The 113,147-nt window shown below is 70.0% G+C and carries 99 protein-coding genes, 4 tRNA genes, 3 pseudogenes and 1 riboswitch (2 of these 107 cut by a window edge); of the genes and pseudogenes, 54 read left to right on the forward strand and 52 right to left on the reverse strand.

Translation table 11 applies throughout. From position 1 onward, the window contains the following. Both IE97_RS0118685 and IE97_RS0118690 read right to left on the reverse strand, forming a co-directional pair. A protein-coding gene (locus IE97_RS0118685; protein WP_030241295.1) for a GPR1/FUN34/YaaH family transporter crosses the window boundary here: on the reverse strand, window positions 1–448 show its 5' portion. The gene continues 113 nt to the left of window position 1, outside the view; only the first 448 of its 561 coding nucleotides appear in the window; it begins with the start codon at window positions 446–448; its stop codon lies beyond the left edge, outside the window. Window positions 449–562: 114 nt separating this feature from the next. Beyond that, a complete protein-coding gene (locus IE97_RS0118690) occupies window positions 563–1,090 on the reverse strand; it encodes a universal stress protein (protein ID WP_030241300.1) in 528 nt (175 codons plus the stop codon). Between the two features lie 330 nt (window positions 1,091–1,420). On the opposite strand from IE97_RS0118690, the gene IE97_RS0118695 reads away from it, so the two are divergent. The 4 genes from IE97_RS0118695 (at window position 1,421) to IE97_RS0118710 (ending at window position 4,363) form a co-directional block, all read left to right on the forward strand. Beyond that, window positions 1,421–1,762 (forward strand): hypothetical protein, encoded by a 342-nt coding sequence (locus IE97_RS0118695; RefSeq protein ID WP_030241305.1) that lies wholly within the window; start codon window positions 1,421–1,423, stop codon window positions 1,760–1,762. Between the two features lie 378 nt (window positions 1,763–2,140). Beyond that, window positions 2,141–3,445, forward strand: coding sequence for a helix-turn-helix domain-containing protein (locus IE97_RS0118700; protein ID WP_030241310.1), 1,305 nt, complete (start codon window positions 2,141–2,143; stop codon window positions 3,443–3,445). A 127-nt stretch (window positions 3,446–3,572) separates the two neighbouring features. Then, window positions 3,573–4,175 (forward strand): oligoribonuclease, encoded by a 603-nt coding sequence (gene orn, locus IE97_RS0118705; RefSeq protein ID WP_030241314.1) that lies wholly within the window; start codon window positions 3,573–3,575, stop codon window positions 4,173–4,175. A gap of 115 nt (window positions 4,176–4,290) precedes the next feature. Next, a tRNA-His gene (locus IE97_RS0118710) sits at window positions 4,291–4,363 on the forward strand. A 59-nt stretch (window positions 4,364–4,422) separates the two neighbouring features. Here the strand turns inward: IE97_RS0118710 and IE97_RS0118715 are convergent. Together IE97_RS0118715 and IE97_RS0118720 are read right to left on the reverse strand one after the other, a co-directional pair. Further along, window positions 4,423–5,100: a DUF998 domain-containing protein gene (locus IE97_RS0118715; protein ID WP_051705033.1), complete on the reverse strand. Its 678-nt coding sequence runs from the start codon at window positions 5,098–5,100 to the stop codon at window positions 4,423–4,425. Window positions 5,101–5,340: 240 nt separating this feature from the next. Next, window positions 5,341–6,396, reverse strand: a complete 1,056-nt coding sequence (locus IE97_RS0118720; protein WP_030241323.1) for a LacI family DNA-binding transcriptional regulator — start codon at window positions 6,394–6,396, stop codon at window positions 5,341–5,343. Between the two features lie 398 nt (window positions 6,397–6,794). On the opposite strand from IE97_RS0118720, the gene IE97_RS0118725 reads away from it, so the two are divergent. The 4 genes from IE97_RS0118725 (at window position 6,795) to IE97_RS0118740 (ending at window position 11,611) form a co-directional block, all read left to right on the forward strand. Beyond that, window positions 6,795–8,114, forward strand: coding sequence for an ABC transporter substrate-binding protein (locus IE97_RS0118725; protein ID WP_030241326.1), 1,320 nt, complete (start codon window positions 6,795–6,797; stop codon window positions 8,112–8,114). A 5-nt stretch (window positions 8,115–8,119) separates the two neighbouring features. After that, window positions 8,120–9,142, forward strand: coding sequence for a carbohydrate ABC transporter permease (locus tag IE97_RS0118730; RefSeq protein ID WP_030241330.1), 1,023 nt, complete (start codon window positions 8,120–8,122; stop codon window positions 9,140–9,142). Window positions 9,143–9,154: 12 nt separating this feature from the next. After that, complete coding sequence (locus IE97_RS0118735) at window positions 9,155–10,063, forward strand: carbohydrate ABC transporter permease (protein WP_030241333.1); 909 nt, start codon at window positions 9,155–9,157, stop codon at window positions 10,061–10,063. A 111-nt stretch (window positions 10,064–10,174) separates the two neighbouring features. Beyond that, window positions 10,175–11,611, forward strand: coding sequence for a GH1 family beta-glucosidase (locus IE97_RS0118740; RefSeq protein ID WP_030241339.1), 1,437 nt, complete (start codon window positions 10,175–10,177; stop codon window positions 11,609–11,611). A 69-nt stretch (window positions 11,612–11,680) separates the two neighbouring features. On the opposite strand, the gene IE97_RS0118745 is transcribed toward IE97_RS0118740, so the two are convergent. From IE97_RS0118745 to IE97_RS0118760, 4 genes are all read right to left on the reverse strand, one after another. After that, window positions 11,681–12,100 (reverse strand): PIN domain nuclease, encoded by a 420-nt coding sequence (locus IE97_RS0118745; RefSeq protein WP_030241342.1) that lies wholly within the window; start codon window positions 12,098–12,100, stop codon window positions 11,681–11,683. Beyond that, window positions 12,097–12,306, reverse strand: coding sequence for a type II toxin-antitoxin system VapB family antitoxin (locus IE97_RS0118750; protein WP_030241347.1), 210 nt, complete (start codon window positions 12,304–12,306; stop codon window positions 12,097–12,099). Before IE97_RS0118750 ends, IE97_RS0118745 begins: the two co-directional genes overlap by 4 nt. Window positions 12,307–12,392: 86 nt before the next feature. Further along, a complete protein-coding gene (locus IE97_RS0118755) occupies window positions 12,393–13,769 on the reverse strand; it encodes a HAMP domain-containing sensor histidine kinase (protein ID WP_030241350.1) in 1,377 nt (458 codons plus the stop codon). Next, window positions 13,766–14,470, reverse strand: coding sequence for a response regulator transcription factor (locus IE97_RS0118760; protein WP_030241352.1), 705 nt, complete (start codon window positions 14,468–14,470; stop codon window positions 13,766–13,768). Before IE97_RS0118760 ends, IE97_RS0118755 begins: the two co-directional genes overlap by 4 nt. 99 nt (window positions 14,471–14,569) lie before the next feature. On the opposite strand from IE97_RS0118760, the gene IE97_RS0118765 reads away from it, so the two are divergent. Further along, the gene (locus IE97_RS0118765; protein ID WP_030241354.1) at window positions 14,570–15,109 is read left to right on the forward strand and encodes a hypothetical protein; all 540 of its coding nucleotides are present in this window, start codon (window positions 14,570–14,572) and stop codon (window positions 15,107–15,109) included. 13 nt (window positions 15,110–15,122) lie between these two features. Here IE97_RS0118765 and IE97_RS0118770 read toward each other — a convergent pair whose 3' ends face one another. Next, complete coding sequence (locus tag IE97_RS0118770; RefSeq protein ID WP_030241357.1) at window positions 15,123–15,992, reverse strand: spermidine synthase; 870 nt, start codon at window positions 15,990–15,992, stop codon at window positions 15,123–15,125. A gap of 34 nt (window positions 15,993–16,026) precedes the next feature. Further along, entirely contained in the window at window positions 16,027–16,479 is a 453-nt protein-coding gene (locus IE97_RS0118775) for a hypothetical protein (RefSeq protein ID WP_030241360.1), read from the reverse strand. A 296-nt stretch (window positions 16,480–16,775) separates the two neighbouring features. On the opposite strand from IE97_RS0118775, the gene IE97_RS0118780 reads away from it, so the two are divergent. After that, window positions 16,776–18,227 carry a hypothetical protein gene (locus tag IE97_RS0118780; RefSeq protein WP_030241363.1) on the forward strand — a complete coding sequence of 484 codons (1,452 nt, stop codon included), beginning with the start codon at window positions 16,776–16,778 and terminating at the stop codon, window positions 18,225–18,227. 105 nt (window positions 18,228–18,332) lie between these two features. Here the strand turns inward: IE97_RS0118780 and IE97_RS0118785 are convergent, their stop codons facing one another. Next, window positions 18,333–18,947 (reverse strand): histidine phosphatase family protein, encoded by a 615-nt coding sequence (locus IE97_RS0118785; protein WP_030241367.1) that lies wholly within the window; start codon window positions 18,945–18,947, stop codon window positions 18,333–18,335. 191 nt (window positions 18,948–19,138) lie between these two features. Between IE97_RS0118785 and IE97_RS0118790 the strand changes: the two genes are divergently transcribed. The 7 genes from IE97_RS0118790 (at window position 19,139) to IE97_RS0118820 (ending at window position 25,687) form a co-directional block, all read left to right on the forward strand. Beyond that, entirely contained in the window at window positions 19,139–20,092 is a 954-nt protein-coding gene (locus IE97_RS0118790) for a phosphatase PAP2 family protein (protein WP_030241371.1), read from the forward strand. Then, entirely contained in the window at window positions 20,043–21,344 is a 1,302-nt protein-coding gene (locus IE97_RS0118795; protein WP_037844456.1) for a hypothetical protein, read from the forward strand. Before IE97_RS0118790 ends, IE97_RS0118795 begins: the two co-directional genes overlap by 50 nt. Continuing rightward, window positions 21,335–22,963: a hypothetical protein gene (locus IE97_RS0118800; RefSeq protein WP_030241378.1), complete on the forward strand. Its 1,629-nt coding sequence runs from the start codon at window positions 21,335–21,337 to the stop codon at window positions 22,961–22,963. The genes IE97_RS0118795 and IE97_RS0118800 overlap by 10 nt, the downstream gene beginning before the upstream one ends. Next, window positions 22,960–24,294 (forward strand): AAA domain-containing protein, encoded by a 1,335-nt coding sequence (locus tag IE97_RS0118805; protein WP_030241383.1) that lies wholly within the window; start codon window positions 22,960–22,962, stop codon window positions 24,292–24,294. Before IE97_RS0118800 ends, IE97_RS0118805 begins: the two co-directional genes overlap by 4 nt. A gap of 153 nt (window positions 24,295–24,447) precedes the next feature. After that, window positions 24,448–24,816, forward strand: a complete 369-nt coding sequence (locus IE97_RS0118810; RefSeq protein ID WP_030241388.1) for a hypothetical protein — start codon at window positions 24,448–24,450, stop codon at window positions 24,814–24,816. Window positions 24,817–24,951: 135 nt separating this feature from the next. Then, window positions 24,952–25,623 carry a bifunctional DNA primase/polymerase gene (locus tag IE97_RS39625; protein ID WP_030241392.1) on the forward strand — a complete coding sequence of 224 codons (672 nt, stop codon included), beginning with the start codon at window positions 24,952–24,954 and terminating at the stop codon, window positions 25,621–25,623. Next, a tRNA-Lys gene (locus IE97_RS0118820) sits at window positions 25,614–25,687 on the forward strand. The genes IE97_RS39625 and IE97_RS0118820 overlap by 10 nt, the downstream gene beginning before the upstream one ends. Window positions 25,688–25,743: 56 nt before the next feature. Here the strand turns inward: IE97_RS0118820 and IE97_RS0118825 are convergent. Further along, complete coding sequence (locus tag IE97_RS0118825; protein WP_030241397.1) at window positions 25,744–27,009, reverse strand: M6 family metalloprotease domain-containing protein; 1,266 nt, start codon at window positions 27,007–27,009, stop codon at window positions 25,744–25,746. A 306-nt stretch (window positions 27,010–27,315) separates the two neighbouring features. Here IE97_RS0118825 and IE97_RS0118830 point away from each other — a divergent pair, with 306 nt between their 5' ends. After that, on the forward strand, window positions 27,316–29,181 hold the full coding sequence (locus IE97_RS0118830) for a putative bifunctional diguanylate cyclase/phosphodiesterase (protein WP_030241400.1): 1,866 nt from the start codon (window positions 27,316–27,318) through the stop codon (window positions 29,179–29,181). Here IE97_RS0118830 and IE97_RS0118835 read toward each other — a convergent pair. From IE97_RS0118835 to IE97_RS0118845, 3 genes are all read right to left on the reverse strand, one after another. Next, entirely contained in the window at window positions 29,151–30,248 is a 1,098-nt protein-coding gene (locus IE97_RS0118835; RefSeq protein ID WP_030241405.1) for an LLM class flavin-dependent oxidoreductase, read from the reverse strand. The genes IE97_RS0118830 and IE97_RS0118835 overlap by 31 nt on opposite strands. Before the next feature lie 136 nt (window positions 30,249–30,384). Further along, complete coding sequence (locus tag IE97_RS0118840; RefSeq protein WP_030241410.1) at window positions 30,385–31,116, reverse strand: aspartate/glutamate racemase family protein; 732 nt, start codon at window positions 31,114–31,116, stop codon at window positions 30,385–30,387. Further along, on the reverse strand, window positions 31,113–31,928 hold the full coding sequence (locus tag IE97_RS0118845) for an aspartate/glutamate racemase family protein (RefSeq protein WP_030241412.1): 816 nt from the start codon (window positions 31,926–31,928) through the stop codon (window positions 31,113–31,115). The genes IE97_RS0118840 and IE97_RS0118845 overlap by 4 nt, the downstream gene beginning before the upstream one ends. 219 nt (window positions 31,929–32,147) lie before the next feature. Here IE97_RS0118845 and IE97_RS0118850 point away from each other — a divergent pair, with 219 nt between their 5' ends. Beyond that, window positions 32,148–33,095 (forward strand): D-2-hydroxyacid dehydrogenase, encoded by a 948-nt coding sequence (locus tag IE97_RS0118850; RefSeq protein WP_030241414.1) that lies wholly within the window; start codon window positions 32,148–32,150, stop codon window positions 33,093–33,095. A gap of 17 nt (window positions 33,096–33,112) precedes the next feature. Continuing rightward, a complete protein-coding gene (locus IE97_RS0118855) occupies window positions 33,113–34,522 on the forward strand; it encodes an amidase (protein WP_030241419.1) in 1,410 nt (469 codons plus the stop codon). Here the strand turns inward: IE97_RS0118855 and IE97_RS0118860 are convergent. After that, window positions 34,503–34,997 carry a DUF3830 family protein gene (locus tag IE97_RS0118860; RefSeq protein WP_030241422.1) on the reverse strand — a complete coding sequence of 165 codons (495 nt, stop codon included), beginning with the start codon at window positions 34,995–34,997 and terminating at the stop codon, window positions 34,503–34,505. The two genes, IE97_RS0118855 and IE97_RS0118860, sit on opposite strands and share 20 nt — an antisense overlap. A gap of 184 nt (window positions 34,998–35,181) precedes the next feature. On the opposite strand from IE97_RS0118860, the gene ehuB reads away from it, so the two are divergent. From ehuB to IE97_RS0118890, 6 genes are all read left to right on the forward strand, one after another. Next, entirely contained in the window at window positions 35,182–36,069 is an 888-nt protein-coding gene (gene ehuB / locus IE97_RS0118865; protein ID WP_030241425.1) for an ectoine/hydroxyectoine ABC transporter substrate-binding protein EhuB, read from the forward strand. Beyond that, window positions 36,066–36,767, forward strand: a complete 702-nt coding sequence (ehuC, locus tag IE97_RS0118870) for an ectoine/hydroxyectoine ABC transporter permease subunit EhuC (RefSeq protein WP_030241429.1) — start codon at window positions 36,066–36,068, stop codon at window positions 36,765–36,767. Before ehuB ends, ehuC begins: the two co-directional genes overlap by 4 nt. Beyond that, window positions 36,764–37,414, forward strand: a complete 651-nt coding sequence (ehuD, locus tag IE97_RS0118875) for an ectoine/hydroxyectoine ABC transporter permease subunit EhuD (RefSeq protein WP_030241432.1) — start codon at window positions 36,764–36,766, stop codon at window positions 37,412–37,414. The genes ehuC and ehuD overlap by 4 nt, the downstream gene beginning before the upstream one ends. Then, a complete protein-coding gene (ehuA, locus tag IE97_RS0118880; protein ID WP_030241436.1) occupies window positions 37,404–38,189 on the forward strand; it encodes an ectoine/hydroxyectoine ABC transporter ATP-binding protein EhuA in 786 nt (261 codons plus the stop codon). Before ehuD ends, ehuA begins: the two co-directional genes overlap by 11 nt. A 198-nt stretch (window positions 38,190–38,387) precedes the next feature. Then, window positions 38,388–39,146, forward strand: a complete 759-nt coding sequence (locus IE97_RS0118885; protein ID WP_030241439.1) for an IclR family transcriptional regulator — start codon at window positions 38,388–38,390, stop codon at window positions 39,144–39,146. A 103-nt stretch (window positions 39,147–39,249) separates the two neighbouring features. Beyond that, window positions 39,250–39,323 (forward strand) — tRNA-Lys (locus IE97_RS0118890). 69 nt (window positions 39,324–39,392) lie between these two features. On the opposite strand, the gene IE97_RS0118895 is transcribed toward IE97_RS0118890, so the two are convergent. From IE97_RS0118895 to IE97_RS0118910, 4 genes are all read right to left on the reverse strand, one after another. After that, entirely contained in the window at window positions 39,393–39,854 is a 462-nt protein-coding gene (locus tag IE97_RS0118895) for a DUF3592 domain-containing protein (RefSeq protein WP_030241444.1), read from the reverse strand. 97 nt (window positions 39,855–39,951) lie between these two features. Further along, window positions 39,952–40,557: a lytic polysaccharide monooxygenase auxiliary activity family 9 protein gene (locus tag IE97_RS0118900; RefSeq protein ID WP_030241448.1), complete on the reverse strand. Its 606-nt coding sequence runs from the start codon at window positions 40,555–40,557 to the stop codon at window positions 39,952–39,954. Between the two features lie 101 nt (window positions 40,558–40,658). Then, window positions 40,659–41,780: an SPFH domain-containing protein gene (locus IE97_RS0118905; RefSeq protein ID WP_030241453.1), complete on the reverse strand. Its 1,122-nt coding sequence runs from the start codon at window positions 41,778–41,780 to the stop codon at window positions 40,659–40,661. A gap of 123 nt (window positions 41,781–41,903) precedes the next feature. Then, window positions 41,904–43,253: a peptidoglycan-binding protein gene (locus IE97_RS0118910; protein WP_030241457.1), complete on the reverse strand. Its 1,350-nt coding sequence runs from the start codon at window positions 43,251–43,253 to the stop codon at window positions 41,904–41,906. 202 nt (window positions 43,254–43,455) lie between these two features. Between IE97_RS0118910 and IE97_RS0118915 the strand changes: the two genes are divergently transcribed. The 4 genes from IE97_RS0118915 to IE97_RS0118930 all read left to right on the forward strand — a co-directional run bounded on the left by IE97_RS0118915 (window position 43,456) and on the right by IE97_RS0118930 (window position 48,662). Beyond that, window positions 43,456–43,529 (forward strand) — tRNA-Lys (locus IE97_RS0118915). A gap of 155 nt (window positions 43,530–43,684) precedes the next feature. Further along, window positions 43,685–44,398: a FadR/GntR family transcriptional regulator gene (locus IE97_RS0118920; protein ID WP_030241460.1), complete on the forward strand. Its 714-nt coding sequence runs from the start codon at window positions 43,685–43,687 to the stop codon at window positions 44,396–44,398. 326 nt (window positions 44,399–44,724) lie between these two features. Beyond that, entirely contained in the window at window positions 44,725–46,725 is a 2,001-nt protein-coding gene (locus tag IE97_RS0118925) for a glycosyltransferase family 2 protein (RefSeq protein ID WP_030241464.1), read from the forward strand. Then, window positions 46,722–48,662: a kelch motif-containing protein gene (locus IE97_RS0118930; RefSeq protein WP_030241465.1), complete on the forward strand. Its 1,941-nt coding sequence runs from the start codon at window positions 46,722–46,724 to the stop codon at window positions 48,660–48,662. Before IE97_RS0118925 ends, IE97_RS0118930 begins: the two co-directional genes overlap by 4 nt. Before the next feature lie 108 nt (window positions 48,663–48,770). Here IE97_RS0118930 and IE97_RS0118935 read toward each other — a convergent pair whose 3' ends face one another. The 6 genes from IE97_RS0118935 to IE97_RS0118960 all read right to left on the reverse strand — a co-directional run bounded on the left by IE97_RS0118935 (window position 48,771) and on the right by IE97_RS0118960 (window position 54,939). Further along, the gene (locus tag IE97_RS0118935; RefSeq protein WP_030241467.1) at window positions 48,771–49,805 is read right to left on the reverse strand and encodes a glycoside hydrolase family 6 protein; all 1,035 of its coding nucleotides are present in this window, start codon (window positions 49,803–49,805) and stop codon (window positions 48,771–48,773) included. Window positions 49,806–50,135: 330 nt separating this feature from the next. Next, a complete protein-coding gene (locus tag IE97_RS0118940; RefSeq protein WP_030241470.1) occupies window positions 50,136–50,825 on the reverse strand; it encodes a class F sortase in 690 nt (229 codons plus the stop codon). 1 nt (window position 50,826) lies between these two features. Further along, the gene (locus tag IE97_RS0118945) at window positions 50,827–51,672 is read right to left on the reverse strand and encodes a hypothetical protein (protein ID WP_030241473.1); all 846 of its coding nucleotides are present in this window, start codon (window positions 51,670–51,672) and stop codon (window positions 50,827–50,829) included. Window positions 51,673–51,794: 122 nt separating this feature from the next. Beyond that, entirely contained in the window at window positions 51,795–52,574 is a 780-nt protein-coding gene (locus tag IE97_RS0118950) for an HAD-IIA family hydrolase (RefSeq protein WP_030241475.1), read from the reverse strand. Window positions 52,575–52,705: 131 nt separating this feature from the next. Further along, window positions 52,706–53,563 carry a hypothetical protein gene (locus IE97_RS0118955; RefSeq protein ID WP_051705034.1) on the reverse strand — a complete coding sequence of 286 codons (858 nt, stop codon included), beginning with the start codon at window positions 53,561–53,563 and terminating at the stop codon, window positions 52,706–52,708. A gap of 212 nt (window positions 53,564–53,775) precedes the next feature. After that, a complete protein-coding gene (locus IE97_RS0118960) occupies window positions 53,776–54,939 on the reverse strand; it encodes an ROK family transcriptional regulator (RefSeq protein ID WP_030241480.1) in 1,164 nt (387 codons plus the stop codon). A gap of 95 nt (window positions 54,940–55,034) precedes the next feature. Here IE97_RS0118960 and IE97_RS0118965 point away from each other — a divergent pair, with 95 nt between their 5' ends. The 3 genes from IE97_RS0118965 to IE97_RS0118975 all read left to right on the forward strand — a co-directional run bounded on the left by IE97_RS0118965 (window position 55,035) and on the right by IE97_RS0118975 (window position 57,658). Further along, window positions 55,035–56,141 carry a Gfo/Idh/MocA family oxidoreductase gene (locus tag IE97_RS0118965; RefSeq protein WP_030241482.1) on the forward strand — a complete coding sequence of 369 codons (1,107 nt, stop codon included), beginning with the start codon at window positions 55,035–55,037 and terminating at the stop codon, window positions 56,139–56,141. Continuing rightward, window positions 56,138–56,665, forward strand: a complete 528-nt coding sequence (locus tag IE97_RS0118970; protein ID WP_030241486.1) for a heme-degrading domain-containing protein — start codon at window positions 56,138–56,140, stop codon at window positions 56,663–56,665. The genes IE97_RS0118965 and IE97_RS0118970 overlap by 4 nt, the downstream gene beginning before the upstream one ends. 120 nt (window positions 56,666–56,785) lie before the next feature. After that, window positions 56,786–57,658: an LLM class F420-dependent oxidoreductase gene (locus IE97_RS0118975; protein ID WP_030241490.1), complete on the forward strand. Its 873-nt coding sequence runs from the start codon at window positions 56,786–56,788 to the stop codon at window positions 57,656–57,658. Between the two features lie 87 nt (window positions 57,659–57,745). On the opposite strand, the gene IE97_RS0118980 is transcribed toward IE97_RS0118975, so the two are convergent. Then, window positions 57,746–58,186 (reverse strand): MarR family winged helix-turn-helix transcriptional regulator, encoded by a 441-nt coding sequence (locus IE97_RS0118980; protein ID WP_030241494.1) that lies wholly within the window; start codon window positions 58,184–58,186, stop codon window positions 57,746–57,748. A 95-nt stretch (window positions 58,187–58,281) separates the two neighbouring features. Here IE97_RS0118980 and IE97_RS0118985 point away from each other — a divergent pair, with 95 nt between their 5' ends. Further along, window positions 58,282–58,821, forward strand: coding sequence for a phenolic acid decarboxylase (locus IE97_RS0118985; protein ID WP_030241496.1), 540 nt, complete (start codon window positions 58,282–58,284; stop codon window positions 58,819–58,821). A 115-nt stretch (window positions 58,822–58,936) separates the two neighbouring features. Here IE97_RS0118985 and IE97_RS0118990 read toward each other — a convergent pair whose 3' ends face one another. The 3 genes from IE97_RS0118990 to IE97_RS0119000 all read right to left on the reverse strand — a co-directional run bounded on the left by IE97_RS0118990 (window position 58,937) and on the right by IE97_RS0119000 (window position 61,058). Then, window positions 58,937–59,794 (reverse strand): fumarylacetoacetate hydrolase family protein, encoded by an 858-nt coding sequence (locus IE97_RS0118990; RefSeq protein ID WP_030241499.1) that lies wholly within the window; start codon window positions 59,792–59,794, stop codon window positions 58,937–58,939. A gap of 150 nt (window positions 59,795–59,944) precedes the next feature. Further along, on the reverse strand, window positions 59,945–60,658 hold the full coding sequence (locus tag IE97_RS0118995; RefSeq protein WP_030241502.1) for a YidC/Oxa1 family membrane protein insertase: 714 nt from the start codon (window positions 60,656–60,658) through the stop codon (window positions 59,945–59,947). Between the two features lie 88 nt (window positions 60,659–60,746). Further along, window positions 60,747–61,058, reverse strand: coding sequence for a DUF6412 domain-containing protein (locus IE97_RS0119000; protein ID WP_030241505.1), 312 nt, complete (start codon window positions 61,056–61,058; stop codon window positions 60,747–60,749). Window positions 61,059–61,348: 290 nt separating this feature from the next. Between IE97_RS0119000 and IE97_RS0119005 the strand changes: the two genes are divergently transcribed. From IE97_RS0119005 to IE97_RS0119035, 7 genes are all read left to right on the forward strand, one after another. Next, window positions 61,349–62,824, forward strand: coding sequence for a glycoside hydrolase (locus IE97_RS0119005; RefSeq protein ID WP_030241509.1), 1,476 nt, complete (start codon window positions 61,349–61,351; stop codon window positions 62,822–62,824). A 128-nt stretch (window positions 62,825–62,952) separates the two neighbouring features. After that, the gene (locus tag IE97_RS0119010) at window positions 62,953–63,975 is read left to right on the forward strand and encodes an SEC-C domain-containing protein (protein ID WP_030241514.1); all 1,023 of its coding nucleotides are present in this window, start codon (window positions 62,953–62,955) and stop codon (window positions 63,973–63,975) included. A gap of 61 nt (window positions 63,976–64,036) precedes the next feature. Continuing rightward, on the forward strand, window positions 64,037–64,237 hold the full coding sequence (locus tag IE97_RS0119015; protein ID WP_030241518.1) for a DUF5988 family protein: 201 nt from the start codon (window positions 64,037–64,039) through the stop codon (window positions 64,235–64,237). A gap of 115 nt (window positions 64,238–64,352) precedes the next feature. Further along, on the forward strand, window positions 64,353–64,811 hold the full coding sequence (locus IE97_RS0119020; RefSeq protein WP_030241521.1) for a DUF3592 domain-containing protein: 459 nt from the start codon (window positions 64,353–64,355) through the stop codon (window positions 64,809–64,811). A 457-nt stretch (window positions 64,812–65,268) separates the two neighbouring features. Further along, window positions 65,269–65,670: a very short patch repair endonuclease gene (locus IE97_RS0119025; RefSeq protein WP_051705036.1), complete on the forward strand. Its 402-nt coding sequence runs from the start codon at window positions 65,269–65,271 to the stop codon at window positions 65,668–65,670. After that, a complete protein-coding gene (locus IE97_RS0119030) occupies window positions 65,667–66,638 on the forward strand; it encodes a DNA cytosine methyltransferase (RefSeq protein ID WP_030241528.1) in 972 nt (323 codons plus the stop codon). Before IE97_RS0119025 ends, IE97_RS0119030 begins: the two co-directional genes overlap by 4 nt. Before the next feature lie 98 nt (window positions 66,639–66,736). Continuing rightward, window positions 66,737–67,966, forward strand: a complete 1,230-nt coding sequence (locus IE97_RS0119035; RefSeq protein WP_078603296.1) for a DNA cytosine methyltransferase — start codon at window positions 66,737–66,739, stop codon at window positions 67,964–67,966. An 843-nt stretch (window positions 67,967–68,809) separates the two neighbouring features. Here IE97_RS0119035 and IE97_RS0119040 read toward each other — a convergent pair. The 3 genes from IE97_RS0119040 to IE97_RS0119050 are packed head-to-tail and all read right to left on the reverse strand — an operon-like array spanning window position 68,810 to window position 72,806. Continuing rightward, window positions 68,810–69,691 carry a DUF6339 family protein gene (locus IE97_RS0119040; RefSeq protein WP_030241536.1) on the reverse strand — a complete coding sequence of 294 codons (882 nt, stop codon included), beginning with the start codon at window positions 69,689–69,691 and terminating at the stop codon, window positions 68,810–68,812. Continuing rightward, entirely contained in the window at window positions 69,688–70,680 is a 993-nt protein-coding gene (locus tag IE97_RS0119045) for a hypothetical protein (RefSeq protein WP_030241541.1), read from the reverse strand. Before IE97_RS0119045 ends, IE97_RS0119040 begins: the two co-directional genes overlap by 4 nt. After that, window positions 70,677–72,806 carry a helix-turn-helix transcriptional regulator gene (locus IE97_RS0119050; protein WP_030241543.1) on the reverse strand — a complete coding sequence of 710 codons (2,130 nt, stop codon included), beginning with the start codon at window positions 72,804–72,806 and terminating at the stop codon, window positions 70,677–70,679. The genes IE97_RS0119045 and IE97_RS0119050 overlap by 4 nt, the downstream gene beginning before the upstream one ends. A 558-nt stretch (window positions 72,807–73,364) precedes the next feature. On the opposite strand from IE97_RS0119050, the gene IE97_RS0119055 reads away from it, so the two are divergent. Genes IE97_RS0119055 through drmB form a run of 4 tightly spaced genes read left to right on the forward strand, consistent with a single transcriptional unit; the run spans window position 73,365 to window position 85,175 of the window. Next, window positions 73,365–78,161 (forward strand): DEAD/DEAH box helicase, encoded by a 4,797-nt coding sequence (locus IE97_RS0119055; RefSeq protein ID WP_051705037.1) that lies wholly within the window; start codon window positions 73,365–73,367, stop codon window positions 78,159–78,161. Further along, entirely contained in the window at window positions 78,158–80,071 is a 1,914-nt protein-coding gene (locus IE97_RS0119060; RefSeq protein WP_030241548.1) for a UvrD-helicase domain-containing protein, read from the forward strand. The genes IE97_RS0119055 and IE97_RS0119060 overlap by 4 nt, the downstream gene beginning before the upstream one ends. Beyond that, window positions 80,068–83,313, forward strand: coding sequence for a helicase-related protein (locus IE97_RS0119065; RefSeq protein ID WP_030241550.1), 3,246 nt, complete (start codon window positions 80,068–80,070; stop codon window positions 83,311–83,313). Before IE97_RS0119060 ends, IE97_RS0119065 begins: the two co-directional genes overlap by 4 nt. After that, window positions 83,310–85,175, forward strand: a complete 1,866-nt coding sequence (gene drmB / locus IE97_RS0119070; protein WP_030241553.1) for a DUF1998 domain-containing protein — start codon at window positions 83,310–83,312, stop codon at window positions 85,173–85,175. Before IE97_RS0119065 ends, drmB begins: the two co-directional genes overlap by 4 nt. Window positions 85,176–85,237: 62 nt before the next feature. Here drmB and IE97_RS0119075 read toward each other — a convergent pair whose 3' ends face one another. Continuing rightward, window positions 85,238–85,894 carry an ATP-binding protein gene (locus IE97_RS0119075; protein ID WP_037844484.1) on the reverse strand — a complete coding sequence of 219 codons (657 nt, stop codon included), beginning with the start codon at window positions 85,892–85,894 and terminating at the stop codon, window positions 85,238–85,240. A 217-nt stretch (window positions 85,895–86,111) separates the two neighbouring features. Between IE97_RS0119075 and IE97_RS0119080 the strand changes: the two genes are divergently transcribed. Beyond that, window positions 86,112–86,960, forward strand: a complete 849-nt coding sequence (locus IE97_RS0119080) for a helix-turn-helix domain-containing protein (RefSeq protein WP_030241556.1) — start codon at window positions 86,112–86,114, stop codon at window positions 86,958–86,960. Next, window positions 86,957–87,172: a DUF397 domain-containing protein gene (locus IE97_RS40480; protein ID WP_078603297.1), complete on the forward strand. Its 216-nt coding sequence runs from the start codon at window positions 86,957–86,959 to the stop codon at window positions 87,170–87,172. Before IE97_RS0119080 ends, IE97_RS40480 begins: the two co-directional genes overlap by 4 nt. A 657-nt stretch (window positions 87,173–87,829) precedes the next feature. Here the strand turns inward: IE97_RS40480 and IE97_RS39330 are convergent. The 5 genes and pseudogenes from IE97_RS39330 to IE97_RS43070 all read right to left on the reverse strand — a co-directional run. Next, window positions 87,830–88,369, reverse strand: a complete 540-nt coding sequence (locus IE97_RS39330; protein WP_158708313.1) for an AAA family ATPase — start codon at window positions 88,367–88,369, stop codon at window positions 87,830–87,832. Window positions 88,370–88,414: 45 nt separating this feature from the next. Further along, window positions 88,415–88,942, reverse strand: a complete 528-nt coding sequence (locus IE97_RS0119095; protein ID WP_199809828.1) for a hypothetical protein — start codon at window positions 88,940–88,942, stop codon at window positions 88,415–88,417. A gap of 96 nt (window positions 88,943–89,038) precedes the next feature. After that, the gene (locus tag IE97_RS0119100) at window positions 89,039–94,375 is read right to left on the reverse strand and encodes a caspase, EACC1-associated type (protein ID WP_030241568.1); all 5,337 of its coding nucleotides are present in this window, start codon (window positions 94,373–94,375) and stop codon (window positions 89,039–89,041) included. Further along, window positions 94,372–94,731, reverse strand: a complete 360-nt coding sequence (locus tag IE97_RS0119105; protein WP_158708314.1) for an effector-associated constant component EACC1 — start codon at window positions 94,729–94,731, stop codon at window positions 94,372–94,374. Before IE97_RS0119105 ends, IE97_RS0119100 begins: the two co-directional genes overlap by 4 nt. Window positions 94,732–94,865: 134 nt before the next feature. After that, window positions 94,866–95,006: pseudogene (locus IE97_RS43070) on the reverse strand (oxidoreductase); the annotation flags it as partial. A 1-nt stretch (window position 95,007) separates the two neighbouring features. Here IE97_RS43070 and IE97_RS42160 point away from each other — a divergent pair. Further along, window positions 95,008–95,145 (forward strand): annotated as a pseudogene (locus IE97_RS42160) (DoxX family protein); the annotation flags it as partial. A gap of 124 nt (window positions 95,146–95,269) precedes the next feature. On the opposite strand, the gene IE97_RS0119120 reads toward IE97_RS42160, so the two are convergent. Both IE97_RS0119120 and IE97_RS0119125 read right to left on the reverse strand, forming a co-directional pair. After that, window positions 95,270–95,767 (reverse strand): DUF2267 domain-containing protein, encoded by a 498-nt coding sequence (locus IE97_RS0119120; RefSeq protein WP_051705038.1) that lies wholly within the window; start codon window positions 95,765–95,767, stop codon window positions 95,270–95,272. 175 nt (window positions 95,768–95,942) lie between these two features. Further along, entirely contained in the window at window positions 95,943–96,365 is a 423-nt protein-coding gene (locus tag IE97_RS0119125; protein ID WP_030241587.1) for an Hsp20/alpha crystallin family protein, read from the reverse strand. Window positions 96,366–96,568: 203 nt separating this feature from the next. Here IE97_RS0119125 and IE97_RS0119130 point away from each other — a divergent pair, with 203 nt between their 5' ends. Both IE97_RS0119130 and IE97_RS40485 read left to right on the forward strand, forming a co-directional pair. Beyond that, window positions 96,569–96,871, forward strand: coding sequence for a membrane protein (locus tag IE97_RS0119130; RefSeq protein ID WP_030241591.1), 303 nt, complete (start codon window positions 96,569–96,571; stop codon window positions 96,869–96,871). Between the two features lie 58 nt (window positions 96,872–96,929). Next, window positions 96,930–97,802 (forward strand): annotated as a pseudogene (locus tag IE97_RS40485) (IS5 family transposase). Between the two features lie 23 nt (window positions 97,803–97,825). Here IE97_RS40485 and IE97_RS0119145 read toward each other — a convergent pair. Beyond that, window positions 97,826–98,629: an SDR family NAD(P)-dependent oxidoreductase gene (locus IE97_RS0119145; protein WP_030241602.1), complete on the reverse strand. Its 804-nt coding sequence runs from the start codon at window positions 98,627–98,629 to the stop codon at window positions 97,826–97,828. An 87-nt stretch (window positions 98,630–98,716) separates the two neighbouring features. On the opposite strand from IE97_RS0119145, the gene IE97_RS0119150 reads away from it, so the two are divergent. Then, complete coding sequence (locus tag IE97_RS0119150; RefSeq protein ID WP_030241606.1) at window positions 98,717–99,568, forward strand: helix-turn-helix transcriptional regulator; 852 nt, start codon at window positions 98,717–98,719, stop codon at window positions 99,566–99,568. A gap of 633 nt (window positions 99,569–100,201) precedes the next feature. Here the strand turns inward: IE97_RS0119150 and IE97_RS0119160 are convergent. Together IE97_RS0119160 and IE97_RS0119165 are read right to left on the reverse strand one after the other, a co-directional pair. After that, window positions 100,202–101,749, reverse strand: coding sequence for an MFS transporter (locus tag IE97_RS0119160; protein WP_051705039.1), 1,548 nt, complete (start codon window positions 101,747–101,749; stop codon window positions 100,202–100,204). Window positions 101,750–101,820: 71 nt separating this feature from the next. Then, window positions 101,821–103,161: a DUF445 family protein gene (locus IE97_RS0119165; RefSeq protein WP_030241614.1), complete on the reverse strand. Its 1,341-nt coding sequence runs from the start codon at window positions 103,159–103,161 to the stop codon at window positions 101,821–101,823. A gap of 195 nt (window positions 103,162–103,356) precedes the next feature. Here IE97_RS0119165 and IE97_RS0119170 point away from each other — a divergent pair, with 195 nt between their 5' ends. Continuing rightward, on the forward strand, window positions 103,357–104,745 hold the full coding sequence (locus IE97_RS0119170) for an SGNH/GDSL hydrolase family protein (protein ID WP_030241618.1): 1,389 nt from the start codon (window positions 103,357–103,359) through the stop codon (window positions 104,743–104,745). Here the strand turns inward: IE97_RS0119170 and IE97_RS0119175 are convergent. The 5 genes from IE97_RS0119175 to IE97_RS0119195 are packed head-to-tail and all read right to left on the reverse strand — an operon-like array spanning window position 104,681 to window position 108,463. Further along, window positions 104,681–105,520, reverse strand: coding sequence for a DUF1707 SHOCT-like domain-containing protein (locus IE97_RS0119175; protein ID WP_234331831.1), 840 nt, complete (start codon window positions 105,518–105,520; stop codon window positions 104,681–104,683). The genes IE97_RS0119170 and IE97_RS0119175 overlap by 65 nt on opposite strands. 33 nt (window positions 105,521–105,553) lie before the next feature. Next, window positions 105,554–106,579 (reverse strand): ABC transporter ATP-binding protein, encoded by a 1,026-nt coding sequence (locus IE97_RS0119180; RefSeq protein WP_420706109.1) that lies wholly within the window; start codon window positions 106,577–106,579, stop codon window positions 105,554–105,556. Window positions 106,580–106,584: 5 nt separating this feature from the next. Continuing rightward, window positions 106,585–107,406 (reverse strand): ABC transporter permease, encoded by an 822-nt coding sequence (locus IE97_RS0119185; RefSeq protein ID WP_030241628.1) that lies wholly within the window; start codon window positions 107,404–107,406, stop codon window positions 106,585–106,587. Next, window positions 107,399–108,199, reverse strand: a complete 801-nt coding sequence (locus IE97_RS0119190; RefSeq protein WP_030241644.1) for an ABC transporter permease — start codon at window positions 108,197–108,199, stop codon at window positions 107,399–107,401. The genes IE97_RS0119185 and IE97_RS0119190 overlap by 8 nt, the downstream gene beginning before the upstream one ends. Before the next feature lie 42 nt (window positions 108,200–108,241). Beyond that, window positions 108,242–108,463, reverse strand: a complete 222-nt coding sequence (locus IE97_RS0119195; protein ID WP_030241646.1) for a hypothetical protein — start codon at window positions 108,461–108,463, stop codon at window positions 108,242–108,244. A 204-nt stretch (window positions 108,464–108,667) separates the two neighbouring features. On the opposite strand from IE97_RS0119195, the gene IE97_RS0119200 reads away from it, so the two are divergent. Then, window positions 108,668–111,535, forward strand: a complete 2,868-nt coding sequence (locus tag IE97_RS0119200; RefSeq protein WP_420706110.1) for a transglycosylase domain-containing protein — start codon at window positions 108,668–108,670, stop codon at window positions 111,533–111,535. Window positions 111,536–111,550: 15 nt separating this feature from the next. Here IE97_RS0119200 and IE97_RS0119205 read toward each other — a convergent pair whose 3' ends face one another. The 3 genes from IE97_RS0119205 to IE97_RS0119215 all read right to left on the reverse strand — a co-directional run bounded on the left by IE97_RS0119205 (window position 111,551) and on the right by IE97_RS0119215 (window position 112,787). Further along, window positions 111,551–111,871, reverse strand: a complete 321-nt coding sequence (locus IE97_RS0119205) for a DMT family transporter (RefSeq protein WP_030241654.1) — start codon at window positions 111,869–111,871, stop codon at window positions 111,551–111,553. Window positions 111,872–111,905: 34 nt separating this feature from the next. After that, window positions 111,906–111,966, reverse strand: a riboswitch (guanidine-III (ykkC-III) riboswitch). Between the two features lie 90 nt (window positions 111,967–112,056). Further along, entirely contained in the window at window positions 112,057–112,413 is a 357-nt protein-coding gene (locus IE97_RS0119210; RefSeq protein WP_030241656.1) for a GroES family chaperonin, read from the reverse strand. A gap of 44 nt (window positions 112,414–112,457) precedes the next feature. Next, complete coding sequence (locus IE97_RS0119215; RefSeq protein ID WP_030241658.1) at window positions 112,458–112,787, reverse strand: DUF3618 domain-containing protein; 330 nt, start codon at window positions 112,785–112,787, stop codon at window positions 112,458–112,460. Between the two features lie 94 nt (window positions 112,788–112,881). Between IE97_RS0119215 and bcp the strand changes: the two genes are divergently transcribed. Then, window positions 112,882–113,147: the 5' portion of a thioredoxin-dependent thiol peroxidase gene (gene bcp, locus IE97_RS0119220; protein ID WP_030241661.1), read on the forward strand. The gene runs 202 nt beyond the window's last position; the window shows 266 of its 468 coding nt (coding positions 1–266); its start codon is at window positions 112,882–112,884; its stop codon lies beyond the right edge, outside the window.

Consider the following 113,147-nt stretch of genomic DNA (forward strand, 5'->3'; position numbering starts at 1 on the left):
ACCAGCCACCCACCTTGGTGAGCCCGTCGCCACCGGCGAACTCGGCGACCGCCATGAGCAGCAGCGCCACGAAGAACAGCCCGTACATCGCCTGCCCGAGCTGATCCCCACCGGCCAACGTCAGAGACAGTGCCACCAGGGCGAACAACAGCAGGAACAGCCCGGCCTCATTGCCGGAGGCCACGTCGGACACGGCCCACGTGAACCACAGCGCCCCGAGCGCCGAGAAGGCCGTGCCACCGGCGGCGTCGCCCTCCCGGAGGGCCATCAGCCCGGAGACGAAGAGCGCGATACCGCCCACGTACTGGGCGATTGATCCGGCGTCAGCGGCTGACACACCGTCGAGCACACCGGTGTGCCCCAGCCCGAAGGCCAACAGGGTGATTCCGAGGGCGAGTCGACCGACCACGGTCGTGATTCCGATTCCCGCGGAGACGTCTTTGTCCACGGCGGGCTCCCTTCGTGCATGTGCAGTTGTGCGGTGCCCGCTATATGCCCTTCACAAGGGCACAAACACCTCTACGCGTGAGTAGGTTCACGCACTGCACAAGGGGAGTCGCTCTCAGGGAATGACGACGACGGGCCGCTGTGCCCGCTTGGCGAGCCGCCCGGCGACCGAACCGAAGATCCGGCCCACGATGCCGTTGGTCGACCCGACCACGATCGCGTCGGCCTCGTACTCGCGGCCGACCTCCTCGAGCTCGTGACAGATGTCCCCGCCACGCTCGACCAGGATCCAGGGCACCTCGGTGAGGTAGTCCGCACACGCCAGCTCCAGTCCGAGCACCTCGGTCCGGTGGTCCGGCACGTCCACGAAGACGGGCGGCTCGCACCCCGCCCACACCGTGGTCGGCAGCCGGTTGGCGACGTGCACGATGATCAGGCCCGACCCGGAGCGATGGGCCATGCCGATCGCGTACGCCAGGGCGCGCTCACTGGAGGTGGAGCCGTCGAAGCCGACGACGACCCCGTGCTTGAAGGCGGGATCGCAGGAATGACGTGGCTCTTCCGCCGCCAGGGGCTCGGCCGCCGTGGGATCGGCGACGGGCCGCTTGCGGTCCGCGGGTTCGAAGAATTCGTGACCGGCCATGGCTGTCTCGGCGTTGTGATCCTTTATGGGTGGGCCCGCGAGCGGAGCTCGCTGACGGATGCAGCAGGTGCGGCTGAGCTGTGTCCGGGAATGGTCTTCCCAACCCCATACCCCCAAGGGTACGGCGGCACGCCTCCTTAACCCAGACCACGCCCGCCGTGCGTGCGGGTTCCAGGGAGCATGCACGAGGCGACGCCCGTAACGCAATGGTTGCTGCGCTGTACAGGCGGTTTGCACAGGATTCACTTACCCGTGGGGGCGATCGGGTCGGACAGTGACCTGTCCTGCGGCCGAGCGTTGAACACCGCGAGTCACGCCAAGGGAGCACGCATGTCCGGACCTCGCCCCTCCTCCGAGGCGAACCGCGTGAACCGCGTGACCCCGCCGCCGCGGGACACCGCGGGGGACGTGGTCCGCTGGGCGGCCTTCAGCTGCCTGCTCGTCCCGGTCGTGCTCCTGGTGTACGGCACCTCGCCGGGCGGCGCCGCCGGCACGGCCCTCGGACTGGCGGCCGTCACGGGCGCCTGCCGGGTGCTGCTGCGCCAGTCGGAGCGCGGCGCGGCCCGGATGGCGGCCGAGGACCGGGCGCCCCACCGCGGCAGGCACCACCGCACCGGAACGGGGTCGCACCGTGGCGGACGGCACACCGGGGGAGATACACCGGTCAGCTGACCGGTTTCCGTGCACGTGCACGGCGGTTTTCAGCCAACTTCTCGCACCTGGGCATGCCCCCTCCGGAGCACCCCCCAACCCCTGTTCGACCTGCACGGAAAGGGCCTCTGGGGCCCTGCGCACCCTACGCGGATTGGCCACCGCGACAAGGCGCACTTCCCTGCCCGTCCCACGAGTGCAACGCTTCGTGATCGAATGCTTCACGCCAAGTTGCCAAGTCGACAATCTGCCGAGTGCCGAACCGGCCAACTCGGCGCGACCGGACACAGTAGATTCGATCTTGACTGTCTACGGCGGGGGACTCGTGCAGGACCGAGGGGAAACGTGCAGGAGCGACACAACCGAGGAGCCGCGACCACCGAGGGGGGCTTAGCAGTTATGAGCCACGACTCCACTGCCGCGCCGGAAGCCGCGGCCCGGAAGCTTTCCGGGCGACGCCGCAAGGAGATCGTCGCGGTGCTGCTGTTCAGCGGCGGCCCCATCTTCGAGAGTTCCATACCGTTGTCGGTGTTCGGGATCGACCGCCAGGACGCCGGCGTACCGCGCTACCGACTGCTGGTGTGCGGGGGTGAGGACGGCCCGCTGCGGACCACAGGGGGCCTGGAACTCAGCGCACCGCATGGCCTGGAAGCGATCTCCCGCGCGGGCACGGTCGTCGTACCGGCCTGGCGTTCGATCACTTCTCCGCCACCTGAGGAGGCGCTCGACGCGCTGCGCCGGGCACACGAGGAGGGCGCCCGCATCGTCGGGCTGTGCACCGGCGCCTTCGTCCTCGCGGCGGCGGGCCTGCTGGACGGCCGTCCCGCGACGACCCACTGGATGTACGCGCCGACGCTGGCGAAACGCTATCCGTCGGTGCACGTGGACCCGCGGGAGCTGTTCGTCGACGACGGTGACGTGCTGACGTCGGCCGGCACGGCCGCGGGCATCGACCTCTGCCTGCACATCGTGCGCACCGACCACGGCAACGAGGCGGCCGGCGCCCTGGCCCGGCGGCTCGTCGTGCCCCCGCGCCGAAGCGGCGGCCAGGAGCGCTACCTCGACAGGTCTTTACCGGAGGAGATCGGCGCCGACCCGCTCGCCGAGGTCGTCGCCTGGGCGCTGGAGCACCTCCACGAACAGTTCGACGTGGAGACGCTGGCGGCACGCGCGTACATGAGCCGTCGTACGTTCGACCGCCGCTTCCGCTCGCTGACCGGCAGCGCTCCGCTGCAGTGGCTGATCACGCAGCGGGTGCTCCAGGCGCAACGGCTGCTGGAGACGTCGGACTACTCGGTGGACGAGGTGGCGGGACGCTGCGGCTTCCGGTCGCCGGTGGCCCTGCGCGGGCACTTCCGCCGCCAGCTGGGCTCGTCCCCGGCCGCCTACCGGGCGGCGTACCGCGCCCGTCGACCGCAGGGCGAGCGGCCGCAGGACACCGAGAGCGCCCAGGGCGGGCCGGGGGCCGGCGCACCGGTCGGCTACTCGGGGTATCCCGGCCACCCGGGGCATCCCGGTCAGCCGGGCCAGCCATCCGCCTCCGGCCACCCGGAGCACCCCGTCCCGCCCCAGTCCCGCCGTGCGGCTGCGGCCGGCGCGGTCGGGTCGGCCCCGGCCGTGTCCGCGTCGGCTTCGTCCGACAACGGGCGGGAAGCGTACATACCCAGCCGGGCGAGTCTGCCCGGGCAGCGCAGCGCGACGTGAGCCGGTGACCGGGCCCGCGGGGAGAGACCCCCGCGGGCCCGGTCCCTTTTCGGAGCGGGGAGGCCTTGGCCACAAGGTCACCGCACGGTCGGCTCGGCGCCGGGCGGCTCGCCGTAAGGTGAGACGCATGAACGATCGCATGGTGTGGATCGACTGCGAGATGACCGGCCTCTCGCTGTCGGACGACGCGCTCATCGAGGTGGCCGCCCTCGTCACCGACTCCGAGCTGAACGTGCTCGGCGAGGGCGTGGACATCGTCATCCGGCCGCCGGACCGGGCACTGGAGACGATGCCGGAGGTGGTGCGTCAGATGCACACCGCGTCCGGGCTGCTCGCCGAGCTGCCGGGCGGCACGACGCTGAAGGACGCCGAGGACCAGGTCCTGACGTACGTGCGGGAGTTCGTCAAGGAGCCGGGCAAGGCCCCGCTGTGCGGCAACTCCGTCGGCACGGACCGCGGGTTCCTGCTGCGCGACATGCCGACACTGGAGGACTACCTCCACTACCGGATCGTCGACGTGTCGTCGATCAAGGAGCTGGCCCGCCGCTGGTACCCGCGGGCCTACTTCAACAGCCCGCAGAAGAACGGCAACCACCGCGCGCTCGCCGACATCCGCGAGTCGATCGCGGAGCTGCGCTACTACCGTGAGGCCGTCTTCGTCCCGCAGCCCGGGCCCGACTCGGACACCGCGCGGACGATCGCCGCGAAGTACGTTCTGCCAGGCCAGTAGGCGTGACAGGGGACCGTCGGGGGGCGCTGGGAAAGGCGTGCGCGAGCACCCCTTCGGACCCTGTACACTTTTTCTCGGCCGGTCGGAGACAGCACTGATCTCCAAGCCGGTCATGGTGGGTGTAGCTCAGCTGGTAGAGCACCTGGTTGTGGTCCAGGATGCCGCGGGTTCGAGTCCCGTCACTCACCCTCTTTTGAGAGGCCGGGGGCTGCGTGAACGCAGCCGCCGGCCTCTCTCGTTGTCGGCCTCAGCCAACGCGACCGAGACGCTCTGCCGACACCGCCTCCTGCGTACGACCTGTCCGAGGGACGAGGCCACGAACACCGGCAGCACATGCCCAGAACAGGAGAGGAAAGGCGGCGACCCGCTCCATACCTCCCATGCCGAGACCGAGGTAGTGGTGGGAGAGGAACAGCCCGAAAGCCGTGACCGCCGTGACGCCCAGCAAGCTGGTGCCCCACCGCAACGGGGCGGGAACGTGGTCCGCCAGGGCCAATCCCGCCAGTGCTACACCGATGTTGCCCGTCGCCATGATGAGAAAGGCGCCCAGGACGTGCTGGTCCTCGTTGACGTCCGCGGGAGCCAGACCGGCCAGCACGAATCCCACGCCGGCACCAGCGAGCAGCAGCCGCGCCACGGCCGCGGCGGGGCCTCTGCGCCACAGGGCACCGCCGGTCAGGACGGCGCCGACGACGAGCAGTGCTCCCAGAGTGATGAACGACGCGTTCATCAGGTCGTGATCGGGAGAGCAGATATAACGCGGCTCGGGCTCTGGCTGCAGGGCACAGTGCACGTTGCCCAAGTCGCTGATGTTGTTCCGTGCCCAGCTGTACGGTCTCGCCCAAGCCGACTCGGCGATGACGTGGATGACGAGGAACTGCACCACGCCCACGATCCATGCCGAGTACCCGATCCGGACTCTCACCTGTCCACCTTCCGTCACGTGAATCCCGTGCGGACAGCCGATCATGCGGCGCCGGGCTCAGGCATTCCGGCAAGCCCCCCGGAACAGGGTGGGGCAGACCCTACGACAGCCGTCGGCGCGATGGTTCGTCCCCGACGTGGAGACCCTGCGGCGCTGCCTGGACCTCAGTGCACCGACCGCGGTCATGCCGCTGCCTGCTCCCGCGGGGCGTGAACCGTGCGCTGGCGCCGGAGATGCCCGTCACGACGACGACCGCGCCACCAGCTCCGTGGCCAGGACCACCTGGCGCCGGTCGAGGCCCCGGGACGCCAGGGGACGGCGGTCGGCGACCTCGGTGAGGAGGAGGTCTATCATCCGGCGGCCCATCTCCTCGATGGGCTGGCGGACGCTGGTGAGCGGCGGATCCATGTGGCGGGCTATGGCGGAGTCGTCGTAGCCGACGAGCGCCACGTCGTCGGGAATGCGGCGCCCCGCCTCGCGCAGCGCCTGACGGGCGCCGGCCGCGGTGACGTCGGAACCGGCGAAGACCGCGTCCAGGCCGGGGTGGCGCTCCAGCAGCGCCCGCATGGCACCGTGGCCGCCCTCCTCCGTGAAGTCGCCCGCCTCGATCAGCGCCTCGTCCGCTCCGAGGCCCGCGTCCCGCAGGGCGTCGCGGTAGCCGTCGATGCGGCGCTGGGCGCCGTAGACGTCGAGGCGGCCGGTGATGTGGGCGATCCGGCGGCGACCGCGGGACAGCAGGTGCTCGACGGCCTGACGGGCGCCGCCGTAGTTGTCCGAGTCGACCGACGGCAGGGTCTCCGCCGAGGACCGCGGGCCGCTGATCACCGCCGGGATCTCCAACTGCGCCAGCAGGTCCGGCAGCGGGTCGTCCGCGTGGACCGAGACCAGCAGCACACCGTCCACCCGGTGGGCGGCCAGGTACTGGGCGAGCCGCTGCCGCTCCCGGTCGTTGCCCGCGAAGATCAGCAGCAGCTGCATCTCCGTGTCGGAGATCTCGGCTCCGACGCCCTTGAGCATGTCCGAGAAGTACGGCTCCGCGAAGAACCTGGTCTCCGGCTCGGGCACCACCAGCGCGATCGCGTCCGTGCGGTTGGCGGCCAGGGCTCGGGCCGCCGTGTTGGGAACGTAGCCGAGTTCCGCGACGGCGGCCTCCACCGCCGCCCGGGTGGCGTCGCTGACTCTCGGCGAGCCGTTGATCACCCGGGAGACGGTGCCGCGGCCCACACCGGCGCGCGCCGCCACCTCTTCGAGGGTGGGCCGGCCACCGCTTCGGCCCCGCGCTCCGTGGCTTGCCATGGGCTCCGCCTTCCCGTCCACACCCGCACTCTGCGGCTGGCCTGGAATTTAACAGGCTCGCCGATGGAAGTGACCGCTGCCGAGGGCTGCCGCCCCCGGCGTTCCGCTTCCACCGGCCGAGCCGGACCGACTGGCTGGATACCGTTGTCCCGGTCCGCAACCAGCACCGGTGCGAGTCCAGTTAACAGCCCGATAACTGAACGCATATCTCGCCGTCTGGTCCCTTGACACCCCCGCTCCGACCCGCGACCCTTCAACACATCACTGGTGGGAGCGCTCCCACAGTACCTGACACATACACAACCCGCACGTTCCCCGCCCGAGCCGCAGCGAGCAAAAACGGGTCCAACAATGCAGTTGGCCGGGGGGTCGGCACGTCAGGGCAACAGGAGGACGACATGCGAGCACGCATCCGAACCGCCCGCAAGGCGATGGTCCTCGCGGCCGTCGCGTCGCTGGGCGCCGGGCTGCTGGCCGGCTGTGCCGACGACGGTGGCAGCGACAACGGCTCGTCGGGGGACGCCGATGGCAAGACCGTCATCAAGCTGGGGCTCTTCGGCACCTTCGGGTTCAAGGAGGCCGGTCTCTTCGCCGAGTACGAGAAGCTCAACCCGAAGATCAAGATCGAGGAGAACGTCACCCAGCGGAACGAGAACTACTACCCCGCGCTCGTCAACCACCTCACCACCGGCGCGGGCCTGATGGACATCCAGGCCGTCGAAGTCGCCAACATCGCCGAGGTGGTGGCCACCCAGGCGGACAAGCTCGAGGACGTCTCGAAGGCGCCCGGCGTGAAGCCGGACAACTGGCTGGACTGGAAGTGGAAGCAGGCCACCACCCAGGACGGCCGGACGATCGGCCTCGGCACCGACGTGGGACCGGTGGCCATCTGCTACCGCAAGGACCTCTTCGAGAAGGCCGGGCTGCCCACCGACCGCGAGGAGCTGGCCAAGCGGTGGGCCGGCGACTGGGAGAAGCTGGTCGAAGTCGGCCGGGAGTACCAGAAGAACGCCCCCAAGGGCACCACCTTCATGGACACCCCCGGTGGCCTGATGAGCGCCATCCTCGGCAGTGAGAAGGTCCGCTTCTACGACGAGTCCGGTGAGGTCATCTACAAGGACAACCCGGTCGTCAAGAAGTCCTTCATGCTGACCGCGGAGGCCGCCAAGGACGGGCTGGTCGGCTCCCTGCCGCAGTTCCAGCCGGACTGGAACGCCTCGGTCGCCAACAGCAAGTTCGCCGCGATCGCCTGCCCGCCGTGGATGCTCGGCACGCTCAAGGAGCACTCGAAGCCGGATGCCAAGGGCAAGTGGGACGTGGCCGTCGCGCCGAAGTCCGGCAACTGGGGCGGCGCCTTCCTCACCGTGCCGAAGAGCGGCAAGAACGTGAAGGAGGCCCAGAAGCTGGCGGCCTGGCTGACCGCCCCGGAGCAGCAGACGAAGCTGTTCAAGGTGCAGGGCAACTTCCCGAGCGCACCCGCCACGTACACCACACCCGAAGTCACCGGCGCGAAGAACGAGATGACGGGTGACGCGCCGATCGGCGAGATCTTCGCCGAGGCGGCGAAGACGAACCCCGTCCAGGTCATCGGCCCCAAGGACCAGGTCATCGGCTCCAGCCTGAACGACAACGGCCTCGTCCTGGTCACCAAGGGCACCTCCCCCGCCAAGGCGTGGGAGACGGCCGTCAAGACCATCGACAACAAGCTGGAGAAGTGACCGGTATGGCCACCCGGCACGACACCGCCGCGCCCCCCGACAAGGAGGGGGGCGCGGCCCCGGCCCGCCCGCGCTCCGGCGCCGTGACCGCCGACGCGGACGCGGACGCGAAGAAGCGGGCCCGGCTGTCCCGCCGCTGGCAGCGGGACGTGCGCTGGAGCCCGTACGCCTTCGTGTCGCCGTTCTTCCTGCTGTTCGTCGCGTTCGGCCTGTTCCCGCTGGTGTACACGGGCTGGGCCTCGCTGCACCAGGTGGAGCTGACGGCGCCGACCGACATGAGCTGGGTGGGACTGCGCAACTACACCCGGATCTTCGACGACGACTTCTTCTGGAACGCGGCGGAGAACACCCTCGTCATCGGCATCATCTCGACCGTTCCGCAGCTGCTGATGGCGATGGGCATCGCCCACATCCTCAACTACAAGCTGCGCGGCTCGACCTTCTACCGGGTCGTGATGCTCGCCCCGTACGCGACCTCGATCGCCGCCGCCGCGCTGGTGTTCGCGCTGCTCTTCGGCCGCGACTACGGAATGATCAACTGGATCCTGCACCAGGTCGGCATCGGCGAGATCGACTGGCAGAACGACAGATGGCCGTCGCAGATCGCCGTCTCGACGATCATCATCTGGCGCTGGACCGGCTACAACGCGCTGATCTACCTGGCCGCGATGCAGGCCATCCCGCAGGAGCTGTACGAGTCGGCGGCCCTGGACGGGGCCAACCGCTGGCAGCAGTTCTTCCATGTGACGCTGCCGTCGCTGCGGCCGACGATCCTGTTCACCTGTGTCGTGTCGACGATCGGGGCCAGCCAGGTCTTCGGTGAGCCGCTGCTGTTCGACGCGACCAAGGGTGCCTCCGGTGGCGCCGAGCACCAGTTCCAGACGCTGGGCCTGTACCTGTACGAGCAGGGCTGGGTGAACCAGCACCTGGGGCGGGCCTCGGCGATCGCCTGGTCGATGTTCCTGATCCTCATCGTGGTCGGAATCGTCAACTACGTCATCTCGCGCCGGCTGCGCGCCAGTCATTAAGGAGTTCCGGCCGTGACGACGACTGTGACGAAACCCCCGGCCGACGCGGTGCCCGCACCGCAGAAGCGCACCCGGCGCCCCAAGTCCGCGCGGGCGGGCGGGCAGCTGCACGCCGGGCCGATCGCGTACGTGATCCTGGCCCTGTTCACCCTCGGCTCGCTGTTCCCGCTGGTGTGGACGGCGATCGCCGCCTCCCGCGACAACAACCGGCTCTCCCAGTCCCCACCGCCGCTGTGGTTCGGCTCCGGCCTCTTCGACAAGCTCGAGATCGCCTGGAAGGAGGCCAACCTGGGTGAGGCGTTCCTCAACACCACCATCGTGGCCGGCATATCGGCGGTGACCATCGTCGTCCTGTCGACGATCGCCGGTTTCGCTTTCGCCAAGCTGCGCTTCAAGGGCCGCAACGCCCTGATGCTGATCGTCATCGGCACGATGATGGTGCCGCCGCAGCTCAGTGTGATCCCGCTGTACATGATGGTCGCCAAGCTGGACTGGACGGACCAGCTGCAGGCGGTGATCTTCCCGTCGCTGGTGAGCGCGTTCGGCGTGTTCTTCATGCGGCAGTACCTGATCCAGGCGCTGCCGGACGAGATCATCGAGGCCGCCCGGGTCGACGGGGCGAGCAGCTGGCGCGTGGTGTGGCACGTGGTGTTCCCGGCGGCGCGGCCCGCGATGGCCGTGCTGGGCATGCTGATGTTCGTGCAGACCTGGAACGACTTCCTGTGGCCGTTCCTGGTGCTGACCCAGATGGGCAACCCGACCGTGCAGGTCGCGATCGCGGGTCTGGGCCGCGGCTACACTCCGGACCAGTCCCTGATCATGGCGGGCGCGCTGCTGGGCACGCTGCCGCTGCTGCTGGTGTTCGCGATCTTCGGCAAGCAGATCGTGGGCGGCATCATGCAGGGCGCCGTCAAGGGCTGACGCCCTGTCCGAGGGGGCCGGGTCAGCGCCGCTCCGGCCCCTCGTCCTCCCCTCCCCCCCTCCTCTCCCCCTCCACCGTCGCCTCTCCACGACTCCAATGGGAGCGCTTCCATGCCTGACTCCGAAAAGCCGGCCACCCCGGTGACCTTTCCTCCCGCCTTCCTCTGGGGCGCGGCCACCTCCGCTTACCAGATCGAGGGTGCGGTGCGGGAGGACGGCCGTACGCCCTCGATCTGGGACACGTTCAGCCATACGCCGGGCAAGACCGAGGGCGGCGACACCGGTGACATCGCTGTCGACCACTACCACCGGTACCGCGAGGACGTCGCGATGATGGCGGAGCTGGGCCTGGGCGCCTACCGCTTCTCCGTCTCCTGGTCGCGGGTGCAGCCGACGGGGCGCGGCCCGGCGATCCAGAAGGGTCTGGACTTCTACCGCCGGCTGGTCGACGAGTTGTTGTCCCAGGGCATCAAGCCGGCCGTCACCCTCTACCACTGGGACCTCCCGCAGGATCTGGAGGACGCGGGCGGCTGGCCGGAGCGCGACACGGCGCACCGCTTCGCCGAGTACGCGCAGATCGTCGGTGAGGCGCTCGGCGACCGCGTGGAGCACTGGATGACGCTCAACGAGCCGTGGTGCAGCGCGTTCCTGGGCTACGCCTCGGGTGTGCACGCCCCGGGCCGTACGGACCCGGCGGCCTCGCTGCGTGCCGCGCACCATCTGAACCTGGCGCACGGGCTGGGGGCGTCGGCGCTGCGGTCGGTGATGCCGGCCCGCAACCAGGTGGCGATCGCCCTCAACTCGGCGGCGGTGCGGCCGCTTTCGCAGGACCCGGCGGATCTGGCCGCGGTCCGCAAGATCGACGACCTGGCCAGCGGGGTGTTCCACGGGCCGATCCTGCACGGCGCCTACCCGGAGTCGCTGTACGTGGCGACGGCCGGCGTCACGGACTGGGAGTACGTCCTGGACGGTGATCTGGCGCTGATCAACCAGCCGTTGGACGCGCTCGGCCTGAACTACTACACGCCGTCGCTGGTGTCGGCGGCGGACCCGAAGGCGAAGGGGCCGCGCGCGGACGGGCACGGGGCGAGCGAGCACTCGCCGTGGCCGGGCGTGGACGACGTGGCGTTCCACCAGTCTCCGGGGGACCGCACCGAGATGGGCTGGACGGTCGACCCGACCGGCCTGCATGAGCTGATCATGCGCTACACGCGTGAGGCGCCGGGGCTGCCGCTGTACATCACCGAGAACGGCGCGGCCTACGACGACAAGGTCGACTCGGACGGCCGGGTGCACGATCCGGAGCGTGTCGCCTACCTCCACGGCCACCTGTCGGCGGTCCGCCGCGCGATCGCCGACGGCGCGGACGTCCGGGGCTACTTCCTGTGGTCCCTGCTGGACAACTTCGAGTGGGCGTACGGCTACGGCAAGCGTTTCGGCGCGGTGTACGTGGACTACGCGTCCCTCGAACGCACCCCGAAGACGAGCGCCCGCTGGTACGGGCGGGCGGCGCGGACGGGGACGTTGCCGGAGGTGGAGGCGGTCTGACCTACGGGGGCGGGGGGACGGGGCGCGGCACGCTCAGGGGAGTGCCGCGCCCCGGCGGCAGGCCCCGGGTCAGAGGGTGCCGGGAGAGGCGAGCCACTGGGTCGGCTGCCCGGTGACCGAGGCGATGGTCTCGAAGTCGTTGTCGTAGTGCAGCAGGGTGAGCCCCTGAAGCTCGGCGGTCGCGGCGACGAGCAGGTCCACGGCGCCGGCGGACCGGTGCCTTCCGTTCTCGGTGAGTTCTCGTTGCACATCCCACGCGCGGGTCATCGCCCGATCATCCAGGGGGGCCCAGCCGAACAGCGCGTCCAGATCCTGGACCAGCTCGACCCGGTCCTCGGCGTTCCTGGCGCTGTACAGAAACTCGACCTCGGTCAGCGGGCACCGCGCGAGCAGCCCCTCCTTCAGGGGCTTCTCCCAGAGTCCCCGGGCGGGCTGCTTCAGGACGCGGACCAGGGCGCTGGTGTCAATGAGGTAGGTCGCCGCGCTCATCGACGGTAGTTCTCTTTCTCCAGCAACACGTCAAAGTCGCCGGCGTCCGCCCGTGCCGCGAGCCGGGCCAACGCGAGGGCCCGCTTCTTGCGCTCGACGCCTTCCTTGAGAGCGGCGTTGACCGTGTCCTTCTTGGTCTTGGTCCCGAAAGCCATGGCCGCCTCGGCCAGCAGTTCCTCGTCGATGTCGATCAGCGTCTTGGCCATGGCGGACCTCCTGGATATCCGATCGGGATTCCAGTATATCCGTCAGCCGGTCAGCACGCGCTGGATGCCGGGGCCGGAGCTCAGTCCTATGCGGCGGTCGGCCTGCGGGGCCGCCCGCGCCGCAGCCGCCGGTGTCCCCGGTTCACCGGCGTCCGCCCGTCGAGCTGGATCCAGATCCGTATCTCGGTCCCGCCGAGCACCGAGGAGCCGATCCGTACGTCCCCGCCGGTCGACTCCGCGAGCCGGCGCACGATGTCCAGGCCGAGCCCGGTCGAGCCGTCGCTCCCCGAGCCGCGGCCCCGGGCCATCGCGGCCTCCGGGTCGGGTATGCCCGGGCCCGCGTCCGACACGAGGACGATCACCGCGTCCTCGCCGTTGTGCACGTCGACCGCGAAGGCCGTGCCCTCCGGGGTGTGCCGGAAGACGTTGCCGAGCAGCGCGTCGAGGGCGGCGGCCAGGTCGGCGCGGGCCACGGGTATGCGCACCGGCCGGTCGGCCCCGGCCACCCGCCACTTGCGGCCCTCGTCCTCCGCGAGTGCCGACCAGAACGCCATCCGTTCCCGGACGACCTCGGCCGCGTCGCACCCGGCGCCCGGACCGGCCGCGGCCGTCTGCGGTTTGGACTCACGGGCCGTACGGATGATGGTGTCGACCTCGCGCTCGAGCTGCTCGACCGCGGTCCTGGTCTGGTCGGCGGCCGGCCCCTCGCCGAGCGAGGCGGCGTTGAGCCGCAGCACGGTCAGGGGTGTGCGCAGCCGGTGGGACAGGTCGGCCGCCAGCTCCCGCTCGTTCGCCAGCAGTTGGACCACCTGGTCGGCCATCGAGTTGAACGCGACCGCCGCGAGCCGCAGTTCGGTCGGGCCCTCCTCGCGCACCCGGGCACCGAGCCTGCCCTCCCCCAGCTCGTGCGCCCCTTCGACCAGGCGCTTGGCGGGCCGGACCATCCGCACACCCAGCCGGTCGGCGACCGCGACCGAGCCGAGGATCAGCGCGACACCGACCGCGGCGAGTACCGCCCAGGCCGTCCCCACGCCGTTGGTGACCTCGGACTCCGGCACGTACACCTCGACCACCGCGATCTCGCCGGTGCTGAGCGCGACCGGCTGGAGCAGCGTCGAGCCGCCCGCGACGCCGGTGGTGGAGGCGCGGCCCAGCTTCCGCACGGCCGCGATGTCCTCGCCGGCGGCGCGCTGCCGCCCGAGCGCGAGGGCCTCCTGGCCGCCCCCCGCCGGGATGTGCACGGCCATTCCGGCGTCGGAACCGGCGGAGGCGACGACCCGTTGGAGCTGGCCCCGGTCGGTGGTGATGGACAGGGCCGGGGCGACGGCGGCGGCCTCCCGCTCGGCATTGGAGAAGGCCCGGTCCCGGGCCAGCTCCCGGATGACGAGCCCGAGCGGCACCGCGAAGGCGAGCACGACCATGGTGGTCACCGCCAGCGACACCTTGACCAGGGCCCACCTCATCGCGGCGCCTCCGCCCCCGGCGGTTCCAGCTTCACTCCGACACCCCGAAGGGTGTGCAGATAGCGCGGGTTGGCGGCGGTCTCGCCCAGTTTCCTGCGCAGCCAGGACAGATGGACGTCGATGGTCTGGTCGTCGCCGTAGGACTGCTGCCACACCTCGGCGAGCAACTCCTTGCGGGGGACGACGACTCCGGGCCGGCGGGCCAGGAAGGCGAGCAGGTCGAACTCGCGGCGGGTGAGGTCGAGCCGCGCGCCGTCCAGCTCGGCCTGGCGGCGCAGCGGGTCGACGGTCAGGCCCCCGACCCGGATCACCGGGGACGGCGCTCCCTCCGCCGCGCCGGAGCGGGCGCGGCGCAGTACGGCCGCCATCCGGGCCGACAGGTGCTCGACCGAGAACGGCTTGGTCAGGTAGTCGTCCGCGCCCGCGTTCAGCAGCCGGACGATCTCCGCCTCGTCGTCGCGGGCCGTGGCGATGATCACCGGTACGTCCGTGACGCCGCGCAGCATCTTCAGGGCCTCGGACCCGTCGAGATCGGGCAGTCCGAGGTCCAGGATCACCACGTCGAAGCGGACGTGGGCGACCTCGCGCAGCGCTTCCAGGGCCGTCCCGACGCTGCGCACGGTGTGCGAGGCGTCGGTCAGGTGCCGGATGAGCGCCGAGCGTACGAACTGGTCGTCCTCGACCACGAGCACACTTGCCATGCGCCGCACCGTACGCCATCTCGAACAGCCGGGTGGGGGCCTGTGGACAACTCTCCCTTGTGGACAACTCGTGGGACGCGTGCGGCAGTATGGCCCGCGATGCGCAGAGGACTCGTACACCTACTGGCCTGGCTGCTCGCCACGGGCGCGGCGGTCACGCTGTCGTGGTGGGGTGTCCACACGGTGATGGCGGGCACGGCCTACGACCCGCCGCGCGCCCTGCCCGTCCAGGCCGCCGAGGCGGCCGAGGCGGCCGAGGCGGCCGGGCAGAAGTCGAAGGCGCTGACGCCTCCGACTCGGAAGGCGAGCCCGGCGCCGCGGAAGCCGAGCACACGGAAGCCGAGCACGCCGCCGCCCGCGTCCCGCGAGCCGGCCCCCGCGCCCTCGCGGCCGGCCAGGCCCAGCCCCTCACCGACCGGTCAGGTCAGGAGCTACGACACCGACGGCGGCCGGGCGGTCTTCGACCTCGGGCCGGCCTCCGCCTCCCTCGTCTCGGCGACTCCCGGCGCCGGCTGGTCGATGCAGGTGTGGAAGACGGAGTCGTGGATCCGCGTGGAGTTCTCCTCGGGCGCGGACCGGGTGTCGGTCTTCTGCACCTGGCACGACGGGCCGCCGCGGGTGGAGATCCAGACCTACTGAAGTGCCGTACGGGCTATCGGAACGCTGACGCGGGCGGCGCCGGGGACGCCACCGCCGCGGTGTCCGTGACGGGTACGGCGCCACCGGTGAAGTCCGTGAGCGTCCTGCCGTGTTCGACCCTGCCGGGGTGCGGGTCGGAGGCGGCGCGGCGGGTCAGTTCGGCGACGGGCAGCGGCTGGTCGGAGGCGACCAGGACGGCGTTCCCGAAGCGCTTGCCGCGCAGTACCGTCGGGTCGGCGACGAGCGCGAGTTCCCCGAAACGCGCGGCGGCGGTGGCGATCTGGCCGCGCAGGTGGGCGAGCGGCGGCCCGTCGGCGAGGTTGGCGGCGTAGACGCCGCCGGGCTTCAGTGCCCTGCGTACGTCGTCGAGGAACTCGGTCGAGGTCAGGTGGGCCGGTGTCCGGGCCCCGCTGAAGACGTCGGTGATGACGAGGTCGGCCCAGCCGTCCGGCACCTTGGCGAGCCCCTCACGGGCGTCGACGGACCGCACCCGGACCCGCGCGTTCGGATCCAGCGGCAGTTCACGGCGGACCAGTTGCACGAGGGCGGCGTCCCGCTCGACGACCTGCTGGGTGGAGCGGGGGCGGGTGGCGGCGACGTACCGGGCGAGGGTGAGCGCGCCGCCTCCGAGGTGCACGGCGTGCACGGGCCTGCCGGGTGGGGCGACGAGGTCGATGACGTGCCCGAGCCGCCGCTGGTACTCGAAGGACAAGTAGGCCGGGTCGTCCAGGTCGACGTGCGACTGGGGCGCTCCGTCGATCAACAGGGTCCAGGCCCGGGCCCGGTCACGGTCGGCGATCAGCTCGGCGAGGCCTCCGTCGACGTTCTCGACGACGGATTCCGCGTCGGCCTGCCTGCGCCGGCCGCCCCTCGATCTTCCCATTGGGTCATTATCAGGGGTGGCCGTGGAGCGGGGCTCAGCGGCAGCTGTCCGCCGCCTCGATCATCCGGGCCGCCTCCCCCAGGGCCTCGCGCAGCACGGCGGGGTCCGTCGCGAGGTCCGCCTCACCGGGCGGCAGCAGCCAGTCCGAGCCCTCCACGGGGGGTTCGGGGGCCAGGGTCAGTCCGCGTCCGTCGGTCTCGGTGCAGGTGCTCCCGGGCACGTCCCACGCCGCGGCCGTCCCCGGCGGCACCAGGAATCCGAGGGTGCCACCGCCGTCGTCGTGCAGCACGGGCCCGACCGCCTCCCCGGTCCCGCGCCGCAGGATGTCCACCGCCTCCAGCCCCTGCCGCGCCGACACCGTCACCACGTCGCAGCCGGCCGCCGGCACACTCGGCGGCGAACCCGGCAAACCCGGCGAACCCGGCACACCCGTCGTACTCGGTGTACTCGGTGGCGTACGAGGATCGTTGATCCGGCTGGTCTCCATCCCGGCCTCCACCACGGAACCCCTGTCTGGACGAGCGGTCGGGAGTCGGGGGCCTCCCGGTCCGCGGGGTTCAACGCGGCAGAGCGTCAACGGCTACGGCGGAAGTCAGCCGCAAAGGATGGCACTTCATGGCAGATCACGGATGAGATATCCGGTTTGTAGTCAAACTCAGCGTGATGAATCCGGCACAGCAGGTACGTTCTTGCTCGCCGGACACGGGGTAGAAGATGCGGACAACACGCACAACCCACCCCGAACCCGGCATGGTTCGACGGTTCGCACGAGAGGACCCGGCCATGGCGTCGTCCACGGTGACCTCGTCTCAACCCAACCGGCCACCACGGCCCAACCTCGCCTTCCGGCGTCTGCGTGGACAGCGTTCGCCGGCCGAGTTCGCCGCGGCGATCCGCCGGGCCGGGCTCGAGATCGGCGAGCAGGTCAGCTGTGACGCGCGGTACATCGGCAGGGTCGAGTCGGGTGAGATCCGCTGTCCCAACTACGCCTATGAACGGGTGTTCCTGCACATGTTCCGGGGCCTCATGCTCACCGACCTGGGGTTCGCGCCCCGCTCGTCGGTACGCGGACGCCGGGCGCGCGACACCGAGGACGCGCCTGTGACGCGCACCGCGAACCCCGCAAACGCCACGAGTGAGACCAGCGGGGCGTGCGAGCCGTATGAAACGCAGAACCCGTACGACCCGTACCACCCGCACGACACCTACGAGGAGAGCGACGTGCTGCGTCGCGCATTCATGACCGGCGGGGGCGCCACGGTGGCCGCCGCCTCGCTGGGGCCCGTCGGCCTCGCCCTCGACGCCGCGGCGGCACCGCGCCCCGTGCGCCGCGCCGGGGCGAGTGACGCGGGAGCCCTGGAGGAAGCCGTCCGCCGCATCCGGCTGCTGGACGACCGGCACGGCGCCGACGGCCTCTACCGCCGTGCGGCGGCCCCCCTGCGCGCCGCCTACGCGCTGCTGGACGCCGGCGCGACCCGGCAGACGACGGCGGACCGGCTCTACTCGGGCGCCGGTGAACTGGCCATCTCGGTGGGCTGGCTGGCCCATGACTCGGGGCGCTTCGACGACGCCCGCTCCCACTACGCGGAGGCGCTGGCGACCGCCCGGATGACCGGCGATCCCGGCCTGGAGGCGCACGCCTTCTGCAACACGGCCTTCCTCGCGCGCGACGCGGGCCGGCCGCGCGAGGCGGTCCGCGCCGCCCAGGCCGCCCAGCGCGTCGGCCGGTCCGTGGGGTCGGCCCGGCTGATGTCACTGCTCGCGCTGCGCGAGGCGGGCGGCTGGGCGGGCCTCGCCGACCGGGTCGGCTGCGAGCAGGCACTGGTCCGGGCCCATGCCCTCTTCGACCGGGGCCCCTCGGACGCCGACCCCGAGTGGATGTCCTTCTACGGAGAGGCCGAACTGGAAGGCCTGGAGGCGCAGTGCTGGTCCGCACTCGGCGACTGGCCCCGGGCGGCACGGCACGCGCGGCGGGCGGCGGAACTGCAGGATCCGCACTTCACGCGGAACATCGCGCTGTACACGGCGGAACTGGCGGACGACCTCGCGCGGGGCGGGCGGCCGGACGAGGCGGCGGTGGCGGGCATGCGCGTGCTGGATCTGCTGGAACAGGTCCAGTCGTCCCGCGTCCAGACGATGCTGGCGGCCACGGCGAGGGTGCTGCTGCCGCATCGCCGCGCTTCGGAGGTGTCGGCGTTTCTGGACAGGCATGCGTCGGTGCCACGGGTGACGTGACTCCGGGCGGGGGCGTCGCGCAGCCCGGCACGGCGGGGTGCCTCCCCGAGCTCAAGCTCTCGGCTTCTCCCCCGAGTTCTCGGCTTCGCTCACGACCGCCCGCGGTCAGGTGGCTGTGCCAGGTGGCTGTGCCAGGTGCCCCAGGTCGTTCCAGCTCTCGATCGCCGGCTCCCCGTACGCCCACCCCAGCACCGACAACGACGTCGGATTCAGCCGTATTCGCGCCGCGAAGTCGATCGGCAGGCCGAGCCACCGCGCCCCGATCGACCGCAGGATGTGCCCGTGGGCGAAGACCAGGACGTCACGGTCCTCGGAGCGCGCCCAGGACACCACCTCGTCCGCCCGGGCCGTGACCTCGGCGAGCGACTCGCCGTCCGGGACACCGTCGCGCCAGATGAGCCAGCCGGGCCGGACGGCCTGGATGTCCGCCGGGGTCATGCCCTCGTACGCCCCGTAGTCCCACTCCAGCAGCGCGTCCCAGGTATCCGCGCGGTCACCGAAGCCGGCCAGTTCGCAGGTCTCACGCGCGCGCAGCAGCGGGCTGGTGCGCACCTCCACGCCGGGCAGGCCGTCGTACGGGCCCCGGTGCAGGCGCTCGCCCAGCAGTTCGGCTCCGCGCTTGCCCTCCTCCAGGAGGGGTACGTCGGTCCTGCCGGTGTGCTTGCCGGACAGCGACCACTCGGTCTGTCCGTGGCGGGCCAGCAGGACGCGCGGAGCCATGGGGGACCTTTCGGGAAGAAAAACGCGAGCGGAACTCCTCCATCATCGCGCACGCTGGTCGCGGGCAACCCGGGGGGCGATCTCAGCGTCTTTGAGGTCCGGAGAGCGCCCCCAGGGCGCGTGGACAAGCCGTAAGGTGACACGACCGGCCAGGTGGGCGCCGTGTGAGGACGAAGGGGGAGGACGATCGGATGCCGCACACCGATATACCAGGCACCGGGGCGGCCTCTGCGCCCCGGTTGCGCTGGTGGACCGAGCTGCCGCTGATCCTGCTGGTGTACGGCTTCTACACGGCGGGCCGGCTCGTCGCGCGGGGTGACGTCTCCGGTGCGGTGGACAACGGTCTGTCGATCCTGCGTATCGAGAAGGCCCTGTATCTCAACGCCGAGCACCCGCTCAACCGTCTGTTCACCCGCGAACCCTGGATAGGCGTACCGGCGGACTTCTGGTACGCGTCACTGCACTACCTGGTCACGCCGGTCATCCTCGTCTGGCTCTTCCGCTCGCGCACGGTGCGCTACCGCGCCGCGCGCACCTGGCTGATGACGTCCACCCTCATCGGCCTGGTCGGCTTCACGCTGCTGCCGACCTGCCCGCCCCGGCTGCTCGACGCGAGCCACGGCTTCGTGGACACGATGGCCCAGTACAGCTCGTACGGCTGGTGGGGCGGCGCGGCGAGCGCACCGCGCGGCATGGGGGAGATGACCAACCAGTACGCGGCCATGCCGAGTCTGCACGTGGGCTGGGCCCTGTGGTGCGGAGTGATGCTGTGGCGCCACGGGGGCACGCGCCTGGCGAAGGCGGCCGGTGTCGCCTATCCGCTGATCACGACGATCGTGGTCATGGGCACCGCCAACCACTACTTCCTCGACGCGGTCGCGGGCGCGGCCGTCATGGGGGTCGGACTGCTGCTGGCGCCGGCCGTGACGCGGACCTCGGACCGTGTGCGGGCCCGTTTCGTGCCGGCCGTCGCGCCGGTCCCGGCGGCCTCGTCCGCCGCGGGTTCCTCGATTGTCAGTGCCGGATGCCAGACTTCCGCGGGTGAGCGAATTCCACGGCAGCGCGAGTCGCGGCTCGGAGCGGGAGCCGAGCCGGGTGCCTCCCCCAAGGACGCGGGGGACGGCGCTCCGGCAGCGGCTCGCTGAGCTGCGCGGTCCCGACGTACCGGCGAAGGCACTGGACGCACGCGCCCTGGCGGCGCTGGCCGCCAACCCCGGTTGTGCGCGGCGCGCGATCCTCGACGGTGCCGGGGTGAACAAGGCGGCGCTGGCGAGTGCGCTGGGCTCGCCGTCGGCTTTCGGGCAGTCGCAGTTCGCCCTCACGCGGGGCAACGCGTTCGAGGCGAAGGTCAAGGCCGACGGCGGCGCGGAGCTGCTGCGGCTGGTGCACGAGAAGCTGGACCGGACCGCCGAGCCGCCCACCGAGGCGCGCGTGCCCGACCTGACCGCGAGCGGCCCCCGGGGGCGTACGGCCCGCACGGAGCTGGAGTTGCGGGAGGCCATCGCGCACCCGGGCGCGTGGACGCTGCTCGACCATCCGATGCTCGCGCTGGACGTCGCGGGCTCCCCCGCGTTCCTGGAGCCGGACGCGGTGGTGGTGCACCCGGACGGCAGCTGGACGGTCGTCGAGATCAAGTCCTTCCCGCTGCTCGACGGTTCGGCGGACCCGGCGAAGGTCGGGGCGGCGGCGCGGCAGGCGGCGGTGTACGTGCTGGCGCTGGAGGAGCTGGCCGCGCGTCTCGGCACGGAGCCGGAGGGGCGCGCCGGTGTCGAGGGGGCGGGCACGCGCAGGCCCGAAGGGTCGAGCACGATCGTCCCCTCGACACCGGCTGAGGCGCCCCGGAGGCGCAGCGCCCAGGACCGGTGCGCGGAGCCGGAGGCCGGTGACGACGGGGCGAGCGCGCGGAGCCCCGAGGCGTCGAGCACCGCCCCGCGGGTGCGGCACCGGATCCTGCTGGTCTGCCCCAGGGACTTCTCCAACCTGCCGGCCGCGTCCGCCGTCGACATCCGCAAGCAGCGCGCGGTGACGGCCCGCCAGCTCGCCCGGCTCACCCGCATCGAGGACATCGCCGAGGAACTCCCCGAGGGCACGTGCTTCTCCCCCGAGCTGCCCGCCGACGAGCTGACGGCGGCCGTGGAGTCGGTCCCGGCGACGTATGCGCCGGAGTGCCTGTCCACCTGCGAGCTGGCCTTCCACTGCCGGACCCGGTCCCGTGACGAGGGCGCGGTGACCTCGCTCGGCCGTCCGGCGCGGGCGGAGCTCGGCGGTCTCGCGACCGTGGAGGAGGTCCTCGCCGCCGCCCGGGGCGAGACGGGTGATCCCTCCGACCCGGCCGTGGCGGCCCTGCGGCGGGCGGCGGCCCTGCGCAGGGAAGCACTGGAGGCGGCGTGTCGCTGATCTCCACCCTGGCCCGGCTCGAGGCCGTCAGTACCGGCCGCGCCCAGCCCGCCGCCACGGTCCGGCACCGGCATCTGTCCGACCGCCCGCTGGTGTTCGTGCCGCTCACCACCGCCGGTGAGGCCGGCGCCCCGCTCGGCGCGCTGGTCGGCACCGACCGGGACGCGCCGCGCCTGCTGGTCGTCCCGCAGCCCCGGGACCGCGACCTCAGGTTCGCGTTCCTGGCCGAACTGGCCGACGTGGTCCTGCCGTACGTCGACGGTTACGCCGAGGTCGTGGAGGCCGCCGAGCGCACCGAGACCGACCCGGAGACCGGCAAGCGGGTCAAGGTCGAGGTCGACCTGTGCGCGGACGCCCCGCAGCTGATCGTGCCGAGCCGGGCGGGCATCGACCTGGTGCGGCTGCTCGGGCGCTCGACGCGCTTCCGGCGTACGGCGGAACAGGACCCGGAGGCTCCGTACCCGGCGCCGCCGCGGGTGCCGTTGCTCGGGCGGTGGCTGACGCACTTCGGGGAGCGGGCCCGGGTGCCCGGCTCCTCGCTGCTGCTGGCCATGACCGACGTCCTGGGCCGGCACTGGGCGACCGGGCAGTCCACCCTGGAGGACCAGCACCTCGGAGCGCTGCTCGCCTGGATCGACCCGCCGGAGGGCGAGAGCGGAGCGGAGGCGGCGCTGCGGGCCGAGCTGGAGCGGGACGACCAGGGCCAGCTGACGTGCCCCCCGGCCGGCCCCGCCACCGACCCGGCGTTCGACAACAAGCTGCTCGCCCCGGCCATCGAGCGCTACGACCGCGCCCGCACGGCCCTCGCCGCCGCCGAGGACGGCCTGGAGGCCGACGACCGGATCGGTGTGCTGACCGCGGCCGAGCGGGAGATCCGCGCCCTGGTGCTCAGCCGCACCCGGCCCACCTGGGACGCGGTCTGGCGGGGCCTGGACCTGCTGCGGGAACTGCCCGAGGGCGCGCACGTCGAGGAGCGGTGGACCCGCGACCGCTGGTCGTTCACCGGCCACCGCGACCGGGTCCTGGCCGGCGAGCCCCCGCAGCCGCGCCGCGACGACGCGGTCACCGCCGCGAACAAGCTCGCCACGCGCGAGCGCGAGCAGGCCCGGCTGGAGGCGCAGGAGGCCCTCGACGATCCGCTGGTGATGGCGGGCCGACGGCTGTCCGGGGAGGCGTTCGCGGGCGAGGTCACCGATGTCGTGATGGCGTACAGCGAGGGCAAGCGGCCCAGCCCGCGCCCTCTGGTCACCGTCCGCACGGACGACCGGCCGCATCTCGGGGAGCGGACGAAGGTGTACCGGTCGCTGGGCGGCAAGCCGCAGTCGGCGGAGTTCGTCCGGGCCGAGGACGCGGCCGAAGAAGGAGGCGGGGCGGGGGCCGGTGAGGACGGGGCGTACCTCGTGCTGCGGGTCCTCGACAAGATGGGCCGCGGCAAGGAGCCCGAGCCGGGGTCGGTGCCGGAGAAGGGCGACCGTGTGTGCTTCACGCTCTTCGAGCACGAGCAGCGGGGCGGCGCGAAGCTGCCGGACCCGGAGGAGACGCCGTGGACGCACGGCGGGCCGCCCGGTGAGGCGACCCTGGAGCCCGCCGACCCGGTGACCGAGGAGGATGTCCTGTGACCACGGTGTTCGACCCTTCGGCCGCCGCGGCGCAGGCCACCGACGCCATCCTCCACGACACGCTGCACGGCACCGCGCGCGGTGTCGTGGTCGACTCCCCGCCCGGCGCCGGCAAGTCCACGCTGGTGGTCCGCGCGGCCCTGGAACTGGCCGAGGCCGGTCACCCGCTGATGGTGGTGGCGCAGACCAACGCCCAGGTCGACGACCTCGTCCTGCGGCTCGCCGAGAAGAACCCCGAGCTTCCGGTGGGGCGGCTGCACAGCAGCGACGCCGACCCGTACGACAAGGCGCTCGACCATGTGGAGAACGTACGCAAGTCGGCGAAGGCGGCGGATCTCGCCGGCCTGGCCGTGGTGCTCTCGACCGCGGCGAAGTGGGCGCACGTCAAGGTGGACGAGCCGTGGCGGCACGCGATCGTCGACGAGGCGTACCAGATGCGCTCGGACGCGCTGCTCGCGGTGGCCGGGCTGTTCGAGCGGGCGCTGTTCGTGGGCGACCCGGGTCAGCTCGACCCGTTCGCGATCGTGGGCAGCGAGCAGTGGGCGGGCCTCGCCTACGACCCGTCGGCCTCGGCGGTGACGACCCTGCTCGCGCACAACCCGGACCTGCCGCAGCACCGGCTGCCGGTGTCCTGGCGGCTCCCCGCCTCGGCGGCGCCCCTGGTGTCGCACGCGTTCTACCCGTACACGCCGTTCCGCAGCGGCACCGGTCAGGGTGATCGCGGCCTGTCCTTCGCGGTGCCGTCGGACGGCTCGGGTCCCGACCGGGTGATCGACGAGGCGGCCGAGTCGGGCTGGGGCCTGCTGGAGCTGCCCGCCCGGCACACTCCGCGCACGGACCCGGAGGCGGTGCGGGCGGTGGCGGCGGTGGTACGGCGCCTGCTGGACCGGGGCGGCGCCGCGACCTCGGAACGCTCACCGGTTCCTTCCCCCCTCACCGCCGACCGCATCGCCGTGGGCACGGCACACCGGGACCAGGCGGCGGCGGTGCGGGCGGAGCTGGCCGGCCTCGGCGTCACCGACGTGGTCGTGGACACGGCGAACCGGCTGCAGGGCCGGGAGTACGACGTCACCGTGGTCCTGCACCCCCTGTCCGGCCGCCCCGACGCCACCGCCTTCCACCTGGAAACGGGCCGCCTCTGCGTCCTCGCCTCCCGGCACCGGCACGCCTGCATCGTGGTGTGCCGGGCGGGCGTGAGCGACCTCCTCGACGACTATCCGTCGACGGAGCCGGTGCAGCTGGGGACGGTGGTGAAGTTTCCGGATGGCTGGGAGGCGAATCACGCCGTGCTCGCGCACTTGGCCGAACACCGGGTGGTGTGGCGTCCGTAACCCGCTTCCGGGCGAACGGCAGGTGGTGTGGCAGCCGTACTACCACCGCGATGCCCACTTGCGCGCCCGCGAGACAATGGACGGTGGCCCACTCCACCGGAGAGTGCCCCCGCTCGCGGGGAGAGTCAGCGCGACGTACGAGGAGGAGAAGACATGGCGGAGCCCACGCCGCGTCGGAACGAACCGCGGCTACGCCCCGCGCCCCTGCTCTTCGAGCCCGCGGAGGCGGCCTCGGACCCTGAGCACTTCTTCGACCTCGAGTCGATCGACGATCCACGCGCGCTGCTGGCCCGCGCGACGGAGCTGACGCTGGCGTTCCGGGCCGCGGCGGACCGGGCGGTGGAGTACCAGGCGATGGCGGCGGCGCAGCTGGCCGATCCACGGCGGTTCGACCGGCTGACGGCGGCGGACATCGCCGAGCGGGCCGAGTGGACCGAGGACTACGCGAAGAAGATGGTCGAGTTCGGGCGGGATCTGATGCGCGGCGGCGGCGACGGCCGGGGCCCCTCCGACCCCCTGTGAGACCGGAAGCTCCGGCCTCCTCACCGATCCACCTGGCATATGCCAGGCGGGCAAGATACCCCCTCCCACCCCCTCCTGTCCCGATTTCGCGCAACCCTCGGGAACCGTGCGTTCACAGCCGGTAGATGTGGGGGCATGAGCAGCGCATGGAACGCCTCCCGTGTCACCCCGGACGGAGCCGCCTGGCTCGCCTCGGCAGGAACGTATCCCCGGAGCACGCTCGCGCTCTGGGAGGAGCGGCCGGACGCGCCGATCGTGCTGCCCTGCGGCTCGGTCTTCGACGTCGTCAGCGCGCCCGCGATGTTCGGGCGGCGGATGCTCGACCGGCTGTGGGACGACGGACCCGGCTCGGGCCCGGTCGCGGAGTTCCGGGGACGGATGCTGCTGTTCGCCGCGCCGGGCACGGCCCAGCGGTTGCCGGTGTTGCTGGAGTGGGAGGAGTGGGGCACGCGAGGCAGGGACACCGGGGCGCCCGGCCGCACCCTCGCGGTGCCGCCGCTGCTGTGCCACGGCACCGGCGACGCGGTGACCGTCCCGTCCCCCGCGGAGAGCACCTCTCCCGCCCGCTCCTCCACCAGCCCTTCCGTCCGCTCCTCCGCCCGTCCTTCCGTCCGCTCCTCCGCCCGTCCTTCCGTCCGCTCCGGGTCCCGCTGGCTCGTCGCCCCCGACACCCGTCAGCCCTGGCTGCCGGGGCCCGAGGTACTGCTGTGGGCAGCCGTGCGGGCGGCCCGTTCGGCCGTGCGGATATCGATTTTTCCTCCCGCCGACCAGGATGCTAAGGTCTACGACGTCAGCAGGCGCCGCTAGCTCAGTTGGTTAGAGCAGCTGACTCTTAATCAGCGGGTCCGGGGTTCGAGTCCCTGGCGGCGCACAGACAGCAGAGGCCTCTCGCGGAAGCGGGGGGCCTTTCGCATGCCCGCGAGGCCCTCAGCGCCCGGCCGTGATCTTCACCGTCCACGCACCCGAGGCCGTACGGCCCTCCACCTCCACCCGCACGCCCTCCCCCGGCACCGTGAAGCTCTCCCCGACACCGATCGGCGCGTCCGCGAGGGGCGGATAGACCGAGTCCTCCCAGCAGGCATCGGTGCGCGGATGGGCGTCGATCACCTCGATGGGCCCGCCGCCGGACTGGGCCTCGCCCCGCACCCGGTACACCAGCACCCCCTGCCGGCAGGCCCGCGTGTCGTTGCCCACCGGCCCGCGCGCCTCGAAGGCCAGCACACTGTCGCGGCCCGTGCGCACCACCGCGAGCTTGGTGCCCCGCCCCAGACCGAAGGCCGGTGCCCCGGCGGCACCCGTCACCACCACCCCGGGGCCTGCCCCCAGCGGCTCCAGGGTCAGCCGGGCGGGCCCGGCGTCCTGCACGCACCGCACCTGCCGCTGTTCGAGCCAGCCCAGCTTCCACTTGTGCCAGCCGAACAGGTCGGGCGCCAGTCCGAACTGGCTGCCCATCAGGTCCCAGTCGCCGACGTGCGTGTCCCAGTCGCCCTTGCCGTCGACGGGCCGGTGGTAGAGGTCGGGCAGGTCGAAGACGTGCCCGGTCTCGTGGGCGAGGACGAGCCGGTCCGGCGGATGCTGCTCGAACAGGGTGACGACCCGGCGCAGGTCGGTGCCGTCGGCCCGCAGCGGCGTCGTGAGGTTGACGACCTTGGTCGCGTCGGAGTCCACACCGGGCGCGTCCGGGTCGGCCACGAAGTACACGACGTCGTAGCGCGAGAAGTCGACCTGCGGGTCGACCACGGCGAGCGCGTCGCGGAGGTAGGCGGCCCGGTGGGCGGCGCTCCAGTCACGCTGTATGTCGTACGCCGTGGACGGCTGCGGCATCTGGATCCAGTGGCGCAGGGGGTGCGGGCGCAGGGTGAAGCGGCCGTAGGAGGCGCGTTCGAAGAAGCGGGTGGTGGCCGGGAAGTGGTCGGCGGTCAGCTCCTGCGGCGTGGTCACCGGGCGGGCGTCCGGGAAGGACAGGAACACCATGACCGCGTCCAGGGTTCGGGTCGGGCGGGGATAGGCGGCGTTCCAGGTGTCCAGGCCCTCCGAGTGGTGGGCGTCGGTGCGGGTCAGTGCGCAGGGCGCGGCCGAATCGGGATCCGCGGCCGAGAGGCCGGTGCCGAGGGAGGTGGCGGCGAGCGCGGACATGGTGGTGAACACGGCCGCGGTGCTGCGCAGTCGGGCGCGCGGGAACGGGCGCGGCACGGACACCTCCGGGTACGGTCGCGGGACACCGCACCCAGCCTGTGATGATTTGTCGTACTGCGTCCTGTTTGCCTGCACCAGTCGGGTGAAGGAGCCGAAAGAAGACGGAAGCCCGCACGCCCGAACCACTCACAGAACGTCACAACTGGTCGGGGGCTTGAAGAAGCCGTCCAGGCATGAGCAGAAACGATCTGGCAGAAGCGTGGACCAGCCCGCAACACTGGACACCGGCTGGAAGGCCCTGGGGCCAGCCTCTATGATCGGCACACTTTCCTGACCTTTCCTGCACGGACAGAGATCGAATACATGCGGGAGCGAGCGGTGAGCGGAACCTTCGAAGGGCCGGCGCCCGCGGCAGACCTCGACCGGCCGGTCGTCACAGAGAGTGAGATCGACACGTCTCCCCGTACCGAGCCCCCGTCACATCCGCCGTACCGCTCCGTCTTCACGGCCGCTCCGCTCGCCATGGCCGTCGTCGACCGGGAGGGGGCGGTCGTCAGCGCCAACGACGCGCTCGCCGCACTGCTCGGCACCTCCCCCGAGGAACTCGCCGGGACCGTCGCCGCCGACCTGGTCGACCTCACCTCCGACGCCCGCACCTGGCACGCCTACGGTGAGGTACTGCGCGGACGGGAGTCACGGCTGCGCTGCACCCGCCGCCTCAAGCACCCCGACGGGCACTCGCTGTGGGTGCAGGTGACGGTCGCCCCGCTGCCCGCCGAGGACCGGGGCGTACTGCTGTCGGTCGCCGACATCAGCGGCCGCCGCGAACTGCAGGCCCGGCTCCGGCACATGCAGATGCACGACCCGGTGACCCGGCTGCCCAACCGCACGCTGTTCTTCGAACGTCTGTCGGCCGCGCTGGAGGCGGAGTCGTACGAGGAGAGCGGCACCGGCCGGATCGGGCTGTGCTACCTGGACCTGGACGGCTTCAAGGCCATCAACGACACCCTCGGCCACCGGGTGGGCGACCGGCTGCTGGCCGCGGTCGCCGAGCGCCTCACGCGCTGCGCGGACGAGTCCGGTTGCTCCCGCACCAGCATCCCGCTGGTGGCCCGGCTCGGCGGGGACGAGTTCGCGCTGCTCGTCGAGGACTCCACGGGCACCGAACAGCTGGCCGAACTGGCCGAGTCGGTGCTGGAGGCGATCCAGGACCCCTTCGACATCGCCGGCCAGCGGCTGTCGGTCTCCGCGTCGATCGGCGTCGTGGAGCGGCACGCGGCGGGCACCACCCCCACCGCCCTCATGCAGGCGGCGGACACGACGCTCTACTGGGCGAAGGCCGACGGCAAGTCCCGCTGGACGCTGTTCGACCCGGAGCGCAACGCGCACCGCATGACCCGCCAGGCCCTCGCCTCCACGCTCCGGCCGGCCATCGACCGGGGCGAGTTCCAGCTGGAGTACCAGCCGCTGGTCGGCATGGAGGACGACCGGCTGCACGGGGTCGAGGCGCTCGTCCGCTGGAACCATCCCCAGTTCGGCGTACTGACGCCGAATCGGTTCATCGGACTGGCCGAAGAGGACGGTTCGATCGTTCCGCTGGGCCGCTGGGTGCTGCGCACGGCCTGCCGGCAGGCCCGCCGCTGGCAGCTCGACCACCCGGACGAGCCGCCGATCTTCGTCAGCGTCAACGTGGCGGTCCGGCAGGTGTGGGACTCCGACCTGGTGGCGGACGTGGCTCAGACCCTGGCCGAGACGGACCTCGAGCCGCACCTGCTCCAGCTCGAACTCACCGAGTCGGCGGTGATGGGCTCGGCGGGCCGGCCGCTGCAGGCCCTGAAGGCGCTCAGCGAGATGGGCGTACGCATCGCCATCGACGACTTCGGCACGGGCTACTCGAACCTGGCCTACCTGAGCCGTCTGCCGGTGTCCGTCCTGAAGCTCGACGGATCCTTCGTGCGGGGCTTCCAGTACGACGACCGGGACGCGGCCGCGCGCCCCAACCCCGCCGACGAGGTCGTGGTCGAGGCGATGATCCAGCTCGCCCACCGGCTCGGGCTGACCGTCACGGCCGAGTGCGTGGAGACCTCGGCCCAGGCGACCCGGCTGCGGCGCATCGGCTGCGACACCGGACAGGGCTGGCTCTACTCCCGTCCGGTGCCGCCGGACCGCATCTCCGAGCTGCTGGGGACGCCGGACGTTCAGGCCGAGGCGGGCGTCGGCAAGCCGTAGGCGTCGGCGATGAGTTCGTAGGAACGCACGCGTACGTCGCCGCCGTGTGCGTTGGCCGTGATCATCAGCTCGTCGGCGCCGGTGCGCTTGGCGAGGTCGTCCAGGCCGGAGCGGACCTCGTCCGGGGTGCCGTGGATGACGTTGGCGTTCCAGGAGTCGACGAACTCGCGCTCCATGGGGCTGAACGCGTATGCCTCCGCCTCCTCCGGGCTGGGCACCAGGCCGGGGCGCCCGGTGCGCAGCCGGACCATGCTGAGGGCGGCGGCCAGCACCTGCCGGCGGGCCTCCCGCTCCTCGTCGGCGGCGAGGGCGGAGACGCCGATGAGGGCGTACGGCTGATCGAGCACGGCGGACGGCTGGAAGGACTCCCGGTACAGGTCCAGGGCCGGGATGGTGTTCTGCGCCGAGAAGTGGTGGGCGAAGGCGAAGGGCAGGCCCAGGACGCCGGCCAGCCGGGCGCTGAAGCCGGAGGAGCCGAGCAGCCAGACCGGCGGGCGGTGCGCGGACTGCACGCCGCCGGGGCTGGTGGCCTGGACCGGGCCGGGTACGGCGTGGATACGGCGGTAGGGGTGCCCGTCGGGGAAGTCGTCGTCGAGGAACCGGGTCAGCTCGGCGAGTTGCTGGGGGAAGTCGTCGGCGCCCTCGTTCAGCCGTTCGGTGCGGCGCAGCGCGGCGGCCGTGGCACCGTCGGTGCCAGGGGCACGCCCGAGGCCGAGGTCGACCCGGCCCGGAGCCATCGCCTCCAGCGTCCCGAACTGCTCGGCGATCACCAGCGGGGCGTGGTTGGGCAGCATCACGCCGCCCGAGCCGAGGCGGATGCGGTCGGTGTGGGCGGCGAGGTGGGCGAGGATCACGGCCGGGGACGACGAGGCCACGCCCGGCATCGAGTGGTGCTCGGCCACCCAGTAGCGGTGGAAGCCCCGGTTCTCCGCCAGACGGACCAGGTCGACGCTGGTGCGCAGCGCGTCGGAGGCGGTGCGGCCGACCCCCACGGTGACCAGGTCCAGTACGGACAAGGGGACGGGGGCGCTGCCCTGCGCTGCGCCGCGTATCTCGTCTGCCGCCACGGTGGGATGCCTCCTGCTGTGGGCCGTGTGCTGTCGCTCGGGCCTTAACAGGGGACTGTCTCCGGTTATTCCCGGGCAGGCCCGGCCGGATCGCCCGCTGCGGCCGCAGGGGGCGGCGCGGACCGGGCCCCGGGCCTCACACCTGGACGATCGGCTCCCGCGTGAACAGGGCACCCAGCTCCGGCGCGTTCACCCGCCGGTCCGCCAGCCGGAGGGCCTCCCAGACCGTGACCTGGTTGGCGGTGAGGACCGGCTTGCCGAGCTGCTTCTCCAGGGCGGGGATGTGGGCCGCCGTGTGCAGGGCGGTGTCGGGGAGGAGGAGGGCCTCGGCGTCGGGGTGGTCGGAGTTCTGGGCCAGGGCCAGGAGTTCCGCCTCGCCCCAGGTGCCGACCTCCGCGGCCGTGATGATGCCGGAGCTGTTGACCGAGACGACCTCGACGCCGTCCGAGCGCAGGAACTCCGCGAAGAGCTGCGCCACGTCCTCCGGATACGTCGCACCGATCGCGACCCTCCGGGCTCCCACCTCCCGTACCGCGTGGAGGAACGCGAAGGACGTCGAGGAGGCGGGCATGCCGGCCGTCTGCGCCAGGGCGCGGACCTGCTCCTGCGCGCCGTCCCGGCCGTAGACGAAGCTGCCGCTGGTGCAGGCCCACACCACGGCGTCCGCGCCGGCGTGCCGCAGCTCCTGGACGCCCGCCGCGAGCCGCCCGGCGGAGCCCATCTCGAGCAGCGCGTCCACCCGGTGCGCGTCCTCACCGATGTCGGTGTGCACCAGGTCCACCCGGATGTCGCTGCCCAGCAACTGCTCGATGCGCGGATAGTCGTCCTCGGCCGAGTGGCCCGGGTAGAGAAATCCCAGTGCTGTCATGTCCAGCCTTCCTGCTGCTGCTCTTCTTCCGGCACGACGGGACCGGGGTCCGCCCCCGGCGTTACGAGACCGGCCCGCGCGTCCGGATTGATCAGCGCTTGGTACGGCCCCACCGCACGGGTACCCAGTCGGCGCAGCGCCGCCCACATCGTCACTTGGTTGGCCGAGATCACCGGGATCCGCAGCTCCGCCTCCAACTGCGGGATGACGTCGTAGGTGGGCAGGTTGGTGCAGCTGATGAACAGCGCGTCGGCGTCATCGCGCACCGCCTGCCGCGCCATGTCCACCACCTCCCGGTAGGGGACCTTCCAGATGTGCCGCGTCAGGCCCATGAAGGCGCACCCGGAGATCGAGACGCCGGCCTGGGCGACGTACGCCTCCAGCGACCGCGTGACCGAGACGGTGTACGGCGTCACCAGCGCCACGCGGCGTACGTCCAGCTCCACCAGGGCTTCCAGCAGCGCGCCGGACGTGGTGATCGCCGGTATCGCCCCGGCCCTGCTCATCGCCTCGCACATCGCCCGCTCGCCCATGACCCCGCCGACGAAGCTGCCCGACGTACAGGCATAGGCCACGACTTCGGGTGCGATCGCGTTGAGCGTGCGGACCGCCTCGCTCAGCGTCTCGTGCTCGCTGACCAGCCGTGCCAGGTCGAGACTGACCTCGACCGGCACGAAGGGTGTTCGTGTCATGTGCAGGGAGACCTCGTCCGGCACCCAACGCCAAAGCTCGCGGTCGAGTGCGAAGTCGAACGGGGCGACGACGCCGACCCCGCGCTGCGGGCTGGGCCCGCCGAGAAACGAGACATCCATGCAGGGCACCGGCCTCACTGTGAGCAACTGGTGTGCAACGGATCGTGGAAACGCCCGTGTTGACGACGGTAGGTTCGGGTGCGAGCGTGGTCAATCCACCCGGATCACTCATAGGTCAACAACTGGTTAACTCGTCGCCCCCCGGCCGGCGCCGCCAGGGTCTTCCGATGGACCCCCGAGCCCGGCCACCCCGCCGTACGGCTGGAGAAACGGCTGCTCATGCCCCCTCCCACCCTCCTCGTCCTGGACGCCGAACCGCCGCCCCGCCTCGGCCGGCTCACCGGCCGCGCCCACATCGAGCACACCGACGCGGCGGGCCTCGCCGAGCGTCTCCCGCGTGCGGACGCACTGCTGGTGTGGGACTTCACCTCGCGCGCCGTGCGGGACGCCTGGCCGGGCGAGGGCCCGCGGCCGCGCTGGGTGCACACGGCGAGCGCCGGTGTGGATCATCTGATGTGCCCTGAACTGGCTGCTTCCGACACGGTGGTGACCAACGCGCGCGGCATCTTCGACCAGCCGATCGCCGAGTACGTCGCCGCGCTGGTGCTGGCGATGGCCAAGGATCTGCCGCGGACGCTGGAGCTGCAGCGGGAGCGGACCTGGCGGCACCGCGAGTCGCAGAAGGTCGCCGGGGGCCGGGCCGTCGTGGTCGGCTCCGGGCCGATCGGCCGGGCGATCGCCCGCACGCTGGGGGCACTCGACATCACGACCGCGCTCGTGGGCCGCACCTCGCGCACCGGCGTGCACGGCCCGGAGGACCTCGACCGGCTGCTGGCGCGCGCGGACTGGGTGATCGCGGCGGCACCGCTCACCGAGCAGACGCACGGCATGTTCGACGCCCGCCGCTTCGGAGTGATGCAGCCGTCCGCCCGGTTCATCAACATCGGCCGCGGCCAGCTGGTCGTGGAGGACGCCCTCGCCGAGGCCCTGGCCAAGAACTGGATCGCCGGCGCCGCACTGGACGTCTTCGAGACCGAGCCCCTGACCCCGGACAGCCCGTTGTGGCACGTCCCGGGCCTGATCGTGTCCCCGCACATGAGCGGCGACATCGTCGGCTGGCGCGACGAACTCGGCGCGCAGTTCGTGGAGCTGTACGACCTGTGGGAGGCGGGCAAGCCGCTGGTGAACGTGGTCGACAAACAGCGCGGGTATGTACCCGGACACTGACGTTCCCTGGAGGGTGCATGACCGAGCTCACCGACCTGACCGCCGTACGGCTCCTGGACGGGTACCGCAAGGGCGAGTGGAGTCCCGTGGAGGCGACCCGGGCGGCGCTGCAGCGGGCCGAGGCGATCCAGCCGGAGGTGAACGCCTTCGTCCGGCTGACCGCCGAGGACGCGCTGGCCGGGGCCCGGGACTCGGAGGAGCGATGGCGGCGCGGTGAGCCGCGGGGACTGCTCGACGGGGTGCCGGTCACCGTCAAGGACATCCTGCTGCTGCGGGGGGCGCCGACCCTGCGCGGCTCCAAGGCCGTGGACCCGGCGGGGCGCTGGGACGAGGACGCGCCGTCCGTGGCCCGGCTGCGGGAGCACGGGGCGGTCTTCATCGGCAAGACGACCACCCCCGAGTACGGCTGGAAGGGCGTGACGGACTCGCCGCTCAGCGGCGTGACCCGCAACCCCTGGGACCGGGCACGCACCGCGGGCGGGTCCAGCGGCGGCAGCGCGGCGGCAGTGGCGCTCGGCGCCGGCCCGCTGTCGCTGGGCACGGACGGCGGCGGCAGTGTCCGGATCCCGGCGTCGTTCTGTGGGATCTTCGCGCTGAAACCGACGTACGGGCGGGTGCCGCTGTACCCGGCGAGCGCGTTCGGCACGCTGGCGCACGTGGGGCCGATGACCCGGGACGCGGCGGACGCGGCGCTCCTCATGGACGTGATCGGCCACCCGGACTCGCGCGACTGGTCGGCGCTCGCCCCGCCGCCCGGCTCGTACACGGACGGTCTGACGGGCGGGGTGCGCGGGCTGCGGGTGGCGTACTCGCCGACGCTGGGAGGGCAGGTGGCGGTGCGGCCGGAGGTCGCGCGGGCGGTACGGCGGGCGGTGGAGCGGCTGGCGGAGCTCGGCGCGTACGTCACGGAGGCCGACCCGGACCTGACCGACCCGGTGGAGGCCTTCCACACCCTGTGGTTCAGCGGGGCGGCCCGGGTGACCGAGCATCTGGGCCCGCACCAGCGGGAGTTGCTGGACCCGGGCCTGCGGGAGATCTGCGACCGGGGCGCCCGCTACTCGGCGCTGGACTATCTGGCCGCGGTGGACGTGCGGATGGACCTGGGCCGCCGGATGGGCCGCTTCCACGACGCGTACGACCTGCTCGTCACGCCGACCATGCCGATCACGGCGTTCGAGGCGGGCGTCGAGGTACCGAAGGGTTCCGGCCACCGGCGCTGGACGGGCTGGACGCCGTTCACCTACCCGTTCAACATGACGCAGCAGCCCGCGGCGAGCGTGCCGGTCGGCGCCGACGGGGACGGTCTGCCGATCGGGCTGCAGCTCGTGGCCGCCCGGCACCGGGACGATCTGGTGCTGCGGGCGGCGCACGCGCTGTACGAGGCCGGGGTGGCGTCCGGCGGCCGGCCTAGGCCCTCCGGAAGCTGAGCGTCTCCCCCGCCGCTCCCGACCGCCACAGGTCGTTGCACGCCTCGGCCATGGCGTCCAGGCCGTCGACGACCTGGCCCCAGACGATGCCGGGAACCCAGCCGACGTCGCCGTTCAGCAACAGGTTGTTGCGCTCGTAGAACAGGGCCAGGTCGACGAGCGTGGTCCCGGCGCGGACCTCGCGGTCGTAGCCGTAGGACTTCGTCCCCAACTCCGTCCCCGCGAAGGCGAAATAACACAGATCACCCGGAATGGGGGTTACTGTCGGATTTTCCAGGGGTGGTTCGGTTTCGGCGAATGGTGGAAAAAGGGCATAGATCTCGTTGCGTGCGTACTTCGCGTGGTAGACGTCACCGGACAGCGGGAGGGCGTCCCAGACGGTCGCGCACGTGATCGGAGCACGGTCGTCGAGCAGCTTTGCCGTGCAGGTCACGTCGCGCTTGACCAGCGAGACTTCGATGTAGCGATCGGCCATCCCTCCATGGGAGTGCCCACCGCCCCCGCGGTCAAGGGGACACGGGATACGTGGGGGGCTTGAAAAGGTCGGCATAACTCCAGTGGCGTCGGGTAGCCGCGCGCCCATGGCTCCACCAAAGAGAAGCCCATTGAGAAGCGCACCGGGAAGTCCACTGAGAAGTCCGGAACCCGAACCCCAGGCCATGGCCCGGGGCGTATCCGCTCCCACACGCCGATCGCTGCTCGCGGGGGTCGCGGCGCTCGGCGCGCTGGGCGCCGCCGGATGCAGCCGGGTGGCCACCGCGTCGAGCACGGAGGGCGGCGACCTCCTCGACCGGCTCCGGGCCGCGGGAGTCGTCCGCCTCGGCATCGCCGGCGAGATCCCGTTCGGCTTCATCGACAAGAACGGCGAGCTCACCGGCGAGGCCCCGGAACTGGCCAAGGTGATCTTCAAGCGTCTCGGCGTCGACCGGGTGCAGCCCGTGCCGACCGAGTTCGGCTCGCTCATCCCGGGCCTGAACTCCCAGCAGTTCGACGTCGTCGCCGCCGGGATGTACGTCAACCCGGAGCGCTGCGAGCAGGTCATCTTCTCCGACCCGGACTACCAGATGCTCGATGCGTTCATCGTGCGCAAGGGGAACCCGAAGGGGTTGCGCAGTTACAAGGACGTCGTCGGGAAGAAGGCGAAGTTCGCCACCGGCACCGGCTACGCCGAGATCCAGTACGCCGTCGAGGCGGGGTACAAGGAGAGCGACATCCTCATCGTCCCGGACCAGGTGGCGGGTCTGAACGCGGTCGAGGCGGGCCGCGTGGACGTGTTCGCCGGTACGGCGCTCACCGTGCGCGAGGTGGTGAAGAAGTCCGCCAAGGCGGAGGCCACCGAGCCGTTCAAGCCGATCGTGGGCGGCAAGCCGCACGTCGACGGAGGCGCCTTCGCGTTCCGGCCGACCGAGACCAACCTGCGGGACGCCTTCAACGTCGAGCTGCGCAAGCTCAAGAAGAGCGGCGAGCTGTTCCGCATCCTCAAGCCCTTCGGTTTCACGGAGGCCGAGATGACGGATCTGACCGCGAAGGAGCTCTGCGGCGGATGACCTCGGGACTCTGGGAACTCGTACTCAAGGGCGTCTGGGTCACGATCCAGCTGCTCGTCTGCAGCGCGCTGCTGGCGGCCGCGGTGTCCTTCGTGGTCGGCGTCGCGCGCACCCACCGGCTGTGGATCGTCCGCTTCCTGGCGGGCTTCTACACCGAGGTGTTCCGCGGGACCTCGGCCCTGGTGATGATCTTCTGGGTGTTCTTCGTGCTGCCCCCGGCCTTCGGCTGGCAGCTCGTGCCGCTGTGGGCGGGCACCCTCGCGCTCGGCCTGACCTACGGGGCGTACGGCTCCGAGATCGTGCGCGGCGCGCTGAACGCGGTCGACCCGGCGCAGAAGGAGGGCGGGATCGCGCTCAGCTTCACGCCCTGGCAGCGGATGCGGCTGATCCTGCTGCCGCAGGCGGTGCCGGAGATGATCCCGCCGTTCTCCAACCTGCTGATCGAACTCCTCAAGGGCACCGCCCTGGTGTCGATCATGGGCATGGGTGACCTGGCGTTCAGCGGCAACCTGGTCCGCCTCGCGCTGCAGGAGAGCGCGGAGATCTACATGTACATCCTGCTGATCTACTTCGTGATCGCCTTCCTGCTCACCCGGGTGATGCGCGGGCTGGAGAAGAAGCTCAAGGCGGGCGTCGGCAAGAAGCCCGACGACAAGACCAAGGCTCCTGAGCCGGTCGTGGTGGAGGCGGTCCGATGAACTGGGACTGGAGCGCGGTCTCCGACTTCATGCCGGACTTCTGGGAAGGCCTGCTGGTCACCCTGCAGATCCTGGTGCTCGGCTCGCTGATCTCCTTCGTGCTGGGCCTGGTGTGGGCGCTGCTGATGCGGGTGCCCTCGCGGTGGGTGACCTGGCCCGTCGGGGCGGTCACGGAGTTCGTCCGCAACACGCCGCTGCTCGTGCAGCTGTTCTTCCTCTTCTACGTGCTGCCCGAGTGGGGCCTGACCTTCTCGGCGCTGACCACCGGTGTCTTCGCAATCGGGCTGCACTACTCGACCTACACCATGCAGGTCTACCGCGCCGGTATCGAGGCCGTGCCGGTCGGCCAGTGGGAGGCGGCGACGGCACTGAACCTGCCGCTGCGCCGGACGTGGACCGCGGTGATCCTGCCGCAGGCGGTGCGCCGGGTGGTGCCCGCGCTCGGCAACTACGTCATCGCGATGCTCAAGGACACGCCGATGCTGATGGCGATCACCGTCCTGGAGATGCTCGGCCACGCGCGCCTGTTCTCGCAGGAGCACTTCCAGTTCACCGAGCCGCTCACGGTGATCGGAGTGGCCTTCATCGTCATTTCCTACCTGGCCTCCCTTGCCCTGCGAGTTCTGGAGCGACGCCTTGTCCACTGACACCCTCCCCAACCCCGAGAAGAACCCGGCCAGGAGCAACGGTGAGCTGATCCGGCTGGAGCAGGTCACCAAGCGGTTCGGCGCCAACACCGTCCTGGACCACCTGGACTTCTCCGTCGACGCCGGCAAGCACGTCACCCTGATCGGGCCGTCCGGATCCGGCAAGACCACGATCCTGCGGCTGCTGATGACGCTGCTCAAGCCCGACGAGGGCACGATCACGGTCGACGGGCAGAAGCTGTTCCCGGCCTCCGACAAGGAGGTCCGCGAGGTCCGCAAGAAGATCGGGATGGTGTTCCAGCAGTTCAACCTGTTCCCGAACATGACGGTGCTGCGGAACATCACCGAGGCGCCGGTCACCGTCCTCGGCATGTCGAAGGACGAGGCGGTGGAGCGGGCCAAGGACCTGCTGGACATGGTGGGCCTGGCCGAGAAGGCCGACGCGCACCCGGCGCAGCTGTCCGGCGGTCAGCAGCAGCGGGTGGCGATCGCCCGGGCGCTGGCGATGCGGCCGCAGGTGCTGCTCCTGGACGAGGTGACCTCCGCGCTCGACCCGGAGCTGGTCGCGGGCGTGCTCGACGTCCTCAGGGACATCGCCCGCTCCACCGACATCACGATGCTCTGCGTGACCCACGAGATGAACTTCGCCCGGGACATCTCCGACCAGGTGCTGATGTTCGACTCCGGCCGGATCATCGAGGCCGGCCCGCCGGAGAAGATCTTCAGCGAGCCGGAGAAGGACCGGACGCGGGAGTTTCTCAGCGCAGTGCTCTGACTACGGCGCGTGACCAGGCATAACGCGGGGCCTGCGGACTGGGGAATGCTTCCGGCATATGCCGGAGGGCCAATGCCCCAGTCCGGGGCCCCGCGAATCTTGTCAACCCCCGCTCTCCACAAGCCCATTGCCCGCTATCGTGGAGGGGATTCGCTGTCCGGATAACGGCCCTAACAGCAAGCGCAGGGGGAGACCACCGTGGCGCTGACGCACGAGCCGACCACCCCGTACCACTCGGCCCAGGAAGCCCTGCGCGTCCTGGAGACGGTGGCGCGAAACAGTTCCGGCATCACCGACGCCGAGCTCTCCCGGCACACCGGCATCGGACGGGAGCGGTTGACCGCGCTCCTGCGCATGCTGCGCCGCGAGGGGTACGTCGAGCAGATAACCGACGGCGCGTACGTCGCGGGCGAGACCCTGGCCCGCCTCGGCTCCGCCCACCACCGCGAGCAGGCCTTGCGGGACAAGCTCCAGCGCACCCTCGACCGGCTGCGCGACTCGGTCGGCGCCGCCGTCTACATGAGCCGGTACGTCGACGGCGAGATCAGCGTCACCCAGTACGCCGACAGCCCGGCCACGCCCAAGGTCAACGAGTGGGTCGACTTCCGCTCCTCGGCCCACGCCACCGCGATCGGCAAGAGCCTGCTCACCCAGCTCGACCACGCCGGCCGCCGCGACCACCTCGCCCGGCACAAGATGGCCCGCCTCACCTCGCGCACCATCACCAGCGACCGGCTGCTGCTGTCCCGCCTGGAGGCCCAGCCGCCCACCGTGCCCGTCCTGGACCTCCAGGAGTACGCGGTCGGCACGGTCTGCGCGGCCGTCCCCATCACGGCCGGCTCCTCCGTCGGCTGCCTGGCCCTGTCCCTCCCGGTCGAGCACGCCCACCGGCTGCGCCAGGCCGCGGACGCCCTCAACCGCAACGCGGCACCGGTCCTGCTGTCCATGGCGATCTAGGTGTCCCGGCCACCGCCAGGTGGTCAGGAGCACCCCTCGGGACCGGGTAGTATTTTCCCGTCGCCCACCGCGGAACACGTTTTCGCAGGTCGGCGGGAGTCATGCGCCGCTAGCTCAGTTGGTTAGAGCAGCTGACTCTTAATCAGCGGGTCCGGGGTTCGAGTCCCTGGCGGCGCACCGGTGAAGGGCCTCTCGTGGGAGCGGGAGGCCCTTCGGCGTGTTCGGGTCCACCGGGTCGGCGGGGCGCTAGGGCAGGGAGTCGCCCACGGCGGAGAACATCGCGTACGCCACCGCCATGAAACCGAGGGCGAAGAGGATGAACGTGCCGAGGAAGGCCAGCAGACATCCCGTGCCCGCCAGGAGCTTCCCCCGCGCCGGGGGCCTGGCCGTGGCGTGCTCCGGGCGGTCCGCCGGGTAGTGCACGGTGACGATGTCACCCTCGAGGGTCGTCCCCGGGCCGCCCCCCTCCTCGAACCGGACGCCACGGCCGTCACGCGTGGTGAACTCGTAGACGTGGTGCAGAGTCGTGCGCACCGACCTGTCGCCGCCACCGCTCGTCGTGGTGTACGTCCGCAGACAGCGCGCCTCGGCGGTCAGGCCGCTGTTCCAGGCGCGGCCGAGCCGCGCGGAGCGGCGGATCACCAGGACCGCGGCAAAGGAAACGACCGCGATCATGAGCGTGGGCACGATGTAGAACAGGACTTCCATGTGCTCCCCCGAAGGCCTGCGCGGCCTTCGGTCGGCCGGCGTGAGAGGAACCTACCCACGCCGGCCGCGCCGGTGACTCAAGGGAACCTCAGAAGGTTCAGAACACGACGTCCGAGCACGCGTAGAACGCGTTGCCCGTGTCGGCGATCGTCCACACCGCGAGGATGACGTGACGGCCGCTGAGCCCGGTCGGCAGTCGGCCGCTGTGGGAGAGCGTCGACGGTGGCCGCTGGCCGTTGTACGGCACCGTGAAGAACGGGGTGAGGTTGAGGTCGGACCGGGACAGGTTGTGGTTCTGGTTCCAGCCCGGTTTGGTGACGTAGTACCGGAAGTCGGTGGTGGCGTGCATGGCCGTGAACTGCCAGCGGAACGTGTAGTTCTGGCCGCCCGTCACCCTGGTGGCGGGCCAGGCGCCGCCGGAGGGCGTCCGCGGGGCGCTGAGCTGGCTGAACTGGCCGAGCCCCGCGTTGCAGAGCTGCCCGTCGGCCGGGCCGGAGGCCGGGAATCCCTTCGGGCCCTCGACGCTCTGCGGCTCCCACTGGATGGGGCCGCAGTTGGTCACGGTGCCGTTCTGGCAGAGCTTCTGCCGGCTGATGGGGAGGTCGGTGTAGCCGTGGCCGCTGGCGCCGCCGGAGGAGAGTACGAGGGCTCCGGTCGTGGCCAGTCCCACCGCGACCGCGGACAACTTGGTCCTTGTACGCATGCTGCCGCTCCTGGAGAACGTGGGGGAGGTTCAGTGAGCTGTGCAGGTAGGTCTAGACCAAGACTGAGGGTAGGGGCGTTAGTTGAACATGTCCATACCAATCACGGGCCCGTTTCTCCCCGGCCCGCGCAGAACGCCACCGTCAGGTCCTTCACCAGCGCCTTCCGCTCGTAGTCGTCGAGTTCGACCAGGCCCCGCGTGGTCAGCCGGGTCACCGTGTCCTCCACCGAGTCGACGACCGAGGTGAGCACGCTCGCCCGGTGCTGGGCGTCCAGCGCGGCGATCCGGCGGCGGTGCATCGCGGCGGCGACCTCGGGGGCGTACTCCACCCTCAACGGCTGCACCGAGAACACCTCCAGGCCGATGGGGGCCGTTTCCGACGCCACCAGCCGGGTCAGCGCCTCGGCCGCCGCGTCCGTGGAGCCCTTCGTCCCGCCGGGCATCTCCAGCGGCACCCGGGCGAGCGCCGCCTCGACGCACTCGCGCAGGTACCTCTCGTGGTCCTCGACGCCCAGCGTGGCCCGCGCGGTGTCCCGCACCCGCCACACCACCAGCACGACGGTCCGCAGCGCCACTCCGCCTCTGTCGGCGGCGGGCACGGGCTCGCTGCGCCAGTGCCGCAGCCGGACGTCCACCCGCCGGCGCAGCCACAGCGGGTTGACCCACAGCAGGCCGGAGCGCCGGACGGTCCCCCGGTAGCGGCCGAACAGGCCGATCACCCAGGCGCGTCCGGTCCGGCCCCGGGCCAGCCCGCCGAACCCGAAGAGACCGAGCGCCCCGGCTCCCGCGTACGCCGCCCACTGCGCGGGCCCGAGCCCGGCCCCGGCGTGCGCGGGCAGCCTCAGCGCCGCCAGCACGAGCGGCGGCAGGACTCCGGCCCACCACGAGGCGGCCACGCAGCCGGCCGCTCCGCACGCCCCGGCCAGCACACCCACCGCGCCGGGCAGGACCCGGGCGGGGCGCTCCACCAGGCCGGGGTCGACCCGCGGCACCGGGCGGGGCGTCATGTCCGCCGGGCGTCCGAGGCGTGGCTGCTCCCCCGTGCCCTGCCCGCGGCCCACGACCGCCGGCTTCAGCGGTACCGGCGAAGGACAGGGGTCGTCGCGGAACAGCAGGTGGACGGGGATCTCGGTGGTGGACTCGTTCTGGATGAGCCGGGCGGGTCTGGCCGCCCCCTCGGCCGGTCCGTCGGGCTCGGACGTGTGGGAAGTGGTCGTACTCATGCCGTGCCTCCAGCCTCCGCGCCAGATGCGTCACAACGGTGGACCCCGGTACCGGGGTTCGGGCCCCCTCGGGAGGGCCTCAGGGGACTACGAGCAGAAGCGCCTCAGGGGCGCGGTCGGGGTCTACGAGAAGAGCCGCCGCCAGGTCTCCGGCCCCGGATAGCCGTTCGCCGCGCCGCCCCGCCAGCCCTGGCTGCGCTGGAAGGCCTCGACGGCCCGTCGGTCCCCCTCGCCCCACTGCGGCCCCGGCCCGTCCGGGTAGAACCGGCCGAACCCCTGGCGCACCAGCTCCGCGCCCAGCTCACTGACGTACGTGTTGACCGCACCGGGCCGGAACCACGCCCGCCCCGGATAGCCGGGAACTCCATGGGAGGAAGGCACGGGGTCGGCCGCCCCGGGCCGGATGTCCTCGCCCCTCCCCGTGACCAGCAGCTCCCAGGTGCGCGGGCCGGGCAGTCCGTCCGCCTCGGCGCCCTCCCAGCCCTGCGCCTGCTGGAAGGCCCGGGTCGCCTGCCGGGTGGCCTCCGTCCAGCGCGGTCCCGGGTCCGAGGCGTAGGCGGCACCGGCTCCGCGAGCGACCAGCATGCGGCCGAGCAGCGCGACGTACTCGTTGTTCGCGCCGGGGCCGAAATACGCCGCTCCCGGGTACGGCGTGGGAGCGGCGGCGGGAGCGCCCGGCTTCTCCACCTCGGGCCCCGGGGCCGGCTCCTGTGTGACGCCCTTGTAGCGGTAGGGGACGTACCGGTGGGAGTCGCTCTTGTAGGGGTACTTCATGGTCCGCCGGCGGGTGTGCGGGCGGATCTGCTCGTAGGCGGTGTAGGAGGTGTGCGCGGAATTCTTCCAGCCGCCGAAAATGACGACGTGCGAGCCACTGGTGGGGGCGGCCGGATTATGGAACAGCAGAATGTCGCCCGGCTGGAGCTCGTCCTTGGAAATCCGCTCGGCATAGTGGGCGAGACTGCCCGTCCATTCGTTTCCGGGCAGGTTCCAGGCCATCGAGACATAGCCGGAACAGTCCTGCCGGTAGCCGTCGGACCAGTAGGCGTACATGCTGTAGGGCACCTTCGCGGTGACCCAGGTCCTGGCCCGCTTGATGATCTCCGAGCGGGTGATCGCGGTGGGCTTGGCGCCCGCGGAAGGGCCCTTCTCGATGCTGTCGGGGCCGTGCAGCGGCGCCTTGTCGCCCTGAGGGGTGTCAGGGTCCTCACGTGCGGGAACGCCCACCCGGTGGGGTGCGTGCGGGGCGGCCGCGGCCGGTGCGGTGGGGCTCGCGCCGAGCGCGGCGGAGGCCACGGCCGCCAGGGCGAGGACCATGGGGGTCCCCGCTGCCCGGGTGGGGCCGGGTGGCCGGGTGGCCGGGTGGGCGGTGGTGCGGCCGGCCGGGGAATGCGGCAGGACACGGCGCCAGTGGACGCAGCCGGGGCAGTCACAGTCGCTCCCGGGGTCGAATTGCTCGAATACCGGAGACTCCATGCGATTCCCCTCACACTTCCGGCGGAAAATGGCAGCGTCAATGCACGTCCGGGCGGGACGCCGTAAGTTTCTCAACTGACTTCCGGACGCGCATGCTGACGGTCCGAATGATGTAACGCGGGCACCCCTGGCCGGGCCGCTCCGGGCCGGGGCGGTGGTCGGGAGCACCTCCGGGAGTCCTGTAGAGTTACGACGTCAGCAGGCGCCGCTAGCTCAGTTGGTTAGAGCAGCTGACTCTTAATCAGCGGGTCCGGGGTTCGAGTCCCTGGCGGCGCACGACAGTGAAAGGCCCTCGCGGAAGCGGGGGCCTTCTCGCGTCTCCCCCGTCTTCTCGCTCCCCCCTCTTCTCGCTTCCCGTCTGCGTCCGGGGCCCTCCCCCCACTCTGTCCGGAACCCGATGCCCGGCGCGAATGGCCGGATACCCTCTCGCCATGGCAGCGCGCGACCTCCAGGAGCGGATCAAGAAGCTCATCATCGACCGCCGGCTGGCCTCCGGGGCCCCGCTGCCGACCGAGCCCGAGCTGATGGACTACCTCGGCGCGAGCCGGAACTCGGTCCGGGAGGCGCTGAAGGCGCTCCAGGCAATGGGCATCGTGGAGATCCGGCACGGCTTCGGCACCTACGTCGGCCCGATGTCCCTGGCCCCGATGATCGAGGGCCTCGCCTTCCGTACCGTCGCCGGGCACTACCGGGGCGAGGACTCCCTGCTCCAGTTGCTGGAACTGAGGGAGGCCGTGGAGACGGGGCTCGTGTCCCGGCTCGCGGGGCGGATACCGGACGAGGATCTCGATGAACTGAACGCGCTCGTCGACCGTATGGAAGAGCAGGCCGCGCGCGGGGCCGGTCTCGCCGAGACCGACCGGGCTTTTCACGCCACCCTCTACCGGGGGCTGGACAACGTGCTGCTGAGCGAGGTCCTGGAGGCCTTCTGGGACGCCTTCCACCGGGTCCGGACGGACCTCGGGGGCGAGCCGCAGGACCCGAAGGTGACCTGCCGGCAGCACCGGGAGATCCTCGACGCGGTCCGGTCCGGCGACTCGATGCGAGCGGAGGAGGCCATAAGAGAGCACTTCGGGAACATCCGCGCCCGTCTGTCCACACCGGCTCCACAGGCCCCCCACACCCGTCACAATGAACGCGTATGACCGGTAAACACCGTGTTTCCTGCCTTGCGATCATGATGAGCGCCGTAGACCCTGGTTTTCTCGTTTTTCAAGATGCTGCGGATTCACGGCACTTGGGGGGCAATAGAACCGGTTGCCCGAAGGGCGGGGAGAGGGACCTCGTCCGTGATGCGATGCCGAGGGGGGCATCATGCAACCGGAAGGTCGCGCTGCCATGTCTATAAGGTGTGGAAGACGTGGTGACTGCGATCCACCACTGATACGTCTGTGAAGGTCGAGGGGGACCTGCCGCAGACGGAAGCAAGCGATACGAAACACGCGGCTGTCCGCGTGTGGGGGGATGACTCATGACGTCGAGGCCGACGGGCGCCCGGCAGGACCACGACCCGTCCCAGACCACGCAGCTCAGGGTGCCTGAGCACCGGATGAGCACCACGGGGACCTTCCGGCGGATCAAGAAGACCCTGCCGAGATACGACTACGAGCACTACAGCCGGCTCGCGGGTCCCCTCACCCAGCCGGATCCGAACAAGCCGTACAAGGTGCAGTACCGGTCGCTCATCTCGCAGGAGCCGCACCGGATCAGGGTCGCCCTGATGCTGGCCGCGGCTCCGGTGCTGTCCCTGGTGCTGCTGTTCTGGCTGCTCCAGCCCGAGCACTGGACCGAGCGCGACTACCCGGCCTTCGACTGGCTGCCCGCGCTCGACATGGTCATGCTCGTCTCGATCGGTCTGATCGAGTTCTTCCGCTGCATGAACGTGCTGTCGAACGCGCACGCCACGCTGGTCGCCCGCGACCCGGTCCCGGTGGTGCCCGAGACCGGCACCAGAGTCGCCTTCCTCACCTCCTTCGTGCCCGGCAAGGAACCGCTGGAGATGGTGACGAAGACCCTGGAGGCGGCCGTGAAGATCCGCCACCGGGGCCTGATGCACGTCTGGCTGCTCGACGAGGGCGACGACCCCGAGGTGAAGGCGGTCTGCGAACGCCTGGGCGTGCACCACTTCTCCCGCAAGGGCGTCGCCAAGTGGAACCAGGACAAGGGCCCGCACCGCGCCAAGACCAAGCACGGCAACTACAACGCCTGGCTGGAGGCGCACGGCGACGACTACGACTTCTTCGCCTCGGTCGACACCGACCACGTGCCGCTGCCCAACTACCTGGAGCGGATGCTCGGCTTCTTCCGCGACCCGGACGTGGGCTTCGTCATCGGCCCGCAGGTCTACGGCAACTACGACTCGTTCGTCACCAAGGCCGCCGAGTCGCAGCAGTTCCTCTTCCACGCGCTGATCCAGCGCGCGGGCAACCGCTACGGCGCCCCCATGTTCGTCGGCACCTCCAACGCCGTGCGCATCAAGGCGCTGAAGCAGATCGGCGGTCTGTACGACTCGATCACCGAGGACATGGCGACCGGCTTCGAGATGCACCGCCACAAGAACCCGGCGACGGGCAACAAGTGGCGCTCCGTCTACACCCCGGACGTGCTCGCCGTCGGTGAGGGACCCAGCGCCTGGACGGACTTCTTCACCCAGCAGATGCGCTGGTCGCGAGGAACGTACGAGACGATCCTCAAGCAGTACTGGAAGGGCTGGTACTCGCTGCCGCCGAGCAAGCTCTTCAACTACACGATGATGATCATCTTCTATCCGATGTCGGCCCTGAACTGGATCCTGGCGGCGCTGAGCTGCTGCCTGTTCCTGGGCCTGGGCGCCTCGGGTGTGAACATCGACCCGGCGGTCTGGCTGATGCTCTACGGCAACGCCTCCGCCCTGCAGATCGGCCTGTACGTCTGGAACCGCCGGCACAACGTCTCGCCGCACGAGCCGGAGGGCTCCGGCGGTGTGGCCGGCATGGTGATGTCCGCGCTGTCGGCGCCGCTGTACGCGAAGGCGCTGATCGACTCCGTGCTGCGGCGCAAGAGCAAGTTCGTGGTCACGCCCAAGGGCGACTCGGCGAGCCCCGACCGCTGGTTCGGGACGTTCCGCTACCACTGGTACTTCATCCTGATCTTCGGCGGATCGATCGCGGCCGGCTTCGTCTACGGCCACTCCCACCCCGCGATGATCATCTGGGCGACGTTCGCCATGCTGATCACGGCCACGCCGATCTTCGCGTGGCGCTGGCAGATGAAGCAGGACGCGAAGAAGCCCTCCGCCCCCGGCGGGGGCGAGCCGCAGGATTCTGCGGGCCCGAACCGGACGCAGCCGCTGCCCGTCCCGCAGCAGCAGGCGCCGCACGCCCCGCAGCAGAAGCCCAGTTGGGCCGCCGCCCCGGGCGGAAACGGGGAGGTCGGAGGATCCGACCAGACCATGCAGATCGCCCTTGGTGGACTTGGGGGACGTAAGGAATGAACGACCGTGCAGGCCGCCGCCGGGCCCGTCGACTCGCGATCGGCACGGCGGTGGTACTCGCGCTGGCCGGGATGAACGGGCCGTGGCTCTACCGCTTCGGCACCGAGAAATACCACCAGTACAAGATCAACCAGCCGGAGTACAAGGCCGCGAACGGCAAGTGGGAGATCATCGAGTTTCCCGAGGAGTACCGGCAGAACACCATCCACGCGGCGCTGCTGCGCACCGGCAAGGTGCTGCTCGTCGCGGGCTCGGGCAACAACCAGGACAACTTCGACGCGAAGAAGTTCGACACCCGGATCTGGGACCCGGTCAAGGGCACCATCAAGAAGGTCCCGACGCCCAGCGACCTGTTCTGCACCGGCCACACCCAGCTCGCCAACGGCAACCTGCTGATCGCGGGCGGCACCAAGCGGTACGAGAAGCTCAAGGGTGACGTCACCAAGGCCGGCGGCCTGATGATCGTCCACAACGAGAACCCGGACAAGCCGATCACCCTGCCCGCGGGCACCAGGTTCACCGGCAAGGAGAACGGCAAGACCTTCGTCTCGAAGGACCCGGTGCTCGTGCCGCGCGCGAAGAAGGTCTTCGACAAGGCGACGGGCAGGTTCCTGCGCAACGACCCCGGCCTCGGCCGGATCTACGTCGAGGCGCAGAAGCGCGGGGCGAAGTACGAGACGGGCACGCAGGACAACTACCGCGTGCACGGCCTGAAGGGCGACGACGCGCGCAACACCTACGGCATCGCGCAGAAACTCGCCCTCGACAAGAAGGACTTCCAGGGCATCCGGGACGCCTTCGAGTTCGACCCCGTGGCCGAGAAGTACATCAAGGTCGACCCGATGAAGGAGGCCCGCTGGTATCCGACGCTCACCACCCTGAGCGACGGGAAGATCCTCAGCGTCTCCGGCCTCGACGACATCGGCCAGCTGGTCCCGGGCAAGAACGAGATCTTCGACCCGAAGACCAAGAAGTGGACCTACACCGACAAGGTCCGGCAGTTCCCGACCTACCCGGCGCTGTTCCTCATGCAGAACGGCAAGGTCTTCTACTCGGGTTCCAACGCGGGCTACGGGCCGGACGACGTCGGCCGTGACCCGGGCGTGTGGGACGTGGACACCAACAAGTTCACGAAGATCCCCGGGCTCAGCGACCCGAAGCTGATGGAGACGTCCGGCACGGTGCTGCTGCCGCCCGCGCAGGACGAGAAGTACATGGTGATCGGCGGCGGTGGCGTCGGCGAGTCCAAGCAGTCCAGCGAGAAGACCCGGATCGTCGACCTGAAGGACGACGACCCGCGCTTCGTGGACGGCCCGTCCCTGGACAAGGGCACGCGCTACCCGAACGCCTCGATCCTGCCCGACGACAGCGTGCTGATCTCCGGCGGCTCGGAGGACTACCGCGGCCGCAGCGACTCCAACATCTTCGAGGCGCGGCTGTACGACGCGGAGAAGAACGACCTCCGCCGGGTCGCCGACCCGCTGGTGGGCCGCAACTACCACTCCGGGTCGATCCTGCTGCCCGACGGCCGCGTGATGTTCTTCGGCTCCGACTCGCTCTACGGCGACAAGGCCAACACCAAGCCGGGCGAGTTCGAGCAGCGCATCGAGATCTACACGCCGCCGTACCTGTACGGCGACGGGGACCAGCCCTCGCTGTCGGGCGGTCCGCAGACCATCGAGCGCGGCGAGAAGGGCACGTTCACGTCGTCCGACGCGAACCGGATAAAGAAGGTCCGGCTGATCCGGCCGAGCGCCGCCACGCACGTCACGGACGTCGACCAGCGGTCCATCGCGCTCGACTTCAAGGCGGACGGCGACAAGCTGACCGTGACCATGCCGGAGAACCGGAACCTGGTCCAGGCGGGCTGGTACATGCTGTTCGTGACGGACGACAAGGGCACGCCGAGCAAGGCTCAGTGGGTCAAGGTGCCGTAGACACCGGCTGGTCGACCGGCTGATCGGGGCGCTCTCCGGCAGGGAGGGCGCCCCTTCGGCCTGTCGGGACTTCCCGGGTTTCCAGGACTTCCCGGGGTTCCCGGACCTCTAGGAAGTCGCCTTCGCCAGCTTCAGCGCGTAGTCCGCCCACCACTGCCCCGCCTTGGGGCCGCCCTTGCACTCGCCGTCCGACTCGCCCGGCCGCTTGACCCACAGGTACGCGTCGACCAGCGGGTCCGCCGTCTTCGTCGTCGGCGTCTCGCCCAGCGCGCGGCCCGGCGGGTTGCACCAGCGCTCGTCGGGGTTGCCGCCGGTGTAGGGGCCCTTGCCGTTGCGGCTGGTGTCGATGACGAAGTGCTTGCCGCCGACCTTGGCGGAGAGCTGCTTGCCGTAGGAGATGGAGTCCTCGGTGGAGTAGAAGTTGGAGACGTTGACGGAGAAGCCGTCGGCCTGGGCGATGCCCGCGCGGTTCAGAGGTTCGAAGATCTGGTCCGGGTTCTGCCAGCCGGCGTTGCCCGCGTCGAGGTAGACCTTCGTGTTCTTCAGCGACTTCAGCTTGGTGACGGCGCCCTTGAGGAGGTCGTAGCGCTCCTCGTGGAACTGCTCCGGCGTGCAGCCGTCCACGAGGTGGAGCAGGGCGTCCGGTTCCAGGATGACCGTGGCCGGACGGTCGCCGATGCCCGCCGCCACGCCGTCGAGCCACTCGCGGTAGGCGTTGCCGTCGGCGGCGCCGCCCTGTGAGTACTGGCCGCAGTCGCGGTGCGGGATGTTGTAGAGGACGAGCAGCGCCGTACGCCCGGCCTTTTCCGCGGCCTCGGTGAGGCCTCGGGTCTGCTCCTGCGGATTGTCCGGGCCGATCCACTCGGCGACCGGCTGCTCGGCTATCTTGCGGATCTGCTCGGCGTCCTGCTTCTTGCCGGACTTCTCCAGGTTCACGAGCTGCTGGGCCGCGGTGCCTTCCGGGTTGACCCAGAACGGGGCGGTCTCCTTGGGCTGCTGCGTGATCCCGGCGCCCGCGTCGCCGCCCTTGTCCGATCCGCCCTCTCCGCCGGACGAACACCCCGTGACCAGCAGCGCCGCCCCCAGCACCACTGCGGACACCCGCCTCGCGGCGAACGCCCCGGCCCCCCTGCTGCCGTACATCCAACTCCCCCTTGGGTGCAGCCGTTCCAAGGCTCAATCCTGACATACGTCCCGTGCCCCCCGAGGCCGAACTCCAGCCGAGCGATGACACAGAGCCACCGTGCGAGAACTTGGCGTTATTCGACCTCTAGGCCCGGCCGGTCCTTTGCATCTAAAGTTTCCTGCGCGGCGCCCGGCCTCCGGCCAGAGTCTCACCCGCCGTGGCTCCTGCCGCCTCCCGCGCGGCTCGCCGGGCTACTCCCGCAGCCCGTGCGCGCGGTCGAGGACCAGCCCGGTCGGCGACCTCAGGGGGAGCGGGTCGCCGACCGGGTCAGGTGGGCCCCGGATGTACTAGGGGCCGCCGGTTCCGGTCAGATACGCCGACACCACCACGTTCGCCGTGTAGCTGCGGGTCGTACGGTCGTAGCTGCCGCCGCAGGTGACCAGGCGCAGCTCGGCCCGGCCCGACTCGCGGGGGCCGTAGGCCTGGTGGGCGTCGAAGCGGTCGCGGGTGAGGATCTGGACGGACTCGACGGTGAACTCGGCGACCTTGGCGTCGGCCCGGACCACCCGGATCGTCTGGCCGGGCCGCATGGCACTGACCTTGAAGAAGACGGCGGGCCGGGACCGGGTGTCGACGTGACCGACCATCAGCGCGGTCCCCGGCGCCCCGGGCGCGACCCCGTCCGCGTACCAGCCGACCACGCCCGGCTGGTCGTACGGCGGCGGATCGAGCGCCCCGCGTTCGTCCAGGCCGCGCCCCACGACGGGTGCCTGGACACCCAGCCCGGGGATGTCGACGCGCTGCGGCGGCGCGTCGCCGATCGGTCGGTGCGCGGGCGGCAGTTTCACGTCCGGTGGCCGTCCGGCAGCCGCCATGTCGCCCGTGGTGGGCGCGGAGATGCCGTGCCGTACGTCGGTGACCTCACGGCCCCAGAGCCACAGCCCGAGCAGCAGCACCACCCAGGCCACGCCGGCCAGCAGGCGGCCGGTGCCGGAGCGTCCCGTGATCTGATCCTGAACCTGATCCTGGTCCGACATGTCAGTCCGTTCCACGGCTCCGGCGCCGGACAGCGCTCAGCGCGACGACCACGGCGGCGATTCCCGCGAGAACCAGGCCGGTCACTCCCTGGGCCGCACCGGGGCCGGCCCCGCGGCCCGCCGCCGTGACGAGGTCCGCCGCGCCACCGCCACCGGCCTCGACCGGGGCGACGGGAGAGGTGTGCGGAGCAGGCCGCCGGGCGGCGGACGACTGCCCGTCCTCTCCGGGCGCGGCCGACTGCCCGTCCTCTTCTTCCACGGACGACCGACCGTCGCCGTCCTCCGCGGGTGACTGACCGTCCGCTTCCCCCGCCGTCGATTGCCCGTCGGTGTGGGGCACGGGTGACCGCCCACCGCCCTCGGGCACAGGCGGCTGTCCGCCCGTGCCCGGCGCGGGGGGCTGCCCCGCCTCTGCGCCCGGCGCGGATGACCGGCCGGCCGTCCCGTGCGCGGGCGGCTGCCCCGAAGCCCCGGGAGCGGTCCCTGCCCGCGGCCGCCCTTCACCCGCCCGGACGGTGAACGTACCGGTCCGTTCGGCGGCCCCGCAGGTGACCTTCACCGCGTACGTCCCCGGCTCGAGTGTGGAGCGGACCCGGCTGTCGCCGGTGAGGCCGGCGTCGGTGACGGTGAGCCGCGCGTCCGCGACGAACGCCGTCGACGCGGCGACGGCCGTCCGCTCCGCACAGCCGGTCACGCGGAGCGTGACGTCACTGCCGGGTGCGGGGGACGCCGGGATCACCGAGACGCTCCCGGCCTCACCCGCGTACGCCGCCGGGGCGAGAGCGGCTGCGCCCCCTGCGACCGCGACCAGGACACCCGAACAGACAGTGACTTTCAGCGAACCCATCGTGAACCTCCAGATACCTGGAGCCTCCCCCGCACGGTGGGCCCGCGCATCCTCGGGGACGCGGCGGCTGCTCCGTTCGGGTGGCGACGGGTTTGACTGCGGTCCGGGCGCCTTTCGCGACGTCAGACCCGGTCGACGAGGTCCGCGATCGAGTCCACGACCTGCGACGGCCGGTACGGGAAGCCCTCCACCTGCTCGGGCTTGGTCAGGCCGGTGAGCACCAGGAACGTCTGCATTCCGGCCTCCATGCCGGCCAGCACGTCGGTGTCCATCCGGTCGCCGATCATCGCGCTGGTCTCGGAGTGCGCCCCGATGGCGTTCAGCCCGGTGCGCATCATCAGCGGGTTCGGCTTGCCGGCGAAGTACGGCTTCCTGCCGGTCGCCTGGGTGATCAGCGCGGCCACCGCGCCGGTCGCGGGCAGCGGGCCCTCGGTGGACGGGCCGGTCTCGTCGGGGTTGGTGCAGATGAAGCGGGCGCCGCCGAGGATGAGCCGCACCGCCTTCGTCATGGCCTCGAAGGAGTAGGTGCGGGTCTCGCCGAGGACGACGTAGTCCGGCTCGTGGTCGGTCAGGACGTAGCCGATGTCGTGCAGCGCGGTGGTGAGGCCCGCCTCGCCGATGACGTACGCGGATCCGCCCGGCCGCTGGTCGTCCAGGAACTGGGCCGTGGCCAGGGCCGACGTCCAGATGCTCTCGATCGGCACCTCGAGGCCCAGGCGGCGCAGCCGGGCGTGCAGGTCGCGCGGGGTGTACATCGAGTTGTTGGTGAGGACCAGGAAGGGCTTCCCGGACTCGCGCAGCTTCTTGATGAAGGCGTCGGCGCCGGGGATCGGTACGCCCTCGTGGATGAGCACCCCGTCCATGTCGGTGAGCCACGACTCGATGGGCTTGCGGTCTGCCATGTGCGGGATCTCCTGCCGTACGCGGTCCAGCGTGCGCCTTGGGGGTGCCAGGCAGCCCCCAGCCTAAACAGTGGCCGGATCTTGCGGAACGGTCGGATCCCGGCGTCCCGAGGGGCGGGACGGCCATCGTGTCAGCGTCGGCGGCGTGCGAGGAGCAGGGCCCCGCCTCCGGTGAGGAGCATGGCGGCGGCGGTCGCGGCGACCTTGGCGCCGGCTCCGGTGCGGGCGAGTTCCTCGGCGAACGGGAACCGGTCCTCGCGGGGCGGGACGGTGGACTCGGACTCCGGCACGGTGGTGTCGGGCTGCGGGACGGTGGTGTCGGGTCGCGGCTCGGTGGTGTCGGGCTGCGGCTCGGTGGCATCGGGGTCCGGCTGGGTGTCGGTGCCGTCGTCGTCGCCTGTCTCGCCACCGTCGTCCGGCCCACCGCCATCGATGCCGAACCGGTAGTCGTTGGACTGCCCGACCCACTCGCCGTCGTCGTCGTGGCGTTGTACGACGGCGGCGTTGGCGGTGACCTCGTTGGGTACGGCGTCCGAGGTGACCGCGAGCCGCACCTTGACGGTGACGGTCTTCCCCGGCCCGACGGTGAACCCGGCGAACCGGCCCTCGTCATCGGCCAGCGCCCCGACGAGCTCGTCCTCAGTGGTCTTCTCGAACCGCACGGGGTGGGACCGGGTCCCCTCGAAGAACTCCAGCCGTGGCTGGGACGGCTCCAGCGCCCGTTTGTCGTCGACGAGCACCACGATGGGGTGGATGCGGGTGCAGGGCCGGTCGGTCGTGTTGGTCAGATCGACGTACCAGGTCCCGAATCCGCCCCCGGCCGCGTAGGAGTCCGGCCCGCCGTGGATGCGGGTGGTGACCGGGAAGGTGTGGTCGTCGGGCGCGGCGCAGGCGGGCGCCGGGTCGTCCGCGTAGGCCGGGTGGGCACCGGTGAGCAGGACGGCGGCTGCCGCCGCCAGGCCGAGGGGAGCGGGCGTGCAGAGTCGCATGGAGATGTGACCTAGCCGGATGAGGGCGTTCGCTAGCCGACCCGCCCGGAACGGCCCCCGAACGGCGGCGCGGATCCGCCCGGTCGGCGGACAACCGGGCCTGTCGACGCGGTCGCCCCGGGGCCTTCGCGCGCGAGTGGGCCCCGCCGATCAGGAGGAAACCGGCACCCCACCCGCGCCCCAGGGCTTCGCGCGCGAGTCGGCCCGGCCGATCAGGAGGAGACCGGCACCCCACCCCTCTCCCACCCGTCCCCCCGTCCGAACACGGGTCCCAGCACCAGCTGAGCCGCCCCCACCGCCACGGCTCGCCCCCCGCCCGGGGCGACGCGCACCGGCACCGCGTCCTGCCCCGTCCGCCGGGCCCTCGCCTCCAGCACCGCCCCGACCCCGCGCACGAAGGGCCGCGGAGCCGCGGCCACCGTGCGGCCGCCCAGCAGGACGACGTCGATGTCGAGCAGCCCCACCAGGTTCGCCGCCCCGGCGCCCAGCACCCGCGCCGCCTCCTCCAGGTCACCGCGCGCCACGGCGTCGAGGCACAGCACCTCGACGCAGCCACGGTCTCCGCAGGTGCACGGCGGGCCGTCGAGCAGGATCACCTGGTGGCCGAACTCCCCCGCCCCGGTCCGGGCGCCCCGGTGCAGGCCGCCCCCGATCACCAGCCCGGCCCCCAGCCCCGTACCGAGGTGCAGATAGGCGAAGGAGCCGCTCTCGCCCCCGGCGGCCAGGCCCAGTGCCGCCGCGTTGGTGTCCTTGTCGATCAGCACCGGCACCCCGAGCCCGTCGGCCAGCGCCTTCCGCAGCGGAAAGCCGTCCCACTCGGGAAAGCCGGTGACCCTGTGCAGCACCCCGCGGGTGTGGTCGAGCGGCCCGGGCAGCGCGACGCCCGCCCCCAGCAGGGCCCGGCCGAGCCCGGTGGGCAGCACCTCGGCGACCGTCTCGCGCACCGTCTCCGTCACCGACGCCAGCACGGCCGGCGCCCCGGCCCCCAGGTCCAGCCGGGCCCGCCGCTCCCCCACCACGGTCCCGCGCAGATCCACCAGCACGGCCCGGACCTCGTCCCGGTCCAGGTGGACCCCCACCGCGTGCCCCGCCTCGGGCACCAGCCGCAGCACCGTGCGCGGCTTGCCCCCGGTCGACGCCCGGCGCCCCGCCTCCGCCGCGAGTCCGTCCTCCCGCAGCCGGGCCGTGATCTTGCTGACCGCCTGCGGGGTGAGTCCGGTGCGCTCGGCGAGTTCGAGCCGGCTGATGCCGTCGGGCCCGGCGGTCCGCATCAGGTCGAGCACCAGGGCGGCGTTGTGACTGCGCAGCGCGAGCAGATTCGCCCCGGCGCCGCCCGCGGTCCCTCCAGCTCCTCCAGCCACCCCTGTGCCGCGCATGCCTCCGACCCCGCCCGTACGCTCGTCCGCCCTGTTCACGACCCCATTGTCCCCGGCCCTTGCACTTTGGCAACAGCGTTGCGAAAGTGGGTGTCATGACTGGCACACCCCTCGGCCCATCCGGCACTTCCGGCACCCCCGGCTCACCCCTCCGCGTCGGCCTCGTCGGCTACGGTCTCGCCGGCTCCGTCTTCCACGCCCCGCTGATCGCCGCCACCGAGGGCCTGAGCCTCGACACGGTCGTCACCTCGAACCCCGAACGGCAGCAGCAGGCCCGCGCCGAGTTCCCGGACGTACGCCTGGCCGCCGCCCCGGACGAGCTGTTCGACCGGGCCGCCGAGCTGGACCTGGTCGTCATCGCGTCCCCGAACAAGACGCACGTGCCGCTCGCGACCACCGCCCTCGAGGCGGGCCTGCCGGTCGTGGTCGACAAGCCCGTCGCCGGCACGGCGGCCGAGGCCCGGGAACTCGCCGCCCTGGCCGAGAAGCGCGGCCTGCTCCTCTCCGTCTTCCAGAACCGCCGCTGGGACAACGACTTCCTCACCCTGCGCAAGCTGCTGTCCGAGGGCGAGCTGGGCGACGTCTGGCGCTTCGAGTCCCGCTTCGAGCGCTGGCGTCCCCAACTGAAGGGCGGCTGGCGGGAGTCCGGCGACCCCGCAGAGATCGGAGGTCTGCTCTACGACCTCGGTAGCCACGTCGTCGACCAGGCGCTCGTCCTCTTCGGCCCGGCGGCCACCGTGTACGCCGAGTCGGACGTCCGCCGCCCGGGCGCCGAGGCGGACGACGACACGTTCATCGCCATCACGCACACCAACGGTGTCCGCTCCCACCTCTACGTCTCCGCGACGACCGCTCAGCTCGGCCCCCGCTTCCGCGTCCTCGGCTCCGCCGCCGGCTACGTCAAGCACGGCCTCGACCCCCAGGAGGCGGCCCTGCGCGAGGGCGAGCGCCCCGGGCCCGGCTGGGGCGTGGAGCCCGAGTCGCTGTGGGGCCGGGTGGGGTCCGGCGAGTCCCCGGTGACCGGCGGTGGCCGCCCCGAACCGACCCTCCCCGGGGACTACCCCGCTTACTATGCGGCCGTGGCGAAGGCCCTGCTGGAGGGCGCCCCGAACCCGGTGACCGCACTGGAGGCGGCCGCCGCCCTGGACGTACTGGAAGCCGCCCGTCGTTCGGCCCGCGAGAAGGTGACGGTGACCCTGTGACACACAAGAACAACCCCTCGCACCACCAGGAGCTCGGCCCGAAGTTCCACCCCGAGCTCACCCCGAGCCTGGAGGAGCTGGAGAAGCAGGAGCGCCGCCTGGTGTTCCGCCAGTTCACCCACGACGACGCCTGGGCACTAGGCTCGCTCCTGGTCGAGATGGCCCGGCAGCGGCAGGCCCCGCTCGCCATCGACATCCACCGCGCCGGCCAGCAGCTCTTCCACGCGGCGCTGCCCGGCTCCACGCCCGACAACGACGCCTGGATCGCCCGCAAGCGCCGGGTGGTCGAGCGCTACGGCTCCGCGTCCTACCTGGTCGGCGCCCGCTTCCGCGCCAAGGGCACGACGTTCGAGGAGTCCTCGCGCCTCGACCCCGACACGTACGCGGCGCACGGCGGCTCCTTCCCGATCATCGTCGAGGGCGTGGGCGTGATCGGTGCGGTGACGGTGTCCGGGCTGCCGCAGCTCCAGGACCACCGGTTCGTGGTGGAGGCGCTGGAGGAATTCCTGGGCGGGGAACGGTAGTCGACTCTCGAGCGGCCGTAATGCCGGAACCCGGAATGCTGGAATGAGCGAGCGGTCCCCCCGGTTGGCACCTGCTGTACGCATGATCGACACGGCGCCCCACCGGAGGGATCGCAACCGATGACCCACGCCACCGCCCTGAAGGAAACCGTCGGCCGGTACGGCATCTGGAGCGTAGGCCTGCGCTCGGAGGACCCGGACCGGCGCGGCGAACTCGCCGAGGCCGCCGCCGAACTGGAGGAACTCGGCTACGGCGCCGTGTGGCTGGGCGGCAACACGTCCGCCGCCAACGCCGCCCCGCTGATCCGGGCGACCTCGCGGCTCACCGTCGGCACCAGCATCCAGAGCATCTGGGAGCACGAGCCGGACGCCACCGCCGCGGCCTTCGCCGAGCTGGAGGCCGCCCACCCAGGCCGTTTCCTGCTGGGCCTCGGCGTCAGCCACGCCAAGCGGGCGGAGCAGTACCGCCGCCCGTACTCGGCCCTCGTCACCTACCTGGACGGCCTGGACGCCGCCGGGTTCCCCGCGGACCGCCGGGTCCTGGCCGCCCTCGGCCCGAAGAGCCTGGAGCTGACGCGCGACCGCTCCGCGGGGGCGATCCCCTACCTGGTCACCCCGGAGCACACCGCCCACGCCCGCGAGCTGCTCGGCGAGGGCCCCCTGCTCGCCCCCGAACTGGCGGTGGTCCCGGAGACGGACCCGACCCGGGCCCGCACCCTGGCCCGCGAGTTCCTCGGCATCTACCTCCCCCTGCCGAACTACACCAACAACTTCCTCCGCCACGGCTTCACCGAGGACGACCTGACGGACGGCGGCAGCGACCGCCTGGTCGACGCCCTGTTCGCCTGGGGCGACGAGACGGCCATCCGCGCCAGGATCGACAGCTTCTTCGCGGCGGGCGCGGACCACGTGGCCCTCCAGGTGGTGGACGGCTCTCCGAGGGACGCCCTCCCGCGGAAGGCGTGGCGCGACCTGGCCGATCTCCTGGCATGACCGAAGGTCGGGCAGCGGCCGGGGCAGGACGGCCGCTGCCCGCCGAGCCGCACCGGCCCGACCGGTACTCGCGGGCACGCCCAGGGCTCAGCCGCGTGCGTCCTCCAGTACGCCGAGCAGCTCGGTGAGAGCGGGCAGGGCGTCTTCGATGGCCCGTTGACGCTCTGGCGCGAGGACGGTCAGGGCGCGCCGCAGGGCGTCCGTGCTCACCCGGTCGTAACGGCTGAGCAGGTCGAGAGCGAGTGGAGAGGCCACGAGGCTCACCGTGCGCAGGTCGGTCGACGACGGTTTGCGCTCGACAAGCCCCGCTGCGGTCATCGCGCGGACCAGGTTGCTGACGGTCGAGGGGGCTACGCGCAGACGGGCGGCGGCCTCGCGCGGGGACAACGCACCGGCCTCCGACAGGACCCGCAGCAGTTCGATCTGTGCTTCGGGGAGATCCGGCAGGTCCTCCGCTCTGCGGGTACGCAGCAGTACTGCTCGCCGAAGGGGCCCTATGAGGCGGCTCAAGTCGGTCGCTGTGTCCATGGGTTCATCATGCCGGACCATAGGTTTTGTCGCAAAAGTATTTTGTGACAAAATAAAAGGGTTGCCATCGCGACACGCACCAAGGAGGCACCCCCATGACCAGCAACGGAGTGCACGAGACCACCGTCGAGAACCCCGTCCCCCCACAGGACCTGTCCGGGATCGTCGGCCACCGCTTCATCTACACGTACGCCAACGGCTGGCAGTACGAGATGTACGTGAAGAACGCGACCACCATCGACTACCGCATCCACTCCGGCATGGTGGGCGGCCGCTGGGTGAAGGACCAGCACGTCGACCTCGCCCAACTGGACGACGACAGCTACAAGGTCTCCTGGAACGAACCCACCGGCACGTCGGTCTCCGTCGACGTCATGCCCGGCAAGCGCCGGCTGCACGGAGTGATCTTCTTCCCCCGCTGGGTCGAGGAGCACGGCGAGCGCACCGTCGTCTACCAGAACGACCACCTCGACGAGATGCGCAAGTACCGCGACGAAGGCCCCACTTACCCGATCTACGTGGTCCCCGAGTTCGCCAGGATCACCCTCTTCGAGTACGTCGGCCCTGACGACGACACCGTCATCTCCACGGCCCCCGCGGACCTCCCGCGAGGCTGGTCCGACCGCACCAACTGACCGGCCTGATCGCCGTCGGGGCTCATGGGCGACGGCGCGCCGTGGTGCCGCCGCCCCGTGCCGGCCTCAGGCCCGTGTGCGGGCCGAGCGGAGATACAACCGCGAGTTCCGCCCCTCAGGCGTCCTTGAACTCCTGCCGCTGCCGCCCGAGCCCCTCGATCTCCAGCTCCACGACGTCCCCGGCCCGCAGGAACGGCTTCGGCTCGGGCGCCCCCAGCGCGACCCCCGCCGGCGTCCCGGTATTGATCACATCCCCGGGATACAGCGTCATGAACTGACTGAGATACCGCACGACCTCCCCCACCGGGAAGATCTGCTCAGCCGTCGTCCCGTCCTGCTTCAGCTCCCCGTTGACCCACAGCCGCAGCGAAAGCCGCTGCGGATCCGGCACCTCGTCCGCCGTCACCAGCCACGGCCCCAGCGGATTGAACGTCTCGCAGTTCTTCCCCTTGTCCCACGTCCCGCCCCGCTCGATCTGGAACTCCCGCTCGGACACGTCGTGTGCCACCGCGTACCCGGCGACATGCGCGAGACCCTCCTCCACGGACTCCAGATACCTGGCCGTACGCCCGATGACGACGGCCAGCTCGACCTCCCAGTCGGTCTTACGGGACGCCCGCGGCACGAGCACGGTGTCGTTCGGCCCGACCACCGTGTCCGGCGCCTTCATGAACATGACCGGCTCGGAGGGCGGCTCGGCCCCCGTCTCCCGCGCGTGGTCGTGGTAGTTCAGCCCGATACAGACGATCTTGCCGATCCGCCCCAGCGGCGGCCCGATACGCAGCCCCGTGGCGTCCAGTACGGGCAGCTCACCGGCGTCGGCGGCGGCACGGACGCGCTCGAGCGCCGCGTCGTCCGCGAGCAGCGCCCCGTCGATGTCCGGCACGACACCCGACAGGTCCCGCAGGGCCCCGTCGGCGTCGAGCAGGGCGGGCCGCTCCGACCCCTCCGTACCGACTCGCAGCAGCTTCATGATCACGTCTCCCTCGATCGCGGGCACCCACCGGAAGCCCGCGGCCCGGATGAGGCGGGGCAGTCATCGGAGGTCTGGTCGATCCTCCAAGCTGGGAGCGCACTCCGCAATACCCGGTTCACGTACTGGACCGTGGACCGCCACCGGGGACTACCGGTACAGCACAGCCCGCTCGACCACACTCCACGTCGTACTGGTCACCACGTACAGCGCGGCGGCCAGCGGCACGACCGCCACGGTGACCAGCGTGAAAAAGGACATGAACGGCATCACCTTGGTCACCGACCCCAAGCCCGGCACCTGCTCCCCGCCACTGACCTGCGCGGCCGGGTTGACGGCCATCATGCGCTTGCTCAGCCGGTAACCGAACCAGGCGACGCACCCCACGACGACGAACAGCCCGGCGTACACGAGCCCCGCATCACCGAAGGCACCGCCCTCCCCGAGCGCGTCCACCCACCGCGCACCCAACGGCGCGGCGAACAACTGATGCCCCAGCAGCTCGTTGGCCCGCCCGCCGATCGTGTCGCTGGAGAACAGGTGGTAGAGCAGGAAGAAGGCCGGCACCTGGAGCAGCCCGGGCAGACAGCCGGCCAGCGGCGACACCTTCTCCTCCGCGTGCAGTTCCAGCACGGCCCGCTGCAGCTTCTCGGGGTTCTTCCCGTGCTTCTTCCGCAGCTCGGCGATCTTCGGCTGGAGCGCGGTGCGGGCCTTGTGGCCGCGCGCGGCGGCCCGGGACAAGGGGTGGACGAGGAGTCGTACGAGCGCGGTGAACAGGACGATCGCGGCGGCGGCCGCCGAGGCGCCGAACAGCGGCTGGAGCAGGTCGGCGAGGTGCTCGACCAGGTTGGCGAAGACGGACATGCGTGAGCCCTCCGGGGGTCTCGTCGTGCCGGAAGTGGGGCAGGGCGGCATGACGACCCGCGCGGGGTCCGACTACGTGGAGATGCCCCTACGCGAAGGTCGCCCGGAGGGCGTGACCGGGTGCCCGGGGCCGGGTGCGCCCCCGGGCGTCGGGGTCGCGTTGCGGCAGGAAGGCCGTACGGAGATCACGGTCGCGGATGGCCGTACGCACCCGGGTGCGCGGCACGGTGGGCGCGCAGCGCGAGGCGACGAGGGCACAGACCGCGAGCGCGGCCGAGGCCGCGGCGGTCGCGGCGAGGGCGACGGTGGCGGAGAGGCTGCCGGTGTCGAGCAGGGCCACTTCCACGACCAGGAAGAGCAGCACGAGAGCGGGACGCAGACTCGCCCAACCACGGACCATGCCCTGCCCCTCCCCTCGTACACCCACGCGTCGACCACCCGCTCTCTTCCCTCTGTTCGTTATACAGGATCCCCCACGGCGCCTGCCCACCACTCACGTCCGGCACTTCGTCCACGGGTTTTAGAAAGCCCCGTCACAACCCTCGACAACACACCGGCCACACCCGATGCTTCTCGATGCCACGCATCGGCGCCACGCATCGGCGCCACGCATCGATGTCATGAACGGGCCAACTCGCGGCGCCGGACCGGGGGGACCGACGCCTGCCCCTAATCCCCTACGGAGGAGCCGTGATACGACGCAGATCCCTGCTGGCCGCAGCAGGAGGTACGTTCCTCGGCAGTGCCCTGGCGACAGGGATCGCGCACGCGGACGCCACCATCGCCGTCAACCCCTCGACCACCTACGGCACCTGGGAGGGCTGGGGCACCTCCCTCGCCTGGTGGGCCAACGTCTTCGGCGCCCGGGACGACTTCGCGGACCTCTTCTTCACCACCAAGTCGGTGACGTACAACGGCCGTTCCCTCCCCGGCCTGGGCCTCAACATCGCCCGCTACAACCTCGGCGCGTGCAGCTGGAACAGCGTGGGCGGCGAGACCATGGTGAAGTCGCCTAACATCCCCGGCTTCAAGCAGATCGAAGGCTTCTGGCAGGACTGGAACAACGAGGACCCCACCTCCTCGGCCTGGAAGTGGTCGGCGGACGCCAACCAGCGCGCGATGCTGGTGAAGGCGACCCAGCGCGGCGCGATCACCGAACTCTTCGCCAACTCCCCCATGTGGTGGATGTGCAGCAACCACAACCCCTCCGGAGCGGCGAACGGCGGCAACAACCTCCAGACCTGGAACTACCGCCAGCACGCCTCCCACCTGGCAGCCACGGCCCTCCACGCCCGCGACAACTGGGGCGTGAACTTCGCGACGGTCGATCCCTTCAACGAGCCGGCCTCCACCTGGTGGACCGCGACCGGCACCCAGGAGGGCTGCCACATGGACCCGGCGGTCCAGGCGGCCGTACTCCCCCACATGCGCGGCGAGTTGGACAAACGCGGCCTGACGAACATCCGCATCGCCGCCTCCGACGAGACCAACTACGACACCGCCCGCTCCACCTGGGCCTCCTTCAACGCCTCCACCAAGGCCCTGGTCTCCCAGGTCAACGTGCACGGCTACCAGGGCTCGGGCGGCCGCCGCGACCTGCTCTACACGGACGTGGTGACGACGTCCCGCAAGAAGCTGTGGAACTCCGAGACGGGCGACAGCGACGGCACCGGCCTCACCATGGCCTCCAACCTCTGCTACGACTTCCGCTGGCTGCACCCCACCGCCTGGTGCTACTGGCAGGTCATGGACCCGTCGACGGGCTGGGCCATGATCGCCTACGACGCGAACACCCTCCAGCCGACCACCGTCCAGACCAAGCACTACGTCCTGGCCCAGTTCAGCCGCCACATCCGCCCCGGCATGACGATCCTGGACACGGGCGTGAGCTACGCGGTCGCCGCCCACGACGCGACGTCCCGCCGCCTGGTGATCGTCGCGGTGAACACGGCGACGTCGGCCCAGACCCTCACCTTCGACCTCTCCCGCTTCTCGACGGTGACCGGCGGCTCCGGAGGCCTGGTCCCCCGCTGGAACACGGTGACGACGGGCGGCAGCGACCTCTACACCCCGCGCTCGGACATCCGCCTGAACGGAAAGTCGGTCAGCGTCCCCTTCGCCGCGAAGTCGGTCCAGACACTCCAGATAGACGGAGTGGCTCTCTAGACGGAGCGGCTGGGCAGCACGGCGAACGTAGAGCCGGGGTGGCGAGCATGGGGAGGAACCTGCGCAGGCCGAGGGCCTGGCCTGCGCCCCTCTCACGCTCGCCACCTCCCGGCAGTACGGTGTCCCCCATGCGCCCCGACACGCCTGCCGAAACCGTCGACCACACCGCCGAGGCGGCACGCCTGGAGCGGACCGCCGGCCTGTACCCCGAGGACGCCGAGGCCCTGCTGCTGCGGGCAGCGGCCCACCTGGAACTCTCCGGCGACCGCCCCGCGGCCACCGCGCTCTACGACCGCCTGCTGTCCATGTCGGACGGCCTGGACAACCCCCACCTGGTCCGCGCCCTGAAGGCCTCGAACCTCTGGGAGTACGGCCACGAGGCCGAGGCCCGAGCGATCATCGACGGCGTCCGGGCGGCGGCCCCCAAGGACGCGGCCCCCTGGGTGATCGTCGCCGAGGCCCTGGAGTCCCACGACGAGCTGGAAGCGGCGCACGACACCTTCACGGAGGCCGTACGCCACCTCCTGACCGACGTACCGCAGCCCCCGCAGCCGACCCACCCCCTCCTCTTCGGCCGCCACAGGGTCCGCCGCATGCTGGGCGTCTCCCACGACGAGTGGGACGCCCTGGCCGATTCGGTCCACTCCCTCCCCGTCTCCCTGGACGAACTCCACGACCCGAAGCGCGTCTGGTCCCTCGGCTCGGAGAACCCGGCGGAACTGGAGGCGGAGATCCTCCGCCTCCGAGCAGAACTGGGCGCCTACCGGGAGGCCCTCTCCCGCCCCTTCCCGGTGGCGATCCTCCACTGGCCGGCGTCGGAACTCACCGAGCTCCTGGAGGCGTACCCGACCCTGACCTCGGAGTACCCCTCCCACGAGGCTCACCTGGCCTCGATAGAGCAGTCCCTGCGCGAGCTCTCCGCCTCCGGCACCCCCAACCTGGGCATCGTCACGGGCACGGTCCCGTCCTACGAGGCCTTCGCCGCATCGGAGCTCTCCTCCCCGTCCGACCCCACCCTGCTCCCCCAGTACGCGACGACCCTGGCGGCCCGGGGGCGCGCGGCGGCCTGGCCGCCGCAGCAGGCATCCGCCTGCTGGTGCGGCTCCGGCCGGCCCTACGGCCAGTGCCACGGCGGCCCGGCCGCGGCCTGAACGGGACCGGCGATCACGGTCCCCGAGATGCGCCGGCCACCCGCACAGCAAAACTGGACGTATGACCACGAAAGCACTCCTGGACGGCGGACCGGACGACCTGGCAGGCAAGGTCGTCCCGGTCACCCCGCCCGGCCAAGAGCTCAAGATCCCCCACCGAGGCGGCTACGAGCACTACAAGGTCACGACGCGCCACGAGGACACCGAGCAGGGCTCGGCGACGGTGTACCGGTGGTGGGAACGGACGGAGGTGGCGGAGTAGCCGGGGTGGTGCCGACCCGGGCCGGCCCGAGAGCCGGCCCCACGGAACTGCCACGACACGACCCCCGTCTTCCCGGACGACAGACGACTGACGTCGGCTCCGGGGGGAGCGCCACATGGACCAGCCCTGGCTCACGATCACATTCATCATGGCCGCCGCCATGACGGCCTTCGGCATCTGGAACCTACGCATAGCCCAACGCCAGCGCCGAGCCCTCTCCCGCCTCGGCGCCCGGGGCATCCGCACCAGGGGCGAGGTGGCCCGAGGCCCTCGCCGAGAGGGCCCCACCTTCCACCCGCCCCAGGTCCGCTACAAAGCCCCACCGGTCGACCGCCCCAACGCCCCCACCGACCAGACGTACCGCCGCACCCCCCTCAATCACGAGCAGCACCCTCTCCACGCCGGAGTCCCGGTCGTCCTCCGCTACGATCCGAGGGACCCACGCCGGGTGGTGGTCGTACACCAGAAGGACGGAAGGCCGGCAAACGTGTCGTACTCGGCGGGGGCGCATCTGGCTTGGGGGGTCTCTTGCGTGCTGCTCGGGATGGGGATGGGAGCGGGCGCGTTCTGGTGACGCCCCGGACGCCTCGCCCCGTCGGCGGCCCGCCGCCGAACCGACCGGGCGTGACCGAGCTGCTGACACGTTCGCCCACGCCGGGTGACTGGACAGCCAGTGGCGCTCCCTACTTGCGCCCCGGCCGCCCGCTCGCTTCTCGACGGTGCCGATGAACGCCATCCAGGAGACCGACCGGCGTCGCACCTACCCAACCGATCCGGTTGGCGCGCGGGTACATCCCGTGATGGAATCCGAACCCCGGATCGCGTCCGACGGTTCGGTCGATCCGCGTGGCCTCGTAATGGGTATCGCCTTCGTCGCCCCGCCGTCCAGGGCTCAGTGCGTCCCTCGGTTCGGTTCCGTCGATCGGTCGACCACGGTGGAAGCGGCGATAATCGACCGTGATGACATGCGTTCGTGAGGCTCGACGACAGTGAACAGCGTGACGCCTTCCTCCTCCAGCGTATCGGCCCGCATGAGCAGGCAGGCGAGCAAGGACACGGCTGTCGAACTGGCCGTGCGACGGCTGCTGCACGCGGCCGGGTTGCGTTATCGCGTCGAGTACCCCGTGCCGGGCATGCCCCGGCGGCGTATCGACGTGGCGTTTCCCCGGGCCAGGCTCGCGGTCCTCATCGACGGTTGCTTCTGGCACGGCTGCCCGGAACACGCGACGCAGCCGAAGTCGAACGCAGAGTGGTGGCGGCAGAAGCTGGACCGCAACATGACGCGTGACGTGGAGACGACCAATCACCTCATGGCGGCCGGGTGGGAAGTGCTCCGGTTCTGGGAGCATGAAGCGCCGGAGGACGTGGCACTGCGCGTCATCGCAGCCGTATCGCGGCGAAGGGCAGAACGGCTAGGGGGGAGGAATCGATGAGGGGGCTGACCTTCGTCGACGTGTGCTCAGGAGCTGGCGGGCTCGCGCTCGGACTGGAGCGGGCCGGCTTCGAGCCGCGGCTGTTGCTCGACGAGGACACCGATGCCTGCCGGACCCTACGGGCCAACCGACCGCAATGGAACGTTCTTCAGGCAGACCTCTTGGACTTCGACCCGAGCGAGCACCCGGAGAGCTATGACGTCGACTTGTTGTCCGCGGGGCTGCCCCGAGTGAAGTCGAACGCGACGGCAGCTCGGGCCGACTCAGGCGACGAGGAGCGGCTGCTGAAGGCCACCGTTTACCTCACACACGCGGTCGGGCCTCGTGCGCTACTCGTGGAGAACGTACCCACCTTGGCCCACTCGGACCGGTTCCACGATTTCCGCGAGTTCGCTCGCGCCGAATTGGAGCATCTGGGCTACGAGTTCAGCTGGTTCGTCCTCAATGCAGCGGACTTCGGTGTGCCGCAGGATCGCAAACAGGGGGTACTAGTCGCGATCAAGAAGCAGTGGTTCTCGTCCTTTCAGCCACCACCCCCCACTCTGACGCAGCACCTGTCAGTCGGTAAGGCTTTGGGGCCCTCCATGCGGTCAGGCGGCTGGAGGGATGCTGACCGTTGGGCGACCCAGGCGTCCAACGTGGCGCCGACGCTGGTCGGCGGTTCGAAGAACCGGGGCGGCGCCGACCTGGGGCCTGCTGGAGCAAAACGGAAGTGGGAGAACCTGGGGGTGAACGCCCACTCCCTGGCCAACGAGACCCCAGGGCCTGACTTCGTGTGGGCACCGGAGCAGGGCAGAGTCGGCATGGTGCGACTCACCGTGGACCAGACGGCCATACTGCAGGGCTTCCCCGATGATTGGGAAATCACCGGCATGAAAACGGCCCGGTACCGGCAGATCGGCCACGCCTCGCCGCCGCCGGTGGGCGAGGCGCTCGGCCGGGCCATCGCCCGAGCGCTTCGCTCCTGAGCGAAGAGTCGCCAGGTCGCAGCAGGAACAGCGAACTCGCGACCGGCCGTATGACTCAAGCGGTCCCTATGATCTGACGCCGGCTACACTTTCACCTCATGACCCGAGCACCTCATCCGGACGCAAACCAGGCAGAACCCGATATTGTGGATCTTTTCGCGGGGCCGGGGGGCTTGGACATCGCGGCTGAAGTGCTCGGTATACCCACCATCGGCGTGGAGTGGGAGGAATCGACCCGAGCAACGCGGCACGCCGCGAACCTCCTCACCACCCGTGAGCCGGACGTGGCAAGAGTGAACCCGCTCGACCCAGAGGTCGCATCAGCCAGCATCCTCACCGGAGGCCCCCCTTGCCAGACCTACTCGGTGGCGGGCAATCGCGAGGGCCATAAGGCCCTCGAAGAGGTGAAGGACCTGGCCGAGCGCGTAGGCGAGAGTGAGACCGTCGGACAGCTGGAGACAGCCTGGGTGACCGTCGAGAAGAAGGCCCACGAGCTGTCCTGGACCGACGAACGTACCGGACTCGTACTCCAGCCCCTGCGGTGGATCGTCGAGAAGAAGCTCAAGGCCGATCCCTTCAAAGCAGTGGTCCTGGAGCAGGTACCCACCGTCCTGCCCGTCTGGAGGAAGTACCGCGACATCCTTCGCGACCTTGGGTATGACGCGGATTGCCACATCCTGCACACCGAGGACTACGGGGTGCCTCAGACGCGTCGCCGAGCTGTGCTGATCGCTCGACACACAGGACGAAAAGGTCAGGGGATCGAGTTCCCAGCTCTGACGCATCAGCGCTACCGCAAGGGTGCGGAACGCAACTCCGCCGCCCAGGAGAGCACGACGACGAGCGGCCAGCAGGGCCTGCCCTTCGAGACGCCGGCACCTACCCCGAAGCAGCCTTGGGTCTCCATGGGCGACATCCTCAAGGACTCACGACCCACCGAATTCGTCGTCCGCTCCAATTACGGATCGGGCGGCGACCCCAAGAAACGAGGTCTGCGCACCTCGGACCAGCCGGCTGCCACCGTCACCGGGAAGGTGCGCCGCAACAGGGTGTACGACCTCAAGGGCTTCGACGCGCACGGCGAGCCTGAACTGGGGCCGGAACAGGACCGTTTCACGCTTCGCGAAGCCGGCCTACTGCAGACGTTCCCCGCCGAATACCCCTGGCGGGGCGCTGATGTCGCACAGCAGATCGGCAACGCGATCCCGCCCCTCTTGGCCGTCCACGTGCTGTGCACAGCACTGAAGCTGGATGAGAAGCAGAAGAATACGGCCATTGAGGCGCTCAAGACCTGGCGCCCTCCCCACTCACGCGAAGGCGCAATCTGATCACGCAGCCTCGATGCAATAACGGCCTCAAGAAGCACCGGCCGGCGTAGGGCAACGAGCGCGCCTCGATCACTTGAGCCACATAGAAGGCGCATCTTCTCCACTTTTGACAATCACGTCGATGTCAAAGCAAATTTGATGAACGACTTGCCGCCACCCTTCTGACCTGCGGATTCACGATTGCAACTGCGCAGCTGGCCTGCTCTTACAGCTTGCGCCGCAGGTCAGCGAAACTTAGGATCCAAGCTCAGATCACTCACGACACCTCAGGTTGCCGTGAGGAACAGGTGCTCGCGCTGCAAGAACGAAGGCCCGGCACGGACGGCCATCCGCACCGGGCCACGTTCGGAGCGTTCTATGTCAGGTGGGTTCGGCCGTCCAGAAGCCGGTCGTACTCACTTGACGAGCACTACGGCCGAGCGCCGACCCGCTAACGGGCAGCTACCTGACTCACGCATCCTGCGACTGCCGTAATCGCCGACAGGACCGCCAGAAGGACCGGAATCCACCAATCTGGATCCCGTCGCTTCCTCTTGACCCCCTTGCGACTACTGACCATCGCCACTCAACTCCTTACCCGGGCTGCTGCCAGCTTGCCTGGTGGCAAGGCTGACGCCTCGGTGCCCAGCCGAGACGAAAGGGGCCAGGGGGAGTTGAGTTGCGCTACACCCTACAACCCTTGATCCAGACAGCCGAACCGTTTCTCCTCGGTACCGGTGAGTAGCCGACGAACAAGCGGTGAGATGCGTCACCCTGACGCACCATCAGGTCAAGGACTTCAAGGCTACCGGCCAACCAGCCACTAACACTCGGCAGTTCGGCACTGGCTCGTTGAGAGAACGATCATCCCCCCTCCACCTCGTCCTCGCTTTCTTCCTTTCCGCGCACCGGTGCGTCGGCAAACAGTTCCGCGAAGTGGTCCGTCAGTCGCTCGACAGAGTCTTCGGGAGCGCGCTCCTCGGCAGGCCCTACGGGAAGAGGGCGATGGTGCACGGAGACGCCCTCTTCCGCCTCGTCTATCCATCTCTGTTGGGCACCGGCGTCCCGTTCCCTGTCCGGAGCGATCACGTCGTACATCAGGGTCGCGGCTGCCGTGTTGACGGCCTTGGCCAGGGCGTTCGCATCGCGGCCCGTCCGCACGACCTGCCGTTTCAACAGCCGAACCAACGCCTGGGCTGTGGGGCGGTGGTCGATGACGTCCAGCCTGAGCACGGTGTTCAGCATGTCCTGGTTGCCGCAAGCGGTGACGACCGGTTCATAGTCCGGGCCGTTCCTGAACAGTTCGGCCACCCACCAAAGGCGGGCGAAGGCCTGCTTGTAGTGAGGGCCTTTGAAGTACTGACCATTGACGGTTTTCCTCGACTCGGAAGTGTGCCGCCAAACCACGAAGTCGGGGGCGACACCGAGAGCCAGGTAGTTCCACAGCGCGGAATCCGCGGCTTCGGCACGCGTCAGGCGAAGGATCGCGTGCAGCCGCGGCGCGAGCCAGGCGTCAGCCTGCGTCGGCCTGTCCTCCTGGTGGATGTACATCACGTCGTCAATGAGGTCCCGAATAGCGCGCAGTCGCCACCGAGGACTCTCGGGCAGACGCTCAGCAGCCTGGTTGAGGGCGATGCCAGGGACGTTGTCCTTACCGGCAAGCAGTCCGTCCGTAATGAATCGCACCGCCTCCTCGTCGGCGAGCCGAGCCAGGTACTCGGGCAGGTGGTCGGGCCTCTCCGTCATGCCTCGTCCTCACGCTTGAGCGTTTCCAGGCCGCGTACGGTCTCCGAGAGCGCCCTGGGCACCTCGGCCCTCCGCATCGCCGCGTACTGAATACGCGGCTGCAGTTCGGTCCACCCCGTCGCGCCCACTCGCCGGCGGTGCACTTCCCGCAGGGCGTCCTCAAGAGTTCGGTCGGGCACGACGTCGGGAAGCATCTCCCTCAGCACCTCGCCCTGCCAGCCGTACGGGAACAACGGGGTACCGTCGTCCTCGATCTCCAAGTCACCGATGGCCGAGTGGAACACGGCGATCCACACGTCGGCGGCCATCTGGGACACCATCAGTTCGTTGACCAGCGCCTCGGATCCGCGTCCCTCCGCTGCGAGGATGTCCGTCACGCCCTCGAAGTCGGTGTTGATATGGACGGTGGGCAGTGCTCCCGACGCATTCACGATCCACGGAGCGTCCGTGAAGTTCTGCAGCCAGCGGGGGCCCCTGGTGAACGCGACCTCTTTGATGTCAAAGCTCTGCTCTCGGGTCGGGGTGTCGCTCTGCACGTCGACGATCCAGTCGTCGGACGCTTCCCCGATGATCCGTCCGGGGACGCCGTCCACCGTCGCGACCACCTGAACGGTCAGAGTGGCTCGATCGAAAACGTCGGAGCGCAGCAGCTGCAGCTCTCCGCGCCATTCACGGCCCCCCTCCGCCTCAGGGGCAAGCCGAGACGTGATACGGGTGTTGGTCGTCCTGTCCGTCACCAACGCCACCACCGCGACGTCGGCCCACGGTCCGCCCGGCTCGGTGGCCTTGGAGGGGATCGTCGCCGAAACGGTCAGCGTGGCCGTCTCCCAGTCTTCTGTCTCCGCCTGGCCGAGCGCGACGACACGTTCGACCACGGAACGCGCACGGGAATCGAGCTGCTCGCGAGGCTGCTCCGGCGCTTTGACTTTCGCCGCGTCCACCCGCAGCGAGACGGTGCCGCGCAGGCGGGGGTACGGGAACATCTTCATGACAGCGACTCCCCTTCACCGGTGCGCAGTTCCACCACGAGTCCGCTCAGGCTCGTCCTGACGGCATGGGTAGAGGGATCTGTCACGCCGCGGAACGTCGCTGAGCGCGCCCCGTCGGAGAAACGCAGAGTGCCGTCCACTACCTGGCAGTTGTCCACCCCGACGAGTTCAGCCCACGCGACGGTGGGACGCGGACCGGAGCGTACGTCGAACTTGGCCACCGGGACGAGGTGCCAGTCATGGCCGCCGGCAGGAATCCTGATCTCGCCGGTCACCTGCCAGGCGTTGTCGTCGAGCACCTGGGCGTCCAGCTCCTCCAACACAGGCATGGTCGCCGCCGACAGCCGCTTTCGCTTCTTCGTCGCACCGACAGTCAGGGTCCTGGCCAGGCGCCCTCCACCCGGCTTGGGTCCCTTCTTGGGGCGGGCCACCAGTGTCTTGATCGCCGCATTGGTTTCCCGAGTCAGGGCGTTGATCCGGCGGTACGCCGAGGAGGAGTAGGTGAGCGTCAGTTCCTCCGTCTGGCCCCACTTGTTGTGCTCCGGGGGCTCGGCAGCACGTAGGAACTCCTCTGCCTCGGCGGCAAACGGAGCCTGCGAACCTGCTGCTTCACCGGCCAGCAGAACAGCCTGGAAGGGATTGACGGACAGGGGCAGCCCGGGGACTGCGGTGTCCCGCACCGTCATACGGTTGCCACGCATCGCCACGACGCGATTGGGTTTGCCGTCGGCGTCCTCCGCGTCGGTCACCAGGAGAACCGCGCGATGTTCCCCCTGAGAGGTCCGCCCGCCCCCGCGGAGGGGCAGGTTGAGGGGCACGGTTGTCATGGCGACCTGACCGGCCTCCGTGAGCTGTTCCACGGTCGTACCGCCCAGGAACGCTTTCAAGGCACGGGTGCGGGAAGGCTGCGTAACACTGGGGTCCACGCGCTGCTCAGGAATGACATCAGCGCCATTGCGCAGAGTGCGCACGGATGCCTCCAGGAGCGGCAACCGGCCGCCCCCGCCCGTCATCGCGGCCCAGAAGTTCTTGCCCAAGGCCCGTACGAGCCTGCGATGCATCCGCTGGATGCTGTCGTCGTCCTCAGTCTCGTTGCCTTCTGGTGCGGAGCTGTCGTCGGCCAGGCTCGCCACGTCGTGGGCCCCGATGATCAGGAAGGACGTTCCCGGCTCACCACTCTCCCGCGCCAGGTGAAGGATCTCAACGGTCTCCTCGTCCGCCCACCAGGACCGTGCCACTTTGGCTCCCGGCGAATCCGGATCGGGCCGCCCCAACCACGCCGGCCCCGCGCACACTTCACCGTTCACCTGACGCCAAGGCAGGTCCAGGCGCCCGATGAGACGGCGTTCGGTCCGCCCCTCGTGCGGTTCGGACAGCGTGGAGTTGATGAGCACGAGCCCGAGCCGGCTGGTCGCCCACAGGGTGGCCTTGCCCAGACCGTACGAACCGCCCGCGGAGCTGCCGGACTTGTGACTGTCGAGCTGCCGCCTCACGACCGCCGCGAAGCGGCCGTCGTCGTAGTCGTCACCCGTGAGCCCCGCCGCGTTGTAGTCGTCCACCCGCAACAGGACGAGACGGTCGTGCTCGTACATGTCGCGTAGGCCCGCGTCGATGACCCGGCCGACCTTCTGGTCCTGCGCGCGCACCACCTCGTAGTGCGGGTAGAGGTCGTCCCACTGGATGGCCTCGCGGAACCGGGCGAGCGTCTCCCCTGTCAGCTCGTGCAGGGTGTAACGCACCCGCACAGGCTGCCCGTTGACCGTGAGCCTCTCGTCGAGACTGTTCTGGCAGGTCTCCCGCGCCAGCACGGACACATCGGCGTCGAATGCGAACGCGGCAGCATTGCCCAACTCCCGTCCACCGTCGGCGTGTCCGGGCCGGTGATACCAGCTCACGGGGAGGCCGGCCTGGGTGTCTGTGGTGCGGGTGTGCACCGTGGCAAGGTCGGTGTTCAAGGCCCGAGCGATACGTTCGATCGTCTCGGGGCGTGGGGTCGCCCGTCCGGTGATCCACGCCGAGACAGCAGCACGCGTCACTTCCACTGCCTGTGCCAGCTCAGTCTGCGTCATGTCGGCGAGCTTCAACTGCCGCGCCAGCCATGGACCGAAGTCCTCGCCTGCTTCCACGGGTCACCTGCCCTCGGGTGTTGCTCCACTGGGTCGGACAACTCACCACACCATACCCGCGCCTTTGACAGAACTCTGCATGTCAAACGATCTTTGACGAGGATGAGGGAGGTCGAAGCATGACCGGAGGACTGTTTATCAACTTCCTCCCGATTTGCCCGCATTGGCTCCTGGAGAATCCGTTCTTCGAACCCCCTTGCGTGGTCTCAGCCCAGCCGAGTAGCGTCCCGTTCAGCGGCCCCACCCGCCTCGGAAGAAACGCCTTTCCGACGCCCTGGTGAAGTGTGCCGTCTTTTCTCGTCGGGCCTTCGCGACGGCATCGCAGGCAACAGTGCCCGATTCTCTCACCCGGCTCCCCCGGGCGACGTTCTCGCTCACCGCTCCGAAAGTGTAGGCCGCATTGGACAGCAGCACTCATCGGTTATTCCGCGCAGGGACAGTCCGGACGGGAACCATCGTCACTGCAGCCGCGTCCGTGTCATCACCCGCATGCGTCACGGTATGTGGCAGGACACGACATCGGCACTTGCTCGGCCGAAGCGGTCCTCGTACCTCGTCATGCGCCTCAGGTCGCCGCTCCACGATCGGAGTCCCGTGTCTCCCGAACTGACCCCTGTGCTCAAAACCGTTCTCGATCAGTCCTCTCGCGTTCTCAAGACGTACGCCGTCGATCCAGGTCTGATCCCTGAACACGCGAACGGAGAAAGACGGATCACCCAGGGCGGATACGGCGACCGTCAGCTCTTCGAACTCGTCCAGAACGCCGCCGACGAAATCGCGGCCGAGCCGGGCGGCACCACCCACGTCGTTCTCACGGACACACATCTCTATTGCGCGAACGAGGGGACACCGGTTACCCCTGAAGGGGCTGAGACGATCCTCCGCATGAGCATGTCGCGGAAACGTGGCGGCCAGATCGGACGTTTCGGGGTCGGCGTCAAATCTGTCCTCGTCGTGACCGACGCCCCACAGTTCTTCAGTCGCACTGGCTCCTTCGGCTTCGATCGCGAGTGGGCCTCTGCGCAGATCCGCGCCATTCCCGAGGTCACTGCTCGACTCGGCGAGGACTTCGAGGCGCCTGTGCTACGCATGGCCCGCCCCTTGGACGAAGCTGCCGAACGTGCCGCCGACCCTGTACTCGACGAACTCGCTAGCTGGGCCACCACCGTCGTCCGCCTCCCGTTGCTCGACGGTGCTGCCGATCGCCTCGGCCAGGACATGCACGGAGGGCCGTCGGCCGGAAGCCGGGAGGAGTTTCCCGTCGGTTTTCAGCTCTTCTCACCTCACGTGGCCAAGGTGATCCTGGAGGATCGCCGTCCCCGCCCCGTCGTGCGACGGACCCTCACCGTCGAACGTGACCACACGCTGCACGCCGTACGTGAGGAGCGCCCCGGTCGGCATTCATCGGCCAACCGATGGCGGGTGTTCACTCTCACCCACGAGCCGACGGGCACCGCCCGTTCCAGCGCGGGCGAGTTGCACGACCGTGTCTCCCTCGACCTCTCGTGGGCCGTGCCCGAGTATGAGCAGGACCCCACCACCGGACTCATGTCCTCCCCCAAGGGCCGGGGGAGGTTCTGGTCGTTCTTCCCGACCAAGTACGAGATGACGCTCAGCGGAATCCTCAATGGAGCCTGGAAGACCAACGAGGACCGGCAGAACCTGTTGGACTCGTCCCCGTTCAACCAGGAGATGATCCGGGTGGCCGCCCGGCTGGTGGTCGAGTCGCTGCCAGAGCTGGCGCCCGCCGAGGACCCGGCTGCGTACCTTCCGCTCCTTCCCGGACGTCCCCGTGAGTCGGAGACCGTGAGTTGGGCCGACCGCTACCTCACCGAACGGATCTGGGAAGCCACCGCCCACCGGCCGTCGCTGCCGGACCAGGACGGTCGGCTGCAGGTGCCGCGCGACCTGAACATCCACCCGCAGCTCGGCAAGGACACCAAGTCCCTGGTCCGCTGGTTGACCCTCTGGAACTCGTACGGCGGCCGGCCCACGAACTGGTTGCACCCGTCCGCGGATGCCACCGACCTCCGCGCGGGCAAGGTGGAGCACATCCTCAAGGCCGCCAAGCGTGAACGCGCCTCCGTCCGGGAGTGGTTGGAAGCTCTGGTCGCCGACGGCACCGCCGAGGCGTCCGCCACCGCCGTCCGCATCGTCGCCGACATGATCCAGTCAGCCTCGCCGTACGCGGATCAGGCCCGTACCGCGCGGATCGTGCTGACCGAGGAGCAGGGCATGGTGGCGCCGGTCGTCGGCAAAGTGTTCCGTCGCACCGACCAGGACGGGCTGCGCGAGTCCCTCGTCTATGTCGACAGCTTGCTGTCCGACGACCCCTCGCTCGCCGCCGCCCTCGCCACGCTCGGCATCCGCGAGGCCGACGTCCGGGGCCGCTTCGTCAGCGTGCTGGAGCAGGGGTTCTCCTCGTACGGCGCTCAGGACTGGACTCGGTTCTGGGAGCTGTTTCACCATGCAGGCAGCGGCCAGCTGTCGCACGAGGTGATCCGGCGGGTGCCCGTACCGCTGTCGACTCTGTGCGTGCGCACCGCGGACGGACGCTTCCACCTGATGCGTGACTGTCTGCTGCCCGGGCCGGTCGTGTCCGCGGAATCGGACCCAGCGGTCGCCGTGGACGCCCGGTTCCACTCCGATGACATGGCCTTCTTCCGCGAGGTAGGGCTGCGTGACCGTCCCACGGGAGGACACCGCCCTGAGGAAGAACCGTGGTTCGAGCAGTACAGGGAGGTAATGCACAAGGCCTACTGCGCGACGCTGCCCGACCAGGCGTCCCGGCCGACGCTAGCCAAGATCAAGCTGGAGGGCGCAGCGGTCGGCGGACCGCTGCACCTGCTGCCCCAGCTCTCGGAACAGGCCCGAGCCAACTTCCTGAAGGTGCTGTCCGAGGATGCCCTCGTCGACAACTGGACGCTGCAGGTGGGGGCACAGGTCGGCACCCGTCGCGCCGTGGCCTCGCCGATGCGTTGGATGCTCAAGCGGCACGGCCTCGTGCCGACATCACAGGGCCTGCGCCGCGTCACCGAGGCGGTCGGCCCACAGCTCGCCGCGTACAGCGACGTGCTGCCGGTGGCGCAGATCAGCATCGAGAAGGCCCGGAAGCTTCGTCTCCCAGCGAGCGTCGAAGAGGTACCGGACTCTTTTTGGGACCAGCTCCTGGCCAAGCTCCAGCACAGCGAGGACGACGCCTTCGTCGGCAACACCTACGTGCTTCTGACCCGCCTTGAGGTGTCCTTCCCCGAGGACACCCTCACTCGGTGCCGGATCGGCGACGAGTGGGGCACGCGCCCCGACGGTGAGATCGCCGTCGCCTCGTCGCAGGAGGAGTATCGGGCACTGCGGGCGGAGCGACTCCCCGCCCTGCTGACCGCGTCCGCCCAGGATGCCGCGGTGCTCGTCAAGCAGTGGGGGATGCTCCCGTACGCCGATGTGATCAGCCGCGAGACCCGCTACGAGAGCGCCGGTGAGGCGGTACCGCTCAAGGAGGCGTACCCCGCGCTGCGGCAGCTCCACGGCTCCAAGGTGGACCAGTACACGCTGCAGCGGTGCAAGGTACTCGAAGAGGTGACGCGCACCCCCAACGGCATGAAACCGAAGACGCTGAACAGCAGCCTGCAGGGGTCCGTGATCCTCGTGCTTGAGCCGGCCACGCCTCTTGAGGTCCTGATGGCCGTGGACAGGGAACTGCACTGGCGCATGGGCGAGTCAGGTTGTCGGCAGGTGCTGGAGGCCCAGCAGCGTCAGGAGCAGGACCAGAAGGTCAAGAACGCGCTGAAAGCCGTGCGTGAGGCAGACGACGTGGTGACGAAGCTCCTGCTTCTGCTGGGAGCCGAGGCCCTGCGGGACCGCCTGCCCGCCGGTCTGATGGACGGTGAGCGCGCGGAGAACGGCGGAACCGAGCCCGACGGCTACCGCATCGCGCAGATGGCGTTCAACGCACACGGCGACGGCATCTTGCAAGTGCACACCCGTGACCTGCAGAACCTCTACCCCAGCCACGCCCCGGCGTCTTTCACGGGCGCCTCCACGGCAGTGGCGTTCGTGGCGGACCTCCGCTTCCCTGACGCCTTCGCCGGGTTCAGGGCGCCGCCGTTGGAGCCGCGTATCGACGTGGACGGACCTCGGCACTTCCCACGTCTGCACGACTACCAGGAGCGGCTGGCCGCCAACGTCTTCACGATGTTGGACCGCATCGTCCCCCAGCGCGGCATGCTGTCTCTGCCGACCGGCGCGGGCAAGACGCGCGTCACGGCCGAGGCGGTGATCCGTTGGGTGAAGCAGGTGGAGCGGCTCGACGGGCCGATCCTGTGGGTCGCCCAGACCGAGGAGTTGTGCGAGCAGGCGGTGCAGAGCTGGAAGTTCGTCTGGGAGAAGGTCGGCGCGGAGACGCCGCTGGCGATCAACCGGCTGTGGTCGACGAACGAGGCGGGTCCCGTCACCGACCGGCCGCAGCTGGTCGTCGCGACGGACGCCAAGCTCCAGCAACCGAACTGCCTCGCCGCCGAGGCCTACGCATGGCTGCGGGACGCCGCCCTCGTCATCGTCGACGAGGCGCACACCGCCATCACACCCCGCTACACCGAGATCCTGGCGCACCTGGGCCTGACGGCCTCCCGTACCGACCGCCATCTCCTGGGTCTCACCGCGACGCCCTTCCGCAACACCAACCAGGATGAGACCCGCCGCCTGATCAATCGCTTCGGTGGCCGGCGTCTGGACAAGGGTGTCTTCACGAGCGACGACGCGTACGCCGAGCTTCAGAAGCTCGGCATGCTGGCACAGGTCGAACACCGCCTCCTGCAGGGCGGCACGATCACCCTGACCCGTGAGGAGAAGCAGCGCGCCGAGCAGTTGAGCCTCCTGTCGAGGGCGGCCGAGCAACGGCTGGCCGACGATCACGACCGCAATGCCCGTATTCTGGACGAGATCTCCGACATGCCGGAGGACTGGCCGGTGCTGGTGTTCGCGACCTCGGTCGACCACGCCAAGTACCTCGCGGCGAAGCTCCGCGACCGGAAGATCACCGCCTCCGCCGTCGACTCCACCACGTCGGCCAACGACCGCCGCCGACGGATCGACGACTTCCGGGCGGGCCGCACCCGCGTGCTCACCAACTACGGCGTCCTCACCCAGGGGTTCGACGCCCCCGCCACCCGAGCCGTTGTCGTGGCACGCCCGGTCTACAGCCCCAACGTGTACCAGCAGATGATCGGGCGGGGTCTGCGCGGACCGCTCAACGGCGGCAAGGACACCTGCCTGATCCTCAACGTCAGGGACAACATCCAGAACTTCGACACCGCACTGGCCTTCACCCAGTTCGAACACCTGTGGAGCAGCAAGTGACCGACCCCTACGGTGACAGCCCTCCGCTCACCGAAGAGCAGCGGGCCGTCGTCGACCTCCCCTGGGACACCCGGCTCCTCGTCACCGCGGCGGCAGGCTCCGGCAAGACCCATACGGTCGTACGGCGCCTCGACGCCCTGGTGGGCCACGAGGATCCCGAGGAGGCACTGGAGGCGGGCGAGATCCTCGTCCTCAGCTTCTCGCGCGCCGCCGTCCGTGAGTTACGGGACCGGATCGCCCGGCACGGCGACCGGGCCCGCAGGGTGCGCGTTCAGACCTTCGACTCGTGGGCGTACCAGTTGCTCGCATCCGCCTACCCTGACGAGGAGTGGGCGACCCGCAGCTTCGACGACCGCATCCGTGCGGCCACGGACGCGGTCATGAAGGGCGCGGTGGAAGCGGGGGAAATCGGCGCTCCCTCGCATGTGGTGATCGACGAGGCACAAGACCTGGTGGGCGACCGTCGGGACTTGGTGGAAACGCTGCTCGACCGCTTCCAGCGTTCGTGCGGGTTCACCGTGGTCGGCGACTCGGCCCAGGGCATCTACGGCTTCCAGATCGAGAACCCGACGGAACGAGCCGGAGAGACGGACAGGTTCTTCGCCTGGCTGCGGACGTCCTACGACGACCTCGTCGAGCTCGAACTGACCGAGAACTTCCGTGCAAAGAGCCCCGAGGCGCGCACCGCCCTCGCCCTCGGCGGCCGGCTGCAGAACCTGGCCGGCTTCGCGAGCGGCCAACTGGCTCTGGCCGAGGTGCTCCACGCCGAGCTGCGCGACCGGCTGCTCGACCTACCGGGACTCGGAGACCTGTCCGACGAGTTCACGCTGCAGACGTTGAAGGCGTACCCCGGCGCCTGCGCGATCCTGACCCGCGACAACCGTCAGGCGCTCGCCGTCTCCGAGCTCCTTCACGAGCACGGCGTGGAGCACGCGCTGAAGCGTTCACTGCAGGATCGGCCCGTGCCGTACTGGGTCGCCGAACTACTGCGCCGCGCCGAGTCGGCGACGCTCACGGAGCCACGGTTCCTGGAGCTGCTCGGGGAAATCCCGCTGCCCGCGGGCGTGGAACCGCAGCGATGCTGGCGGTCCTTGCGGGCCGCGACCCGGCGCACCGGCCGAGGCCTTGTCGATGTCGCCGCCGTGGGGCGCCTGGTGGCCGAGGGTCGCTTCCCCGACGAGCTGGGCGACCCGGAGACGGCTCGTTTGACCGTCTCGACGGTGCACCGGGCCAAGGGTTTGGAGTACGACCGGGTGCTGCTGCTGTCTCCCCCGTCCATCGCTGAGCTGCGAAGGACGCACGAGGACCTTGATGTGCCGGCCGAGGCGCGCGCCCTCTACGTGGCCATGACGCGGGCCCGCGAGGACCTGTACCACGTGGCCGGACCCGACACCTCCCGCATACGGCGTCACCGCCCCACCGGCCGCTGGTACCTGGGTGGTTGGAAGAAGCACGAGCGCTACGGCATCCAGGTCCTGCCGGGAGACGTCCACCGCGAGCAGCCTCCCGGCTCCTACAACGCGGACCTTGCCGCCGTCGAGACGCAGACATACCTGCTCGAGCAGGTTCGTCCGGGTGACGCGGTGGCGCTTCGGTTGCGCCACTCGCTGACCGCGGGGCCAGGCCAAAGTCCCCCGTATGACGTGGTCCATCGCGACCGGGTCATCGGCGAGGCGTCCGAGCGCTTCCGTCGGGACCTGTATGCGGTCGAGATGATCTCGCGCTCGTGGGACGTCAGCTGGCCCAGGCAGATCGTCGGCCTGCGGGTCGACATGCTGGAGACGGTCGCGGGCAGCACCGCAGCCGGCGCCAACGCAGGGCTTGGCGGGAACGGGGTGTGGATGGCCCCTCGGATCACCGGAATCGGTCGGCACCGGCGCGCCACGCGGCCACAGGAGGGACAGGGATGACGCACGAAGAGAGTCGACATGTCGAGCACTACCGCGTCCGCGAGGAGTTGGTGGCCCGACTGCGACGCGAGCTGCTGGGCCCGGACGTCGAGGCCGGTGACGACCCTCATGAGGTGCTCACACAGGACGCCCCGATCAACCGCTACCTGACCGGCGTTCTATACCCGAGGCCTGCGAACGAACGGGCCCGGCGGCAGATGGAGGATGTCGACGCCGAGAAGGACGGAGTGGACGCCGCTCCCCTCCTCGGTCGAAAGAGCCCGGACGAGGAGGAGAACGGGCTCGAACCACCTGCGACAGGCGAGCGCAAGCCCTCGACCATGGGCCTGACCTTCGCTGTGGACCCCGGCATCTGCCCCGAGGTCGTGATTTCCGCGCGGGCTGCAAGATACGAGCCGGTCGACGCGGAGGGCCGACTCATTTCCGCTCAGCGTGCCGAAGCCCGGACGACCGACCATCAGCGGGAGCACTGGCGACGCAAGGAGCTAGACCTTCCGCATACCCGAGTGGACGTCACCCTTCCCGGGCGGCTGAAGCCGGCACCGCAGCTCGCCGACGGCGTAGAACTGGACGTCCTGGTACGCAAGCCGAACCACGAGTCCGGGAGCGTTACTCTCACCGTCACGCTCGTCAACACGAACACGGTCGGGGAACGAGAGCTCCAGGACGCATTCGCGCTCTTCCAGACGGGCTTGCGGGTCCGAGCGGCCGACGGCTCCTCTGCATTCGTCGAGCGCCCCGCAGCTCTGTCAGCCGTGGACCCGGAGCTGAACACGAGCCGCTTGCTGCACCGACACGCCCCCACCTTTGCAGTGGGACACGGTTGCGCAGCGGTCTGGGACTGGACCCCGCCACCGGTCGGCCTGACCGAGATAAGGCAACGCGCCGCCGTCGCCGAGGTCCGCACCGAGTTCGTACCGACGCACGAGGTACTGCTGACCGACTCCAATCGAGACATCGACAGCTCCGCCCTCGGCATGCTCGGTCTCGCCACACGGCCGGACGCGGAAGTGCTCGCGGCGCTGACCGGGCTGGCCGACGGTTACGCGCAGTGGATCGACGCGAAGGCCGTCGAAGCCGCAGCGTTCGCGCGTACTCAGTACGAGGACGCCGCGATCGAACAGCTCGAGGCATGCAGAGAGGCGCTCGGCCGGATTCGCGAGGGCATTCGACTACTGAGCGAGAAGCCGGACGTGATGAAGGCGTTCCGGCTGGCCAACCGCGCCATGGCGGAGCAACGGGCGCGCAGTGCCTGGGTGAAGGAAGGGTGCAAGGGCGAACCCGACCGGGACAACCAGCGCTGGTACCCCTTCCAGATCGCATTCATGCTGCAGTGCCTCTCAGGCATAGACGACCCGAATCACCCCGACCGCGCCATCTCCGACCTGCTGTGGTTCCCGACCGGCGGTGGGAAGACCGAGGCCTACCTCGGGCTGATCGCGTTCACCACGTTCCTGCGACGCCTGCGGCACAAGGCTCACGGTGACGGTGTGACGGTACTGATGCGGTACACGTTGCGCCTGCTCACGCTGCAGCAGTTCGAACGTGCCACGGTGCTGATCTGTGCCATGGAGCAACTACGCCTGTCCGATCCAGAGGCTCTGGGCAACGAGGTCATCTCCATCGGCATGTGGGTCGGCAAGTCGGCGACGCCCAACGATCTGACCACCGCCGCCAAAAAGATCAAGGAACTGCGCGCCAAGCGGAACCTGCAGACAGAGAACCCTGTCCAGCTGCACGCCTGCCCATGGTGCGGATCCGCGCTCGACGCCTACAACTACGAAGTCGACGAGATGCGCGAGCGCATGGACGTGCGCTGCCCCGGACGGGACTGTGCGTTTTCCAAGGGCCTTCCGGTGCACTTGGTGGACCAGACCGTGTACAAGGCCCGTCCGACGTTGGTCATCGCGACCGTGGACAAGTTCGCTTCCCTGCCATGGCGCAAGGAGACTGCGGCCCTGTTCAATCGGGACGACGACCTGACCCCTGCACCCGAGCTGATCGTGCAGGATGAACTGCACCTGATCTCGGGTCCGTTGGGCACTTTGACGGGCCTGTACGAGACGGCTGTCGACACGCTTGCCGACCAGCCGAAGGTGATCGCGTCCACGGCGACCATCCGGCGCGCCGCCGAACAGGGCCGTAGCCTGTTCGACCGTGCGGTACGCCAGTTCCCGCCCGCAGGTCTCGATTCCCGTGACTCGTGGTTCGCCGTAGAGGCCCCCCGCGAGATCAAGGCGAGCCGTCGCTACGTCGGTCTGCTCGCTCCCGGGGCGAGTCAGGCAACCCTGTTGATCCGTACGTATGCGGCACTGCTGCACGGAGCCCTGTGTGCCGACACCACCGACCAGGTCCGTGACACGTACTGGACCCTCGTCGGCTACTTCAACAGCCTACGCGTGCTCTCCGGCGCGGAGCTCCAGGTCAACGATGACGTCGAGGACTATCTCAGACTCCTGGCCGACCGTGACGGCACCGAGATCCGCCGTTCCGACCGATACTCGGAGCTGACGAGTCGCGTGGACGCAAGCCTGATCCCCACGCGTCTCAAGGAGATCGAAAAGCGCTACCCGAACGTCGATGTGCGAGACGTACTGCTCGCGACGAACATGATCGCCGTGGGCGTGGATGTCAACCGGCTCGGCCTGATGGCGCTCGCGGGCCAGCCACAGACGACCGCCGAGTACATCCAGGCGACCAGTCGTGTCGGACGCGCCCACCCCGGCCTGGTGGCCGTGATGCTCAACTCCGCGCGTTCCCGGGACCGCTCGCACTACGAGAACTTCCAGCACTTCCACTCGGCTCTCTACCGCGAGGTGGAGTCGACGTCCGTGACTCCGTTCTCCGCGCGCTCCCGCGATCGCGGTCTGCACGCGGTGGTCGTGGCACTGGCCCGCATCCTCATCCCTGAGGCGCGCGAGAACGACGCCGCCGGCCGCATCCGTGCCTTCGAAGACCGACTGAAAGCGGAGATCAGACCGCTGCTGACCAGCCGCGTCTCGCAGATCGCGCCGGAGGAGACACAGGCGACCGCCGACGCGTTCGACGAGTTCGTCGACTGGTGGGGCAGAGCAGCCGACACTTACGGCGGGCTGCTGTACGCACCGGTGCGCGGAGACCGCACACCCGCCCTGCTCAAGTCGTACGACGACGAGTCCGAGGACACGGGATCCTGGCCGACCCTGTGGAGTCTGCGCGATGTGGATGCCGAGTCCGCCCTTTTCCTGGAGGCAACCCGATGACCCCGCCGCCCGCGCGCCGTCGCCGCACCCCCGGCGTCCCGTCTGCGCCGCGTATCAACTACCCGCGCCGCGGCTCCGTCCGACGCTCCCAGATGATCACGACGTACGGGGTCGGGTCGCTGATCGCCGTGGACGGCGAGTCGTTCATTGTGTCCGGTCTTGACGACGCACACGCGAGCTGGTCACTCGACGAGGCCCCGATCATCCACGAGGAGCGCCTGTCAGAACTGCTGGGAGTCGACTACTTCCGGCTGCCACCGAGCTCGGACGACACGAGCAAGGACGGCGTGCGGGTCCGCCGCTTCCCACTGTGGCATTACTGCCCGGGCTGCCATGCCCTGCAACACGTCGCCGCATTCAACTCTCCGGCCGGGAAGAACGTGTGTGAGCAGTGTGACGATGAGCCGCTCGTGCCGTCTCGTTTCGTCGTCGCCTGCGAAAAGGGCCACCTCGACGACTTCCCGTACTGGAAATGGCTGCACCGCAAGAACCGAGAGGGTGGCGCCTCTGGTTTCTGTGGAGGCCAGATGAGTCTGCAGTTCTCCGGACAGAGCACCTCGCTGCGGGCCATCGTTCTGTCCTGCTCCTGCGGGGTCCCGGACAGGTCCATGGAAGGTGCCTTCCGGCGTGCCGCGTTCAGTGAACTCGGCGTGCGCTGCGAGGGCACGCGGCCCTGGCTCAAGGACGCTCCCGTCGAGCATTGCACCGAAACCCCGCGCACCCTGCAGCGCGGTTCGTCGTCGGTGTGGCAGCCGGTGCTGCGCTCTGCCCTGTCGATCCCTCCATGGAGCGACGGCCTCGCGGACAAGCTGGCCGAGCATTGGGAGGCACTCCTCTCCTACTCCTCCCGCATGGAGATCGAGATCTACCTCAAAGGCGCATTTCGCGGAGACGACTCGGTCTCCGTCGACGCTGTGCTGGAGCTGCTGGAGGCGAAGCGGCAAGGCGAGCCCGAGCAGGAGGGCGACGCGACCTCCCGGCCTACAAGCCACTACCAGACACTGCGCCACCAGGAGTACGAATACCTCTGCGCGGGCAACACCCTGGCGGACAAGGGACGCGAGGAACAGTTCATCTGCGAGCCCCCGCGCACGAACCTGGAGTCCCTCGCTCCGTACGCAGTGCAGCAGTCGATGCTGGTCAAGCGGCTGCGTGAGGTTCGAGCCCTGAAGGCGTTCACCCGGCTCGTCGACGCCGAGTCGGCCACGGAGAGGCACGAGGCCCCGTTGTCGCTGAGGCGCACCAACTGGCTGCCGGCGATGGAGGTTCACGGCGAAGGCGTCTTCATACGCGTTGACAGCGAACGGCTCGACGACTGGGCGCGTGCGGTGAACGTGGCAACGCGCGTGGAACGGATACGCACCAACCATGAGCGGCTTCTGCGGGAACGTGCCGCTGACCCAGCTGAGGCACCCTCCTCCCCTGCCGAGCCTCGGATGGTGCTGCTGCACACCCTGGCACACATCCTCGTCAACGAGTGGAGTCTGGATGCCGGTTACCCCGCCGGCGCCCTCCGCGAAAGGCTGTACGCAGGCGACTCGATGGCCGGCATCCTCGTCTATACCGCGACGAGCGACTCCGCTGGGAGCCTCGGCGGTCTTGTAGCCCAAGGGGAGCCCGATCGACTCGCGCAGGCCCTGACCTCGGCGCTGCAGCGAGCCGCTTGGTGCTCGGCCGACCCGCTGTGCATCGAGGCAGGGATCTCCGGGGCCGGCGGCGCGAACATGGCCGCCTGTCACGCCTGCGCGATGCTCCCCGAGACGAGCTGCGAACACAACAACATCCTGCTGGATCGCGCGCTGCTGGTGGGCACCCCGGACGACCCTCGCCTGGGCTTCTTCGCCCACATCCTGTTCCACTGACATCCGACCGTCAGTTCGGACACAGCAGTTGCCACCACCGCGGTGTTCCAGAGGATCCTCCGTCACAGGTTTCGGCCCATGGCTCTGGATCCGTCGATCTGCGTCTCAAACTGGGTCTGGGCGCAGTCCAAGACGTCATCCGCGTCACAGCCATGGGCACGGAGCCAGTGAAGGAAATCCGTAATGACGTCGATTACGGCCTCTTGGGTTATCGACATGCTGAGCCTGCCCGCATCAGTCCCGCAAGGCAGCTGAGCAGCGGCGTAGAGACCGAGAAGGGCCTCAGCCCGCATCACGCCGGGTGCTTCTACGTGGCCGTGGGGTGCGGTGAGCTTCGTGGCCAGTTCGCACCACGTGACCTTCCGGTCCGGACGCAGCAGCACACCCCAGCGATCGGCGACGGCGTCCACGAGCGCCATGCCTCTCCCATCCTCACAATCCGTTGCGCTCGCATCGCGGAGGACGGGCAGGGCTCGCGTATCGGGATCATGCACCTCGATGCGTAGGTGATTGCCCCTCACGGACACAGCGAGCGTCGCGGGGGTGCCGTGTCCGACGTGAGTGATGACGTTGGACACCAGCTCGCTGACACACAGTTGGGCCTCGTCGCTGATGTCGTGCAAACCCCAGATGCCCAGGTGCAGCCGCATGATCCGGCGCAGGGCAGCCACCTCGACGGGCTCGGCCGTGAAGGACAGCTCCCACGGCTTGCGCGACATGCACACCTCTTGGCTCACGTGGACCCCTCTGATCGCAGTCGACACCACGCACAACAGCGCAATGTCACGAACGCTCACGTTGAGTTGTTCTGTCGACCACTGTTGCGGCATCACATCCCGCCGTGCAATGTGCACGGAGAGAATCCCACTTCCGTGTGATTGGCACGCACATCCCTTGGCGCAAGACTGAACACCCGCTACCTGGAAGAGGGTTGGAATGGCCGGTTCACCGACGGCACGTCGCCGCCGTCTCTCGATCGAGCTGAAGAAGCTCCGGGAGAAGAGCACACTCACCTGCGCCCAGGTCGGTGCGGCTCTGGACTGGAGTGGATCCAAGGTCAACCGGATGGAGACGGGCAGCGGGCGCATCCAGCCGTCGGACATCGACGCCCTGTGCCGCTTCTACGGCACGAGCGAAGAACTGCGCGAGTTCCTCAAGTCGCTGGCCCGGCAGGCGAAAGTGCGCGGCTGGTGGCAGGTCCACGGCGCCGGCGTCCCCGAGTGGTTCAACATCTACATCGGCCTCGAACAGGACGCTTCGACGTTCCGCCAGTACCAGTGCGAGGTCGTACCCGGCCTGATGCAGACAGAGGAGTACGCGTCCGAGCTTCACAAGACCGGCGCGCACATGTCCGCCGAGGACATCACCAAGGCGGTACAGGTCCGCATGGAACGCCAAATGATGCTGAGACGGCCTGACGCTCCCGAGGCGTGGTTCATCGTGAACGAGGGCGCCCTGCGCCACGTCATCGGGGACCGCGCTGTGATGCGAGGGCAGATGGAACGCGTCTTGGAGACGGCGGATCTACCGACGGTGACCTTGCAGGTCCTTCCCTTCGACTCAGGCACCTATCCGGTCACCGGTTCGTTCACCATGCTGGGCTTCCCGGCCCCGGAAGATCCGGACATCGTCTACCGCGACGGCATCACCGATGCCATGTACTTGGAGGGCGAGCATCATGTTCGTGAGTACACGCGGACGTTCGATGGCCTTCGTGCAGCAGCTTTGAGTCCTCAGCGCTCCGCCCTGTTGATCGAGTCGATCTTGAAGGATTACACAAGGTGACAATAGAAGGATCCGGTGGAAGTGCCCGCCCGGCATGGGTCAGGTCGTCCTACAGCAACGGCGCTGGAGGCGAGTGCGTCGAATGCGCACTCACCGGCAACGGCGCACTCGTTCGCGATTCGAAGGCTACGGAGGCCCGGGTGATCGCGGTAGGAAGCGCTGCGTGGCGCTCCTTCGTCCAGAGCGTGAGGCACGGTGGGGCGGCACGCTAACGTTGCGTCTCCCCGGTGCCCATGTCCCAGCCATTCCTCGGCGGCCCAGGACCGATCGTTGATCAAGGAAGCGGGCTGATCGTCCCAATCCTGAAGGTGGCATCTGCACCTCTCACGTGATCTCCTCCACGCAGCACGGGCAAGAGGTGAGGGGCGCGTATGAACAGGCGGGGCGTGCTGGGGCGGGGCGTGCGTGTCGGTCTGCTGATGGCTTGCGTTCCGGGCATCCCCTGGGCTGCTCTCGCTCCGGCGGTGGCCGCGGTGGAGTTTCTCCGGGGTGGGGACACTGAGCTTGCCGCTCGTAACGTGCCGTATGGCGGGCTGCTCTGCGGAGGGAGTCTGCTGGCCGGGGTGCTGATGGGCTTGGTTCTCGGTGGAGGACTGGCTCTCGCGTCTCGCGTCATCACCCGGGCCTAAGGGCTTGCCCTTGTAGGAGCAGTGCTCGGAGTGCTGGTCTTCCCGGCCGAGTTCGTGGTCGTCGCGATAGGAACGGGTGCGGCTCGTGCGCAGCTTGGGACGACTCTGCTGGCTTGGCCGGTGATGACGGTGGTGGCAGCCGCGCACAGCGCCGACGTCGCAGGCGTAAGCCGCAGCCGCACTTGGCTCTGGACTCCAGGACTGGCGCGGCGGCTCGCGCGGGGCTGAACACGCGTCGGCTTACGCACCGCCTCTCAGCTCCCGGACTGCGTCGAGCACGCTGTCCACCACCTCGGTCACCGGCTTGGATGCTGCATCGATGATGGTCGCGCCATGGCTTTCGTAGATCTCTCGCATTCGAGGGTTCCACTTCAGGGCCGCTGCGAGCTCTTCGGGATGTTGACCGAATGGGTTCGTAGTGCGGGTGGCCAGCCGGTGGCGGAGGGTGTGCTCGTCGATCACCAGGCACACGATGAAGTCGAAAAGATCGCGGACGTCTGCCTCGTTCTCCGCCGACCCACACAGGAACGCGATGCGGGAACGGGATTCCTCGACGAGGGCCTCAACACGCTCGCGCACGATCACCCAGCCGTATCGATCGAGCCAGCCCCTGGGGACCGGATACGGAGGGTCCCTCACGATGTCGCCGTTGGCTCGATCGATCCAGTGACTGAAGCCGTCCTCGTCGGCGTCGAGCGCGATGTGGCCGCGCTCTCGCAACACCCCGCAGACCGTGGACTTACCAGTGCCTGAATTACCTGTCAGCCACACCAACGTCACGCCGCGAGTCTAGGCACGCGATTGCGACCGGTCACTCATGGCGGCTTACAGCTGGTCACCCGCGCCGGCCGGCTCCGGAGGGTGCGGCCCGCCACCGTCTTTGATGTCCTGCTCGCAGGTTCGTCCTTGGTAGGACTGGTCGTTGGGGATCAAGAGCACTTCGGCAACCTGCTCAGGGTGTTCGACGGCTAGATAGTCGTCGCCCGTGAGGGCACCGTCCGGCCCGAACGCCTCCGACGAATGGACCGTTCGGCACCCCAACGCCACGCGTCCCTTGTCGACCGCGCAGGCGTCCACCGCAGGGCCGGATGTCTCGCCGGCGCCGTCGAAGCGGTAGCGGAAGTGGACCTGGTCACCTTCGGAGGGCACCTGCGGGTGGGGCTCAAGGCGCCAGTCGACGACCTCGGCGGTGACGCCGAGAGGCCGTCCGGACAGGTCCTCGACCTGCACGCTGACAGCGGCCTCACCGCGCTCCGCCGTCGTGTCGGTGCAGTCCCAGAGGGAAGAGCAGCCGGACAGGGCGAGAATCACCAGAGCCAACGGAACACCGGCGAGTATCCGTGCAGCAGGCACTGATGACCTCCAGTCAGGTGGAGCGGGGCAGTGTATCCCGGGCATGAAGAAGCACGGTCGGTCATTCAGGTCCAGCCGGCTGTGCCTGAACAGGCGTCAGTTGGGATCGTCCGTGCCGGAACCCACACCGGAGGGGCACGAAACCTTCCCCGAGGTCCGCGACGTGGGGATCGCCGGCGTCGGCGAAACGGTTGCAAGGACCTCACCCGACGGCATCCCGCCCCTCGCCTCCTGTTGTGGAACGTAGACCTCAAGCCGGCGCAGCTGTGCCTCGTCAAGGGCCAGCGAAAGGAGCGGACCGAGAACCGCTTCGGCGCCGTTGGCAGTGAACGTCTCGACGGTGCCGTCGGTGTGGTGTTCCAGCCAGTCAAGTGACCAGTTCACAACCCGATGCGTCTCGGTGGCCGACAGTTCCTCCAGCACCAGCAGGGATCTGAGGAGGAAGCGGGACTGCCATTTCGGCATGTGGCGTTCCAGCCATGCGAGCGACCAAGAGATCGCCTTCGTGCGCTGCGCCAGCGGGACGTCCGCACGCGCCAGGCGGGGCTCCAGCACGAAGGTGGCGTCGACCGCGGTGGGGTCCGCCGACACCCGGGTGGACACCAGCGATTCCACCTTTGCCGCCTGATCGGCGGGCAGGTCCGGGCGCTCAGCGAGGACGCCCAGCATCCGCCAGGTCTTCGCCGGCTTCTGCTGGGACATCCACCGCAGTCCGCAGTCCGCCAGCCTCCTGGTCTGGTCCTCATTCAGGTCCGCCGGGCCGCCGAACAGCGACCGCAACATCAGGTGCGCCTGCGGAGAATGGCCGAGGCTTTCCAACCAGGCGATACCGGTGTCCAGTAGCTCGTCGAGGTCTGTCGGCCCGATCCGGTCGTGCTCGGCGAGCCCAGTCACGACGTGCCGCGCCGCACGGCTGGTCCCGTGCTCCCTCAACCAGCCCATCGCCTGCGGCAGTACCCACGCCCATTCGTTGTCCGTCAGGTCGTCCCGGGCCAGCAGGGCCTCGAGGATGAAGCCGGCCTCTTTCGTCGCGCGATGAGCGGCAAGCCACGAACGCGAGAAAGCGACGGTGTCCCGCACCCGCTCCCTCACGAGGCCGGGGCACCCCAGCAGTCGCTTTATGAGGTGACGCGCCTCAGGCGCCGTTCCCCGGATACGCAGCCAGCCGATGGCCAGAAGGGCGCCGGCGTCGAGCTGCTCCCCGTCCAGATCGGCGCGGTGCAGGAGCAACTCCAGCACATACCTGGCACGGGTTTGCTCCCCGTACCTCGCGAGCCACCGCAGGCTGTACGTCACCACGTCGCCGAGTTGCCCGTCCGTCATCTCGGGCACCCTCAGCAGTCGCTGGATCAGGTGTGTGGCGGTGACATCGGCCCAGTGCTCCCCCAGCCAGGCCAGGGCCGAGGTGACGGCTCTCTCGGTGAGTTTCCCCGTCGGCTCCGAGAGCGACAGCATGGGATGCTCCAGCACGGCGGTCAGCACAGTGAGCGCCTCCATCTGCGGGGCGTTCTCCTCAAGCCACCGCACCCCGGAGTCCAGCTCCCGCAGCTTCTCCTCGTCAGTACGCGCCGTGCGGCTCTGCAGCATCTTCCGGAGTTCCTGGGCCTCCGTCCGGGTGCCGGTGTTCCGCCGCTCCCATACCTGGGAGAACGCGGTGGCCCGCGCGCTCTGCTCGGGCGTGAGTTCGGCCCGCCCGAGCAGCTTCGGCAGAAGGCTCTGAGTACCGGATGCCGGGCAGTGCCGCTCCAGCCACGTCAGTCCCTCCTCTATGCCGACCGCGGTCTCCTCCGGCGTGAGGTCGTCGCGCGCCAGCAGCGCACCGAGCAGGTAACCCGCGCTTGTGTCCTCACGGTGCTGCTCCAGCCATTGCTCCATGCGGCAGACGGCGGACCGCACCTGGTCGGGCGGGAGGGCGGTCCGGAGGAGCAGCGGCCGCAGAACCCGGTCCGCCGTGTCGACGAGGCCGTGCACGCTCAGCCAGGACATCGCCAAGGTGACGGCCTGCTCCGCCTGCACATCGGTGAGGTCGGGTCGCGCCAACAGGACGGACAGGACATAGCTAGCGCCCTTGGTCTCCTTGTACTGCGACAGCCACTCGTTCGCGAAGGTGGCGGCCCGGCGGGCCTCGTAGGCTGGAACGTCCTTCCGCTTGAGCACGTGCTGCAGTACGTACGTCGCCTCGTCTTCGTGTCTGTGGAGCTCCAGCCAGGACATCGCCTGTCCTATGGCCAGCCGGACCTGTTCGACGGTGAGGTCGGGCCGGATCAACATCCCGGCCAGGATGAAGCTGGCGTTCACCTCGGTCGCGTGGGTGCCCAGCCACCGGTCCCCGAATTCGACCACGCGCTCTCGTTCCTCGGGAGTAAGGTCGTCGCGCTTGAGCAGCCGGTGGATCAGGAAGTCGCCGTGCTTCTCCGTTGCGTAGTCCTCCAGCCACCGCTCCGCGGCCCCGACCACATTCTCTCGTTCTTCCGGGGTGAGGTCGTGGCGCTCCAGCAGTTGGCCGATCAGGAAGTCGGCGTCTGCCTCCGTGGCGTAAGGCGACAACCAACCGACCGCGTGGGTGACCGTCCGTCGGATCTGCGGCTTGCCCACTCCCCGCATGCCGAGCACGGCGTGCAGGACCAGGTTGGCGCGCCGCGTGTCCCCGTGGTGCTCCAGCCACTCAAGCGCCAGCTCGGCGGCGTAACGAACCTCCTCGCGCGGCAGGTTCGCGTAGTTCAGCAGTGCGATCACTACCTTGGAGGAACTCGCGAGGGTGATGTGGTGCCCCACCCAGGCGTAGGCCGCGGCGATCACGCGGTGGGCCTCTTCGGCGGTCAGGTCCTCCCGGTGCAGGAGGGGCTGGAGAACCGTGCCGGTCTGCCGCGCGGCGATCGAGTGTTCGCACCACTGCAGGGCCGCCGGGACGGCCTTCCTCGCCTGCTGAACGGTGAGGTCGTCACGGGCGACCAAGGCGCTCAGGACGAAGTGGGCTCCCTGGGACTGGCCGTGGAGATTCACCCAGCCGACTGCGTTTTTCAGATACGGGCTCAGTTCTGCCGGGAGTTCCGTTCTGCTGAGCAGCGGCCCCAAGACGTAGCTGGCATCCTGCCGCCAGCCGTACTCCTCGAGCCAGCGCAGGGCCCCCGGGACGAGCAGCGCAGCGTTCTCTGCTGGCAGGCGAGACAGACCACTGTGGAGCAGGTGGCGAGCGTCGGCCTGGTCGCCGTACTCCTCGAACCAGGGACCGGTGATCTCCTGCCAGTTACGTACGGCGGCCTGCGCCCACGGTGGCCCGTAGACGAGCGCACCGAGGGCGTAACCACCCGCGTCGGCGTCGCGGCGCATAACGGCACCGATGGCCGAGGAGTTATCCGCGAACCAGCGGTCGAACAGCTCAACAACGGCGTCTCGGGGCCGGGGCGCCAGGTCGTTCACCAGGCGGGCGAGGTTGGTCGCGTAGCGCCCGAGTGTCCGGGGACCGGTGAGAGAACCACTCAGCAGGGACAGGGTCCTGCGCCGGTCCGGACTCCTGGAGCCGGCGGGGAGGATTACGGACTCGACGAGTTGGTCGCAGACGATGTCGTGGGCGGTGGCCAACGTGTCGGCAGGACCTTTGCGCTGGAGCCAGCCCAGGTCGAGTAGGGTCTCCACGACCACCTCGGCCTCCGGCGTGTCCTCGGACGCCCGGGGCAGGGCCGCCTTGGCGGTCGCGACGACCTCGTCGTACTCCTGCGGACAGGCCGCCGCGGCGGCCGCGGCGGCCACCAGCAGCTCGGACGCCGAGACCCGGTCGAAGACGGTCGGGCGGGGACGGGACTCCTCGCTCCCGACGACAGCAAGGTCGTCCTCCTCCAGCCGGTTCCTGAGCCAGGTGGACAGCTCGCCGTTCGCCCTCAGACCGGTGAGGTCCCCCAGGCCACCCTCACCGACCCGGCGTTCCACCTCACGGGCGACCAGCAGCGCGATGATGGGCCGATGGCCGCAGATCTCCCACATCCGGTCGACGCCGTACCGCTCGATGGCTGTGGGCGCGAGCCTGGTCAGCGCCTGCTCCGCCACCAGCCGCTGGAATTCCTCGTCCTGCCGCAGATCGACCTCGTCGAACAGTTCGTAGAGGCGGATCTCGTTCATCTTGCGCAGCCACCCGGGGCGCGCCGTGGCGATGAAGGCGACCTTGATTCCCCTACGGTGCGCCTCCGGCAGGAGCTGGTGTCGCAGTGTGGTCAGGTCGAGCGGGGGGTCATCGTCCTCCGCCTTCCTGAAGTAGTGGTTGAGGTAGTCCATCACCACCAGGACCGGGGTGTCCTCGGCCAGGACACGGTGGATGATCTCGCTGGTCACGGGTTCTTTCCCGCCGGGGCGCAGATGCAGCACGCGCCAGCCCTCGTCCAGCGCCACCCGTCCCACTTCGAGGACTGTGCGGGTCTTGCCCGTGCCGGCCGCGCCGACCAGCAGTACACCCCTGTTATCGGACTCGCGCAGGCGGCGGAACAGCTGAGTCCGCTCGGTCTCGTGGTCCTGCCCTGGGGACACGTAGGGAAGGCATTCGGGGGTGAGGTTCTGCTCGAATCCGCCGAGCCCCCCGACGAAGTTCTCCTGAGGGATCACCGAGCCCAGTGATTCGAGACCGAGTCCCGGCGGCCGGTCGGCACCGGTGGTCGCGGCGGGCCTCTTGCCGGTGTACGCCCGATTGCGTGCGAGCGGAATCCGGGAGCCCTCGCCGCGGCAGGCGATGCGGGGTACTGGTACGGCTTTCCCGTCCTCCACCCGGTTCGCGAGCCGATTCCTGAGGATTTGCAGGACATCACCGGTCAGCAGGTGGCTCTGCTCCTCGCCTCTGCGCCCCTCAGGGTCCAAGGGTCCTGTGATGCCCTCCTTGAGCACCTTTACCAGTTCGGTAGTGAACACACTCCCGTCCGGGAGGCACAGCGACGACTCGGTCTCCGCGGCCGAGGTGAGGACACAGGTCCCCTCGATGTCGAATACCCCATCCTCCTCGGCCGGGTCCCCGCCGCCCATCCGTACGGCGAACCCGCTGTGACAGCAGTCGATGACGACGACCTTATGCCGTGCCAGGGACCCTGCGACGTACTCCTTGAGCTTTCCGTACTCGATCGCGTGGAAGTCCCACTGGTCGCTGTACTGCTTTGTGGCAAGGAGCAGATCCTGCCCGTCCCGAGAGAACTGACCGTGCCCGGCGTAGTAGACCAGAAGCAGTTCGGAAGCCTCTGCCGCGGCGGTGATCACGGCGGTATAGAACTGATTCTGGTCGCTGTCCGCAGCAAGGACATGGCAGTCCTCGACGCTGAGCGCTTCTAACTCCGGGTCGGTCAACTGGTCGAGCAGTGCTGGGATATTCTTCGCGACTCCTTCGAGCTTGGGCAGGTCCTCGTAGTCGTGGACGCCGAGGAAGACCGCCCGGGACGACGGGGCCAGCTGGTCGATCATGAGTGGACGGCGTCATCGTTCGCGTCCCCGGCCTCCAGACGACGTAGCAGATCCGCCAACTGCTCAGGCTCGAGATGGCTGATGTCGACCGTCGTGCTCCCGAAGGTCAGTGTGCGCGCGCCCCGATTCCCACTGCGAGCCCGTGCGAGTCGCCAACCGGCGTAGCCGATCGCAAAGTTCGCGATATCGCCGGCGGATCCCAGAATGACGTCCAAAGCGTCCAGCGCGCCCATGGTGGGCCCTGGTGTCGAGACGGGGGTGACGGGCACCCGCCGCGCCTTCGGATCACGAGCCAGCCATTGCTGAAGCTCTGTCAAAGCACGTACGTCGCCATCACTTTCGATGCGAACGCGCATCGCGGGACCCCCTCGTCCATGTGCGAATAGACGTCGATGGTAACGGACCGGCCCGCCAGATCTACGACGAATGGTCCGATGTTTGCGCTGATCGCGACCATGACGAAGTGCGCCCGTTGGCGGGTCGAAGAGGTAGAGCGGACGCCTGCGTCGTCCATGGGCTCGCCAGGGGCGGAGACGCGCGCGATGTCGCAGTCCTCCAGGTAGAGGCCGCCGCTGCCGTCGAGGAGTGGAGGGGTGGCGGTTCACAAGCCGGTGGCGGCGCCTTGGGAGGGTGCCGGGGCAGGGCTCGTCCTGTTCTTCGTCGGCGCCGTCGCCGCTCACATCCGTGCTCGCGTGTACTACAACATCGCGTTTCCCGGCGGCTACCTGGCTATGGCCGCTGCCGCTCTCGCCCTCGCCGTGGCGCGATGAACACCGGCCGCGCGATCTCTTTTCGCGGGGGGGTGCGTGGAGGGCTCGCGCCTGGGGCCGGCCCGCACGCCGGCCACCGCCAGTCCGTCTGTCCCTGCGGTGGCCGTCATGCGCGCTCAGGAGGCTACGAGGCCGGGCTCAGGTCCGCCCGCCCGAACAGCAGGGCGTAGCCCGGGGGGAGTTGGGCCAGGATGCGGGTGACCAGGTCGTCGCCGACCAGGGGCGGCAGCACGCTGAGGACCGAGCTGACGTCCCAGCGGGCCGTCGCGGGGGTGGCTCCCTCGATACGGGCCGCGACGGAGTCGACGAACTCGGCGGCGGTGAGCCGGCGCGTGACCGGGATCTGGGAGGCGATCACCCGGGCGGCCTCCTCGGGCAGGGCGCGGGCGAGGTCGACCCGTTCGTCGCCGATGATGTGGCCGCCCAGCGCGGACAGGACGATGCGGGTGACGCTCTCGGCCTCCGGCCTGGTGGCGTACTGGCCCGCCTCCCGCACGGCGTCGATCAGCCGGGGCCAGCCGTTGTCGTCGCTCGTGGGGCGGGGGGTGTGCGACGGGGCGGGGATCACGGTCGCCGGGGCGTTGCGCCTCGTAGTCGAGCTGGGCACCGTCGTCACGCTCATGTGTGGGTCTTCCTCCGGGTCGGGTCCCGCGCCGCGTCGTCACGGTGTGCCGCGGCGGCGCGGGAGTACTGGGTGTGCTCGGTGGATCGGGGCCGGTGCGGGGCCAGGGCGGGCCGTGGCCGGTCCCGCGGGGTGGGACTCCCGCGGGGCCGGCGGCGTGGATACGTGAGTGCGGTCAGCCGCTGATCTGCTTGCGGCTGTCGCCGCCCGTGATCTGGATGCGGCGCGGCTTGGCCTGTTCGGCCACCGGGATGCGCAGGGTCAGGACGCCGGCCTCGTAGGAGGCGTCGATGCGCTCCGTGTCCAGCGTGTCGCCCAGGAACAGCTGGCGGGTGAAGGAACCGGTGGGGCGCTCGGCGACCAGCATCTCCGCGCCCTCGGGGGCGGGGGACCTGCGCTCGGCTCGTACGTTGAGGACGTTGCGCTCGACGTCCAGCTCGATCGTCTCCGGGTCGATGCCGGGGAGGTCGAAGTGGACGAGGAAGTCGTCCCCGGAGCGGTAGGCGTCCATCGCCATCGCCGACGGGCGGGTGGCGGGGCCGAGAACCTGCTGGGTGAGCCGGTCGAGTTCACGGAAGGGGTCCGTGCGCATGAGCATCACTGGTCACTCCTCTCTTCAGGCGCTGTCTCTGCGATGCCCAACGTTCTTCGTCTTCTTATATAGCTCGGGGGAGAAAACTTGACAAGCCTGGGCTCAGGTTCGGGGCGGGCCTGTTCCGCGCCCTGAAGCATGTGCCCCTGACCGCGGGAGTTAGCCTCAAGATCTTCAGAAGGTCCGGAAGCGGAACGCAGGAGGCAGAGATGGCGAAGGTTCCCAGCGCGGTGGTCGCGGCGAGCGGTCTCGTGGGTGGGTACGGCGTGGCCCGCTGGACCAGGCAGCGGCCTCTCGGCGGGGCCGTGCTCGCCATCGCCGGGGTGGCGGCCGCCCGGCAGTGGCGGGAGTCGGCCGGTGGGGTGGCCGCGGGGGTGTTGTCGGCCGCGTATGTCGCCGCCTTCGCGGGGTCGCATCCGCTGGCGAAGAAAGTGGGGGCCTGGCCCGCCGTGTTCGGGGCGGCGGGGGCCGTGGGGCTGGCGTCGTGGGCGGTGGCGGATCGGCGCGGCTGACCCGGCCGACCAGGGCGTGTGTCGAAAGTGGATCTTGATCGTGGGATGATCTTGGTTCATGGCGCGTGGAGATTTGACGGACGGGCAGTGGGCGGCTGGAGCCCCTGTTGCCGAGGGGCAAGAAGCTCGGCCGACCGCCGATATGGATCAGGAGGCGGCTGGTTGACGGCATACGCTTCCGGGTCCGTACCGGCATCCCTTGGCGGGACATGCCGCAGGAGTACGGACCCTGGGGCCGGGTGTACGACCTGTTCCGTCGGCGGCAGCGCAACGGCACCTGGCAGCGGATCTTCACAGCCCTGCAGGTCCGGGCCGATACCAAGGACCTGATCACCTGGGAGATCAACGTTGACTCCACCATCGTCCGCGCCCACCAGCATGCCGCCGGGGCACGAAAAAGGGGGACCTGCAGAACGAGCCGCCCGGCGGCGTCTCCACCGAGCCGGGCGACCACGGCCTTGGGCGCTCGCGCGGCGGCCTGACCACCAAGCTGCACCTGGCCGTCGAGCAGGGCCAGAAGCCCATGTCCATCGTGATCACCGCCGGGCAGCGCGGCGACTCCCCGCACTTCGAGGTCGTCCTGGGGCGCATCAGGGTGCCCCGACTGAGGTCGGGCAGGCCACGCACCCGGCCCACGCGGGTGCGCGCCGACAAGGCCTACGCCTCCCGTAAGAACCGCGCCTACCTGCGCAGACGCGGGATCCACTGCACCATCCCGGACAAGGCCGATCACATCCGCAACCGCAAGAAACTCGGCTCCTGCGGCGGCCGTCCGCCGAAGTTCGACCGGGAGGACTACAAAGCTCGGCACGCGGTTGAGTGCGGCATCAATCGACTCAAAAGGCACCGAGCTGTGGGAACAAGGTACGACAAGCTCGCGGTCCGCTACGAGGCGACCGTCCTCGTAGCGGCGATCAACGAGTGGCTCTGAACAGGGATAGAGACGTCCCTGGCTCAGGCCCGCGCGCCACCGTCGACCCGGAGGACCGTGCCGGTCACGTAGGAGGAGCGGTCGCTCAGCAGCCAGGCGGCGGCCTGCGCGATCTCCTGCGGGTCGGCCGCGCGGCCCAGCGGGGTGTGCGCCGTGAGCCGCTCTCGGAGACCGGGTGATCCCTTTTCCCAGGTGCTTATCATCTCGGTCGCCGTGTTGCCAGGGGCGATGGCGTTGACGCGGATGCCTTCCGGGCCGTAGGTGACGGCAGCCGACTCGGTGAGGCTGTTGACCGCCCGTTTCATCGCGCCGTAAACGGGCAGCTCGGGGTTGCCCATCAGGCTGCCGACAGATGAGTTGTTGACGATGGCGCCGGTCCCGGCGGTGGTTCGGATGGCGGCGATCTCGGCGACCATGGCCAGCCAGACGCCCTTGAGGTTCACGTCGTAGAGGCGGTCGAAGTCGGCCTCCGGCAGCTGGTGCATCGGGCCGGGCTGCTGGATCGTCGCGCCGTTGTTGAAGGCGATGTCGAGCCGGCCGTAGACGTTCACGGCGCGGTCCACAGCGGCGCGCACGCCGGCCGCGTCGGCCAGGTCGCACACCACGTACTCCGCGGTGCCGCCCGCCGCCCGGATCTCCGCGGTCACCGCCTGCAGCTGGTCCTCCGTCCGGGCCGCGAGAAGCACTCGGGCGCCCTCGCGGGCGAAGAGCCGAGCCGCGGCGGCTCCGATGCCGCGTCCGGCACCGGTGATGAAGGCGACTTTGTTGGCCAGCAGGCCCAGGGCGGCAGGCGTGGTGGATGTGCCGGTGACAGGTGTGTTGTCCATGGCGCCAAGCCTGCGCCCGTCCGCGAAGCGCAACCAGGCACCGGCGGTACCTGGATCCGCGGCCCGGCTCCCCCGCACACTGGAGAGGTGGACCGACGACAACTGGCCGACTTCCTGCGCAGCCGACGCGAGCGGATCACCCCTGCCGAGGTGGGGCTGCCCGCCGGACCGCGCCGCCGCACCCCGGGCCTGCGCCGTGAGGAGGTGGCGCAGCTGGCGTACATCTCGACCGAGTACTACACACGGCTGGAGCAGGCCCGGGCGCCGCACCCGTCGCACGAGGTGCTGGCCGGACTGGCTCGGGCCCTGCGCCTGACGGACACCGAACGCGACCATCTCCATCACCTGGCCGGCACACCGCCGCTCCCGTCGGCCGGGCCCTCGCGCCAGGTACGGCAGAGCATCCTCGACCTGCTGCACCGACTGCCGCAGGCCGCGGCGACCGTAACGTCCGCGACCTTCGAGGTACTGGCCTGGAACGATCTGGCGGCAGCCCTGATGGAGGACTTCTCCGCCCTGCCGCGACGCGACCGCAACCTCGTGCGCCGTGTCTTTCTTGGCCCGCACACGCAGGGGCAGCGGCTGTACGGAGTGTCGGACGCGGACGCCTTCGCCCGCATCTCGACGCAGCGGCTGCGCGCCGCCGCCGCCCGCTACCCCGACGATCCAGAGGTCGCCGAGCTGGTAGCCGAACTCCTCGACGGAAGCGAAGAGTTCAGCCGCCTGTGGCAATCCCACGACGTGTCCGCCGAGCTCACCCTGTGCAAGACCTTCCAGCACCCGCTGGTCGGCCCCGTCACCGTCAACTGCGACGTCCTCGACATCACCGACCGCGACCAGCAGGTCGTGATCTACACCGCGGTCCCAGGCTCGCCCTCCGAAGAGGCGCTACGGCTGCTGTCGGTCATCGGCACACAGCGCATGGACGTCACGCGCTGAGCCACACCGGCCGCACTTCAACGTCCCCTGATGTGGACCGACGCCGGTCAGCATCGCCCGCGCGCTTCTGAGCCCTGCCCTGCACGGCACGGCTCCTGAGCAACCACTTTCGACACGCCCTAGGGGCCTCGCACCCCGTACACACGTGCCCGGGGCACACGTACTCCGGACAGAAACGAAGAACCCGACCCTGGGACCCAGGGCCGGGTTCTTGTTATTGGAGCGCCGGGCAGGCCTTGCACCTGCATCTCCCCGCAGGAAGCGGGACGTCTTTCCTTGGACCACCAACGCACTGTCCGCCGACCGGAGTTCCGGCGACTGGACGCAGATCAACTATAGCGCAGGTGTGCGGCGCCCTGGAACGGATGGCGGCCGGGTGAAGGCGGATGCCGGCTGTACGGCGGGGTGGGATGGGAGCGCTTGGGCCACCGGGTCTCTTGGCGCGCCGCTCCGACCTGGGCATGCGGGCGCCTTCCGTTGTCGTTCCCGGCCCGAACGCTCCAAGGCGCCTGGGCTGGTGCGAGGGCCCCGTCCCGGGGACGCGGGAACGCGGAGACGGGGCGGGGCCCTCGCGCGTCGGTGCTCCAGGCCGTGTGTGCGTGGTGCCGGACGATTCCGGGCTGGTACGACTTCCTACGCCGTCGCCGGGCGGGAACTCGTTGCGCTCGGGTCCCCTTCCGCGTCGTTGCCCTGGCCGCCGTCCAGGTGTGCTCCCGGCTTGGCCGGGCTCTCCTCCGCCGTCAGCGGCGTGGCGATGTCCTCCAGGGAGCGGCGCTCCGCGCGGACCGCGAGGGCCGCGGCCACCAGGCCGGCCAGGCACATCAGGGTCGCGCCGATCTGGAAGGCGAGCGTCGTGTCGCCGACCTTGCCCGTGCCGGTGAGTTCCGCGAAGAGGAGCGGGCCGCTGATGCCGCCGGCGGCGGTGCCGATGGCGTAGAAGAAGGCGATGGACATCGCGCGGGTCTCCATGGGGAAGACCTCGGAGACCGTGAGGTAGGCGCTGGAGGCGCCCGCGGAGGCGAAGAACAGCACGGCGCACCAGCAGGCCGTCAGCGTGGTCGCGCTCAGGGAGCCCTGGTCGAAGAGCCAGGCCGTGCCGAACAGGAGCAGGCCGGACAGCAGGTACGTGCCGGAGATCATGATGCGGCGGCCGACCGTGTCGAAGAGCTTGCCGAGCAGCAGCGGGCCGAAGAAGTTGCCGAGTGCGATGACCGCGAAGTAGTAGCCGGTGCTGCCGCTCGGGACGTCGAAGAACGTCGTGAGGATCGCGCCGAAGCCGAAGGTGATGGCGTTGTAGAGGAAGGCCTGGCCGATGAAGAGGGAGAAGCCGAGGATGGCGCGGCGCCGGTAGTCGGAGAAGACGGTGCGGCCGATCTCGAGGAAGGAGACGTTGCGGCGCTGGTGGATGGTGATCTCACCCTCCGCACGCGGCAGCGGCTCGCCGTTCTCCCGCTCGACCTCCCGCTCGATCCCGGAGACGATGCGTTCCGCCTCGTCGTCGCGGCCGTGGATCAGGAGCCAGCGTGGGCTTTCCGGGACGTGTCGCCGGACGAGGAGGATCACCAGGGCCAGGACCGCGCCGAGGGCGAAGGTGAGGCGCCAGCCGACGTTCGCGGCGAAGATGTCGGTGTCCAGCGCGACGATCGCCAGCAGCGAGCCGAAGACCGCGCCCAGCCAGAAGCTGCCGTTGATCATCAGGTCGACGCGGCCGCGGTACTCCTTGGGGATCAGTTCGTCGATCGCGGAGTTGATGGCCGCGTACTCGCCGCCGATGCCGAAGCCGGTGAGGAAGCGGAAGAGGAAGAACCACCAGGTGTCGAAGGAGATCGCGGTGAGGGCGGTGGCACCGAGGTAGACCGCGAGGGTGATCATGAAGAGTTTTTTGCGGCCCCACTTGTCGGTGAGGCGGCCCCAGAACAGGGCGCCCGAGCAGGCTCCGGCCACGTAGAGGGCGGCCGCCAGTCCGGTGACCTCGCCGGAGGTGATGGGCAGGCCGCTGCCGGGCTCCGAGAGCCGGCTGGCGATGTTGCCCACGACGGTGACTTCGAGGCCGTCGAGGATCCACACGGTGCCGAGGCCGATGACGATCGTCCAGTGCCAGCGCGACCACGGGAGGCGGTCGAGGCGGGCTGGGATGTCGGTGGTCACGGTTCGGCCGGTTGCGGCCTGCGCGGTGGTCATGGGCTCCCTCCTCATCGAGATGATTCGGAGCGAGTGCCCTGGCCGGGTTCTCTTACGCTCTGAGCGGTTTCTCAGGCCCCCAGCGCGTGCGACACCGTGTAGATCAGCAGGCCGGCCAGTGAGCCGACCACCGTGCCGTTGATGCGGATGAACTGCAGGTCGCGGCCGATGTTCGCCTCGATCTTCTTCGTGGTGTGTTCGGCGTCCCAGCTCGCGACGGTGTCCGTGATCAGGGAGGTGATCTCCTTGCGGTAGGTGGTGACGACGTAGACGGCGGCGTCCTCCACCCACTGGTCGACCTTGTCCTGCACCTTGCGCTCGGCCGCCATCCGGGAGCCCAGGGACAGCAGGGACGCCCGCACGCGCAGGCGCAGCTCGCTGCGCTCGTCCTCCGCCGCCGCGACGATCATGGACCGTACGGCGGTCCAGGCGCTGGCGATGAGGTCCTGCACCTCGCCGCGGCCGAGCACCTCGCCCTTGAGCCGCTCGACGCGGGCGCGGGTGTCGGTGTCGGACTGCAGGTCGGAGGCGAAGTCGGTGAGGAAGCGGTCGAGGGCGCCGCGGGCGGGGTGGGCGGGCATGTCGCGCATCTCGGTGACGAAGCGCAGCAGCTCCTTGTAGACGCGCTCGCCGACCTTCTTGTCGACGAACTTCGGGGTCCAGCCGGGGGCGCCGCCCTGGACGGCGTCCATCACCGAGTCGCTGTGCAGGACCAGCCAGTCGTGGGCGCGGCTGACGATCAGGTCGACGACCCGTTTGTGGCCGCCGTCGGCGACGACCTTCTCCAGCATCTTGCCGACGCCGGGGCCGATCTCCTGGGCGTTGGCCCGGCGGGTGATCGCCTCGCCGACGACGGCCTGGACGTCGGAGTCGCGCAGGACGGTCAGGGCGCCGCGCAGGGCGGTGGACAGCTCGGCGGTGACGCGGTCGGCGTGGTCGGGGACCGCGAGCCAGGCGCCGAGGCGGCTGCCGATGCCGACGGCGCGCAGCCGCTGCCGTACGACGTCCTCGGAGAGGAAGTTCTCGCCGACGAACTCGCCGAGGGAGACGCCGAGCTGGTCCTTCTTGGTGGGGATGATCGCGGTGTGCGGGATGGGGATGCCGAGGGGGTGGCGGAAGAGGGCGGTGACGGCGAACCAGTCGGCGAGCGCGCCGACCATGCCCGCCTCGGAGGCGGCGGCGACATAGCCCGCCCAGGGGCCGGCGCCGGAGTTCTGGGCCCACTTGGCGAGGACGTAGACCAGGGCGACGAACAGCAGGAGGCCGGTGGCGGTGAGCTTCATGCGGCGTACACCGCGCTGTTTCTCCTCGTCCGCCGGGCTGAAGGTCGTCATCGCGCGGTTGACGGCGGCGCCGGGGCGGGCATGCTGCCCTCCGACCCTGCCCTTTTCATCCACTTTCATCCGTTCCATCCACTCCACCCGCTTGGTGATCCCGCACACATTGTCCCTTCCTGACCGACTCCTGGAACGGAACAGGAGTTCCCGGCGTCTGTCGGGAGGGGGTTTCGACATGGGGTCCGTGTGCGCCTCCCCCGGCCCATGCCGCATCATGGGCACATCAGATCGGAGCCTCAGGCTCCCATCGCCCGAGGAGAACTGAACAGCATGACCCGAGGACGGGCCGGGGGTGTGGAGCCCGCCGCGCAGCAGCAGGTGTCCACCGCCCCCACCAAGTACCGCGCCCTCTTGGCCGTGGTCGTCGCAGCGATCGTGGCCCTTTCCACCGCCATATACGTCGGGGTGGCGTCCGACAACGGTACGCAGGGCCGGAGAGCCCTTGCCGACGGCCGTCTTCCGAACAACGCCGCCCCCGCCTCCACCGGCACCTGGGTCGGCACCTGGTCCACGTCCCCGGCCGCCGCCGAGCCCGGTACGGAGACGACCGGCATGGCGGACCGTTCGGTGCGCAACGTCGTCCACACCAGCGTCGGCGGTACGAGTGCCCGCGTGACGCTGTCCAATCTCTACGGCCAGTCGCCGCTCAGCATCACCCGCGCCTCGATCGCCGTGGCCGCCGGCAGCGGCACGGCCGCCGCGCTCCCGGACACCCTGCGGCAGCTGACCTTCAACGGCGGCCCCACGGTCGTCATCCCGCCCGGCCGGCAGGTGATGAGCGACGCCGTGCGCGTCGTCATCCCGCACGACACGGACGTCCTGATCACGACGTACACGCCGAACAGCTCCGGACCGGTGACGTACCACCCGCACGCCCGGCAGATCTCCTACGCGGCGCGGGGCGACCACGCGGCCGACACGACGGGCACCCCCTACACCGAGCAGAGCCGCTTCTGGCGTTACCTGACCGCGCTGGACGTGCTGAGCAACGAGGCCGACGGGACGGTCGTCGTCCTCGGTGACTCGATCACCGACGGAATCACCTCCACCATGGGGGCCAACAACCGGTGGACGGACGTTCTGTACGACCGGCTACGCGCGGAGACCGCGACCGGGCGGCGGGACCTGCCCCGGTACAGCGTGGTCAACCAGGGCATCAGCGGGAACCGGGTCCTCACGGACGGGCTCGGCCGGCCGGCGGACAATCCCAGCGGGCTGAACCGCTTCGGGCGGGACGTGCTGGAACGGACGAACGCCAAGGTCGTCGTCATCGACCTCGGGGTCAACGACATCCTGCGCAATCCGCGGCTCGCCGATCCGAACGCGATCCTCGGGGGGCTGCGGACGATGGTCGGACAGGCTCACGCCCGGGGGATGAAGGTCGTGGGGGCGACCCTGATGCCGTTCTACGGGCACCGGGGGTTCACCGAGGCGCGGGAAGCCGTGCGGCAGACCATCAACGCGGAGATCCGGGCGGGGCGGGTGTTCGACGCGGTGGCCGACTTCGACCAGGCGCTGCGGGATCCCTATGACCCTCGGCGGCTGAAGTCCGAGTACGACTCGGGGGATCATCTGCATCCCAGTGATGCGGGGTTCACGCGGATGGCCGACGCGTTTGATCTGGACAGTTTGAAGGGGTCGGCACCGGCGGAGCTGTAGGGCCGGCTGCTGCTGGGTACCGGCGTCGGTGCTGGGGCGGGGGCGTGCGCGACCCGGCGCTGCGGGGTGCCGCCTGCGCCCACCCTCCCCCAAGCTCTCGGCTTCGCTCGAGCAGGGGGGACCCCCATCGCCCCAGCGGCACGACTGCCCGCTTCTCCGCGCGCGTCGGTTTCCGCTGGATTCCGACGCCGCCCCAGAAGGCGAACCCGGTCACGATCACGCGCGGCGCGCCCGGATCACCGGGCACGCCCTCCTCCTGGTGGTCGAAGCCGCCCATGACGCCGATACCGCGGACGACGACCTCGACGCCGGGCGGGACGATGACGTCCACGCCGCCCATGATCGCGATCGCGTTGATCTCGACCTCGCGGTCGGCGAAGTCGGCCTCGCGCAGGTCGATCTCCCCGCCGCCCCAGAAGGCGAAGCAGGTGAACCGGCGGGGCATCGTCCAGCGGCCCTTGCGCTGGAAGCCGGACATCACCGCGACGGCCCACGTCGAGGAGCCCTCACCGCCGACGATCCGCCCGGCCCATCCCGGCCCCCCGGCGGGCTCCTTGCTCAGTGACACGGAGGGCCCCGTGACGCCCGCGACCGGCAGGTCCCGGGTGATCGGGGCCAGTTCCCCGTAGGTCCGCGCGTTGTACGTCGCGTCCAGCCTCTCCTCGAACTCCGCCATGTCGAGACGGCCCTCCGCGAGGGCGTCCCGCAGGATGCCGGCGACCCGCTCGCGGTCAGCGTCGGAGGCGCGGAGGTCCGGGACTGCGTCGTCGGTCATATACAGCAGCCTACGAGTTCACCCGGACGGCGGCTACGACGCCGCGCGCTCGGACTGTTCGGCCTGATCGGGCGGGGGCTCGGGGGTGCCCCCCAGTGTGCGCAGCATCTTGGCGATCACCGCCTCGATGTCGGGCTCGCGCACCGACAGGTCCACCAACGGGTACTCCGCCGCGATCCGCGCCACCAGCGGTGCCGCCGACTGATCCGCCGGGAACGCCAGCCACTGCCGCGGACCGTCCACCCGGACGACCCGCGCGGGGGCCGGTGCCTCGATGGGCGGCAGTTCCCGCTCCAGGTCCACCACCAGTGTCCGCTCGCTCTCCCCCGCCTCGTGCAGACCCGCGAGCGGACCGTCGTACATCAGGCGGCCGTGGTCGATGACCATCACCCGCTTGCACAACTGCTCGATGTCCTGCAGATCGTGCGTGGTCAGCAGCACCGTCGTACCGCGCTCGGCGTTCAGCTCCCGCAGGAACTCCCGCACCTTCGACTTGGAGACGACGTCGAGGCCGATGGTCGGCTCGTCGAGGTACAGCACCTCCGGGTCGTGCAGCAGCGCCGCCACGATGTCACCGCGCATCCGCTGGCCGAGGGAGAGCTGACGGACCGGCACGTCCAGCAGGTCGCCCAGGTCGAGGAGTTCGACCAGGCGGCCGAGGTTCTCCCGGTAACGGGCGTCCGGGATGCGGTACATGCGGTGCATCAGCTTGTACGAGTCGATCAGCGGCAGGTCCCACCACAGGGTCGTGCGCTGCCCGAACACCACGCCGATGCGGTGTGCGAGCCGGATGCGTTCGCGTGAGGGGTCGATGCCAGCCACCCGCAGCCGGCCGGCGCTGGGTGTGAGGATGCCGGTCAGCATCTTGATGGTGGTCGACTTGCCGGCGCCGTTGGGGCCGATGTAGCCGACCATCTCGCCGCGCTCCACGCGGAAGGAGATCGAGTCGACGGCCCGCACCTGCCGCAGCTCGCGCTTCATGAAGCCGGTCTTCCTACGTACGTCGAACACCTTCTCGACGCCGTCCAGTTCGATGAATCCGCTGTCCACTCCGGTCACCCCGGTCAACTCCCTGTACTCCGGTAGGAACGAAGCCCTGTCCGCCACGCCAGACCGGCCAGCGCACAGCACACCAACGCCACCAGCGGCGACGCGAAGGCCGCCCAGGGCGGCAGACCGACCGGGTACGGCCGCCCCAGCACGTAGGCGGCGGGCACCCAGTTGACGAAGGCGAGCGGCAGCATGAACGTCACCCCCCGCACCAGGTCCTTCCCGAACACGGTCGGCGGATACTGCAGCAGCGTGGTCCCGCCGTAGGTGAACGCGTTCTGCACCTCGGCCGCGTCCTGCGCGAAGATCTGGAAGGCCGCGCCCATCACGAAGACCGCCGAGAAGATCAACGCGCCGCTGACCACCATCACCGGCACCAGCAGCGCCTTCGGCACGCTCCAGTCGACGTCCACCGCGACCAGCGCCCAGGCGAGCACCAGCGTGCCCTGGGTGATCCGGCCCAGGCGGCGCAGCGCGAAGCGGTCCGCGCCGACCTGGGCGAGCACCGGCGCGGGACGCACCAGCAGCGTGTCGAACGAGCCGTCGCGCATCCGGGCGCCCAGGACGTCCATCGAGCCGAGCGCCAGGTCGGCGATGCCGAAGGCCGTCACCGACAGCCCGTAGAGGAAGGCGACCTCGGGCAGCGACCAGCCGCCCAGCGTGTCGACCTGCGAGAACATCAGCAGGATCCCCACGAAGTCCAGGCCGGTCATGGTGAGGTTGCCGAACAGCGTGACGACGAACGAGGTGCGGTAGGTCATGCTGGACCGCACCCACATCCCGGCGATCAGCCGGTAGGCCCGCAGCCCCTCGACCAGGACGCTCCGCTCAGCCACCCTGCACCACCACCCGCCGTGTCGCGGCCGACTGCAGCAGCCGTCCCGCCGCCAGCAGCGCCACCGCCCACGCCGCCTGGAAGGCGAACGCCCTGAGCGGGTCGGTCTCCCCCATCAGCACATCCGCCGGCATCTGGATCTGCGCCGCCCACGGCAGCACCCGCACCACCTCGCCGAGCGCGCCCGGGAACGCGTTCAGCGGCAGCACCATGCCCGAGAAGAAGACGCCCGTGACCATCAGGGCCTGGCTGACGCCCATGCCGTCCATCAGCCAGAACACACTCAGCGCCGCCAGATAGCGGATCGCGAAGCTGACGACCGTCGCCAGCAGGAGCGTGACCGCGAAGGCCGCCCACGGGGCGACCGACGTCGGCAGCGCCATGGGGAAGAAGACCGCGCCGAACGCGAACGGGATCACGCCCCGCCCCAGCATCTGGAACAGCGCCCGCCCCACGTCACCGGCCAGCCACCACAGCTGCAGATCGGCGGGCCGGTACAGGTCGACGGCGATCTCACCGGTGCGGATGCGCTCCATCAGCTCCTTCTCGGCACCGCCGCCCTGGATGGCGAGGGTCGCGTAGAGGCACTGCCCCAGCCACACATAGGTCACCGCCTGCGCCTGGTCGTACCCCCCGAGGTGCGGCTTCTCGTCCCACAGCGCCATGTACGTGTAGACGAGGATGACGCCGAAGACCGTGTTGGTGAACACCCCGGCCAGCGTGGCCGCCCGATACGTCGCGTAACGCCTGAAACCCCCCGCCGCGACGGTGGCGTACAACCGTCCCGAGCCCACATCCACAGCCCTCCTCGCCGCCCGGCACCGAAGCGCAGGAGCCTAGTGGGCCGGGGATCGGGCGTGCCACGGATTTCCCGCGCGGGACGTGACGTTCGGGTCGGCCCCGGCCCAGACGGTACGATCCAGTCCGTCCGCGTGGGCCGAGGCGCCCGTGGCCAGGGCGAGCGGAGTGGCGGCGGTGCCGGCCAGGGCGGAGCGTGCGAACAGTCGCGTCTTCGGCGTGTCCCCTTCGGGCGAATCTCGCGCATGCGAGATCGCCATTCGGACAGGCGTACAGGACAGCGCGGTTCCCTGCGCTCGCCCGTATGTCCGCCCGCGCGCCACCCGCCTCGCCACACGGCTCACGACACGACCCTCGGTCAGGGAACTGATCGCCGGATGGGACAGTCTTCATCACAGGGGCGCAAGAGCGAGCAGAGACGTACGGGAACGACGTACGACGCGAAACAGGAGTCCGTGCACGACATGAGTGACGAGCCTCAGCCGAAGCAGCCGAAACCGGGCTGGGCACCGAGAGAGCCGCAGTCGGACGGCACCCCCGGCACGCCACCGGCCAAGGCGGACGACGCCGCGGGCAAGCCACCGGCCCGGACGGACGGCGCGCCCGGAACGCCCACCGCCAAGGCGGACACCGACCCCGGCGAGCCGGCGGCCCAGGCGGACGCGGACCCCGGCAAACCTCCGGCAACGGCGGACACCGACCCCGGCACCGTACAGATGCGCAAGGTCACCGCCACGGACACGGACCGGACCGAGGCGGACACCGACCCCGGCACCGTACAGATGCGCAAGGTCACCGCCACGGACACGGACCGCACCCAGGCGGACACCGACCCCGGCACCGTACAGATGCGCAAGGTCACCGACCCGGGCACAGCACGGACTCAGGCGCTCGGTGCCCAGGGGGCGGCACGGACTCAGGCGCTCGGTGCCCAGGGGGCGGCACAGACGCAGGCGCTCGGTGCCCCGGAGGCAGCACAGACGCAGGCGCTCGGTGCCCCGGGCGCGGCGCAGGCGGAGCCGTCCGGGAAGCCGAAGCGGACGGGCTGGCGCCGGGTGATCCCGACCTGGCGCATGACGCTCGGCGCCTTCCTCGTCGCCGCCCTGCTCCTGGTCGGCGGCTTCTTCCTCGGCTACTCGCTGGTGCAGATCCCGCCGGCCAACGCGCTCGCCACCAAGCAGGCCAACGTCTACCTGTACGCCGACGGCTCCGTCATCGCCCGCGACGGCGAGGTCAACCGGGAGAACGTCACGCTCTCGCACGTGTCCAAGGACGCCCAGCACGCGATCCTGGCCGCCGAGGACCGTGACTTCTACACCGAGTCCGCCGTCGACCCCAAGGCCATGGTCCGCGCCGCCTGGAACACGGCCCTCGGCAAGGGCAAGCAGTCCGGCTCCACCATCACGCAGCAGTACGTCAAGAACTACTACCTGCGCCAGGAGCAGACCGTCACCCGCAAGGCCAAGGAGTTCTTCATCGCGATCAAGCTGGACCGCGAGGTGAGCAAGGACCACATCCTCGAGGGCTACCTCAACACCAGCTACTTCGGCCGCAACGCCTACGGCATCCAGGCCGCCGCACAGGCCTACTACGGCATGGACGCCACGGACCTCGACCCGGCCCGCGCCGCCTACCTCGCCGCGCTGGTCAACGCGCCCAGCCAGTTCGACGTCGTCGCGCACCCCGAGAACCGCAGGGCCGCCGAGTCCCGCTGGAACTACGTACTGGACGGCATGGTCAAGAAGGGCTGGCTCAGCCAGTCGGAGCGGACCGGCATGAAGTTCCCCGTGCCGAAGGAGTCCACCCTCTCCACCGGCATGTCCGGGCAGCGCGGCTACATCGTCCGGACCGTCAAGGACTACCTCACCGAGAACAACATCATCGACGAGGACAAGCTCGACGCCGGCGGCTACCGCATCACCACCACCCTGCAGAAGCCCAAGCAGGACGCCTTCGTGAAGGCGGTCAACGACAAGCTGATCTCCAAGCTGGACAAGAAGAACAACAAGGTCGACACCTACGTCCGCGCGGGCGGCGCCTCCGTCGACCCGAAGACCGGCAAGGTCGTCGCGATGTACAACGGCATCGACTACGTCAAGCAGTACACCCCGAACGCCACCCGCAGGGACTTCCAGGTCGGCTCCACCTTCAAGCCCTTCGTGTTCACCGCCGCCGTCGAGAACCAGTCACAGACCCAGGACGGCCGCGTGATCACCCCGTACACGATCTACGACGGGACCAACAAGCGCACCGTCGAGGGCTGGGCCGGCGACCCCTACGCCCCCGAGAACGAGGACCAGCACTCCTACGGCCCCATCACCGTCACCGAGGCCACCGACAGCTCCGTGAACTCGGTGTACGCGCAGATGGCCGCCGACGTCGGCCCGCAGAAGGTCAAGCAGACCGCCATCGACCTCGGCGTGCCCGAGAACACCCCCGACCTCGCCGACGGCCCCGCCATCGCGCTCGGCACGGCCACCGCCAGCGTCCTCGACATGGCCCAGGCCTACGCCACGCTCGCCAACCACGGCCGCCACGGCACCTACACCCTGGTCGAGAAGGTCACCAAGGAAGGCGCCCCGATCGACCTGCCCGAGCGGGAGACCCGGCAGGCCGTGAGCCGCGAGGCGGCCGACACCACCACCAACATGCTGCGGAGCGTCGTCGAGAACGGCACGGCCTCCGCCGCACAGGCCGCCGGCCGCCCCGTCGCCGGCAAGACCGGCACCGCCGAGGAGGACACGGCGGCCTGGTTCGCGGGCTACACCCCCGAACTCGCCACCGTCGTCTCCGTCATGGGCCAGGACCCGGTGACCGCCGCCCACAAGTCGCTCTACGGGGCGATGGGCCTGGACCGCGTCAACGGCGGCGGGCCGCCCGCCGAGATCTGGACCCAGTTCACCCAGGACGCCCTCAAGGACAAGCCGGTCACGGACTTCGACCTCAGGCTCCAGCCGGGCTCCGACGTCCCGCAGCCGCCGGTCGACGAGGCCCCGGCCGACCCGACGACCGAGGACACCCCCGACGACGACAGCACCACCAGCGACGGCGAGGACACCGGCACCGAGACGCCCGGCGAGATCCCCAGCACGCCCGCGGGACAGACCGAGGGCCAGACCGACGGCGGCACCACCGACGGCAGCACGGGAGGCGAGTCCCCGACCGGCGGCGGCACCGCGGACGGCGGAACCGGCGACGACGGCACCACCGAAGGCGGCACCGCCGACGGGGGCACGACGGAGGGCGGCGGCGACACGAGCGACGGTGGCGCGACCGGCGGCCCGACCGGCCCCGACTGGGGCTTCGCCCCGCAGGGCGCACGCCGCGAATGACCCGGTGACCGTGGCTCAGTGACCGCTGGTCGCCTTCAGCCCCACCACGGCGACCAGCAGCAGACACACGAAGAAGATCCGGGCGGCGGTGGCCGGCTCCCCCAGCACCACCATGCCGAACACCGCCGCCCCGGCCGCGCCGATCCCCACCCACACGCCGTAGGCGGTACCGATGGGCAGGGTCTGCGCGGCCCGGGACAGCAACAGCATGCTCGCGACGATCCCGGCGCCGGTGAGAACACTGGGCAGTGGGCGCGTGAAACCGTCGGTGTACTTCATACCGACGGACCAGCCGACCTCGAGCAGACCGGCGACGACGAGCAGGACCCAGGCCATGACGGGCACCTCCGGGAAACGGGCTGACGGTGGCGGTGCGTCGTCTTTGCCTTGATCCCGGTACGGCGCGTCTCGTCGGGTCCCTCCAAGCTAACAATGCGAACGGCGAAGGGGCCGGTGACGATCGTCACCGGCCCCTTCGCTCGCTGTCGGTCGTGCCCGGACGTGCCCCGGACGTGCCCGGCCTACAGGTACAGGCCTGTCGAGTCCTCCGAACCCTCGAACCGGTCCGCGGCCACGGCGTGCAGGTCACGCTCACGCATCAGCACGTACCCGACCCCGCGCACCTCGACCTCGGCACGGTCCTCCGGGTCGAACAGAACCCGGTCGCCCGGCTCCACCGTCCGGACGTTCTGCCCCACCGCGACGACCTCGGCCCAGGCCAGCCGACGACCGACGGCGGCCGTGGCGGGGATCAGGATGCCGCCGCCGGAACGCCGCTCGCCCTCGCTGGTGTCCTGCCGCACGAGTACGCGGTCGTGCAGCATCCGGATGGGCAGCTTGTCGGGATGGGTGCTGTGCTCGTTTCTCTTGGCGCTCACGCCCTGAAACCTACCTGTCTTCCCGGCGAACGTCGGCAGTCGGGTCAGCCCTTGCGCCGCCGCGTGCTGACGGCCAGCAGCCCGACCACACCCACGACGACCAGCGCGACGGGCACGACCCGCTCCAGCCGCGGCGCCCCGTCCTCGTCCACGAACCGCGCCCGCACGTCGGTGACGGCCCGGTTGGCCCCCACATACGCCCGCCCCAGGGTGTGATCGATATGGGACGCGACCCTGGCCTTGGCATCCCCGACGACGGTCTTCGGGTGCACCCGCACCCCGATCTCGTCAAGGGTCTCGGCCAGGGTCTCGCGGCGGCGCCTGATGTCCGCCTCGATCTGCGCCGGGGTCCTGGTGTCCGCCGTGTCCGCCACCGTGTCGCCTCCGAAGTCGGTGTGAAGCCTCTGCGGACAGTCTGTCAGCTCCACGGCTCATCGCACCGCCCCGACCCCCGGTTACCCTGGCCCGATGAGCGAGCGACTCCAGCCGGGGGACGTGGCCCCCGCCTTCACCCTGCCCGACGCCGACGGCACCGAGGTGTCCCTGTCGGACCACAAGGGCCGCAAGGTCATCGTGTACTTCTACCCGGCCGCCCTCACCCCCGGCTGCACCAAGCAGGCCTGCGACTTCACGGACAACCTGGAGCTGCTGGCGGGCGCGGGCTACGACGTCATCGGCATCTCCCCCGACAAGCCGGAGAAACTGGCCAAGTTCCGCGACAAGGAGTCCCTGAA

It is taken from the genome of Streptomyces sp. NRRL S-455, assembly GCF_000717875.1.
GTDB lineage: Bacteria > Actinomycetota > Actinomycetes > Streptomycetales > Streptomycetaceae > Streptomyces.

Coding starts and splice junctions, on each gene's coding strand:
- IE97_RS0118690 (WP_030241300.1), bottom strand. CDS start 1,090: ATGGCCGGTCACGAATTCTTCGAACCCGCGGACCGCAAGCGGCCCGTC.
- IE97_RS0118695 (WP_030241305.1), top strand. CDS start 1,421: ATGTCCGGACCTCGCCCCTCCTCCGAGGCGAACCGCGTGAACCGCGTG.
- IE97_RS0118700 (WP_030241310.1), top strand. CDS start 2,141: ATGAGCCACGACTCCACTGCCGCGCCGGAAGCCGCGGCCCGGAAGCTT.
- orn (WP_030241314.1), top strand. CDS start 3,573: ATGAACGATCGCATGGTGTGGATCGACTGCGAGATGACCGGCCTCTCG.
- IE97_RS0118720 (WP_030241323.1), bottom strand. CDS start 6,396: ATGGCAAGCCACGGAGCGCGGGGCCGAAGCGGTGGCCGGCCCACCCTC.
- IE97_RS0118725 (WP_030241326.1), top strand. CDS start 6,795: ATGCGAGCACGCATCCGAACCGCCCGCAAGGCGATGGTCCTCGCGGCC.
- IE97_RS0118730 (WP_030241330.1), top strand. CDS start 8,120: ATGGCCACCCGGCACGACACCGCCGCGCCCCCCGACAAGGAGGGGGGC.
- IE97_RS0118740 (WP_030241339.1), top strand. CDS start 10,175: ATGCCTGACTCCGAAAAGCCGGCCACCCCGGTGACCTTTCCTCCCGCC.
- IE97_RS0118745 (WP_030241342.1), bottom strand. CDS start 12,100: ATGAGCGCGGCGACCTACCTCATTGACACCAGCGCCCTGGTCCGCGTC.
- IE97_RS0118750 (WP_030241347.1), bottom strand. CDS start 12,306: ATGGCCAAGACGCTGATCGACATCGACGAGGAACTGCTGGCCGAGGCG.
- IE97_RS0118755 (WP_030241350.1), bottom strand. CDS start 13,769: ATGAGGTGGGCCCTGGTCAAGGTGTCGCTGGCGGTGACCACCATGGTC.
- IE97_RS0118760 (WP_030241352.1), bottom strand. CDS start 14,470: ATGGCAAGTGTGCTCGTGGTCGAGGACGACCAGTTCGTACGCTCGGCG.
- IE97_RS0118765 (WP_030241354.1), top strand. CDS start 14,570: ATGCGCAGAGGACTCGTACACCTACTGGCCTGGCTGCTCGCCACGGGC.
- IE97_RS0118770 (WP_030241357.1), bottom strand. CDS start 15,992: ATGGGAAGATCGAGGGGCGGCCGGCGCAGGCAGGCCGACGCGGAATCC.
- IE97_RS0118775 (WP_030241360.1), bottom strand. CDS start 16,479: ATGGAGACCAGCCGGATCAACGATCCTCGTACGCCACCGAGTACACCG.
- IE97_RS0118780 (WP_030241363.1), top strand. CDS start 16,776: ATGGCGTCGTCCACGGTGACCTCGTCTCAACCCAACCGGCCACCACGG.
- IE97_RS0118785 (WP_030241367.1), bottom strand. CDS start 18,947: ATGGCTCCGCGCGTCCTGCTGGCCCGCCACGGACAGACCGAGTGGTCG.
- IE97_RS0118790 (WP_030241371.1), top strand. CDS start 19,139: ATGCCGCACACCGATATACCAGGCACCGGGGCGGCCTCTGCGCCCCGG.
- IE97_RS0118810 (WP_030241388.1), top strand. CDS start 24,448: ATGGCGGAGCCCACGCCGCGTCGGAACGAACCGCGGCTACGCCCCGCG.
- IE97_RS39625 (WP_030241392.1), top strand. CDS start 24,952: ATGAGCAGCGCATGGAACGCCTCCCGTGTCACCCCGGACGGAGCCGCC.
- IE97_RS0118830 (WP_030241400.1), top strand. CDS start 27,316: ATGCGGGAGCGAGCGGTGAGCGGAACCTTCGAAGGGCCGGCGCCCGCG.
- IE97_RS0118840 (WP_030241410.1), bottom strand. CDS start 31,116: ATGACAGCACTGGGATTTCTCTACCCGGGCCACTCGGCCGAGGACGAC.
- IE97_RS0118845 (WP_030241412.1), bottom strand. CDS start 31,928: ATGGATGTCTCGTTTCTCGGCGGGCCCAGCCCGCAGCGCGGGGTCGGC.
- IE97_RS0118850 (WP_030241414.1), top strand. CDS start 32,148: ATGCCCCCTCCCACCCTCCTCGTCCTGGACGCCGAACCGCCGCCCCGC.
- IE97_RS0118855 (WP_030241419.1), top strand. CDS start 33,113: ATGACCGAGCTCACCGACCTGACCGCCGTACGGCTCCTGGACGGGTAC.
- IE97_RS0118860 (WP_030241422.1), bottom strand. CDS start 34,997: ATGGCCGATCGCTACATCGAAGTCTCGCTGGTCAAGCGCGACGTGACC.
- ehuB (WP_030241425.1), top strand. CDS start 35,182: ATGGCCCGGGGCGTATCCGCTCCCACACGCCGATCGCTGCTCGCGGGG.
- ehuC (WP_030241429.1), top strand. CDS start 36,066: ATGACCTCGGGACTCTGGGAACTCGTACTCAAGGGCGTCTGGGTCACG.
- ehuD (WP_030241432.1), top strand. CDS start 36,764: ATGAACTGGGACTGGAGCGCGGTCTCCGACTTCATGCCGGACTTCTGG.
- IE97_RS0118895 (WP_030241444.1), bottom strand. CDS start 39,854: ATGGAAGTCCTGTTCTACATCGTGCCCACGCTCATGATCGCGGTCGTT.
- IE97_RS0118900 (WP_030241448.1), bottom strand. CDS start 40,557: ATGCGTACAAGGACCAAGTTGTCCGCGGTCGCGGTGGGACTGGCCACG.
- IE97_RS0118905 (WP_030241453.1), bottom strand. CDS start 41,780: ATGAGTACGACCACTTCCCACACGTCCGAGCCCGACGGACCGGCCGAG.
- IE97_RS0118910 (WP_030241457.1), bottom strand. CDS start 43,253: ATGGAGTCTCCGGTATTCGAGCAATTCGACCCCGGGAGCGACTGTGAC.
- IE97_RS0118920 (WP_030241460.1), top strand. CDS start 43,685: ATGGCAGCGCGCGACCTCCAGGAGCGGATCAAGAAGCTCATCATCGAC.
- IE97_RS0118925 (WP_030241464.1), top strand. CDS start 44,725: ATGACGTCGAGGCCGACGGGCGCCCGGCAGGACCACGACCCGTCCCAG.
- IE97_RS0118930 (WP_030241465.1), top strand. CDS start 46,722: ATGAACGACCGTGCAGGCCGCCGCCGGGCCCGTCGACTCGCGATCGGC.
- IE97_RS0118935 (WP_030241467.1), bottom strand. CDS start 49,805: ATGTACGGCAGCAGGGGGGCCGGGGCGTTCGCCGCGAGGCGGGTGTCC.
- IE97_RS0118940 (WP_030241470.1), bottom strand. CDS start 50,825: ATGTCGGACCAGGATCAGGTTCAGGATCAGATCACGGGACGCTCCGGC.
- IE97_RS0118945 (WP_030241473.1), bottom strand. CDS start 51,672: ATGGGTTCGCTGAAAGTCACTGTCTGTTCGGGTGTCCTGGTCGCGGTC.
- IE97_RS0118950 (WP_030241475.1), bottom strand. CDS start 52,574: ATGGCAGACCGCAAGCCCATCGAGTCGTGGCTCACCGACATGGACGGG.
- IE97_RS0118955 (WP_051705034.1), bottom strand. CDS start 53,563: ATGCGACTCTGCACGCCCGCTCCCCTCGGCCTGGCGGCGGCAGCCGCC.
- IE97_RS0118960 (WP_030241480.1), bottom strand. CDS start 54,939: ATGCGCGGCACAGGGGTGGCTGGAGGAGCTGGAGGGACCGCGGGCGGC.
- IE97_RS0118965 (WP_030241482.1), top strand. CDS start 55,035: ATGACTGGCACACCCCTCGGCCCATCCGGCACTTCCGGCACCCCCGGC.
- IE97_RS0118975 (WP_030241490.1), top strand. CDS start 56,786: ATGACCCACGCCACCGCCCTGAAGGAAACCGTCGGCCGGTACGGCATC.
- IE97_RS0118980 (WP_030241494.1), bottom strand. CDS start 58,186: ATGGACACAGCGACCGACTTGAGCCGCCTCATAGGGCCCCTTCGGCGA.
- IE97_RS0118985 (WP_030241496.1), top strand. CDS start 58,282: ATGACCAGCAACGGAGTGCACGAGACCACCGTCGAGAACCCCGTCCCC.
- IE97_RS0118990 (WP_030241499.1), bottom strand. CDS start 59,794: ATGAAGCTGCTGCGAGTCGGTACGGAGGGGTCGGAGCGGCCCGCCCTG.
- IE97_RS0118995 (WP_030241502.1), bottom strand. CDS start 60,658: ATGTCCGTCTTCGCCAACCTGGTCGAGCACCTCGCCGACCTGCTCCAG.
- IE97_RS0119000 (WP_030241505.1), bottom strand. CDS start 61,058: ATGGTCCGTGGTTGGGCGAGTCTGCGTCCCGCTCTCGTGCTGCTCTTC.
- IE97_RS0119010 (WP_030241514.1), top strand. CDS start 62,953: ATGCGCCCCGACACGCCTGCCGAAACCGTCGACCACACCGCCGAGGCG.
- IE97_RS0119015 (WP_030241518.1), top strand. CDS start 64,037: ATGACCACGAAAGCACTCCTGGACGGCGGACCGGACGACCTGGCAGGC.
- IE97_RS0119020 (WP_030241521.1), top strand. CDS start 64,353: ATGGACCAGCCCTGGCTCACGATCACATTCATCATGGCCGCCGCCATG.
- IE97_RS0119025 (WP_051705036.1), top strand. CDS start 65,269: ATGAGCAGGCAGGCGAGCAAGGACACGGCTGTCGAACTGGCCGTGCGA.
- IE97_RS0119030 (WP_030241528.1), top strand. CDS start 65,667: ATGAGGGGGCTGACCTTCGTCGACGTGTGCTCAGGAGCTGGCGGGCTC.
- IE97_RS0119035 (WP_078603296.1), top strand. CDS start 66,737: ATGACCCGAGCACCTCATCCGGACGCAAACCAGGCAGAACCCGATATT.
- IE97_RS0119040 (WP_030241536.1), bottom strand. CDS start 69,691: ATGACGGAGAGGCCCGACCACCTGCCCGAGTACCTGGCTCGGCTCGCC.
- IE97_RS0119045 (WP_030241541.1), bottom strand. CDS start 70,680: ATGAAGATGTTCCCGTACCCCCGCCTGCGCGGCACCGTCTCGCTGCGG.
- IE97_RS0119055 (WP_051705037.1), top strand. CDS start 73,365: ATGCGCCTCAGGTCGCCGCTCCACGATCGGAGTCCCGTGTCTCCCGAA.
- IE97_RS0119065 (WP_030241550.1), top strand. CDS start 80,068: ATGACGCACGAAGAGAGTCGACATGTCGAGCACTACCGCGTCCGCGAG.
- drmB (WP_030241553.1), top strand. CDS start 83,310: ATGACCCCGCCGCCCGCGCGCCGTCGCCGCACCCCCGGCGTCCCGTCT.
- IE97_RS0119075 (WP_037844484.1), bottom strand. CDS start 85,894: ATGTCGCGCAAGCCGTGGGAGCTGTCCTTCACGGCCGAGCCCGTCGAG.
- IE97_RS0119080 (WP_030241556.1), top strand. CDS start 86,112: ATGGCCGGTTCACCGACGGCACGTCGCCGCCGTCTCTCGATCGAGCTG.
- IE97_RS0119100 (WP_030241568.1), bottom strand. CDS start 94,375: ATGATCGACCAGCTGGCCCCGTCGTCCCGGGCGGTCTTCCTCGGCGTC.
- IE97_RS0119105 (WP_158708314.1), bottom strand. CDS start 94,731: ATGCGCGTTCGCATCGAAAGTGATGGCGACGTACGTGCTTTGACAGAG.
- IE97_RS0119120 (WP_051705038.1), bottom strand. CDS start 95,767: ATGAGCGTGACGACGGTGCCCAGCTCGACTACGAGGCGCAACGCCCCG.
- IE97_RS0119125 (WP_030241587.1), bottom strand. CDS start 96,365: ATGCTCATGCGCACGGACCCCTTCCGTGAACTCGACCGGCTCACCCAG.
- IE97_RS0119130 (WP_030241591.1), top strand. CDS start 96,569: ATGGCGAAGGTTCCCAGCGCGGTGGTCGCGGCGAGCGGTCTCGTGGGT.
- IE97_RS0119145 (WP_030241602.1), bottom strand. CDS start 98,629: ATGGACAACACACCTGTCACCGGCACATCCACCACGCCTGCCGCCCTG.
- IE97_RS0119160 (WP_051705039.1), bottom strand. CDS start 101,749: ATGACCACCGCGCAGGCCGCAACCGGCCGAACCGTGACCACCGACATC.
- IE97_RS0119165 (WP_030241614.1), bottom strand. CDS start 103,161: ATGGAACGGATGAAAGTGGATGAAAAGGGCAGGGTCGGAGGGCAGCAT.
- IE97_RS0119170 (WP_030241618.1), top strand. CDS start 103,357: ATGACCCGAGGACGGGCCGGGGGTGTGGAGCCCGCCGCGCAGCAGCAG.
- IE97_RS0119175 (WP_234331831.1), bottom strand. CDS start 105,520: ATGACCGACGACGCAGTCCCGGACCTCCGCGCCTCCGACGCTGACCGC.
- IE97_RS0119195 (WP_030241646.1), bottom strand. CDS start 108,463: ATGGCGATCTCGCATGCGCGAGATTCGCCCGAAGGGGACACGCCGAAG.
- IE97_RS0119200 (WP_420706110.1), top strand. CDS start 108,668: ATGAGTGACGAGCCTCAGCCGAAGCAGCCGAAACCGGGCTGGGCACCG.
- IE97_RS0119205 (WP_030241654.1), bottom strand. CDS start 111,871: ATGGCCTGGGTCCTGCTCGTCGTCGCCGGTCTGCTCGAGGTCGGCTGG.